Consider the following 115,343-nt stretch of genomic DNA (forward strand, 5'->3'; position numbering starts at 1 on the left):
CGCTTTCCAAGCTTGCCAAGTTTCTTTGTAGGCCAGTTTAATTTGTTCTACTTCAGTCGGATTATGTGTTTCTTTGATTTTTTTAAAGGTAAAATGCTCACGTTCAAAGATTTGATGGGCATTTTTGGGTAAGCGTTGCGTCATAACGACTCCTTTTAGCGATAGATTCAAACCGATTAGGCAATTTTCATTGGTGTTCGAACATTTCCGAATGAAAGTTGCTGTAAGAAGGAATACACGTCTTTTGAAGTCGTTAATGAGTTAATTTGATGCGATTCATACTTCTCAAGTGTTTCTTCAATCCATTGCGTATAAGAAAATTTCGTTGTATTTTCACCTAAAACCCACTGATCAGTACCAAGGATTTTTGGGATTCGTTCTTGAATTGTTCCATTAAACGTTGCAAAACAAGTGTGCCATGAATCAATTGATTTATACGAATGAGGCATATGTGGTGGAATTAAGATTCCTTGCCCTTCAGATAATGTAATGGTTTGTCCTTCAATCAAAATTTCGCCTTCTCCTGAGGTGGTTTGTACCCAATGATAAAGTGGGTACCCATTTGGGCGCTCGATGGTTTTTTGAATCCAATCATTGCCGATGCTCTCAAGGGAGAGTGGCAATGCGGATGAAATAATTTGACAATAACTTGGCATAACAAACAATCTCCTTTGCTCGAATAATTTATTTTACTTTCTGATAGTATCAAAGATTGAAAGGGGTTTCAATAATTATGAGCGAAAAAGACAAAATTCAAAGAATCTTTGTGAAAAGTGCCCAAATGATTTTAGAATAAGCACAACAATGCACAACAAAAAAGAACTGTTTTATGTAACAGCTCTTTTTTAATGTACTATTTGATTGTCTCAATGGTTTCGTTATCAATTGAACGTTGGGCTGCCAAAGCAAGTTTTCCTGCTAGTACACTTGACTCCAAATTTGAAACAGGTGTTTTTCCGGTTTGAATCGCATCAATGAAGTCTTGTAATTGTTCTTCATCACCGGGTTCCATATTTTTTTCTTCATGTTTATTTTCATAAGTCAGTGTTTCCGATTTTAAGCGATCGGTAATGATAATTTTATTACTAACGTCATCAAAATACAATTCGCCTTTCGTGCCGAAGAAATGGAACTCACGTTGATAAAAAGCTGCAAATTGACAAAGTTGATAAGTGGCTTTGGCTTTATTCGCGTAACGAATCATAACGGTTTGATGATCATCAACATCAACTTCACTATTAAAGACACAATTGTCGGGCCAATTATCCGACCATGAAATGTTTTTCTCTTTGGCTAAATTTTGAATGCTTTCTTCACAAGTTGAGCTAATCGGGCAATTCCCGCAATGTAAATCATCGGCGACTGGTTTTCCGAATTTTTGCCTAGCACCAACTTCACCAAAGACCATCAAATCGCCGAAAGCGACGACTTTTTCGGGCTTACTATCTAAATACCAGTTAATTAAATCCAATGAATGCGTTGATTTTTGTAAGAGTAGAGAGGTTGATTTCTCACGCGTTCGATGCCAGTCATGGAAATAAGCGTAGCCACCGTATTGGACGTGGTCCGTGACGTGCGCCATAATCACTTGACCAATCGCACCATTTTCAATAAATTCTTTAATCTTACTAAAACTGCGCGCATAACGTAAGACATAGCCGACTTCAAAGGCTTTATCATACCCTTCAAGTGCTTCTTCGATTAAAGCGACTTTTTCATCGCTAATCTCGAGGGGTTTTTCACATAGAATGTGTTTGTTGGCTTTAACAGCAGCTAAGATAATTTCTGCATGTGTATCATCAGGTGTTGCGATAAAAACGGCATCAACCTCAGGATTCGCGAGTAATTCATGATAATCAGTTGTGTGAGCAACCGTTGGAAAATGATGGAAATTATTTCCGAAAGCATCACAAACCATTGTCAGTTCAACCTCTTGATGATGTTGAATCGTGCGCAAGGCATATTTATACCCACGATTCCCTAAACCAATAATACCAAAACGAATTGTCATTGCTTTGTCTCCTGTTCTTCGATTTTATTTTTTTGATTAAGGATTATTCTTTTTTTCATTCGAGCTGATTGATAAGCGAAATTCGCAATTTCAACGGGATAAAGTCCATCCAGACCAGTCACCGGCGCAGGTAAATCTTCTTCAATGCAACGCTTAAAGTCTGCCAGCATCGTGGTGTTCATATCGATTTCATAAAGGTGATTCATTGCGGGTTGATCGGCTAAATAAATATCTGAACGGCGGCCAAAACCGTCAACATAAACGGTTCCTTTTTCGGTTACGATTTTAAGAGCGGCATCGCCCCAAATCGGATAATTGTCTGGCCGATTCCAAGAGGTATCAAGACTCATAAAGACACCGTTTGTAAAGTGAATATGTAGCAAAGCAGAGTCTTCAATGTCTTCATAATTATGCGAATTTGTGCGTGCGTAAATCGAATCAATCTCAAAGCCAAAAAGCCATTTCGACAAATCAACTAAATGGACGGTGTGATCCAGTAACGCACCACCACCAGAGAGTTCTTTATCGATAAACCAACCGCCCGGGTTTTTCCCATGATTTGTTCCGACAATTGCTAAAACTTTTCCGAGTTGCCCCGCATCGTAAATCGCTTTCAAATCACGAATCGTTTGAGCGTAACGAACAGGATGCGCAACTAGGAGTTTCACATTGTTTTCCTCGCAAGTTAGGATCATCCGTTTTGCATCTTCGGCGTTTAAAGCAAGTGGATTTTCCACAATCACGTGTCGTTTATGATAGGCACAAGCCAATGTATAGTCATAGTGCAGACTATTTTCAGAACAAATTAAAGCCGTATCCATTGGTGATTTCAAAATTTTTTCTAAACTTGGGAAAAAGGGAATTCCGAGTTCTTTTGCAAAAGTCGTGCCACGTAATGGGTTTCGATCAAAGACGCCAGTAATTTCGACCCCTAAACTTTGTAGCGCTTGGCAATAGATTTTTGCCTGCATATGGGCGCAACCAATAATCCCAACTTTCATGTTCTATCCTCCAAACGTTATCGTTTCGTTATTTTTAATGCTTTCTTTAATTTGAAAAACGAGATTCGAAAGCCCAATGTTTTCGAGTGAAGCTTCTTGATAATCGACTTGATAATTACCAGGTAAAATAAAATTCGACGAAAATCCCCGTCGATCAGCGGAATTGTATTGATACAAGCCCTTGGTTCCAACGATTTCAATTTGTTTTTGATAATTTTGTTGGTTGGCATCTGACGCGTCGATAAATAAGTTACACAAGCTTTGATTTTTAAATTGCATCGTAATCAAATAAATATGATGCTCAGCTTCATAAGATCCATAAACGGTCTCTAGTGGTGATTGATGGCACAGAAGCAAAAACTGTAACGCTTCTTTTAACATTAATTCGAGTTGCGCATGTGTTTCAATACCTGTCGCCAAATCATAGCGAGAAAAAGTGACACTTCCTAATTGATCCATCTGGATTTGTTGTAAAATTGCTTGGTGTTCCATCTTCATCGCGAATCGCCTCCTTCGTGTAAACCTTCTAATTTCGTTTCAATGGTATGAATCGAATTTTTATAGGCAGTTGGGCTGAGCCCTGTATATTTTTTAAAACTATTCGAAAAATGATGGAGTGTGTCATAGCCTAGGCGACACGAAATTTCAGTAAAATTCATTTCATTTTCGCGCATCCATTGCTTGGCACGTTCCATTTTTAAAATGCGATAAAAGGTAATCAAACTATAGCCGGTTTCTTTCTTAAAGGTTTTCTTCAAGTAGGAAGGGCTTACAAAGAAATGTTCAGACAGTTCGGCAATCGATAAATTCTTGTCCAAGTTAGCTTCCATATGACTAATGATGTCGTCAATTTCTTGGGTTTCAAAATGTCGTTGAATCAAACTCGTTGAAGGCTTCGGTTTTTCGGAAATCACAACTTGGCTTTCTCGCGCCATAAAGATCAATAGTTGCGACAAATATAAGTAAATCAAATCTTCTGCTCCAATCGGACTGTTATCCAGTCGCTGATTGTCTGCTACATGAAAGACATTCGTCGTAACTGCTGGAAAAATCGTTTTTGATTCATAGATAATTTGCGCGAACAACTGTCGATGCGTACGCTCAAGGGTGATTGTTTGTTTGTAAATGACATCGAGTATATTTGTCGTTTGAGGTAAAAAACGAATTAATAATAAATTAACCGCGTTGTCTTTGACTTGAAAGGCGTAGGTGGCCTGACTTGGAATTAGAAAAGATTGCCCCTCTTTTAAAAGGTGGACTTGTCCATCAATCGTCATTTCCAGCTCGCCATAATCGACAAAAAGTAAATTGCATTCTTCGACGGGAGCAATGGTATACGATTGATTCGCTGTAAACTCATAAAAGGCGATATTTGTAATCTGTTGAATCATTCCTGTTGAAAAAATAGCTATTTGTACGGACACGACACGGACCTCCAATTCCTCTTTTAGATAGTATCACATATCTAAGAGGGGTTTGTCATTGCCTTTTTAGCTGAACCTTTTTTTGTAAGGAACAAACCTTTTTTTCTAAATCAGGTCAAAAGAGTCTTCTGTTATGCTTGGTACAATCAATAGAAAGCGTATTCAACGCGAAAATAGAGGTGCAAGATGGAAATTATCGAGAATTTAGAACAAATTATAGCCTTGAAAAAAGTAGGCGAGATTTCATTTATTCGTTCATCTTTTTATGATCAACGCTTTGCGAGTCCAGACAAAAAGATAGCGATTGCAGGCTTTGTACGCCTAGTTTTAGCTTTGAAAAAAGAAAAACCTTCAAACTTTACGATTTTAAAAAATGATACAAGCTTACTTGTAACGTTTGATTTTAACGAAAAATGCTTAGTCAATTTAGCTTTTTCAAGTTGGCAAGAGGTCACAACTCCTGTTTTAAAAATTGAAATTGTTGGTGAAAACGGTATGATCCAATACGATACGCAAGCAGACAATGCTTATGCGGGTACACCGTATGTCTCGTCAGTCTCCTTTGATGCAGCTAAGCCGTTGACGGCAGAATTAGAAGAATACATTGCTTCTTTTGTAGAGAAAGTGGATGAAGCAAAAGAGATGGAGGTTATCATCGGATGAAAGTAGCAATTATTGGTGTCGCTCATATGCACGCCCACAGTTATGTCGCAGAATTTCAAACAAGAGGCATTGAAGTTGTCGGTGTTTATGACCGAAACCCCGAGTTAGGTCAAGCGTTCTCGCAAAAATACGACATCCCATTTTTTACGGAACTAGAAGCGTTACTGACTTTAGAGTCGGACTCAGTGAATATTTGTTCCGAAAATGCTTTCCATAAAGAATACGCATTAAAAGCGTTCCAATACGGGAAACACGTCATTGTTGAAAAACCAATGGCTTTGTCAACAGCAGATGCTGAAGCGATGGTTGCTGCTGGAAAAGCGGCAGGAAAACTTTTAGTTGTCGCGCACCCCGTTCGTTTTGCAGAGCCAATCCAAAATGTTAAAAAAGTCATTGATAGTGGCCAATTAGGTGCCTTGAAATTAATTAACTCGTCAAACCACGGAAAGAATCCAGGTGGCTGGTTTATTGACCCAGAACTATCAGGTGGTGGCGCCTTAATTGACCATACTGTACATATTTGTGATTTGGTCAACTACTTATTCGGGATTGAGCCTAAAGAAGTCTATGCATACGCTGGTAAGAGCCAAGCAGATCTGCCTGTTGAAGACATTGGATTGATTCAATTAACAATGTCTGAAGGTGTCATCATGTCCCTAGACACGTCTTGGAACCGTCCAGCAACGTATCCAGTTTGGGGCGATGCGATTTTAGAACTGGTCTTTGAAAAAGGTCAAATGACCGTGGATGGTTTCGGTCGAAAACTAAAAATCTTTGATGATTTGACCGGTACGGTTGAAGAATATTTCTTTGAAGAAAGCATGGATTCTCGTATGATTAATGCTTTTATTGAAGCGATTGAACAAGACTTACCATCACCAGTTTCGGGTGAAGATGGGTTGTATACTGTCAAAATTACGGAAGCAGCCTTCAAGTCTGCAACGGATAAAAAAATAATTACAATTTAAGTAAGGAGCAAAACAATGACATTATTAAAAGGAATGAACGTTTGGACATTACCCGCAGGATTGACCATTGAAGAACAATTTGCTTTAACGAAAGATGCTGGTTTCGACACGATTGAGTTGAACTTATCTGAAAGCCAACCACAAGACAATATTGTCTCAAAAGATTTGGCGTTAAATGATAGCCCGACTTTAACCCTAGACGTAACAGCGACTGAATTAGCTGAAATTCGTGCCTTAAGTGATAAATATGAGCTACCAATTACAAGTATTTCGACGTCACTACACTGGAACTATTCGCTAACCGACCAAGATGCCGCAACACGTCAAAAAGGCATCGAGATTGTCAAAAAAATGATTGATGTCTGCCAATCACTCGGTGGTGATACGGTCTTAGTCGTTCCAGGCTTAGTCAAACAAACGGAATCGTATGATGTTTGTTACGATCGCGCGTTAGCAGCTTTAAAAGAACTTGCACCATATGCTGAAAGCAAAGAAATTTATATCGGAATCGAAAATGTTTGGAATAAATTCCTATTAAGTCCAATCGAAACCCGTGATTTTATTGATAAAATCGATAGCCCATTTGTCGGTATGTATTTTGATGCAGGGAACGTCTTACAATTTGGTTTCCCAGAACAATGGATTCGAATTTTAGGCGATCGCATTAAAAAAATTCATGTCAAAGATTTTAACACAAGCATTGGTAATATTTATGGTTTTACAACGTTATTAAATGGTAGCTTAAACTGGAAAAACCTTGTTGAAGCAATCCATGAAATTGGTTACACAGGTCCGTTAACTTGTGAGTTGAGTGCTTATACTGAAAATGGTCAGCAATTAGCCTACGACACAAGCCGTGCACTGGATTACATTGTAAATTTATAAAAAATCGGAGGAATGAAAGATGTTAAAAGTTGGATTAGTCGGATTAGGATTTATGGGAAGCTCGCATTTATCAATGTATATGCGCTTAATGAAAGAAGGATTTCCAATTAAACTCGTTGCTATTTGTGACGTAAATGAAGAAAAACGTGAAGGTAAATTAACAGCAGGAAACATTGATATTAGCGATAAGAGTATTGATTTTAGTCAATTTAACTTCTATACAGACATGGAAGAGATGATTGCCAATGAAGAACTAGATTACGTAGACTTATGCTTACCAACCTTCTTACATGCACCGTATGCAGTCAAAGCGATGGAAAAAGGGCTACACGTTTTCTGTGAAAAACCAATGGCGATTTCAACTGAAGCCTGTCAAGAAATGATCGACGCTTCGAAAAAATACGAAAAATTCTTAATGATTGGTCAAACATTACGTTTCTTCCCATCATACCAATACGTAAAAGAAACATTAGACACGGAACGTTACGGTAAATTAACGGAAGTCAACTTATTCCGTGGTGGAACGACACCAATTTGGTCATGGGAAAACTGGTTATTAACGAATGAACGCTCTGGTGGTTGTTTACTAGACCAACACATCCATGACGTTGATACGTTGAACTGGATGTTAGGCACACCGCATTCTGTCAATACAGCAGGCCGTGTGGTATTTGAAGGTAGTGGTTACGATATCGTTTCAACGAACTATCACTACGACAATATTGTAGCAAATGCCGCGGATAACTGGACAATCAACAACGACAACTTTGGTTTCGAAATGCGTTACCGCTTCACCTTTGAAAATGGTTCAATCATTTTAGAAAACGGAAAACTGGTTGATTATCCGTATGGAAAAGACAGTTTTGAGCCAGAAATCAGCAAAGAAAGTGGCTACTATATCGAGATCAAGCACTTCGCACAATCGATTTTAGATAATGTCGATCCAGCCATTGCGTGCCCATTAGAAAGCACAATGGAAACAATCCGTATTGCAGAAGCAGAAGTTAAATCAGCGGATGAAAAACGTAGTATCGCTCTATAAAAAATGAATTTGGCAAGTTTAGTTAAAACTAAACTTGCCAGATTTTAATTATTTTTCACCAAAAATTGAAAGATCATGGAGGGAATATAATGAAAAAGAAATTCGTATCAACGTTGGGGTTACTAGGTTTATCAACAATTTTATTAGCTGCTTGTGGAGGCGGTGGAACAGATGGTTCTGATGCAGGAGGTAAAACTCAAGGTGACAAAGTTGTGACATATGCTTTGTGGGATAAATCATATGCTGCGGCCATAGAAGATGTTGCTGATAAGTTTAAAGAAGAAACAGGTATTGAAGTGAAACTTGAAATTACTCCGTGGGCACAATATTGGACAAAGCTAGAGACGGCAGTGACTGGAAAAAATGCGGCGGATGTCTTTAACGTCAATATTCCTCGAGCGATCGATTATATTGAAAATGGTGTCTTAGAGCCGTTAGATGGTATTAATGTTGAGTTAGACAAGATTCCAGAACAGTATTTACAATCTTATACAGGTAGTGATGGCAAGTTATACGGTATTCCAAAAGATTTCGATACCAATGCATTGTTCTATAATAAAACAATGTTTGATGAAGCGGGAATTGCCTACCCAGATGAAAGCTGGACTTGGGAAACATGGAGTGATGTTGCGAAGCAATTAACCAACGAAGCAGAGGGAATCTATGGAATGGCTGTAGCACCAACTTGGCAAGGTGGTTACTATGAAACCATTTATCAAAATGGCGGTTCACCATTTATTGATGATGGAAAAAAATCTGGTTTTGATACACCAGAAGCGATTGAAGGCATTGAATTTTGGCATAGCTTTGTCGAAGATGGTTCGGGAACACCGATTGAACTGATTACGAATACGAACTCAAATGAATTACTGCTGTCTGGAAAAGTAGCAATGGCTGTCGATGGTTCCTATCAAGTGCCAATCTTATTCGAAGAAGAATTTGGCATTCAAAATATTGATGTCGCACCATTACCAAAAGGAAAAGAACGCGCAACAACATCAAACTCTTTAGCGAACGTTGTTTTCTCTGGTTCTAAAAATAAAGAAGCAGCGAAACAATGGATTGAATTTTTATCGTCAGAAGAATCGATGAAAACAGTTGCTGAAGCCGGTGGGATTATTCCTGTTTTAGAAGGCACGCAAGATGCTTGGGTGAACGCACATCCGGATAAAAACATTCAAGTATTTATTGATGCAGTTGAATACGCGGTTCCTTTACCAGGATACAAAAATTCTTCAGCAGCAATTGCGATTGAACAAGACCTTATCAACCAAGCGTGGACAGGTGAATTGACAGTCGAGGAAGCGAGCAAACAAATTGCTGAAAAGGCGAATGCGCTGCTAGCTAAATAAGACCACTGAGATTTTTTAGCGAGATTAAAAAATAACAAATGGATGAGTGCTAGCATGAAAAATCATAATCGGTTTTTTGTGTTAGCGTTTTTCTTTTTTTATCAATTGAGTGTAAGGAGTGTGTTCGTAATGTCTGAAACAAAGACGATAACGCCAGTTAAAAAGAAGCAAAAGTTTTTGGGTAAATACAAAAAAGATCAAGTATTGACAGCTTTATTGTTCATCTCACCTTTGTATTTAGGGATTATCATTTTCTATTTAATCCCTATTTTCCAGAGTGTCTTTTACTCGTTTACGGAGTGGGGAATTTTTGGTGGCTATGAAATTATCGGTTTAGAAAACTATAAACGATTATTTAAGGACCCTGAGTTACTGAGGGCCGTAAAAAACACCTTTACGTATGCGATTTTTACCGTTCCAGTGGCTATGTTTATTGCTATTTTTATTGCTGTATTATTGAATTCAAAAATCAAAGGGAAAAGTTTCTATCGAGTAATCTACTTTCTTCCTGCTGTAACAATGACTTCAGCGATTGCGATGATTTGGAAGTGGATTTTTAACTCAGAATTTGGTATCTTGAATCAATTTTTAGGTGTTTTTGGGATTAACGGACCTAGTTGGTTAACGGATTCCAATTGGGCGATGATTTCATTAGTAATTGTGGGAATTTGGAGTTCATTAGGAACATCAATAGTGATTTATTTAGCAGGTCTTCAAAGTATCTCTTCATCTTTTTACGAAGCAGCAGAGATGGATGGTGCCGGACCAATACGTAAATTCTTTAGTGTAACCTTACCATTATTAACGCCTACGGTATTTTTCAACTTAATTACATCACTTATCGGTGCCTTACAAATCTATGATTTAATTTATCTGATGTTCTCTGAAACGAACCCGGCGCTGAAAAGTGTACAGTCCATTTCATTTTTATTCTATCGCTATTCCTTTGTCTTTAATGAAAAAGGTTACGGAGCAGCGATTGTTGTGTTACTACTAATGATCACTTTAATCATTACAGCAATTAACTTTGGATTACAAAAGAAATGGGTTCACTACATTAAATAGGAGGGACGTCACATGAATCAGGAGAAAAAATCGAATAAAATCGTTGTGCATCTATTATTAATATTAGGATCAGGTATTATGATTTTTCCTTTTATTTGGATGATTATTACTGCTTTAAAAACGAAGACAGAAGCGATACAAGTGCCTCCGCGAATTTTACCAGAAGTAGCACAATGGGGGAACTTTTCGAAAATATTTGAAATTTTCCCGTTTGGAAACTTTTATGTAAATACAATTGTATCCACATTGGTTATCACTTTTGGGCAAGTATTTTTATGTGCTTTGGCTGCATATGCATTTGCTCGTTTGGAGTTTCCGTTTAAAAATTTCTTGTTTCTATTACTGTTATCAATTTTAATGGTTCCAGGACAAACATTTTTAATTCCACAATATTTAACGGTCCAAAAGTTAGGACTATTAGATTCTATTCCAGCTTTATTTCTACCAGGTTTATTTTCTGCTTTTGGGACCTTTTTATTGCGTCAGTTTTTTATGTCGATACCTACGGAAGTAGAAGAAGCCGCAATTATTGATGGTGCTTCGCGAATTAAAATATTTTTTACCATCATATTACCATTATCAAAATCGGCATTGATTTCACTTTCAATTTTTAGTTTGCTTTATGGTTGGAATTCCTTACTGTGGCCATTAATCGTAAACACGTCAACCGATAAAATGACATTGTCTGCAGGATTGGCTTCGTTAAGTGGTCAATACGGAACAGACTTCCCAATGGTGATGGCAGGTTCGTTCTTAGCTTGTATCCCGTTAATTATCATTTTCTTGATTTTCCAAAAACAATTTATCGAAGGGATTGCCTTGTCAGGTGGAAAATAATATGTTAACGATGGAAAAACCATTAATCAATCAAATATACGAGGCACAAGAACGCTTAGAATCCGTCGTTATCCAGACACCGCTTGTTCCAAGTAATATTTTGTCTGGATTAAAAGAAGGAAAAATATTTTTTAAACTAGAAAATTTACAACGAACGGGCTCCTTTAAAATTCGAGGGGCATATAATAAGCTAGCGCAACTGTCTCCTAGTGAAATTGAACGGGGTGTGATTGCTGCTTCTGCAGGCAATCACGCGCAAGGTGTCGCTCTTTCAGCTAAGATTCTTGGCATTCAAGCACGTATCTTTATGCCAGTAACAGCTCCACTTACCAAGATTGAAGCTACGGAAAAATATGGCGCAACGGTCAAATTAATTGGTGAAACATTCGATGAAACCAAACAAGCGGCCTTAGATGAATCGGTAATCACAAATGAAATTTTTATTCCTCCTTATGATGATTATGCTGTGATTGCCGGTCAAGGTACGATTGGTTTAGAAATTTTAGAAACAATTGCCGATGTTGATCAAATCATTTTGCCAATTGGTGGTGGCGGATTAATTGCAGGGGTTGCAACGATTGCAAAAACCATTAATCCTGCCATTAAAATCATAGGTGTTCAATCTTACAACGTTCATGGAATGCTCAGTTCGATTTGGAATCAACAAATCACTGCGAATCGTTCCAATCGTACATTAGCAGATGGCTGTGATGTCGCGATTCCCGGCGATATTACGTACCGTGTACTTTCACCTCTAATCGATGAGACGGTTTTGGTCGAAGAAGAAGTCATTAAACAAGCAATTGAGTACTTAGCTTACAAGGAAAAGATTGTAGCTGAAGGTGCAGGAGCTTTAACTGCTGCGGCAATTATGAGTGGTGCTCTAGACCATTTGTTAATAAATCGTAAAACCGTTGCTGTCGTTTCAGGAGGGAATATTGATTCGGGATCATTGAAGGAAATTATTTAAATAGGAACTTATCTAGCAACTCGTATCTATTGAGCGAAGTATTGCTAGATAAGTTTTTTTAATCTGCAATATATTGAAAACGCTTAAAAAGTGATATAAAACGTAGAAAAATGTTATATAAGATACGTCGGTAAACGTTTACAATTGAATTGTAGAAAGAAGAAGCGGAGGAATACAAATGAAAAAAAAGATGTTTTCTGTTGGTTTGTTAGGATTAACTTTATTGGCAATAAGTGCATGTGGTTCTAGTGGTAAGGCCGACCCTAAAGAGGCTGGTCCGGCACAAGATTTAACACCATATGGTAAATATGAAGAACCTGTTGAATTTACAATTGGTCGAGGCGTTTATAGTGGTGGAAGCTTACCAGAAGGGATGACTATAGAAGATAATACTGGAACAAAATATGTAGAAGAAATGGCGAATGTGCACGCTAAAGTGGCCTGGGAATCGCAAGATACGGCTCAAAAAATTGCCCTTTCAATTTCAACGGGAGATATTCCTGATGTCATGATTGTGAACAGACAACAATTTAAGCAACTAGTAGATAATGATTTAATTGCAGATATGACAGAAGTTTACGAAAAAACAGCCTCGGATCATCTTAAAGAAATTTATGATTCTTTTGGCGATATTATTCTAGATCAAATTACCGTTGATGGAAAATTAATGGGATTACCATTAACGAGCATTGGTGGACAACAAGATTTACTATGGATTCGTAAAGACTGGTTAGAAAAGTCTGGTAAAGATTTACCTAAAACAAAACAAGAGGTTTATGAATTGGCAGAAGAATTTGTGAAACAAGATTTTGCCGGTAATGGTGAAACAGTCGGATTGTCAATGGGAACTAAAATTGCCGGAACTTACAATAGTGGGTATAGTTTAAATCCGATTTTCTATGCAAATCAATCGTACCCAAGACAATGGATTGAAAAAGATGGCGAGACAGTTTATGGAACAATTCAACCTGAAACAAAAGAAACATTAGAAGAACTTTCTCAGCTATACAAAGATGGAGTGATTGATAAACAATTTGCTGTTAGAAAAACAGAGGATCTATCAGCCTTAGTATCATCTGGTAAATTAGGAATGCTATTTTATCCATGGTGGGCTCCTTATGGTGATATCCAACAAGCAATTGCTAATGATCCTGAGGCAGATTGGATTCCGATTTCTGCTCCTGAAGACGAGGAAGGAAATATCAATGTAACACAAAATGACCCTATTGGAGGCGTCATTGTTGTTAGAAAAGATTTTTCAAATCCTGAAGCAATTGTGAAGTCAATGAACTTGTCACAAGATTTTATTTATCAACTGACACCGGAAGCAAAGGAATTTACACAACAAGAAATTCCAGACATGAAAACGCGATGGGATCATATTTTAGTGCAAGTTCCTGCACAACTAGATTTTAACGATATCACAACTAGAATTTATACAGCATTAACAGAAGCAATTGATGATGGATCATCAGAAGATTTGCGATTAGACTTACTACCTGTTTACAATAATTATGAAATTTTACAAAAGGATGGACCAAAATCTGATTTAACAGCATGGGGTGATGTTAAGGCTCGTTTAGATGGTGAAAAAGCTTCATTTGATGAAAGAATTAAAAAAATTGACGTAAATTTCTTTGATACAACACCAACGATGGATACTGCATGGACAAATTTAGTGAAATTAGAAGATGAAATGTTTGTGCGAATTATTACGGGTGAAGAGCCAATTGAATACTTTGACGAATTTGTTAGTCAGTGGAATAAAATTGGTGGGGAAACAATCACGAAAGAAGTAAACGAAGTCGTAAAAGGACAGTAAAATAGGGTGACTTGAGACAAGACAGAAGCTGTTTTGTCTCAAGTTGTCTAAGAAAGGAAGAGATTACATGGAAGCAACACCTGCGACTACAGAAGTCAAAAAAATAAAAGCGACAACGTATCAAAAGAACAAAACGCAATTATATTATCACTTGATGCTTTTACCGGGAGTTATTTTATTGATTATTTTTAGCATCGTTCCAATGGTTGGAATTGTGATGGCTTTCCAAAATTATATTCCAGCAAAAGGTATCTTAGGATCGCCTTGGGTTGGACTAAGTCACTTTAAATATATGTTCCAAATCCCAGATAGTAAACAAATTTTCATGAACACAATCATTATTGCGGTATCTAAAATCATTATAGGGATGATTGTTCCTATTTTATTTGCCTTACTATTAAATGAGGCACGCGTAAAATGGTTTAAGAGTAGTGTACAAACAATCGTATACCTCCCCAATTTCTTATCTTGGGTTGTGTTAGGTACGGTGATGGGAATGATTTTTTCATACGAAGGTATGATTAACGATTTGCTAGCATTCTTTAATATTGAACCAATTATGTTTTTAGCAAGCAATAAATGGTTTAGACCGATTTTAGTTGCTACGGATGTTTGGAAAGGTTATGGCTATGGCACAATTATTTATTTAGCAGCATTAACCGGAATTAATCCTGCATTGTATGAATCAGCAGCAATGGATGGAGCGGATCGATTAAAACAAATTCTTCATATATCCATTCCAGGAATTTTACCTACCATTATTTTGTTAGCTACACTCAATTTAGGAAGCGTCCTAAATGCTGGATTTGATCAAGTGTTCAATATGTATAATCCAATTGTCTATCAAACAGGAGATATTATTGATACGTATGTCTATCGAATGGGACTTGTAAATATGCAATTTTCTTTTGGTACGGCAGTTGGTTTATTAAAATCAGTTGTGAGTGCAACGTTAATCGTTATTTCATACAAGCTGGCGGATAAATATGCAGGCTATAGAATTATTTAAGGGAGGAATCTGGAATGATTGAATCGAAAACATTGGGTGCTCGAATGGGAAAATTCACAGTTTATTTTCTATTAATTTTAGCAGCCTTTATCTCTTTAGCACCAATTGTAAATACAGTTGCTTTATCTTTTAGTGATAGCGCGGCAGCCAGTGCGGGTAATGTTTATTTTTGGCCAAAAGGATTTACTTTTGCATCTTATGAAAAAATTTTAAATGATGATGCTTTTATTAGCGCTTTTATGGTTTCTGTTAAAAGAGTGATACTTGGTGGCGGTCTAAATATGTTATTATGTATTTTGATGGCGTTTCCACTTTCAAGAAATACTAAACAATTTAAGTATCGTAATTTTTATATGTGGTTTTTAATGTTCACGATGATTTTTAGTGGTGGAATTGTTCCAACATATATTATCATTAGTAAATTAGGTTTAATTAATAGCATTTGGGCTCTGGTTCTACCGGGAGCAGTTCCTGTGTTTAACGTGATTTTATTAATGAATTTTTTCAGAGGGATTCCTGATTCATTAGAAGAAGCTGCCGTTATTGATGGTGCTAGTCCACTAACGGTACTATGGAAAATATTTTTACCGATTTCATTACCATCTTTAGCCACGATTGCTTTGTTTACGATTGTTGCACATTGGAATAGCTTTTTTGATGGTTTAATTTATATTAATGACCAAAATAAAATTCCATTACAAACTTATTTACAACAGTTAGTAATCCAAACACAACAAGCAGCACAAGGGCAATTATCTTCAGATGAATTGATTGCGCTATCAAAATTATCGACAATTACGCTAAATGCTGCAAAAATTTTAGTTTCAATGATTCCAATTTTATTAGTTTATCCATTCCTACAAAGATATTTGATTCACGGCCTTGTACTAGGTTCAGTTAAAGAATAATAAAAATGCAATGGAGAATAAATCATGAAAAAAATCTTACCCCCGATTATGGGGTGGTCTTCTTGGAATTATTTTAGGCAGTCGATTAATGAAGAGGAAATTTTAGCGATTGGTCACTCAATGACGCAATCAGGATTAAAGGAAGCCGGTTATCAGTATATTAATTTGGATGATTGTTGGCACTCATCCAAACGTAATCAAGCGGGTGAATTGCAATTTGACTTATCGAATTTCCCCAGTGGTGAAAAAATAATTGAAGAATTACACAAAATAGGTCTGAAGGTAGGCTTGTATAGTTCAAGTGGATCGATGACTTGTGAAGATCTACCTGGGAGTTATGAACATGAAAAAATTGACGCTCAAACGTTTGCACGTTGGGGTGTTGATTTTCTAAAGTATGACTATTGTCACGTAGTCGATTTAACGAGTGATGAAAAATGGTTAATTGATGCACCTTATGTCAATCAAATTGAGTTTTATGACCTAGCGACGAAAGAAAAAATTCAATGTTTGGTCGAAGACGGAGATTTATGCGATGAGGCTACACTTCATCAAGAAGAAGTGAACTACGTTTCTGGTTTAGAAGCCGGCAAAGGAAAGCTTTCGTTTAATCAATCTTTAGATAGTGGCACCTACGCAGTTACGATAAAGTTCAAAAAAAGAAAGAATGAAAAAAGACAATTACTTGTTTTAAAATTGGATGAACAAGAAGAAGTGATTCATTTTCCAACGTCTAGCGGTTGGAGTTTGACAGGTAGGGAGCAAATGGTTATCACCTTAGATCAACCAATTGAAAAAATTGAACTTTTTAATCCCATTAAAGATCAAAAAACTGATGGTATGCTACGTTACAAAACGATGAGCGATGCATTACTAAAAGCTTACGGAGAAAAAGAGTATGTTTTTTCAATTTGTGAACACGGTCGAAATGAGCCATGGACATGGGCGCAAACAATCGCTAATCAGTATCGCATTGATCACGACATCCGTAATAGTTGGGACTCAGTTCTTACATGCTATCAAAAGGCAGTAGCAGTGGCTCCTTTTGCAAAAGAGGGTTCGTATGGTGATCCGGATATGTTAGAAGTTGGAAATGGTGCGTTGTCGGAGATTGAAAATGAAAGTCATTTTGCTCTATGGGCCTTCTTATCCGCACCTCTAATTCTAGGAAACGATGTGCGAGAATTTATGGTAAACGGGCAACGGGACTTATCTGTCAGCAATCGTGCCTTAGAAATTGTGACGAATCCCGAAATCATTCGTTTCAATCAATCCCAACCGTATTTACCAGCCGTTGTTATCGAACAAGGCGCATTTGATGTTTTAGTTAAGGTATTAGTAGATGATACTGTAGGGATTCTAGTTTTCAATAAAGGAGAGTCAACAGCAACCCTCCAACTTGATTTAGCAACATTACCTAAAAAAATTCATGATTTGTCATTTGAATTTGAGAACAAAAAAATGGTTGAAGTGTGGAACAAACCATATGTTTGGGAAAATAATCAGATTACACTCACTGCTATGCCTCATGAATCACATGTGTTTAAAATCTAAAAAAAGTATATGGAAACTGTACAAATTACTATATATCTTTCGTTTGTTAACGTTTACAATGGTTGTGATAAAAATAAAAGTAAATTTTAAAGGAGAATACAATGCATTTCGAGATTAAAGAAGAGTTTTATTTTGATGGAAAACCAGAAAGAATTATTTCAGGAGCGATCCATTACTTCCGAATTACGCCAGGAAAGTGGCGTCAAAGTCTGCATAATTTAAAAGCGATGGGTGGAAATACAGTTGAGACGTATGTTCCTTGGAATATGCATGAACCTAAAAAAGGAGAGTTCAACTTCGAAGGAATTGCTGACTTACCTAAATTCCTAGATATTGCGACAGAATTAGGATTATATATCATTTTACGTCCCGCACCTTATATTTGTGCGGAGTGGGATTTTGGTGGTTTTCCAGCATGGTTATTAGAAGAATGTGATCGTGTACGTAGCCGTGATCCGAAATATATGGCGGCAGTCGATGCGTATTACAAAGAATTAATTCCCCGTGTAACAGATTATCAATTTACGCGCGGTGGTAATTTGATTATGATGCAAGTTGAAAATGAGTACGGTTCGTATTCAGATAATAAAGAATACTTACGAATGAATCGTGATCTGTTAGTGAAGTACGGTGTTGATGTGCCACTGATGACTTCTGATGGTGGTTGGGATGCGGTATTAGAAGCGGGTACAATGATGGAAGAAGGCATTTTACCAACAGCCAACTTTGGTTCTCGAGCGAAGGAAAACTTTGCGGCGTTGGAACGTATTATGACGAAACACAATGTGAAAAAACCATATATGTGTATGGAATTTTGGGATGGTTGGTTTAATAACTGGGGCAAGCCGGTGATTCGCCGTGATCCTCAAGAAACAGCACAAGCTTTCCGTGAAATTTTGGAGCTTGGTAGTGTGAATATGTTCATGTTCCACGGTGGAACGAACTTTGCTTTTTGGAATGGTGCAAACGAAAGTCGTCATGAAGGCTATGTGCCACAAGTGACTTCTTACGATTATGATGCGCCATTAAATGAATATGCGAATCCGACAGCTAAATATTATGCATTCCGTGAAGTGGTGCAAGAATTATACCCTGATAAAGTCTTGCCAGAGCCGATTATTTCAGAAGCGGTTGCCTACGAATCGGTTGAAGCGACGAATAAAGTATCGTTGTTTGAAACGCTAGATACGGTTGGAGAAACAACGATTCATGATGTGACGAAACCAATGGAAGCGTTGGGTCAAGGTTACGGCTATATTTTATACGATACCGTTAATCCGATTCAAACCCACTCAGGTCGCTTTGAAATTGTGGATGCGAACGATCGTGTGCAATTTTATCATAATAATGAACACGTAGTCACACAAATCGATGATGAGATTGGTCAAGAAATTATTATCAAAGAAATTGGTGACAACGATCATGTACAAGTTTTAGTTGAGAACCGTGGTCGTACGAACTATGGTCCATATTTAACGTCGCCAAGACAAAATAAAGGAATTCGTGCGGGTGTTCGTCAAGACTTATACTTTATTTCTGAATGGAAACACACAACGTTGCCATTAGAAACAGACGAAACGGTTGATTTTTCAAGAAAATGGAAAGAAAATGTGCCCGCTTTTTATGAGTTCAATGTAACGATCGAAGGCGAACCACAAGATACGTTCCTTGATATGTCTGATTTAGGCAAAGGTGTGGTCTTTGTTAATGGTGTAAATATTGGCCGTTATTGGGAAATTGGTCCTTACTACACAATGTACTTACCACATGATTTACTAAAAACAGGTGCGAACCGTATTACAGTCTTTGAAACAGAAGGAAAAGAAGTGACGAAATTAACGTTTGCTTCTGAACCAAAAATTATGGAACCAAAATAAATAATGTAGGGTTCTTCTGGTAGGATGTCCTATTGGAAGAACTTTTTTTAGAAATAAAGAACAAGATCTAACTTGCAAATAAAAGATTGGAAGTGTGAAGAATGATTAGTCGCTTATCAGGACCGTTATATAAGATTACTATTTTTGTCGGAACGTTATTTCTAGTAAATACGTTAATTTTTTTAACGAATATTCCATTTGTTTTTAGTCTCGTCTTTATTCCGTTAAAAACAGAAAATCTGATTCCTATATTTTTAACGGCTATTCCCCTGGGTCCAGCACTCGTCGGTGGCTATGCGGTCATTTGGCGCTATATGTGTACGGGAGAATATAGTGTTTGGCAACGATTTTGGCAAGGATATAAAACCAATTTTTGGCAAACAATCGGATTATCGGCACTCGTAGCCATTTTCATTTCATTACTCACTTACAATTTGCAGTTAATGATGGCTTCTGGTCGCATGACACTTTTCTTTTATCCAACGCTTATTTTATTAGGTGGGCTGATTCCCGTCTTTTTTGTGGCTTGTTTATTAATTAGTCGCTTTGAGATGTCTGGTCGGAATATTGCGATTAACACGCTCTTTTTTATGATTCAAAATCCTCTAAAATCATTGATGGCGCTATTGGTGATTGTTGTCTTTTATTTAGTAGTCGCTCTAACTGCTTGGAAAGTTCTCTATTTATTATTGTTTAGTCTGCCATTGTACTTACTTTTAATTAACTATCGAGAACTTGTTCGATTAATTGAAATAGAAAAAGGATTTGAGTATTAGTTTGGCTATCTGTTGACAGATAGGGGTGTTCCTCAGAGTGATTGATTGAGAGAGTTAGGTGTGCAAAAAGAAAGAGTGTAGAGATTCGAATGTTTTGGAATGTGTAATTCATGCAAAATGAAAAGGCTTTATTTAACCTATTTACTTCAAGTATCGACATGCTAGACTAAATGTACGGCCTTGTTAGGCTGAGGCTGTTGATTCTATTTTAAATAAAAAATGAGGGTTAAAAAGAAAAGGAGCTTCACGATGAAGAAATTAAGAGTTGGAATTATTGGGGTTGGATCAATCTCACATGAACACATTCAAGCGTATCAAAAACATCCCAATGTTGAACTGGTTGCCTTTTGTGACATTAACGATGAGCAATTAGCAAAGATGTCAGCGCTTTACGGAGTGACTGAAACTTATGCGACGAAAGAAGAGATGTTAGCCAATGCAGCGATTGATGCAGTGAGCATTTGTGTTTGGAATTCGATGCATGCTGAATGTGCGATTACAGCACTGAATGCAGGGAAACATGTTTTATGTGAGAAGCCGATGGCGACAACGGTTGAAGAAGCAAAAGCGATGGAAGTAGCGGCAGAAAAAAACAATAAACTACTAATGATCGGTTTTGTTCGTCGCTTTGGTAACGACACGAATATCTTGATGGAATTTAAAGAAAATGACTTCTTTGGTGAACTTTATTATGGTAAGGCAACTTATTTACGTCGCCACGGGAACCCAGAAGGTTGGTTTGGCGATAAATCACGTTCAGGTGGCGGGCCATTAATTGATTTAGGTGTTCACGTGATTGATTTACTGACTTACGTATTGGGGCAACCAAAACCAGTTTCGGTTTATGGTGTGACTTTCCAAAAACTATTCAATCGTCCAGACGTGAAAGACAAACAAGGCTATATTTCATCAACACCAGGCGAAATTATTTGTGATGTTGAAGATTTAGCAAGTGCGATGATTCGATTTGAGAATGGCGCAGTCCTTTCAATTGAAACAAGTTTTAGTTTAAACGTAAAAGACGATGAACAAAAAATTGAATTATTCGGTACAAAAGGTGGCGCATCATTGAATCCTTCTCTAGAGTTGCATACAGAAATGAATGGCTATATGAGTGATATTCAATTAAAAATGCCGACAGCGCTATCAATGGATGGCTTATTCTTTAATGAAATCAGTCACTTTGTTGAATGTGTCTTAGAAGACAAACCTTGTTTATCACCTGCTTCTGAAGGGGTTATGATTACTGAAATAATTGAAGCAATCTACAAATCAGCTGAAACTGGACATGAAGTAATTTTATAGGAGTGAAAAAATGACAAAATTAGCATGTAGTACGTATAGTTTTCAACAATTAATCAATTTGGGCGAATTGACGCAATTTCAAACATTAGCCAAAGCACAAGAACTTGGATTTGATGCGATTGAAATTGTTGGATTAGAGCCAGCAGAAGGTCAAAAAGAAGAAGTTTACGTTCAAGAATTAAAAGCAGAATTAGATCGTTTAAATTTTCCAATCACTTCTTTCACTTTTAGTGCCGATTTATTAAACGGTTCAGATGGCGATTCAGTAGCAGAGGTCAATCGTATCAAAAAAATGATTGATTATGCTGCAATTTTAGGAGCACCAAGAGTTCGTCATGATGCGACTTGGGGAGCTGCCGGAAAAACATTCGAGCAAGTTTTACCAGAATTAGCTGTTTTATGTCGTGAAATTGCTAGCTACGGTGAATCAAAGGGAATTCAGACAACAGTCGAAAATCATGGGTTCTTTGCACAAGATAGTCTTCGTATGGAAGCATTGTATGCCGCAGTCAATCATCCGAACTTTAAATTATTGGTCGATATGGGGAACTTCTTATGTGTGGACGAATCATCGGTTGATGCCGTGAGCCGTTTAGCACGAGTCGCAGGTTATGTTCATTTGAAAGATTTCCATGTTAAATCAGGCAATCAACCAAACCCAGGAACTGGTTTCTTCCAATCACGTGCAGGTAATTATTTACGAGGCGCGATTGTTGGACACGGGGAAGTACCCGTTGCACAATGTTTAACGATTTTAAAAAACCAAGGATATACGGGTGACTTTGCGATTGAATTTGAGGGTATTGAAGACAATATTAAAGGACTTGAAATCTCATTAGAAAATGCTCGGAACTATTTATCTGCACGTTAAGAGTTGGATGGTCTAGCGCGCGAAGGCTCGGAAGATTTCTTTCTTCAGGGGAAATATACAAAAACAAACTACCAACGAAAAGGTGAAGACTGCTTCGTTGGTAATTTGTTTTGTATGAAAACGGCTCTAAATAAAGAGGCATAAAAATCAAGATGGACTCAAAAAAGAGAGATAATCGAATGAATTTTATCCAAAGTTTGAAGAAATTAAGACCAAAAGATGAAGAAAAAAGGTAGTCAAAAAGAAAAGCCTTCAATATTCGTCAAATAAAAACGTTGATTTGACAACGTTTTTAGAGGTTCATTAAATACACATTGAGTACCATTGGTAAATATCGTATTATGAAAACGTATTCAAGAGAGCGGTTGCATGATTTATAAAGGGGGAGTAATTAAAATGGAAATAAGTGTGAATGGTAAACGAACGAAAGGTGAAGAACGTAAAAGACGAATTATTGCAAGTCGGCAATTATATCTATTTATTTTACCAACGTTCTTAGTCTTCTTGATTTTCTCTTATATACCAATGTACGGTATTTTAATTGCGTTTAAAGACTACGTTCCAACGTTAGGTGTTTGGGGTAGCCCATGGGTAGGCTTAAAACATTTTACGCGATTCTTTGATTCTTATTATTTCTGGGATTTATTAAAAAATACATTAGGAATTAGCGTCTATTCGCTAGTCGTTGGTTTTCCACTACCAATTATTTTAGCTTTAGCCTTAAACGAAATTAAAGACGGTCCATTAAAGAAGTTTTCGCAAACGGTTACATACGCACCGAACTTCATTTCAACGGTCGTAATGGTGGGTATGATTTTAGCTTTCCTAAACCCATCAACGGGTATTATTAACCACGTTGTTCAATTGTTAGGAATGGAACCAATCTCCTTTATGGAAGATCCACGTTGGTTTAAAACAGTTTACGTCCTATCAGGTGTTTGGCAAGGAACCGGTTGGGGATCCGTAATCTACTTAGCTGCATTAGCAGGGGTTGATACTCAGTTACATGAAGCCGCAATTGTTGATGGCGCGACGCGTCTACAACGTATTTGGCATATCAACTTACCAACAATTCGTCCAACAATGGTCATTTTATTAATCATGAACGTTGGATCTGTGATGAACTTAGGTTATGAAAAAATCTTATTAATGCAAAATCCATTAAATATGGAATCATCAAACGTGATTGCAACTTTCGTTTACCAACAAGGTTTACTTGAAGCGCAATACAGTTACGCGGCAGCGGTTGGTTTATTCAACTCAGCAATTAACGCGATTCTAATGATTTCAGTGAACAAAATTGCAGCGAAACTTGGCGATTCAAGCCTATTCTAGAAGGGAGCGAACAGTCTCATGAACAATCGATTAGTCAAAGATACAAAATCCGATAAAATTTTCATGGGTTTCAACTACGTTTTTATTATTCTGTCGGTAGCGATCGTTTTATATCCGTTGGTTTATATTATTAGTGCGTCAGTCAGTGATCCACAATTTGTGAACTCGGGTGAAATGTGGCTCTGGCCAAGAGGTTTCACTTGGGAAGGGTACAAAACAATTTTAGAAAACAATAGTATCTGGAGAGGGTACTTAAACACAATTTATTACACTGCTTTAGGAACGAGTATTAACTTATTGGTGACACTACCGGCAGCTTATGCGTTGTCTCGTCCAGATTTCTATGGACATAAAACGTTCACGACTTTCTTATTAGTCACGATGTTTGTCAGCGGTGGGTTAATTCCAAGTTACTTATTAATTAAAAACTTAGGCATGTTAAATACGGTTTGGGCATTAGTGTTACCTGGTGCAGCTTCTGTTTATAACATCGTTGTTACAAGAACATTCTTCCAATCAACGATTCCTCGTGAAATGGAAGAGGCTGCGATTATCGATGGCTGTTCAGACTTTAAACTATTCATGAAGATTGTTCTACCTCTTTCAACACCAATTATCGCAGTAATGGCGTTATTTTACGGTGTGGGACACTGGAACGGCTTCTTCAGCGCTTTAATCTACTTATCAGACAAAGCAATGTATCCATTGCAAATGGTATTACGTGAAATCTTAGTCTTACAAGACATGTCTTCAAACTCGATTGGTGGTACGATGACAGGTGAAATGGCGGAGTTAATGTATTCAAAACAACAACTTGCGGCCGTGATCAAATACGGTGTCATGATCGTTTCAACACTACCAATTATCATGATTTATCCATTCTTACAAAAGTATTTTGTAAAAGGAATGATGGTTGGTTCAGTTAAAGGGTAATACTTAAATCATGCTTAAAACGACAATTGTCGATTTAATAAAATAACGTTCTAAAGGGGAGAAAGAAATGAAGAAAACAAACGTATTAATCGGTTTATTAGCTTGTGGTGTTTTATTAGCTGCCTGTGGTGGCGGAACAACGGATGGCAGTGGGAACGCATCTGGTGGCAAAGATAAAGATAAAAGCGGCGTTGAACTTGGTACAGTCGGTGAATTCCCAGTTGTTAAAGAAAAAATTGAAATGACAATGATGGGTCCAGGAACCGGAATGGCTGAGTGGAAAGACATGGCATTCTTCCAAGGAATGGCTGAGAAATCAAACATTAACTTTACTTTCACAACTCCTCCAAGTGCGGACTTTGCGACAAAGCTAAACTTGGCATTCGCCAGTGGTGATTTAGCAGATGTCTTATTTGGAACAGATACTAACTCATTGACTCCAGCGATGGAAATGGATTACGGTAGCCAAGGAATTTTAGTTCCTTTAGAAGATTTAATGGCAGAAAATATGCCGAACTTTAGCAAAATTTTAGAAGAAAATCCAGATATTCGTAAATCGATTACCACACCAGATGGGCATATCTATACTCTACCAATGATTCATCGAGGAGAAACTGCCATTTGGCCACGTGGACCACTTTGGTATAACGGTGAATGGTTAGAAGCATTAGATGTCAAAGAATTACCGAAAACAACCGATGAATTTTATGACTTACTCGTTCGTTTCCGTGATGAAGATCCAAACGGTAACGGCAAAAAAGATGAAATTCCATTGACTGATGTGAAGATGGACTCGACACGCCCTTGGTTATTAGGCGCATTCGGTTTGACGGATCGTACAATTGAAGAAATTGACGGTAAAGTTGTTTATGCACCAATTACTGAAAACTATAAAGAATTCGTTACATACATGAATAAATTGTATTCTGAAAAACTATTAGATCCAGAAGTTTACTCTCAAGCCGATGAGCAGAAGAAAGCGAAAGGGCAAAACAATCAATTAGGATTATTCCCAGATTGGTTCTCATTCTTCACAACAGGTCGTAATGAAAAAGAATCAGTGATTGATTTAATGTTCCACCCATTAACTTCTGAGATTAGTCCAGAGGCTGTAGCACCTGCAAGTACTCGTATGGGACGTGGAACGTTTGCCATTACAAGTAAGAACCCATCACCAGAAGCAACATTACGTTGGGTTGATTACCTATACTCTCCAGAAGGTCGTGATTACTTGAACGTTGGACCAGAAGGCGCGCTATGGGAGTATGCTGAAAATGACAAGGGTGAAAAAGTTCGTATCTTTACTGAAGGCGTAAACCTTGAAAATACGGAAGAATCTCGTGCAAAAGTTACGCCTGACTATGGAATCACGGTACCAACGATGTCATTCCCGGATAGTAAAGACGATTTCCCATCAGTTATTGCTAATGCAAACGATGAAGTCGATACAACATTCAATGATTTCTTAGCTAAAGAAACAGCAGAGAAAATTGAACCATTCGCAAAAGTAACCTTCCCATTATTATACTTAACAAATGAAGAGTCTGAAAAAGTTCGTGATGCAGCTACTGACTTGAAAACATACGTTGAGCAAATGGAAGCGAAATTTATCACAGGTGTTGAGCCAATCGAAAACTGGGATAAATACGTGAAAACAATTGAAGGTATGGGCGTTAACGAATACGTTGAAGTCTACCAACAAGCGTACGATCGTTGGGCAAAATAATTTAAGACATTAAATAAGAAGGTACGTTCGATTGATTATCGATCGTCCTTCTTATTTTTGTGTTAAAATTCTTGAATTTTGGCATCGTCAGCTAAAATAGGCAGTAAGATCGTGACCAATGTTCCCAAACCTAGGCTACTATCAAATAAAAGACCGTACTTGTTGCCAAAATAAAATTTAATCCGTTCGTTAATGTTACTCAAACCATAACCATGTGTTTTGGCAATTAAGATATTATCCAATTGCTGAACATCAAAACCAGTTCCATTATCTTCGATTTTAATAGAAAAAATATCAGACGTTTCCCGTTGAATCTTGATTGAAAGTAATTGATTGTCTAAATCCTGACTAAAACCATGTTCAATCGCATTTTCGACAATTGGTTGCAGGAGTAAATGAATAATTGGTACATGCAATAATTTTGGATCGATCGCATATTCAACTGTAAAACGATCTGGATGTAAAAATAGTTGTAAATCAATGTATGTTTGAACATTGTCGAGCTCATCTTGCAATAAAATTTTATTTTTCCCTTTATTTAATGTTGTGCGATAATATTTAGACAACAATTGAATCGCGTAACTGATTTCTTCTTGACCCGATAAAACCGCGTGCCAATTAACGGCAGATAACGTATTGTACAAAAAGTGTGAGTTGATTTGATTAATCATCGCCTGGTATTCACGATCCTTGCTTTCCAAGTGATTATGGTAATTTTCTTCTTGCAAGGTCAATACCATCTCCAGCATATCTTGAATATCATTACTGAGTTCAAAAAATTCTTCTTGTTGTTCAATCACAATGTTTTTCGGTTCATCACGCAAAGCGAAACGGACACGCTGTTTTAGATGTGTAATCTCTTGGTTGATATTTCGTGTGAAAAAACGCGTCATGGCGTAGGCAATGACAATTGAACTTGTAATGGCCACAAGCGTCACCAAAATAAACGACGTATTTGTGCGCGGTAATGAAGATTTACTCAGGTAAAGTGTCCACGGTGTATTATCGATAGCTGCCTGATAATGTTCGGCAGCATCGACATGTTCAGTTGGATAGAGTTGCTTTTCCTCAGAGAAAACACCACCTAAGACACGTCCCTCATTCGCATAAAATGCTGGAAAAAGATCTTTTTTCTTGACCGTCATTAAGACAAAAGTATGAAAAGAAGTCGAACCAGGAAAGCCGCCAAAGACGCCGAGAGTCTCGTCATCTAGTTCAACCCATTGGGCATTATTCCCCCCTAAATTTTCAGTCGGCAGTGGAAACTTAGCCATGTCATCTAACGTTAAAATATTTAACCGTTGATTGGCATAACTAGAATCGGTAAAAAACAAGATTCGATCAATAATCGGGTTAGTGATGCGAATGTATGTCAGTGAAGGATCAAACGTATCTCTAAAAAACACATAACGATCAAACATCGAAATATTATCGGTATAAAGCGCACTTTGAAAAGCCGTATTTTCGGTTAGTAAGCTAAGTGAGTGTCGGAAATCATCAATATGGGTCGTTAAATTTCGTTCGGTCTGTAAGAGTAAATCATTCAAGGCTTCTTCTTGTGTTTGCTGTGTGATCATTCTTGTTTGAATGAAAACAAATAAGGATAGAAGCATGACGGGGACCGCTAATGCGAGTAAAAAAGAGCGAAATAATTTATCTTTAAAGGTTTTAGGCTGACGGAGCTTGTTTAAATTCATGATTGGATTTTATCCTCTCGATAGCTAGAAGGGGTTATCCCATACGTATTTTTAAACAAGCGATTAAAATAGGAGGGATTATCAAAGCCAATATATTTAGAAATATCAATTACTTTCATATTCGAATTTCGTAGGAGTGAACAAGCTTTTTCAAGTCGGAAATGATTCAAATATTTGTTCATCCCAATGTTCATTTCTTTTTTAAATAAAATGCTTAAGTAATTAGGAGAAAGAAAAACTCGAGTCGCAAGATCCTCTAGGGTCAAATCACGATCAAATTCATGATGGATAATTGTCAGTACTTTATCAATGATTTTATCGTTCGTAAATGGTTTTTGTGCCATCAATTGATTTAAAATTTGCGCCACGCAAGTGTGGAATTCAGTTGGATTGATCGGCTTTAATAAATAATCAACGACATTGGCTTTCAATAGTTCACGAGCATAATTAAAATCATCATAACCACTCAAGACGATGACTTGTAACGTTTGATTGAACTCACGAATATGAGTAATCAAATCGACACCATTCATAATCGGCATTTTAATATCGGTAATCAGCAATTCAAAGTGCTGTTCTTTGATTTTTTCGAGTGCCTCAATACCATTGCAACATTCGGTTATTTCTAGCGAGTATTCTTGCTTTTCTAATAAAAAACGGATGCCTTGACGCTCTAATTGATTATCATCAACAATTAAGACAGGGATCATTCGACTTTCCTCCAGTAACGTTAAAATCTACCCTTTAAGTATAGCATAGAAAACGTTTTATTTTAGGTTTGAATGGGATTGAAAACCTATAAAAAGTGCTGTTTTTACTAGAAAAGGCATCTAATCTAAGCGCATTCATTATGCTATGCTAAAGAAGTATAAAACGGTTTAAAAAGGAGCGATAGATAAATGAATCATGGACTGGAAAAGCAAGTTATTCCTGTGTTACAAGAGTACAAAACGAATAAAAAAGATGAAAAATGGTGTTTGTTAGAAAAAACAGCATTAGTTATTTCTGATCTTTTAATTGACAACAAAGAGCGGATTATCGAGATGTTTCTAATCGTTTTCGATCAAAAGGATAAAGATAAAAATTCACCTCAAATAGAACAGACAATCGATCCAACGAAATCCAATATTTTGATTAATAAGGTACAATTATCAGAAATCACCTCAAAATCAGTGAGCCTAGAAAGCTATAGAATTGAAATCAACGAAAATATTGTTGAGATTAATGTAGCTGATATTCATGCGGTTTTATATGCTTTTTACACAATAAAACAACTGCTTGATAAATATGAGGGGTGCTTACCATCAGGAACAATCGTTGATTATCCGCAATTGAAAGAGCGTCGATTGCATGTCGATATGGGGAGAAAGTTCTTTTCTAAAGAGTGGATTATCAATCGGATAAAACAATTATCAAAATTAAAAATGAATACGCTTCAGTTACATTTTTCTGAAAATAAAGGGTTTCGTATTGAATGTGAAACGGCCCCAAGAATTGTTTCTCAAGACGGTTATTTGACGAAAAGAGATATAAAAGATATTCTAGTAATTGCACAAAAGTATGGAATCCAAATTATTCCCTCGCTTGATACTCCAGGGCACGTTGAACACATTTTGAAAAGCTATCCAGAATATGGTCAACGGGGTGTCGATGGCCAATTGAGTGATGTTGCACTAGACGTAACGAATGACGAAGCAGTACAGTTTATTAAACGTTTATATAGTGAATATATAGAATTGTTCACGGGATGTCAGGTGTTTCATATTGGTGGCGACGAGTACATGGAATTTGACCGTGCACCATTTACAACAACATACAAGCCAATACTTAATGCGTTTGCAAAAGAAACATTTGGTGAGGAATATAACTGGAAAGATGTCATTGTTAATTATATTAATCAAATTTCTGAGCATGTTGCGCAAGCTGGATTTATTCCAAGAATTTGGAATGATGGAGTTTTTTATGATGAAGAGGAAGTTTATGAACCAAAACAAAAAATAGCACTGTTTCCACAGACAACTGTTGATTTTTGGTCACAAATGGGTTGGAATCCGAGTGTTGCATCTTTGGATACTTTTTTGAACAGAGGCGTTAAAGAGATTTATAATGTGAATGCGAGTTATTTTTATTATGTCCTAAGACCGGATCACCCCGAGGATGGTCGTACGAATCATTCCTTCGATTTTTTAAATCAAGATCAACGCATTTTTAATGAGTGGATGCCAGGACTATTTGAAAGTAATCAGTTATTAAATGAGGACACTAAAATTGGGGGAGCAAGCTTAGCAGTTTGGTGTGATCGGCCAGAAATTGTATCGGAAGACGTCATTACCCAAGATATAAAAAAAGAATTGCAAGCGCTAGCAACAAAAGCCTGGAACACAAACACTAATCACTATTTGACTTATGAAGAATTTAGTCAATTGCATCCCTAAGTAAGGTATCAACAATAATCCAAGTAAAAATGAAATGTGGTGAGACGAATGACAAATGATATAAAGAAAATTCTATCACGATATTTTCTTTTGATTGCATTATTCGTTATTGTTATGATTACGTTACTCTCTATTTTCTTTTTCTATTCAAAAGAAGAAGAGCGAGAAAATAAGAATACAGAAAATATCACCAATATCATCAATTTTTTAGACTCTACTCAGGAAAAATCAAAAAAAATAGTTGATGACTTATACAAAAACAGCCTCTTTCGAGAGAATTTTTCAGCCTATTTAACCATGCCAGTCAATGAATATGTTGAAAATAATCTGATAAAAGGTTTACCTTCACAGTATATTGAGGGAACCTTTCAAAATCTTATGAATAGCTCAACTGATTTAATTGGCGTGACCGTTTATTTTGATAATGAACGTCTCTTTAGATTGCAACGAAAACCTAAAACACACGCTTTACTTGTTAGTAAAAATGCGAGTTATTTAGTGGAAAAACAAGAAAAATATAAAGGGCTTTATTTTTATTTTTATTATGATTTGAGTTATTTATCTTCAAAAATGAATGAAGACTTTTTCTACTCCATTCGAAATATGGATAACGATGTTGATATATTGGCGAACGATGCTCAATTAGAAAATCTATCTTACTTTAAACAAGAAGAGACCAGGAATTATTTAAACAGTAATATACTAGTCTATAAAAATACGAGTATATCGAATCTTTTTAAGATTATAGGAATTGCGATTGCTGTTGTATTCATTTTTTTAATAGTCATTTGGTTGTCATTACAACTTTCATTTAAAAAATATTTAGAACAATACCATGTTATTGTTAGCCATCTAAGAGAGAATGCATCAAAAACAACCGATTTTAAACAAATTGAAATGATCGATCCAGCAGGTGATTTGCAAAAAATTGCGGATGAAATTAATAAATCAGTAAAGAAACGCGAAGATTTAATTAAGGCAGAATATGAAAATTTACTGTTACGTGAGCGAGTAGAGCTATCAAATTTACAACATCAAATTGATCCTCATTTTCTATTTAATAATTTAGAATTTATCCGTATGAAAGCTTTTTTGAAGAAAGATTATGAAGTCAGTCAATTTATTTTTGAAGTGAGTCGACTCTATCGAGAAAGTTTGAGTAAATCAAGCGTCATCACGTTAGAGGAGGAGTTATCGATGATTGAAAATTATCTGACCATCTATAAAATACGTTGGGAAGATCGTTTTCAATATCAAGTGATTTCAAAGATTAAATCATTACAAATTCCGAAATTTGCACTCCAACCTTTTGTTGAAAACTATATTAAATACGGAATGCGGCCGGATAAAAAGAATTATTTAGTTGTTAAATGTATCGAGACGAAAAATCATTTTGTATTTAGTTTTATTGATAACGGAGGAGGTGCGACTCCTGAAATTATTGAAGAAATACATCAGCGGATTGAAAGTAGCGATAGATCCGGAAAAAATATAGGAATTGCCAATTCAATTAAACGTTTAAAATTATTTTATAAAACAGATGTTACGTACGAAATTAAAAATATTCCAAATCAAGGTTTCTTTGTGAAAATAATGATTGAGAAAGAGTAGGTCGATAAAGCAAATGAAAAGAGTAGTCATTATTGATGATGAAAAAATGATTGTTGAAGGGCTTAATTTTTTTCTGAAGGAGCGATTTCCGAATGATTTATCTATTGTAAAAACATATCTCCAATCGGAAGAAGCCCTAATTGAGTTGAAAAAAATATCATTTGATATCTTAATTACGGATATTTGCATGTTAAATATGACAGGATTGGAATTAATAAAAGAAATACAAAAGCAAAAGGAATTCGAAGCAATTGTTGTAAGTGCCTATCATAATTTTGATTACGCTAAAGAGAGTATTGATTTAGGTGTTCGAACCTATTTAACCAAACCGATTGATTTTGAAAAATTATCAACTGTTATTGAAAAAATTATTGATGAGAGTCCAAAACATGGAATTGAGCAACGAGAACAGTTTTCGAAAGTAACGAATCAATTAATAGCGGTAATTCAGGAAGATTATGTTAGTGATCTATACTTAAATGGTTTAGCAGAAAAATTGCATTATAATGCGGCGTATTTAGGTCAGCTATTTCAAAAAGAGGTAGGCGAACCATTCAATCTCTATTTATTAAATTATCGGATAGAAAAAGCGAAAGAATTATTACACCAAACAGAGTGGAGTGTTGATGAAATTAGCCATGCCGTGGGATTTCAAACACCAACCTATTTCATTCGAATGTTTAAAAACCATATTGGTTTAACACCCTTGAAATATCGGAAAACACTTTGAGAATTTTTAAAATGGGTATTTATTCTAAATCAGCAACTTGGTCTAAAACCAGGTTGTTGATTTTTTTTAGTATCTATAATTTGTGCAATTTCAGCTATATATCGTTCCTATTTTTATAACCGTGTCCCTTGTATACTGTTTTTGTAAGCGTTATCCAATTAATGTGAAAGGAGTTATTTTAATGGAACAAGTAGAAAGATTAAAACAAATTAAAGTTAAAAAACAAGTAAGAAAAAAGAAGTCATTACTCACTAAGATTAAAGAGAACAAAGCATTGTTACTGATGTTATTTCCCGGGGCGATATGGCTTTTGATTTTCTGCTACTTGCCAATGTTTGGGGTTATTATTGCCTTTAAAGATTATCGGATTTCTCCAAATGGATTTTTTAGTAGTTTGTATAATAGTCCTTGGGTGGGTTGGGAAAATTTTCGATTTTTATTTGCTTCACAAGATGCATGGGTGATTACTCGTAATACAGTATTGTATAATGTAACCGGTATTATTTTAAGTACAATTATGACTGTTACTTTTGCAATTGTTTTAAGCCAAATTTCAAGTAAAAAATTCATTAAACGTTTGCAAACGGTTGTTATTTTCCCAAATTTTCTTTCATGGGTTGTTATTAGTTACTTCGCGTACGCCTTTTTAAGCACAGATAAAGGGGTATTAAATAGTATTTTACAAACGTTTAACATGGATGCAATTAACTGGTATAGTGAGCCAAAATATTGGCCTTTTATTATTGTGTTCACAAGTTTGTGGAAAGGCGTAGGCTATGGATCAATTATTTATTATGCTTCGATTATGGGAATAGACTCAACATATTATGAAGCAGCACTCGTTGATGGTGCAACAAAATGGCAGCAAATTAAATATGTAACGTTGCCACATTTACGTTCAATTATTGTGATTATGTTGATTTTAGCTGTCGGAAATATTTTTCGAGCAGATTTTGGATTATTCTACCAACTGCCACGAAACTCAGGCGCTTTGACTAGTGTAACAAATGTACTAGATACCTATGTTTATCGAAGCATGATGAATAATGGTGATATTGGTATGTCAACGGCTGCTGGGCTATATCAATCGTTTGTTGGATTTGTTCTAATTTTAATCACAAATAAAGTAGTAAACAAAATTGATCCAAGTTCGGCACTTTTTTAAAAGGAGGATAATAAATGGAGTCCAATATCAGGCAACAAATGTATTTTTCGAAAAAAATAGAAATACTATTTAAAATATTGCTAGTAATTTTTGCCGTTAGTTGTGTTTTTCCGTTTCTATTTGTTTTGGTTATTTCCCTAACAGATGAAGCTGCCTTATCTATCAATGGGTATCAATTTATCCCAGAAACATGGAGCTTGGAAGCTTATAAATATATTTTTAGTGAGGGAAGTCAATTAATTTCTTCATTAGGTATAACCTTACTAATTACAGTATTAGGTACGGTAATCGCCGTTTTTATGACAGGAACGTATGCTTATGTTCTTTCTCGTAATAGCTTTCCATTTCGTAAGTTTTTTACATTTTACTTATTTTTCACCATGCTTTTTGCAGGAGGATTAGTTCCCTCGTACTTAATTATGACAAAAATGTTGGGATTGAAAAATACTATTTGGGCGCTAATATTACCGTTAGCATTTAGCCCATATAACGTTATCATTTTACGTACTTTTTTTAAAAAATCCATTCCAGAGTCAATCATTGAATCAGCCAAAATGGATGGAGCAACGGAGATGCGTGTATTTTTCCAAATTGTATTACCATTAGCATTACCAGGTGTTGCAACCATAGGTTTATTCGCTTCATTAGGTTATTGGAACGACTGGTTTAATGCATTACTTTATATCGACAATAATAAATTATTGCCATTGCAGTATTTACTGATGAAAATTCAAAATACAATTGATTATATGGCAAGAAATACGGATATGACATTAGCACAACAGCAATCGATTCAAAATTCACTTCCGCAAGAATCAATAAGAATGGCAATGGTTGTTGTTGCAACGGTTCCAATTGCAATTGTCTATCCATTTTTCCAAAAATATTTTGTTCAAGGTTTAACCATTGGTGGCGTAAAAGAATAGGAGGAATAGAAAATGAAGTTATGGAAAAAAACAGTTTTAACAGGGGCAGTATTATTTAGTTCAGCATTAGCACTAGCAGCTTGTGGTGGTGGAAGCGGTGAAGGAGAAGCAAAAACGAAATCCAAAGACGGATCAGATACGGAAGTAACAAAAGTAATCTGGTATCAAGTTGGAGAAGAACCAAAAGATTTTGACCAAGTTTTAACTGAAGTGAATAAAAAAATGAAGGACGATATCGGTCTAGAACTTGATATGCGTTTAATTCCTGATGGTGATTACCAACAAAAGATGGGTGTGATGATCAATTCGGGAGAAGAGTATGATATTGCCTTCATTAATGGGAGTGACTATGTAAACTATGGGAATAAAGGAGCGTTTATTGATTTAACGCCTCACTTAGATAAGGAGTTAAAAGAAGCAACTGACCGTTTGAATGATGGATTCGTTAAAGGTGCTTCGATGGGTGAAAATTTATTTGCCTTCCCAGTAAATAACGCATTAGCAACGACAGAATACTGGGTATTTAATAAAGAATTAGTGGATAAATATGACTTAGATGTAGAAAATGTGCAATCATTACAAGATTTAGGACCTGTTTTAGAAGCATTTACTGAAAAAAATGATGACCCATCAATTACACCAATTGGCATGACATCAACGAGTGTCTATGCACCATACGATTTTATTAACGGACAAACATTGGGCGTACCTTTTGAAGGGGACGTTAAAGAAATTGTCAACGTGTATGATTCAAAAGATATGAAAGAAAATATGAAAACGATGCACGATTATTACCAAAAAGGTTATATTTTAAAAGATGCGGCAACAATCACCTCAAATCCATTCCCATTAGAAGGTGGAAATTGGTTAGTAAAACGTGAATCGGGTGGTGATGAAACGTCTATTAAAAATGCACTAGAAGGATTATCAAAACGTGAATTAATCTTAAAACCTTTAAATAAAGCCTATAAAACAACAGGATTTGCTCGTGTAGGAATGCATGCGATATCAGCAGCAAGTAAACGTCAAGCAGAGTCATTAAAACTGTTGAACTATGTGAATACCAACAAAGAAGTGGCTGATTTATTAGTTTATGGAATTGAAGGTCAACATTATGATCGAAATGATGATGATTCAATTACAATGACAAATACAAAAGATTATTACCAAGGCGCTTGGGCTTTACTTGACTGCTACTTAATTTCAAGTACGACACCAAAAACGGAAGATTTTGAAAAAAATGCTGAAATTGCCAAAGCTTTCCAAGATGAATCACCAGAATCACCAATTTTAGGGTTCTCATTTGATTCGTCAAACTTTAGAACACAAATGGCAAGTATTAACAGTATCTTAGATCAATACCTTCCTTCATTGAAAACAGGAACGATGGACCCAGAAAAAGTCTTACCCGAAATGCTCGAGAAAATTGAGCAAGCAGGGAATCAAGAGATGAAAGAAGAAGCACAACGTCAATATGATGAATGGTTAAGTAAAAAATAATCGAATAAAATAAGGGGTAAAAGATTTTGGAGACACACAAAAAATACCAATGCGTGATTTTTTTCGAGGTATTCAAAGTGTGAGATATGAAATCTTTTACCTTTTTCTTTTACCAAAAAAGGAGAGAGTAACATGAATAATAACGCATGGACCCGTTTTTTCGATATAGTTTTTAAATATGTACTGATAAATTTTCTCGCATTTTTTTCTAGTATTCTAGGTTTATTTTTATTTGGTATTTTCCCTGCATTATCTGCGCTACTTTTTACTATAAAATTCGTCAAACAACAGACCTGGCGCGAATTAATCATGACTTATTGGTTAGCATATAAGAGTAATTTTATAAAGGCGAATGTTTATGGTTGGAGTCTTAGTTTACTAAGTATTTATTTGTTTTTTAATACGCGGATTTGTTTTCAACTATCGCCACTAATCTTCATATTATTTGGAACACTATCAGCAATGGCTTTAGTTTTAACACTAGCTTTTGGTTTGAATTGTTTCTTGTTTTTAGATGAGTTAATACATCGTAAGGATTTAAAAAGTCTGTTTTTTTACACTATTTATGCATTACCAACAAGTTTGTTACAAATAGGTAGTATTGGTTTGTTTTTGATTCTTATTTCATTTTTCCCAGCATTTATACTATTTGGTGGTTTAGCAGCCCTGAGTAAAATAAATCTGTATTTAGCAATGAAAAAAACAACAAAACTAATGACAGGAGAAATAATTAAATGAATTTCAGTGTCGCACCACATTTAAAAGAAGCAATTGAGTTATTTAAAATAAAAAAGATTGCCAATGCTGTTTTTAAACAGGAGAGAGAAGTTGTTGGTCAAAAATTAGAGGTTGAAGAGCAAAGATTGGTTGTTGAAATCATTGGAGAAGTACTTCATATTTCATATTCTGAAGACGTGTTTTTTTTCCGAGGTCTATTGACTGTCTATCCACAAATGCTAGCAAATAGAGAAACAAAAAGAATCGAAGTGACGCCAATAGAAGAAGTTGCTGTTTCTTTGGATTTTTCTAGAAATGCAATTATGACCGTTGAAAAAATTGAAACGTATTTGCTTTATCTTGCAGCTCTAGGTGTCAATACATTATACATGTACACTGAAGATACCTATGAAGTCGCTGGAGAAGACTACTTTGGTTATTTAAGAGGTCGCTATTCAGTAGCAGAAATCCAAGCAATCGTTCAATATGCGGCTAAATTTGGGATTGAAGTCGTTCCAGCAATTCAAACGCTCGCTCATTTAACACAATTTTTACGTTGGCCAATGATGGAAACGATAAAAGAAGATGCGCATACAATCTTAATTGATGAAGAACGTAGTTACCTAGCAATTCAACGGATGATTGATGCGTGTAAAATAATGTATCAATCCAAACGTATTCATTTAGGAATGGATGAAGCTTATCAAGCCGGTTTAGGCCGATATTTAGATTTACATGGTTTTGTTCCACGAGTCGAGTTAATTCTTCGTCATTTAGAAAAAGTCGTCGGTATGGTTAAAGCAGCTGGTTTGGAACCAATGATTTGGAGTGACTTTGTCTATAAAGTATTAGACACAACAAATACAAGTCGTTTGTATTATCCCGAAGCAAAAATCAATCCAGAGTATGCGACACAATATCCAAAAAATCTCACGTATGTTCATTGGGATTACGGTTGTGAAGAGGTGGCACAATACAAAAAAGTCATAGCGAATCACTTAGAATTTTGTGATAAAGACCATTATATGTTAGCTACAGGTGCCCATATCTTTGGCAAAATAGCACCGAACCACGGAAAGTCGATTAATACGATGACTGCAGGAATTCAAGCATGTAAAGAACTTGAGTTAAAGCGTGTCATGTTAACAACGTGGGGAGATGATGGACAAGAAATTGAACATGTTCATGCCTTGATTAGTGCTTATTATTATAGCGAAACGATTTACAGTCAACATGTTGTTCAAGAAAATATTCAGGTTTCAATGAATAGTTTGCTAGGAGAGGAGGCGTATCAGTTTTTATACGCGTTGACTTATTTTGATGAAGTTTATGGCGTGCAAAGGGATAATCCGATGATGGGTAACATTAGCCGATCAATCTTATGGCAAGACCCATTATTAGGAATTTATGACAAACATATTTTGCTGTACAATCAAATGTATGAGCAATCATTAGGTAATTACTACCAAGAATTAGCTGTAAAATTAACCAAGAATGGATTTGATGATGGTGGTATCTTTTCGGTTATTAAACAAAGGTACACATTGTTAGCTGAAGTGTTGTCGCTAAAATCAGATTTAGGAATTCAACTGCAACAGGCTCGTCAATCAGAAAATAAGGCGGAGCTAAAAAGTATTCAATTGACCGTCATTGAGCCATTAATTCAAAAATTTGAGCAATTATACGACAGTCATGAACAAATTTGGGATTATTTTTATAAGCCAAACGGTTGGGAAGTGCTAGAAAGACGGTACGCAGCTAGTATTTCTCGCTTGAAAACAACGAATCGAAAAATTAATTGCTACCTTCAGACAGGAACAGGACTAGAAGAATTATTGGAAGAGAAACAATTATTTTGTGAGGTAGACAATCCTGTTGAATTTTCAGGATTTAATTACCGCGATGCAGCAAGTAGTGGTTACAACTAAAATAGTGTTTAGCAAGTTTGGAATGTTCTGAAAAAGGATGACAGATATTCCAAACTTGCTTTTTAGTGAGGTATAAAATATTCCTGTTATTAAATAAATTAACACATTGGAAACGGATTCAATCTTTGTCATAATAAGTCTAGTATGAATAAAAAACAATAGAAAAGATGAGGTGTATATATGTTTCAAAATCAATATTATCAAGAGTTAGACGTGCTTTCTGTCAATGCAGCGAAGTTACGGAATTACTACGTGCCATTTCGAAATTTAACTGAAGCATTCGAAGCAAAGGATCGAACCGATTCTAGTAAATTTCGTTTATTAGACGGTGAGTGGGCATTTGATTTTTATCCGTCAATTCATGAGATTCCAGTTGAATTTTCGGCAATTCCACAACTACCTTTAACCAAAGAAATTCCTGTGCCAAGTTGTATTCAAAATCATGGCTATGATGCACATCAATATGTTAACGTGAGTTTTCCAATTCCTTACGATCCGCCATACACGCCATATGATAACCCTTGTGGCATCTATCGACGATCGTTTGAACTTGAGAGTCTTGGTGATGAGGCGTATTATTTAAACTTCGAAGGCGTGGATTCAAATCTTTATTTATGGGTGAATGGTCAATTTGTTGGATACGATCAAGTAACGCATAGTAATTCAGAATTTGATGTGAGTGCTTATTTAAAAAAAGGTACGAACGAACTCACCGTTCTTGTGATGAAATGGTGTGTCGGCACTTATTTTGAGGATCAAGATAAATTCCGCACAACCGGGATTACTCGTTCCGTGTATTTAGTCACGCGTGAAAAAGCAGGTATCTGGGATTATAAAATTGAAACACCCGTTGATTTAGCTAAACAAACAGGAACTTTATCGTTTACAACGCCATATGAAGGTGAAGTGTCGTATACGTTATTTGATCCACAAGGTAATCAGTTATTAGCAGGTACAGGTAAAAAAGAATTTTCATTGATTATTGAAGACTGTGCGTATTGGACAGCGGAAACGCCAACGTTATATACGTTAATTATTGAAGCTAAAGGTGAGTACATTCGTGAAAAAATTGGTTTCAGAGAATTTACGATTCAAGACCGTGTGCTTTATTTGAATGGGCAACCGATTAAGCTTTATGGCGTCAACCATCATGATTCGCATCCTGACTTAGGACCTTCGTTACTTAAGAGTGATTATTACGAAGAAATGTTAAAAATGAAAGCGTTACATATGAATGGTATTCGGACGGCACATTATCCGAAATCACCAGAGTTTTATGAACTAGCTGATGAAATGGGTTTTTATGTAATTAGCGAAGCAGATGTTGAATCGCATGGCGTGGTGAATTTAGTGGGTGCGAGTGCTGATTATAATTTAATGGCGCGTGATGAGCAATTTGGTCCAATTATTATGGATCGAATTATTCGTTCAGTGATTCCGTTCCAAAATCGACCATCGATTTTTATGTGGTCGATGCAGAATGAATCGGGTTATGGTGTGAACTATGAACAGGCTCAAAAGAAAGTCCGCGAGCTTGATCCAACGCGGTTGATTCATAATGAAAGGGCCGCACAGCCTGATTTGTTTAGGGAAAATGATTTTTCAAATTTAGACGTGATTAGTCGCATGTATTCCTCTTTTGAAGACGTCGTACGTTATTGTGAAAGTTCGGCGATTAAAAAACCGTTTATGCAGTGCGAATATGCCCATGCGATGGGGAATGGGCCAGGTGATTTAGCTGATTATTTCCAATTAATGGAAAAATATCCAAGTTTTATTGGTGGTTTTGTTTGGGAATGGGCGGATCATGCGATGTATTTAGAAGATGAAAATGGCCAGCGCGTACTCGGTTATGGTGGCGATTTTGGTGAAACCTTACATGATTCGAATTTCTGTGTCGATGGTCTGATTTTCCCAGATCGTAGCCTGACAAGTAGTGCTATTGAGTACCGGAATATTCATTCACCGATTCAATTAAAAGGCGTCAAAAACGACCGAATTACCTTAAGGAATATCCAATCTTTCTTAACGGGCACAGCTTTTAGCGCGGAGTTATCGATTCATGTCAATGGTGAAAAAAGAAGTGACCTTCCGATTGACTTGACCCAACTAGCACCGTTATCCGAAGTCGAAATTTCTTTTGAATATCCGCAAGTAACCACCGCAGACTACGTGACTGTCGATCTGATTTTATTTGATAATCAAGGAGAGATTGTCGCACGTCAGCAAAAAATGATTCAAGAAGCCAAAGAAGAGACGACCATCGCAATCTGTGACTTGTCGATTCCGTCATTACGTGTCAGACAGGAGCAATCCTATTATAAAGTAGAGGGCACCGATTTCAGTTATACCTTTAATGCTCGTACGGGTAGCTTCGAACAATTGAACGTTGATGACGAAGCGTTACTTGTTGCGCCGAGCTTTATTCATATTTGGCGTGCACCAATTGATAACGATCGACACATTACCAGTCAATGGCGTCAAGCAGGCTATGAAGCCGGTCAGTGGAACGTGATAGCTATGGACATCATTGAAGAAGCAACGAGTGTCACCTTCAGAGGTAGCTATCGTTTAGGCATGCCAAGTATCCAACATATTTTAGTCATGGACTTAACCGTCACAATTGATAATTTTGGTGAAATTCAATACGATTTTGATGTCAAAAAAGGCAATAATTTACCAGATATGCCGCGGTTTGGTGTTGTCTTCCCATTGAAAAAGGCCTTCAATAAAGCAAAATATCTAGGCTACGGTCCGTATGATAGCTATATCGACAAACATTATGCTAGCCATTTTGGTCAGCATGAGCAAGAAATTTCAGCAATGTTTGAAAATTATCTCAAACCACAAGAAAACGGCAATCACTGGAAAACAGTTAAAGCTGATATTATTGGACCAGTGATGTATCAAATTACCAGTCCAAAACCGTTTAATTTCTCGTTCATTCCATACTCGGCAACGGAATTAACAAATGCGGCACATTCCTATGACTTACCAGAAATTAGCGGTCATTATTTAACGATTGACTACAAACAAAATGGTATCGGTTCCTACAGTTGTGGTCCGTACTTAAAAGAAAAATACCGCTTTAACGACGAGCAATTCAAATGGACATTCGCAATCAAGGTCTCAAGGTGAGCGTTTGGCTATGAGAGGTAGAGAGGCTACTCGAAAAATGGGTTCGGGAGTAGCTGAACTCAAAGTAGTGGCTGACGAACAGAATTTATTTGAAACATCTGTAATCATATGTGATTCAGGTGTTTTTTTACTAAAATAGGGTGTAAGAAAGGACTAGGCGATGCGTAAGAAAATGTATTTTGAACAACCGTGCCGTTTGACGAAACGTAGTCAGCCAGATGCCAGCGATGGTACATGGTCGCATTTTGGTTTACCGCTAGGAAATGGTCGAATGGGTGCAATGCTTGGTGGGGAAGTCTTTCAAGAAGTGATTCAATTCAATGAAGAGACTTTATTTAATGGCGGACCGCTAGCCGATCAAATGTATCAACATGGCAATGCATCGAACCGAGGAGAAGATTTACAAGAGATTCAAGCGTTACTATTGGCGGGAGAAAATGAGAAAGCTGCAATGCTTTGTCAGCAGCAATTGGTCGGTTTAGAAGCAGGCTATGGCGCTTATCAAAATCTAGGCGAGTTGGTGATTGGTTATCAGTTTGCTGAAACGGAAGTATCGGGTTATCGTCGAGAACTCGATTTGGACCAGGCTATTCATCGAGCAAGTTTTTGTGTCGGACAAAATCAAGTCAGGCGACAAAGTTTTATTAGCGAGCCAGATCAACTTTTCGTTCATCATTTTTCGAGTCAAACAGCGATTGATTTGTTGATTGCTTTTCAGTCGGAGCATCCGTATCGATTGGACCAGACAGAACAAGGTTGGCAAGTAAAAGGATATTTACAAGACAATCAGCTACAATTTGCATTTGAGTTAACGTTGCTTTTTGATCAAGGGACGCTTGAAGTATCAGGCGAGATGTTGAAGCTCAAAGAGTGTTCCGAGGTGACATTATTAGTGGGGATTGTGACAAATTACGCACCGGATTTCCCCAAGTACCGACAATCACTACCGAATCAACGATTAATCGAGCAAATCACAAAGGGGCGACAGCACCGTTTTACAATGTTAAAGCAGCGTCATCTTGTAGATTATCAAGCGTTATTTAATCGGGTGGATTTGCAGCTTGTAGCACAGGAACAAGACTTACCAGTGAATCAAATTATCACCAATGGGGGGTTACCGTTGGCTGAATTATTGTACCATTATGGTCGTTATTTGTTGATTGCTTCTTCTAGAATAGGTGGCTTACCGAGTAATTTACAAGGGGTTTGGAACGAAACGAATAATCCGCCTTGGGGTTCCGATTATCATTTGAACGTCAATTTACAAATGAATTATTGGGGAGCATCAGGAGCGAATTTGGTTGAAACAGTGGAACCTTTAGTCGCATATGTTGAACATTTACGCAAGCCAGGACGCCTAACAGCAGCAGCTTATCATGGAATTGTCAGCGATGCAGAAAATCCTGAAAATGGTTTTGTCGCCCATACCCAAACAACGCCGTTTGGCTTTACTGGTCCAGGTTGGGATTTTGAGTGGGGCTGGTCACCGGCTGCGATTCCGTGGATTTTAGAAAATCTCTATGATGTTTACTTGTTTACGCTCGATTCCATCTATTTACAAAAAATCTATCCGATGTTAAAAGAAGCGACGCGTTTTTTTGAACAAGCATTGGTGTATCAAGCAAATGATGGCAATTATTACTCAGCACCAGCTTATTCACCCGAGCATGGTCCAATTACGCTGGGCAATGTCTATGAGCATAGTCTGATTCAGCAACTGATTTTAAATACGATTGCAGCGGCTAACATTCTCGCCTGCGATCAAGAAAACGTGCCGAAATGGCAAGCGTTAACTAAACAGATTCGAGTGGAAGAAGTGGGTGCTGACGGACAAGTTAAAGAATGGTTTGAGGAGACAACGATTGGTAGTGTCGAGAAATATCAAGACAATCATCGCCACGTGTCACACCTTTTAGGTCTGTATCCGATGCATCGTATCCAAAAAACAACCGAGCTAGCAACAGCAGCTAAAATGTCATTAGAGCATCGTGGCTTAGGGACGACCGGTTGGAGTATGATTCACCGTGGTCTGATGTGGGCACGCCTTGGAGAGGGTGCGATGGTTGAGCAAATCATTGAGCTGTTTTTGACACAATGTCTAAACCAAAACCTGTTTGCGACTCATCCACCGTTTCAAATTGATGCCAATTTAGGTTATGTTGCACTCGTACAAGAAGCACTCGTCCAAAGCCAAATAGGGTATTTAGAGATTTTTCCAGCTTTACCTCCTAGCTGGAAAGACGGACAAATTAAAGGCATTCGCTGTCGTGGCAATCTCAAAGTCGACTTGAAATGGGAAGCCAGTCAATTAATCGAAATCATTGTGACGACCGAAAAAGCACAGAAAATTCAGCTTGTTTTGCCAAATCAAATGAAACAAACAACGGTGTTAACTCAAGGAAAGAATGATATATCCTATCTAATAACCTAATAATCTCTAGCCTTCAATTGTTTCAGAACGAAGGCTAGTTTTTTTTAACGATACTTCTGCCGAAACTGATGAGGTGTGATTTGCTCTAATTTCCGAAAGGTCGTGATAAAGTAGTTCACATTATGAAAACCGACTTGTTGCGCGACTTCAGCTAACGGCAATTGGCGGTCTTGTAGGAGTAAAACTTTGGCTTGTCGTATGCGGTAATTGACTAAATATTGACTAGGTGTCATCTGTAAGGCATGTTTAAACACACGTGTGATGTATTGTGTCGAGTAATCGAGACGTGCCGAAAAATCAGCATCACTTAAACTTTCAGTAAAGTGTGTTTCGATATAACGTTGCAAGGGCGCGACAATCGTTTGATAGGTATAATCATCGTTCGTTTGGCTCAAGCTATTCTTTTTGAGCAACATCAAAAATTGATAAATCGTGCCAGAGATATCGTATTGATAACCGGGTGTCGCACGGGTAATTTGTTCGGATAGTGAGAGGATAAAGGCATCGATTTCGGCGATGTTTTCGGTCACGACAAGAATCGAATCCAGTTGTAGCAAGGCTAAGATTTCTTGAGCGAGTGCGCCACCAAAAGTAAAGTAAGCCGTTTTCCAAGTGGCGATTGTTTGTTGGTACTGATGGGGAATTTGTTGATTCATAAAGACGCCTGTTCCAGCAGTGAGTAAAATTTTTCGTCCATCAATCGTGATTTCGCCTTGTCCTTCTTTTGTATGAATCCAATGAATATAAGGATAACCTCCGAGCCGCCAAACGTCTTCTTGTTCGCAATCATAGCCGATACTATCGACAAATAAAGGCAATCGTTTATCTGGATGGTCAAATAAGTAACGCATCAAAAAAACCTCGTTTCAAATCGTATAATTTTTCGCTCAAATAATGAGATTGTCCTTTTAGTATAGGCTGTTTTATAATAAGTGTAAAGATGAAATAACGAAGAAAAAGGAGTGTTTTATCAGTGGAAAGTAGACAACGAATCAATGACAAATGGTTTTTTAGCTCAACTTATGAAACCGATTTAGAAAAAGAAACGGAGCTTGAAACTTTTGAGGCGATACAATTGCCACACAATACGGTGAATTTGCCGTATCAATATTTTGACGAGAAAAGCTATCAAAAGGAAACGTGTTATTTTAGAAAAGTCACCATCGATCCAATGGTCCGTAACTTTATTCGCTTTGAAGGCGTGATGGCAGTAGCAGAAGTTTATCTAAATGGCGAACACGTTGCGACACATAAAGGTGGCTACACACCGTTTGAAGTTGAATTGCCCAATACCCAAACGGAGCACCTTTTAGCGGTGGTGGTCGATGGTTCTGAACGCGATGATGTCCCACCATTTGGTGCAGCGATTGACTATTTAACCTACAGTGGGATTTACCGCGATGTCTTTTTAGTCGAACGTCACGGTGTCTTTATTGAAGAACCATTTTTCAAAATCAAAAATAAAGCAGAAAATACGTATACGGCAGAATTGGTTTTTAATGTCCAAGAAGCAGGAACGTTGCAAGTGCTGTTAACGGGTGAAGATTTAGCGATTGAGGGTACGATTGATGCGACAGTTGGCGCGAATACATTTGTTTTCCCGGAAATGACGGTCAATGAATGGTCACCAGAAAATCCCCATTTATATGAGTTAGTGATTTTAGAAGAAGAAGACCTCTTGTATCAACAAAAAGTTGGTTTCCGTCGGGCAGAATTTACCAAAGATGGTTTTTATTTGAACGGTGAAAACTACTCAATTATTGGCTTGAATCGCCATCAAGATTACCCATACGTTGGCTATGCGATGCCAGAAGAGTGGCAAGTTGAAGATGTCCGTGTCTTAAAACATGAATTAGGTTTAAATATGGTTCGAACGTCGCATTATCCACAAAGTTTAGCCTTTATTGCAGCCTGTGATGAGCTAGGATTACTCGTTTTTGAAGAGATTCCAGGTTGGCAACACATCGGTGAAGGCGAGTGGCACGATGTTTTACTACAGAATGTCCGCGAGATGGTTGTCCGTGATCGCAACAATCCAAGTGTCGTTTTATGGGGTGTGCGTGTCAATGAATCCGATGACCATCATGAGCTGTATACGAAAACCAATGCTTTATGTCGCGAACTCGATCCGACACGTCAAACGGGTGGCGTGCGTTATTTAGAGCGCAGTGAATTTTTAGAAGATGTTTACACAATGAATGATTTCTCTTATGATGGGGGCGATACGGAGCGCTTGAAACGTGAAATTGAAGTCGCGACGTATGATAACGTGCAAGTGGAGCGTAAAGGTTTGCGGACGGTCGAACAAGTTGTGGGCGAAAAGGTCCCTTATTTAGTGACAGAGTATGCCGGTCACATGTATCCGACCAAACGCTTTGATCAAGAAGAACGTTTAATTGAACATGCGATGCGTCATGCGGTCGTTGTGAATGCGGCTTATGAAAATCCAAACATTAGTGGTGCAGTCGGTTGGTGTGCCTTTGATTACCATACACACGAAAACTTTGGTAGTGGCGACCGAATTTGTTACCATGGCGTGATGGATAATTTCCGCGTGAGCAAATTTGCCGCGAGTGTTTATGCGAGTCAACAAGATCCAAAACAAAACCCAATTATGGTGCCATTAACCAATTGGACACGTGGTGACCGCAACATGGCGCAAAGTGTGCCGATTTATGTGTTTACAAACTGTGATGAAATTGAAGTTCGCTACAATGGCAAATCACGTGGTTTCTATCAACGTGAAGAAGGTGGTAAGTTCAGTCATCTGCCGTATCCGCCAATTGTCTTAAAAGAATTCAACTTCTTATGGGGTGAGCCGTTTGGACCACTTGATGTGATTGGGTATCTAAATGGAGAAGTCGTCGTGACGAAAGAATATACCAATGAGCCGGTACTTCATGATTTGGTCGTTGAAACGAGTCATGAGACGTTAATTAAATCGGATCGTTGGGCAGCGGCTAAAATTACGATGAAAATTGTTGACCAAAAAGGTAATTTACTCCCATTCTTAATGGGTAGCGTTCGCTTAGAAAATGAAGGTGGCGAAGTCTTGGGTGGCAATGATGTTCCCGTGATTGGCGGTTCGGCTGTTTGTTGGGTACGTACGTTACCAGAAACGGATCAAATCAAATTAGTCGCAACGTATGGCGAATTTAAGAAAGAAGTAACGATACAAGTCGAAGGATAGAAAAAAGAAGATAAAAGAGCACAATGTAGCGATGACCTTCTTAGGTGAGTGCTGTATTGTGCCCTTTTATTTAAACGATGAAATCCTCAATTTGTTGCAACATCTTTGCCCATGATTGTTTGATTTGTGGGACATACGTTTCCCACTGCTTGTCGATTTGGTGTATTAAAGTAACTTGCGACCCACTGGGAGTCGCTTGAATATCAATCGTGACCAGACTGGAAGCAGGTAAGTCATCCACGACGCCCCAAGTAAATTGCAGTCGATTGGGTTTTTCTAAAGTTAAATAATGACCGATATGTTGCACGTCTTGTCCGTTTCGATGGTCAGTAAAAATAAAGTAGCCATTGATTTCAAGGTGATTGTCACATTGAATGAGTTCGCCATCATGAAAGAGCCACTTTTTGAGAATTTCCGGTTGCGTCCATGCTTGATAAATCGTCTCAGGGATCAGTTGAAAATCATGTGTGACGGTCACAGCTATTTTTGTCATTTTAATCACTCCAATTCGTTTGTTTAATCGGCATTTTTTTGATGATGTGTTGTTTTAAATTCGCGAGCATCGTTTTTTCATGAGCGGTTAATTCAAAAACATCGGCACTTGAATAACCGTCAAGTAGGCGTTGGATCAACGGTTGAAAGTCAACGGGGAAGGTTTGAATGGCCCAAAGACCAGCCTCATACTTGGAAAGGATGCTTGATTCTGTTAAATAAGCTAGAACGCGAAAACTATTGAGGGCACTATAAACGGGCTCCTCTTCAAAATGGGTTAAACAATCATAGTAGTCAGCTAGAATGGCGGATAGATAATCTTTTTTGGCAATGGGGTGAAAGAGTGTTTTAATCGGTGGTCCATCAAAACAAAGACCAGCATGATAAAGGATCGTTAAGTGTGCAGCTAAGTCGTAATCGGTCTGTCGTGATTCGCTCAGCCATTTTTCCGGTTCATTCGTGTAACGGGTACGCCAAAATTCACTGTAATGAAAGTCAAAAGGGTAGGGATGTTTTCGTTCATTTAATTGATTGATGGTTAAGATGCTTAACTCAATCGGAAAAGGTTCATTGGAGTACTGCAGTAACTGTTTGACTAAGGCGATTTTTTGCTCCAATCGCAGGGGCTTTTTTATCAAAATCAAAAGATCGATGTCACTTTTTTGAGGATTGAAGCCACCTAGCGCAAGCGAACCATGAAGATAACAGCCTAAATAATCGTCGCTTAAAAGTGTTTTGATTTCGTGATGGAGTAGGCTTAGGAAATCTTGCACCGGTGATGGCAGTGTGTTCCTATCTTTATCCATGGCTGAGGGCTCCTTTCTTTGACTTGTAGGTTACTATCGGTCTTTGTCAAGGGGAAATGCTACTATTTGGTATCCGTTTAGGGATAAAAAGGTTGAGATAAGTTTAGTATTTTATTCGTATTCATGGAGTGAGAGGAGATAAACGCAATACGATACATTAATCAAATATCAGTTCTACGTCTATAAATAATTTCCAATTCTGTTAAGTGTTGTTTTAATTGGAGAATGATCTTTTGAAAATCTAAATCTTGTGCATATATTCTGTCCTTAGTGTAATTTATCCAACTGCTCGTACTCATTTGTACATCCTCTAAAATAGAATCCACAACATAGTACCAGTCTTCAAACCTTTCCTCATTTATCTCAAGTGTTGGATGTCTGAAAATCCAAGTATTTTGGAAAGCTTCATACAGCTCATTAATATTCGGTTTTTGTGGGTCATTGAGTATCAGGTGAATGTCATAAAAATCTTTCATTCTAGAATTTTTGGTACCTAAAGTTAGAATGGTTTCTATTTTTTCCGCTAAGATAGTCGCAATTGGATAACAAAGCAATAATAGGTTATCTTGTTCTCCTTTTGCTTCGTTGAATAGTAAAGGTATTTCTATTAATTGCACTTCGGGAGTTATTGTATCCCCTACGCCTAAATCTAAATCAAAAATAATAAAAGTTCGTTCGTCTAAAAAAGTCATTTTGAATTGAGCTTTAAATCCATCATAAATTCTGTGCATTTGTGAGTACTCGAAGGAAATGAGTTCAAATTTTACATTATCATTTAAATCAATTTCAATAATCGTAAGGAGCACATTTTCTATCTGATCTTTATCTGCTTTTATTTCTGAGATTAGTGTATCCAAATCCTTTGTTGTTCTTTGCTCGATGTTAAAAATAGTGCCTAAAAGAAATCCTCCTTTTAAGATAAGATTTTCTTTGTATTGACTTATTTGAAGTCTGGATAAGAATCTTTCAATCGCATATCTAATTCTATATTCTTCAAAACTCATATTTTTATTTTGATTTTTAATTAAATCTTTTAAACGATTTGAATTCATGAAAATACTCCTAATTCTTTATTTTAATAAATCTGCAATTCCCATAAGTATTGTTTGACCTTTGTTTCAACATTTTGCTGTTTAGCAATCCGTAATAGTCTCTTATCATCGTCGGGGTTTTTCTGATGGTATTTTTTGAGTGCGTTTTGCTTCACTTCTTCTTCTGTATTTGATTTGAAAATATCCGCAATTGTTCGCTCCATCGATGTTACTCGAATATCATTTCCATATATAGTTTTTTTAGATTTAATTTGTGAGCTGCTAATGGGTGTGTTTTTAACTAAATAGATCGAATCGTTTTGATCATATTGAAGTACCAGTGCCTTATTGTTATTGTAAGAAGAGGTATTAATTTTTATATAACGATTTTCATTTTTCTCTATTTGTGAAAAATTGTAATTTAGCGGTATACTCATAATCGTGTATCGAGGGATAACATCACTCAAGTCATGTAAATATAGAGCAGTTTCATGGGAAATGACAGCACGTGTATACTGTGCTTGAAATAAGAACTGCGCATCGATTGGTTTATTCGGAAAGACATAAATCCCTCGATTGATTTCATTTAATTGATATTTAGCAATATACTTATCAATATTATAATTACTAATACCTGATTCCCGAATGATTTTTTTTACAATGTTGCCATTATATTTAGCGGATTGAACTAAAAATGCAAACTCCTGTGAATCGAGTGGAGGGAGATTTTCACTAATCAGGTAATCTTGCAATTTTTTTGTGTAGAAAGGTTTTTTTAATTGATCGATCGTCTCGATTAATTGATTGGTATCGAGAATATCAACGATTTCACCTATCATATTCTTTAGCTTTTTATCGTTTTCCGTTGCATCATCAGAATAGTAAAGTTCATCTATATCTATATTCATAAAAAACACGTCCTTTTTTTTATTTTAACATTTAACGTGAGGTTTTAAAAGAAATTAGCGTTAAATATTAAATTAAAACGCTGTATATTCGGTTTATTTTACTTTTTAACGTGTTTAATCCTTATGTTTTCAAGTTAAATATTAAAATTAGAATCAAGTGAATTTTAAATTAGTTGCCCTTTCTGTGGTGAGCGAGCCATCTTTCATTGACGTGTTCTCTACTTAGGATTACCATCAATCTATCTATAAATAGTAAAAAGTTTGATTCATTTAAACTGAAAAAAGGAGAGCGTCCATGATTATTCGAGAAATAACCCAACAAGACAATGCTGCAATTAAAAAAATTATTCAAGATTCGCTCTCATCACTAGGGCTAGTGATTCCTGGAACGGCTTATTTTGATCCGCAATTAGCTGATTTGCATCAATACTACAACAACTTATCGCAGGCGAAATATTGGATTGTCGAACGTGACGGTGAGGTCGTTGGAGGTGTAGGCATTGCTCCGTTTGATGAACAAGCGAAGATTTGCGAACTACAAAAACTTTACTTAAGCCCTCAAGCGCAAGGTCTAGGTTTAGCCAATCAATTAATGGAGACGGCTTTGGCATATGCGGCGGACCATTATGCTGCTTGTTATTTAGAGACAACGCACGAGTTAGAGGCCGCTTGTCGCCTCTATGAGAAATTTGGTTTCACGTTACTCACCGAACCGTTAGTCGGATCGGAACATTCAGCGATGAACGCCTGGTACTTGAAGCCCTTAAATCAATGAAAAATAGCCGACACGCTAAAAAGCAGTCGGCTATTTTTTGTCGATTCAACGGTCACTGATTTGGCAGAGTTCCTTAGTTTATCAACACCATCACGCGTAATCATCGAATGATTAGCCGTTTGACTTTAATCGATTACGATCGAGTCTTTCAGCCTTTGAATGTAGATAACAGCTGCCGATTTTTACTTATTTTTTAATGGCTTCAAAAGTAAAAATCGAATGATTCGACGTAGGTTGTTGATTATATTGATAATCAGCGGAACAAGTAATAGCGGTAAATCCAATTTTTTCGAGCATGTTTTTGAATTCTTCTAGACCGTACCAACGCATACAAAATTTTTGTAATTCGCTAGCAATTTGTTTCCCTTGACGCCATTTCTCATAAGTTAAATAAGACAAGGTCGTTTGTTCGACCCAATCGATTGCAATGGCTTTGTTTTCCAGTAAAATACCTTCATCCGCTGACAGCGAAAAAGTAGATGTACTGATCGTTCCGGTTTGCCAATCGCTAGGTAGCATTAAATCAATAATCAATCGACCATTCTTTTCAAGGTGTTGATAAAAATTCAGCAAGGTTTGTTGTGCGTCGTCCAATGATTCAATGAGACAAAAAGAACCAGTAGGAACGACAATGGCTTCGTAGACTTGATTGAATGAAAAAGTCGCAAAATCAGCCTCATAGAGACGAGGCGATAAATGACGCTCGTGACAGCGTTTTTGACAAGAATCGAGCATCGCAGAAGAAGCATCAAAACCATCAACGTCTAGTCCTTGTTCCAGCAAGGGAATCAAAAAACGTCCAGAGCCGACCGCGGCTTCTAGTATTTTCCCTTTAGTGTTCGCCAGTCGAGCAAGATAATATTCGATGTCCCCATTAATCGAGTGTCCGACAGGCTTGGTGAAATCATAAACTTCGGTACATAGTGGACCATAAGAATCAAACATTTTTTTTCCTCCAGTCATTTCATTTGTAAGCATACGTATTTATGCTTTTTTTATCGGAATATAAATATCCATCACTACTTGTTTTAAACCATGACAACGTTCATCATAAAATTCAAAATCAAGCTTACTTTCATCAAAGAGATAACCACTTTTTGGAAACCATTCTAAAAAAATATAACGCCAAGTTTCTTTAACCATTTCAGCTAGCGGGTCTTCCTGATAAGAAGAGACCGTTTCGATGTTATCGACTGGTGGGGTGGTAAAGACGACGTAGTTCGCAGATGGAATGGTACAAGTCATCATTTCCTTGGTGATTTTGAAATAATCTTGCACAATGACGCCAAATAAATAAGTGACAGTTTTACTTTCTGGCGAGGATACACAAACCCCGACTTCGCCGTGTGCAGGGGGATCGAGCAAATCATACATTTTTTGTTCTAAATTTTCGCCAACATACATTTCCCAATAAGCCGCAATGTCTTTTGTTGACTCACGAGAGCTGGTTGTTTCGATCCCAAAACCAGCGACTTTAAACGAACGCTTGTAACGAAAATCAATAATCACTTCTTCTGGATTAAAATGAACAAAGGAAGAAGGTGTTTCCGAACCAAGCGTAGCGTGACGGTCTAGATAGATTGAGGGACTGTAACCAAACGTTTTACGAAAAGCCTTTGAGAAACCACTTGCTGTTTGAAAGCCGTAGTCTAAAGCGACATCGATGATTTTGGCACGATGCAGCAACTCTTGTCTAGCAGCAATTAAGCGCATTGTTCGCACGTAATCCATCAATGGTATTTTTTGATAATGGCTAAAAATTTTACAGAAATGAGAGGTTGAATAGCCAGCATGGTCCGCAATTTGTTGCGCAGTCAACTGGGACTTTAAATGTTGTTTAATGTAAGTAATGCTACGCAAAATATTTGCTTGATGTTCCAAAGAACGAACCCCCTTAGTAAATGATTCTTTCTTTATTATAACAAGTTTTTACCAAAGAGCTGTTCCAATTTCATCAATCGTATGCGAAGTGCAATGACGTTGCTTGTTTGTTAGAAAGATAGAAAGTCTAGTACTTGAAGCCTTTCAATCGCTAAAAAAATAACCGACATGCTAAAAAGCAGTCGGCTATTTTGAAGTCTATTCAACGGTCACTGATTTGGCTAGATTCCTTGGTTTATCTACATCGTAACCACGCTCATCACTCGCATAATAAGCGAGTAATTGCAATGGAATAATCGTTACAAGGCTGGCTAAATAATCCGGTACATCGGGTAAAACAAACAAATCATCTGCTTGAGCCAATGATGCTTTGGCAAAAATCATGGTTTCGGCACCGCGGCTTTTGACTTCTTCTAGATTTCCGCGTGTATGTGTATGTGTCGCCTCATCGGTAATTAGACCGATGACTGGTGTTCCTGTTTCAATTAAAGCGATGGTACCATGCTTTAACTCACCAGCTGCGAAACCTTCCGCTTGGATATAAGAAATCTCTTTTAATTTGAGTGCGGCTTCTAAAGCGACCGCATAATCGACACCACGACCAATGAAAAAGGCATTGCGTGTCGTTGGTAAGTAGTGTTTCACTGCTTGATGAATCGCGGATTTATCCTCAATCATCTGTGTCATTTTTTCTTCGATTAAACTAAATTCATGAGATAAATCAGACGGTTGTCCGTAATTACCGCCTCTTTGTTGCGCCACCGCATAGGCTAAAATCGTTAACAAGCTAATTTGAGCGGTATAGGCTTTGGTTGAAGCCACGGCAATTTCTGGTCCTGCTTCTAAAAATAAAGCGGCATCGGCTTCACGTGCCAATGTGGAACCTGGTACATTCGTAATCGTCAAGGATGGTAAATGCAATTGATTCGTCTTAACTAAAACTTGGCGACTATCGGCTGTTTCACCACTTTGACTTAAGAAAATAAAAAAGGCTTTGGGCGTAAGTAAAGGCATATGATAGCCGAATTCACTCGCCACATGGACTTCCACAGGGGTTTTTATCCATGCTTCGAGGGTTGCTTTCGCAGCTAGTCCAGCATGATAACTCGTACCACAAGCGACAATATATAAGCGATCACTAGCCGCTATTTTTTGAATAAGGTCTGAGTCGATTCGTACGTTGCCTGTCTGGTCAAAATATTTTTGCTGTAATCGACGGATCACCAGTGGCTGCTCTTCAATTTCTTTGAGCATGTAAAAAGGGTAGGTGCCCTTATCGATGCTGTCGTTATCAACTTGTGCCTCATAAGGCGTACGTTGAATTTTTTGACCATCGAGTGTTTCGATGATGACGCTGTCCGTTGTTAAAGTCACAATTTCACCGTCTTGTAACTCAATCAATTGATTGGTTTGGTGAATCATTGCGAGCGCATCGCTACCGACTAAATGAAAATCAGGACCGCAACCAATTAAGAGCGGACTTTTATTTTTGGCAGCATAAAAACGATCCGGTTGTGTCGGATCAATCAAAGCGAAAGCATAAGAACCTTGAATCTGTGTTAAGGCTTTTTTGAAAGCTGATTTAGCATCAAGTCCCTCGTTAGCCATCAATTGTTCAATAACATTCACAACAATTTCCGTATCGGTTTCCCCGGTTAAGGTAGTATCTTTGAGATACATTTCCTTTAGTTCTTTGTAGTTTTCAATCACACCATTGTGCACCAATACGACTTTTCCATGTTCCGAACGATGGGGGTGCGCATTGGCTTCACTTGGTACACCATGGGTCGCCCAGCGCGTATGCCCGATACCAACCGTGCCATGCATCGCAGGCGTGATTTTATGAGCTAATGCCTTAATCGGACCTTGCGCTTTGACTAAGCTTCCTCCTTCTTCTTGATTGGCGAGATAGATTCCAGCTGAATCGTATCCACGGTATTCTAACCGTTCTAAGCCTTTCAAAAGGACTTCGCAAACATTCTCATTTGCAATCATTCCGACAATTCCACACATAATATGTCTTCCTACTTTCTTATTCAATTTTCAAGTTGTTCGTAGGTTTCTGTCTGCGGATAAAAGCTTTGTTTTTTCTTTTGCAAGAAAGGTTTGTCTTTTATCTATAGAGTGCAGTCCCTGAAGCCACCCGCCGAATATTTCGATAAGCTTCTTCCTCGTCTTCTGTAAATACAGATCTGGCGCTATTTTCCGATTTTAATGAATTCGTCTCCTTTATTTTTTTTAGAAACCTGAAAAAAGCATAACTTATGCGATGTTTTTTTGTCAAACGTTTTTTGATGAATGATTTTAAAGAAACGACAGTTATTTAAAATGAACAATGAAAAACCCCTACGAGTATTTTCGTAAGGGCTGATCTGATTTTTAATTAATAACCCATCATTCCGCGATGTGAGCTACGCATATTATTGTGCATGCGATTCATAAAACCATCATTGTCACCATGGCAAGAACCTTGGTTATTATCCATTCGTTCGTTCATTTCATTGGCTTCTTCTTGCGTTAGATTGCCAAGTTGGACTTGTTCATCCAAATGATTTTGGCGTCCTGATTCCCATGTGTCGTTGTAGGAAGAGTCCGAATTGTCATTCCTATTGTCTGATGCAGCAAAAGCCGAAACAGAAGTCACACCAGCTGCTAAGATGATCGTTGCTGCAAGAGCAATCTTTATTTTTTTGTTCATAAAAAAAACACTCCTTACATAATTGTTTATTTGTTATAACTTCATTATACGAAAGAAGTGTGGCAAAGATGTGTCAAAAAGTGTCTAAAGTGGTGACATCAATGGTTGTGAGATTTGAGAAATCAAAAATAAATTGTGCACCACCTGTCGGACGATTCTCAGCTGTTAAAAGAATCTGATGGCGTTCTGCAATTTGTCGGGCAATCGCTAAGCCTAAACCAGTACCGACTTTATTATTTTCACCATAGGTTTTATGGAAACGGTCAAAAATATAAGGCAGATCCTCGGCTGCAATCCCCTCACCTTGATCGCTAATCGTTAAACGATTTTGTGTGAATTCAATCCTTAAGGTACCGTTAACGGGTGAGAATTTAATCGCGTTATCTAAAACAATTAACAGCATTTGACGTAAACGACCGTAATCCCCAAGGAAAAGAAGAGGGGCCGTTTCAAGTTGCGTCTCGAAAGTCAGTTCTTTTTCTTGTCCGAGTTGTCGAGCACTGCGTAACGTATCCGCGATAATTTCTTGTAAGCTAACCGGTGCTTTTTCAATTTGAAAATCCAAATTTTGTAAGCGTGAAAGGTCGAGTAAATCACCAACGAGTCGTTCAAGGAAGGTCGCTTCAATAAACATTTGTTGATGGTATTCTTTGATTTTTTGTGGATCGGTAACAATTTCTTCTGTCAGTGCTTCAAGTGAGCCACGTAAAACCGTGACCGGTGTGCGTAGCTCATGAGAAATATTTGCTACATAATCTTGACGTAGTTGTTCCAACTTCTGGCTTTCTTGACTGGCTTCATCCAAGCGAATAGCCAAAGTATCAATCGTTTCGGATAATTCGCCAATTTCATCTTGTTGTGTGAGCTTCGTTTGAGCCGTGTAATCTCCGTGGGCTAATTGTAAGGCCGTCTTTTTCATTTTGGACAATGGTTTGGTAAAAGAATACGATAAGAAAAAGGCAAAAATAAGCGCGAGTAGTAAAGCAATCAATAAACTAATGGCAAAAATACCTAGCCCTTTTTGTACGCCGGTATTTAAACCGCTAATCGGTGATTGGAGTAGGGCACTAGCCCAAATTTCACCTTGGTTATTTGTGATCGGAACACCAATCGTTAAGGTTTTTTGCTGTAGTTGCTCACTAAACCCTTCATCGATAATTGTTTCTCCTTGAAAGACGTCTGGAAGAATACGGACAATCTCGATTGGTAGTGGATTGCTGTGCGAATTCATCGACGCGTTGCCACGATTGCGCGACATCGTACTCGTTGCGAGTGGATTGAAATCGCGATCGACTAACCAAACGTCGTTGCCAGCGACTTCTTCAATGAACTTCAAATAATCATCACTACTACTCATCATTTGTTCATGATGTGAGGCGTCTTCTTGGTCAGAAAAAGCATCGGCTAAAGCTTCAGCGTAATGAACTAACTCGTCGCGTTGAACGTCAATGGTATAGTCACGGAATAAAAAGAAAAAGACAGTCCCAATCGTTAAAGCAAATAATAACAAGGCACTGACGAAATAACTGGCGAGTTTTAACGCAATCTTACTAATTTTCATCGCTTAAAACCTCGAATTTGTAACCAACACCCCAAATGGTTTTGATATCCCACAATGGATGGTCGACTTGATTTAACTTACTACGTAGCCGTTTAATATGGCTATCAACGGTTCGAGTATCGCCAAAATAATCAAAGCCCCAAAGCAAGTTCAACAGTTCATCTCGCGAATAAGCTTTCTTGCGATTACTAGCAAGTGTCCACAGCAAATCCAATTCTTTTTTAGTCAGTAAAATCGGTTGATTATCAACGGTAACGGTATAATTTTCTAAATTAATCGTCAAATCATGGAAAGAAAAAAGTTGGGTGTTGACGGGATCTTGTTGCACCCGACGCATGACGGCTTTAATTCGAGCCATGACTTCACCAGGAGAAAAAGGTTTGACGATATAATCGTCTGCGCCAATCTCTAGTCCCATAATGCGTTCAAAATCTTCGCCACGAGCGGTAATCATTAAAATCGGTACATTCGATGTCTCGCGAATTTCTCGACAGACCGCAAACCCGTCTTTTTTAGGCATCATGACATCGAGTAAAACGACGTCTGGTTGTTCATTATGGAAAATTTCTAGCGCTGTCTCCCCATCGTAAGCAAGCAAAACGTCGTATGAATTTTTTTTAGCGTACTCGGCTAAAATCGAAGTAATCTGTTGGTTGTCATCGACAATTAATAGTTTTTGCATACGGTCCCTCCTTAAGTAAATCATAGTAAAAAAAGATGTCTTTTTGATGGCAATATCAAGATTGTCTATACAAAAGCGTAAGAACGTTCACGCTTTTTGAAAAAGGCTTTGTTAAGATAGTGTCATAAGTGAAAACGTTTTATTAAAGTGATGAAGGCGTTTCATTTGGTTTCAAATCATGAAATAGTTTTTTCAAGAGATGAATGCTTTCAAATTTAGAGTGAATCATTTGTTGCTCGCCTATTTGTGGACCGTTGAAAAGGACGCTTTTTGTTTTTTGTTGGTTACGATAATCTTTGGGTGATAAATGATAGTTCATTTTAAAGGCTTTATTTAAATAGCGCATGTCTGAAAAGCCCGTCATTTCGCTAATTGCTAAAATACTATGCTCGGTATGTGTTAATAAGTAATGGGCTTTTTCACAGCGAATCATGTTTAAATAATTTTGGAAAGACACGCCAAAATTTTGCTGAAAAAAATGCGACAAGTAATTGACCGATAACTCTTCTTGTTTGGCGAGGGTTTCTAATCGTATTTTTTCAGGGTAATGCTGATAAATGTATTGGCTAATCCGTCGAATCCGCTCCTGGCGAACGAGGTGAGCACCTTGTTTATTTTCAGGAATCCGTTCAAACGTGGCAGATTGCAGTAGTTCGGCCAAGGCTAAAGAAGCATAACCATGACACTCGAGTGCAACGTATGCTTGTTCTTCGAAAAAAGCCAAACACGTTTTGAAAAAATAAAAACGAAGCGCTTGAAAATGGGTGTTGTTGTGATTGGAAAGTACTTGTGGAGCAAAAGAGAGTTCATTGATCTGTGGGAAAAAAGCATCAAATTCTTTTGTATTCAATTGTAAAATCAGTAGTTTAGCCGTTTCTATTGCCGTTAGTTCGTGTAATTGACAAGAGTTAATGACAATCAGTTCGCCATGCTTCATATGTAAGGTTTGATTTTCAATCGTGAGCGTCAGCTGACCATCCAACACATAAATCCATTCCAAATCAGTATGTAAGTGTGGTCGACGATAATTCATATCAATTAAGAAGGCGTGCACGCCACTTGTTTGGTCGTGTGCAATCAGTTCAAATTCATTCAACATTAAAAACGCTCCTTTCCACATCAATATAACGAATGTTCGAGGAGTTATCAAATAAAAATGAGGAGGAAACAAAAATGGTTTATTTTAAAAATGTAGAAAAGATTCAATACGAAGGGGTCAAGTCAGACAATCCGTTTGCTTTTCGCCACTATAATGCAGAGGAAATCGTCCTTGGTAAGACGATGAAGGAGCACTTACGCTTTGCCGTCGCTTACTGGCACACAATGACACAAGACGGTTCCGATCCGTTTGGTAAACCAGTCAATATCCGTAATTGGTGGGGCGAGACACCGATGGAAACAGCAAAAAATCGCGTAGAAGCCTTTTTTGAAATTTTAGAAAAATTAGGTGTTGAGTATTTCTGTTTCCATGATATTGATGTCGCTCCAGAAGGCGACTCACTAGAAGAGTTCTTCCAAAATATCGACGAAATTACCGATTTAATTAAAGAAAAGATGGATGCAACGGGCATTAAATTACTTTGGAATACGGCGAATATGTTCTCACACCCACGTTTTGTCAATGGAGCAGCATCTTCAAACAATGCCGATGTCTTTGCTTATTCAGCGGCTCAAGTGAAAAAAGGCTTGGATATTAGTAAAAAACTTGGTGGTGAAAACTATGTATTCTGGGGCGGTCGCGAAGGGTATGAATCCTTATTAAACACCGATATGGGTCTTGAACAAGACAACATTGCACGCTTATTTAAAATGGCGATTGCTTACGGTGAGAAGATTGGGCATAAACCACAATTCTTGATTGAACCAAAACCAAAAGAGCCTTCAACGCACCAATATGATTTTGATGCCGCAACATCGATGGCCTTTATTTTGAAATATGGTTTAGAAGGCGACTTCAAATTAAACCTAGAAGCCAACCATGCAACCCTTGCAGGTCATACGTTTGAACACGAATTAAATGTCGCACGTACCTATGATGCACTCGGTTCAATTGATGCTAACCAAGGCGACCCATTGCTTGGTTGGGATACCGATGAATTCCCAACCAATGTTTTTGATACAACGCTTGCGATGTATGAAATTTTAGAAAATGGCGGCATCGCACCTGGGGGCATCAACTTCGACTCGAAAGTTCGCCGTTCTTCTTTTGAAATGGATGATTTATTCCTAGCGCATATTGCCGGAATGGATACATATGCTCGTGGATTAAAAGCTGCTGCGGCATTAAAAGAAGACCGTTTCTTTGATGACTTAAAAGAAAAACGCTATGCGAGTTATCAAGAAGGCATCGGCGCGAAAATCGTCGCTGGTGAAGAAGACCTCGAAAGCTTAACCGCATATGCGCTTGAAAATGATGATATTACATTAGAATCGAGTCATTTAGAATTCGTCAAATCTCGTTTGAACGACTATTTATTCTAAGCATAAAGGAGAAAGAAAATGGCATATGTTTTAGGACTAGACTTAGGAACAAGTGCCTTAAAAGGCTTATTAATGGATGAAATAGGAACCATCGTCGGCAGTGCGACTGCCGACTATCCCTTGATTCATCCGGCATCTGGTTATAGCGAACAAGACCCCAACGAATGGTTAAAAGCGTGCGAAAGTGTCTTTGAACAACTGAGCGCAACCGTGCTTGATTTCGGTCAGCAGTTGGCAGGTATTAGTTTTTCAGGACAAATGCACAGCTTAGTCGTACTTGATGAAGACAACCGTGTCTTACGCAACGCGATTTTATGGAACGATGTACGAACAACGACGCAATGTGAACGCATAATGGCCGATTTCGGTGACGAACTATTAGCGATTACGAAAAATATTGCGTTGGAAGGTTTTACCTTACCTAAAATTTTATGGATACAAGAAAACGAACCCGAACTTTGGGCACAAGTGCGCCATATTTTGTTACCGAAAGATTATTTAGGTTACTGGTTGACCGGTACGATGCATATGGATTATTCCGATGCAGCTGGGACGCTCTTATTGGATGTTGCCAAAAAAGAGTGGTCACAAGCGATTACTGAACAATTTAATATTCCAACGGACTACTTGCCAACCTTGATTGATTCTAGTGGACAAACAGGGACATTAAACCGTCCTTTAGCCGAAAAATATGGGATTCAGCAAGAAGTCAAAATTTTTGCTGGTGGGGCAGACAATGCTTGTGCAGCGATTGGTGCCGGGATTTTAACTGTCGATATCGGTATGGTGAGCATCGGGACATCAGGCGTCTTTTTATCCTACGAAGATCAACAATTACCGACGTACCAAGGCAAACTGCATTTGTTTAACCACGGCATTAAGGACTGCTATTATTCAATGGGTGTCACACTAGCTGCCGGTCATAGTTTGAGCTGGTTTAAAGATACCTTTGCGAAAGATCAAAGTTTTGAAACACTTTTGGCAGGCGTTGATACGATTGAACCCGGAGCAGGTGGCTTATTGTTTACACCGTACATTGTCGGCGAACGCACGCCACATGTTGATAGCCAGATTCGCGGCAGCTTTATTGGCATCGATACGAGTCATACGCTAACGCATTTTGCAAAATCCGTACTAGAAGGCATTACCTTTTCGTTAAAAGATAGCCAACAATTAATGGAAACCATTGCCGGTAAAACTTTTGGAAAAATCGTCTCCGTCGGCGGAGGCGCCAAAAATTCGGATTGGCTACAAATGCAAGCCGATATCTTCAATAGTGAAATCGTCTGTTTAGAAGCAGAAGAAGGACCCGGCTTAGGCGCTGCAATGTTAGCCGCCACAGGACTCGGTTGGTTTGAAGACTTACAAGCTTGCTCAGAAACCTTCGTCAACTACCGACCAGGCGCAACACCAAACCCACAAAACGTGGAAAAATATCAAAAGATTTATCTGGTTTATCAGAAGGTCTATAGCGCAACAAAGGTGATAAGTGAAGCGTTTGGTGACGAGTCATAGCTTCAATTATCCCGTTCAACAAAGGTGATAAAAAGTGTGCTCAGCGACAAGAGACAAGAGGGCATTAGAAAAAATCGTTTTTTGATTTTATTCTAAGGACACTTATCTCCGCAGTCGCTACACTTTTTGTCCTGCTCAACAAAAGAGTTAAAAGCATAAAAAAACAGGTACGTATCGAAATTTTGATACGTACCTGTTTTCTTATTGCAGGGATTGTTTGAATTGATAAGGCGTAATTTTTTCTTGTTTACGAAAAACGGTAATAAAATAGTTAACCGTCTGAAAACCGACAAGAAGGGCTATTTCTTCGATGCTCATTTTGTTTTTTTGAATCATTAGCTCTTTGGCTTTTCGAATCCGATAACTCGCTAAATATTGTGTGGGACTAATATCGATTTGTTCTTTGAAAACTTTATTAACGTATTGAGGGGTATAACCAACAATGTCTGCCATGTTTTGATTACTCAAGTCACTTGCATAAGAGGTTTCAATCAAGTTTAAAATTGGTTGAACGATTTGCTGATATTTAGCACTTGAGTAATGTTTTCGATCGGTATGATTTTTGATTAACATTAAAAATTGATAGACTAGTCCAGAAGCTTCGTATTGATACTCAATGTGTTCTTTTATCTCTTGATCGAGCAATTCTGAAATGAAACGATCAATCGTCGGAACGTTTGTATTTAACAATTGATAATCACCAAACTGAAGTAAATTCATCATATCTTGGATGAGGACACCGCCAAAAGTAAAATAGGCCGTCGTCCAATCGTCTGACAGGGCATAGTAATTGTGGGGAACGCCTTCGTTAATTAAAATACCTGAGTGTTCAGTTAAATGATATTTTTTTTGATTGATTTCTACGATACCTTCACCTTTTTGAGTATGTAACCAATGGACGTAGTGATAGCCTTTTGGGCGTTTAATGGATTCTTGTTGCCATTGATAGCCGAGGCTGTCGACGAATAAAGGAAGACTACGAATTTTTTGACTAAAGCTATAACGCATCAGATTCACCTGTTTCAAATTTTGTAATTTTATGCATAAAAATTGAGATTGCTCTTTCATTGTACGAATCCGTATAATAAATGTAAAGGCTTTATTATAAAAAACGGAACAATTAGGAGGACAATATGTATCATTCGAAACTTGATTCTTTTCCAGATAATTTCTTATGGGGTGCGGCATCAGCTGCTTATCAAATTGAAGGTGGTTGGAATACCGATGGGAAAGGTCTGACAATTTGGGATCAATATGCACAAGTTCCAGGAAATACCTTTGAAAATACTGATGGTAAAGTAGCGGTTGATCACTACCATCGTTATAAAGAAGATGTTCAATTGATGAAAAAAATGGGCTTAAAAGCGTATCGATTTAGTGTTTCTTGGGCTCGGATTTTACCTGATGGAGAAGGAGAAGTGAATGAAGCAGGTGTCCAATTTTATGAAGATTTAATTGATGAATTGATCGAAAATGGGATTGAACCACTGTTGACTCTTTATCATTGGGATTTACCACTTGCCTTACAAGAAAAATATCAAGGATGGGAAGGCCGTGAAACGGTTCAAGCATTTAAAAAATACTGTGAAGTGCTATTTAAGCGTTTTGCTAATAAAGTAACTTACTGGATTACGATGAATGAGCAAAATGTATTTACAGCACTGGGTTATCGCTGGCAAGCACATCCACCAAAAGTGAGTGATGTGAAGCGCATGTATCAAGCCAATCATTTGATTAATTTAGCACATGCAGAAGCGGTAGCCTCTTTTCGTGAGTTTGTGCCAAAAGGGAAAATTGGTCCAAGTTTTGGCTATGGTGCAACGTATCCAGCAAGTAGTCATCCACAAGATGTTCTAGCGGCTGAAAATGGGGATACTTTTAATAATCGTTGGTGGCTAGATGTCTATTGTAAAGGAAGATACCCTGTTTTCATGATGAAACAATTGAAAAAAATGGGTATTGCACCAGAAGTGACAGAAGTAGACGAAAACTTATTGCAATCGGTGAAACCTGACTTCTTAGGAATTAATTATTACCATGGTGGAACCGTAAAAACGAATCAATGGGAAGAACTGACGAAAGAAGCTAAAGAAAAAGAATATTCGAGTATCGATCCCTATCAAATGGCAGCAAAAGAAGGAGAAATTACGATTGAAAGTGGTATGTTCCAAACAATCGAAAATCCACATTTAGAAAAAACCGATTGGGGTTGGGAAATTGATCCGGTTGGTTTCCGGGTGGCTTTACGTAAAGTTTATGCGGAGTATGACTTGCCAGTTCTAATTACCGAAAATGGTTTAGGGGCGCTAGATACATTAACGGAAGACAAAAAAATTCATGATGATTATCGGATTAATTATTTAAAGGATCATTTAATTGAATTGCAAAAAACGATTACTGATGGAGTAGAAGTTCTAGGCTATTGTGCTTGGTCATTTACTGATTTATTAAGTTGGTTAAATGGGTATAAAAAACGTTACGGTTTTATTTATATTGACCGTGACAATCAAGAAGAACGGTCGCTGGAACGGATTCCGAAAGATAGTTTTTATTGGTATCAAAAAGTGATTGAAACGAATGGTGACAATTTAACGAACGACTTATAAAGAGGAGAGATTAACATGGCAGTATTCAAAGAAATGCTATACGGTGGCGATTACAATCCAGAGCAGTGGCCTAAAGAAATTTGGCTAGAAGATATGCAGATTTTTAATGATGCAAAGATGAACTCGGCAACGATAAATGTTTTTGCATGGGCGTTGTTACAACCAGATGAATCAACGTATGACTTTACAATGTTAGATGACATTGTTGAAATGCTTGTGGAAAATAACTATCAAATCGTGATGGGGACATCTACTGCAGCCTTGCCCGCTTGGATGAGTCATCGCTATCCTGATGTGAATCGAACCGATTTTTATGGAATTCCTCATAAATTTGGGCATCGACACAACGCATGCCCGAATAGCCCGACGTTTAGAAAGTATAGTGCTCGTCTAGCTAATAAAATTGCAGAGCGTTATGGACATTTAGAAAATCTTGTTTGTTGGCATATTTCAAATGAATATAGTGGAGAATGTTACTGTGATAACTGTGCGAAAGCATTTCGTATCTGGTTAAAGAAAAAATACGATACGATTGAAGCGATTAATCAAGCTTGGAATACTAATTTTTGGAGTCATACGTTTTATTCACTTGAAGAGATTGTTCCTCCAAATTATTTAGGAGATGGTATTCCAAACGGCAAAGCTTCTTTTGCCGGGTTGTCTTTGGATTATTCACGTTTTAACTCTCAATCGATTATGCAGAATTTTATTGATGAAAGAGAAGCGATTCGCGAATTCGATCCTAAAACGCCAGTGACGGCCAATTTAATGGGTGCCTATAAACCGTTGAATTATTTTGAATTTGCAAAGGAAATGGATATTGTTTCTTGGGATGCGTATCCAAGCTTTGATACACCATTTAGTTATTCGAGTATGATGCATGATTTAATGCGTGGTTTAAAAGATGGGCAGTCTTTCATGTTGATGGAGCAAACACCGAATCAACAAAATTGGCAGCCATTTAATTCTTTAAAACGACCTGGACAAATGAGACAGATGAGTTATCACGCAGTTGCTCATGGTGCCGATACGGTTCAGTTTTTCCAATTGCGTCAATCAGTCGGGGCGGGCGAAAAATTCCATAGTGCTGTAATTGGTCATGTTGGTAATAAAGAGACCCGTGTTCTTAGAGAAGTGACTCAATTAGGTAATGAATTACAAAAATTAGGAGGCGCGTTGCTCGATGCCCGCACGCCAGCTAAAATCGGTTTGATTTTTGATTGGGATAATTACTGGGCATTAGAATACGCGATTGGGCCAAACGTTGAATTGAAATATGTTGACCAAATTCACCATTATTATAAAGAAATATACAAACGTAATATTCCAATCGATTTAATTGCGATTGATAGTGATTTTTCACAATACGATGTCATTTTAGCGCCATGCTTATATTTATTAAATGATAAAACCGCACAAAAAATTGAAAATTATACGAAAGATGGTGGTATTTTCGTAACATCAACGATGAGTGGACTTGTCGATGAAAATGATAACATCCATTTGGGTGGTTATCCTGGGCCACTAAAAGAAGTTGCGGGGATTTGGGTGGAAGAATTTGATGCGATGCCGATGAGTAAAAAAATCCCGGTACACTTTACTGACACAATGGGGCATGGCACGCTATTATGCGATATTATTCATTTAGAAGGCGCACAAGCTATTGCAACCTATGGGGAAGGCGAGTTCTATCAAGGGATGCCGGTAATTACGAGCCATTCATATGGAAAAGGACAAGCTTATTACGTTGGAACTATGTTAGACGATCAGGGAATGGAAACATTATTTAATCAAATACTAGAAGCAACGACACTAACGTCCCTGTATCTACCAGAAGGCATTGAAGTGACTGAACGTTGCAATGACAATGGTCGCTTTAAATTTATTTTAAATCATCTAGGAAAAGAACAGCAGCTGTCGATTGATATCGTTGGGCAAGATTTATTAACGGATGAAAACGTATCGAATGATTTAACAGTTGCGCCATATGGAGTTAAAATTATTAAATTAGCTTAGTCGAATAAGAGAAGGAATATTTGTAAAAGTGTCTATGTCTTTTTACAATTTCCCTCTCTTTTTCTGCCATTCGAAAATTGTTTGCGAAAATTAGAAACTAGCTCATAATAGATATCAGGTCATAAATAGAGGAGATTGGAGGAATAAAATGAAAAAAGTGTTAATTGTTGATGATGAGGCTGCGATACGCGAAGGGATTCCTTATGTTGTCGACTGGGAGTCACTTGGTTATCAAATTATTGCTTCCGCAGAAAATGGATTAGTTGGTCTGGAGATGATTCGAAAATATCAGCCTGATTTAGTGATGCTAGATATTCAGATGCCAGCCAAAACAGGATTGGAAATGGTTAAAGAGGCTCAGGAAGAGGGATTTCATTTTCATTCGATTATCTTATCTGGTTACTCTGATTTCGAATACGCCAAACAAGCTATTAAGCTTGGAACGGCATCATACTTGCTCAAACCGATTGATGAAGATGAATTATTAATTATTTTAGAAGAACTTTCTAAAAAAGTCGATCAGGAAAAAGCAGAAGAAGAACGATATATGGTATTAGAGAAATTATTTGGAAAAGACCAGACTGGTTTTGAATCCTATAAATATGGTCAATTGATTCAGTCCCAAAGTGCCCGCAGTCAAGGAGTCAATCATCTAGATCATCCTACAGAAATTAAAGTCCTTGATTTTTATCATCAAAAGCAATATTACCAGCTTTTTTTAGCGAATCACGAGATTGTTCAGCAAGGTTTAAAAGAAGTTGGTCGAGAAGCGGTTATTGTGACGCCTTGGATGCCGATTAAGCATAGTTTAAAACCGCTTGTCTCAGTTATCTCGGAGCTCAAAAAATATCGCTACCTCTACCCTAAAGGAGAACTTTCTTATACTTTTTTAGAAAAACAAAAAGCAAAGATGTCATTTGAGGACGACTTACTTGAAGAAATGCTCAAACAATTTTTAAATATTAATCAACTTCTAAATTTATGGGAACCATATAAACAAAATTATTTTTATCAACAAAAACCAGAAGAAGCGATCAAATGGCAAGCGCTGCAAGATTTAGACTGGTTAACCCAGCATATTCAAAGCAAGTTTTCAGTCGAATTGATTTGGGAATCCAAAGATGTACAAGGTGATATTTACCAAACGAAATCCATCACTGAATTAATTAATTTAATGAAAAAAGAAATTGAAAAAATACAACTGGATGTGTCGAACCAATTAAATAGCCAAGATATCATTTCTGAAATGAAGCATTATACGCAAGAAAATTACCAAAAAGATTTATCCTTAAAAATTATTGGTGAACGTTTTAATTATAATAGTGCTTACTTGGGGAAGAAATTTCGGAAAGAAACCGGAAAGACCTACTTAGCTTATTTGGAAGAAATTCGAATGGAAAAAGCCAAAGATATTTTATTACACTCGAATTTTATGGTTTATGAAATCGCTGAGATGGTTGGTTATAGTAATGTTGATTATTTTTATAAAAAATTCAAAAACCATTTTCATCTTTCACCGAATGAATTTCGGAAAAATTAAACTATGGCAAAAATCTATCTACACTTTAGTTTTTAGAATGTATAGATAAAAAACATCTAACAAAAGTCAGATGTTTTTTTATTTTCTTGAAAATAACTAGTTTTAACTGTATAGATGTCTAAATTAGGTGGTAGGTTTTTAAAGAGAGCTTTTATATAATGAAGTTGAACAATTGAAAGCGCTGTAATGGAAGGGGTTTAATAAATGCGTCTATGTTTAGATGTCGGTGGAACGTATATTAAATATGGTCTTTTTAATACTGCTGGACAATGGGAAATTCAAGGGAAAGTTACTACTCAACGTCAAAGTATCGATGATTTTTTCGATCCGATTTGCCAGTTAATAGCAGAGATTGAGAAGACGTATCAGATAACAGCTATTGGTTTAAGTTTTCCAGGATTTATTAATCAAAAAACAGGTGAAGCAGTTTATTCCGGGGCGATTGCACCATTACATGGTAAAAATATTTGTCATGAATTATCGCAACGTCTAGTAAAAACGTATCCTATTTTTATTGAAAATGATGCTAATTGTGCTGCATTAGCTGAGATGTATTCGGGTAATGCTCAAGAAACGGAATCATTTGTCTTGTTAACGCTTGGAACCGGTGTTGGAGGTGCGATTGTTGTAGATGGTCAGATCTTATCTGGCGCTCATTTTCGTGGTGGTGAATTTGGAATGATGGTGACTGACTTTCACCAAAACAGCTATCGTTCGTTGCATGAGCTTGCTTCAACAAGTGCACTAATGACGGAGTATCGTCGAGTTAAAGGAGATTCATTTATACAGGAAGAAGCTATTTTTTCTGAAATTGATCAACCAGGCATACACGAAGTGATTGAAAATTGGAGTCATTATGTAGGTATTTTAATTTATAACTTATCCGTGACACTTGATCCACAAAAAATATTAATTGGTGGTGGCATTAGTCAAAACGACCGATTAATTCCCATAATCGAAAAAGCATTAGAACAGAATCCTTATTGGCACGATTTTAAAGTGCCATTAGTTACATGTTTACATCATAATAATTCAGGTGTTTTAGGCGCTTTACATTTAATTGAAACTCAAGGAGGAAGAAAATGAAGTATTCAGATGGTGGATGGTTATTTAAAGAAGGATATGAAGTCAAATTTGCGGTGCATGTATACGATGCTCGTCAAACAAAGGACCAATTAACATTGTATTTACCTTATAGTTATGTTTCAAATAAAGGGGCAACGTTAGATGGTGGTTTATTAACAATGGAAGTGAAGTCACCAAGAGAAGATATCGTCGGTATTAAATTATATAACTACAAAGGCGTTCAAGCCAAAACGCCTGAATTTGAATTGTTTACGGAAGAAATCACGCCAGTTATTACTGAAAATGAAGAGATATATACTTTCCAATCTGGGAAGTTACGAGTAGAAATTACAAAAGGTGAAGGATTAACGACTTCTTTTTACTATGAAGATCGTTTGTTAACATCTAGTAATCCTCGTAGTAAAGCGCTAGTCATTGATCCAAAGGGGAAAACACACATCAGTGAGCAGTTAAATATCGGCGTCGGTGAGCTCGTTTATGGTCTAGGTGAACGTTTTACACATTTCGTAAAAAATGGTCAGAGTGTTGATTTATGGAATGCAGACGGCGGAACAGGGACGGAACAATCGTATAAAAATATTCCTTTTTACATTAGTAATGCAGGCTATGGTGTTTTTGTTAATTCACCTGATCGTGTGGAATTTGAGGTTGGTAGTGAGAAAGTTTCAAAAGTCCAATTTAGTAATCCTGGTCAATCATTAGAGTACTTTTTGATTGCCGGTGATGACATGAAGGCTGTCATTGAAAAATATACAGATTTAACAGGGAAACCAAGTTTACCACCTGCATGGTCGTTTGGCTTATGGTTAAGCACATCTTTCTTGACAGATTATAACGAAGAAACGGTTAATTCATTTGTCGATGGCATGTTTGAAAGAGATATTCCATTGGAAGTCTTCCACTTCGACTGCTTATGGATGAAAGAGTATGAATGGTGTAACTTTATTTGGGATGAACGAACGTTCCCAGAACCAGAAAAGATGCTGCAACGTTTAAAAAATAAAGGCTTAAAAATTTGTGTTTGGATTAATCCGTATGTCGGTCAAAAATCACCACTATTTGATGTAGGGATGGAAAATGGTTATTTCTTAAAACGTGAGAATGGCGATGTTTGGCAATGGGATAAATGGCAAGCAGGATTAGCGATTGTGGACTTTACTAATCCAGCGGCTGTGGCGTGGTACACTGGTCACTTGAAAGATTTAATGGCGATGGGTGTCGATAGTTTTAAAACAGATTTTGGTGAGCGGATTCCAACAGATGCGATTTATTTTGATGGTTCGGATGCAGAGAAAATGCATAACTATTATGCTTATTTATATAATCAAATTGTTTTTGATACGGTGAAGGAAGTTAAAGGTGAAAGAGAAGCAATTGTCTTTGCTCGTTCAGCATCTGTCGGCTCACAACGCTTACCAGTGCATTGGGGTGGCGATAGTACGTCTGATTACCCATCAATGGCAGAATCACTGCGTGCTGGGTTATCCTTTGGTTTAGGTGGTTTTGGTTATTGGAGTCATGACATCTCAGGCTTTGAGGCAGGAGCAACACCAGATCTGTACAAACGTTGGACACAGTTTGGTTTACTTTCTTCTCATAGTCGCTACCACGGCAGTTGGGAATATAAAGTGCCATGGATTTATGGTGAAGAAGCGGTTGATGTGGCGCGTAAATTTACAAAGTTAAAGCTATCATTAATGCCGTACTTACAAGCACAATCGGTCTATACTGCGAATAAAGGAATTCCAATGATGCGACCAATGGTATTAGAATTCCCAGAAGATGAGATGACACATTCACTTGATCGTCAATACATGTTGGGTGATAGTTTACTCGTAGCTCCAATCTTTAATGATACTGGTGAAGGTTCTTTCTATGTTCCAAAAACAGTTGGACTCTGGACGGATTACTTAACAGATAAAAAATACCTTGGTGGTCAATGGTACAAAGAAAACTATGACTATTTCCATTTACCATTACTTGTACAACCGAACCAAATTATTGTGGAAGGATCAATTGATAATCAAGCAGAATATGACTACGCAAAAAACACACGTATTCATGTCTATGAATTACAAGATCAAGCAAGTACAACAGTCTATGATGTAGCAGGAGTGAAGGCTGGAGAAGTTACAGTCGTACGTACCACGATCGAATCATTTGAAGTAACGATTACAGGATTAGGTGATGCGACGATTGTCTTACATCAAGACGATCAAGTTGTAGAAAAACACGTCTCAGAAGGCACGCAAACGTTATAAAGGAGCGTATATGATGGAGTTTAAAAATCCAATCTTACCAGGATTTCACCCAGATCCAAGTATTTGTTGTGTAGATGATGATTTTTATTTGGTGACTAGTACGTTTGAATTTTTCCCAGGACTACCTATCTTTCATAGTAAAAATCTTATCGATTGGACATTAATTGGACACGGAATTGAACGCGAGTCACAATTAACATTATCAAATAAGAATCCAAATGCTTTTGGCCTGTATGCCCCAACAATTCGTTATATTAATAATCGTTTTTATATTATTTGCACGAACGTTCCGCATATTGGGCAAGGAACGGGTAATTTTATCATTTGGACAGATGATATTAAAGGTGCATGGTCAGATCCGATTTGGATTGATCTGCCTGGAATCGATCCATCACTGTTTATGGATGATGATGGCACAGTTTATTATACCGGAGCAGATGGGGGAATCTTTTTAACAGAAATTGATTTGGTAACCGGTGAAACAACAGAACGTCTAGATATTTGGGCAGGGACTGGTGCAGCCGATCCAGAAGGTCCACATATTTATAAGAAAAATGGTTATTATTATTTAATGATATCTGAAGGTGGAACCTCTTATGGTCATATGATTGTCATGGCTCGAAGTAAAAAAATCACGGGCCCCTATGAAGCGTTTGAAGGAAATCCAGTATTAACGAATCGTAGTAGTAACTCTCCGATTCAAGCAATAGGTCATTCTGATTTAGTTCAGGATGCAAACGGTAATTGGTGGGCGGTCTGTTTAGGTATCCGTCCGATCGCCTATCCTCGAGCCCATTTGTTAGGTAGAGAGACATTTCTTGTGCCTGTAGTGTGGAAACGAGATTGGCCTGTCTTTGGTGAGGAAGGCCAAGTTAAAGAAATAATGAGTGGACCTTTACCGCAAACGATAAAACAAGAAATCATAAGAGAAAAATTGGATTGGTTGACACTATTTGGTGGAAACGCACCTTACATTTCAGAGACACAATCTGGTTTTGAACTTGTGCCATCAAACAATAACCTTTCAGATAATCAACCGATGGCTTGGATTGGGGTTAGACAACAACACTTTAATTTTCATTTTTCAGCAACCTTGGTTACACCATTAGTTAACGGAGAGATTGGAGTAACAGCCTTTTTAAATCCAACACACCATTATGAGATTTACTTAGAACGAGATTCAGTCTTATCTTTAAATTTTCGTCGTCGAATCGGTTCGTTGTGGAAAACAGAAAAAACAATCCTATTAGTAAAAGAACCAAAAGAAGTGACGTTTATTTTAGAAGGAACACCGTCTACTTATAAGTTTTCTTACCAAGTGGATCAAGAGGAGATTGAAAGAATCGGTGAAGGTGAAACACACTATTTAACAACTGAAGTTGGAGGTGTTTTTACCGGGATAATGCTTGGGATCTATGCATCAAATCCATTAAGCGATGGGAACAGACTCCGAATGGAAAAAATTAATTATTATGAGAAATAAAGAGAGAACAGGTCAAACAGTATTTTTGTTTGATCTGTTCTCTTATTTAAAATTAAAAATATTTCTTAAGAAATATTTTTAATCAACAGCGAAACGGTTGTACCTTCTCCGATAATACTGCTGATTGTCAGACCATATGCTTCACCGTAATACATTTTCACACGATGATTTACATTGCTAAGACCAATACTTTCCTTTGAATTTGAAGAAGATGCCTGAATTTTTTGTTGTAATAATTGAAGTTCTTTAGGATGGATTCCAATTCCGTTATCTCTGATTTGGATTTCAATGTCGGTATTCTTTTTTAGCACCGAGAGCTCAATTTTTCCATTTGAAGTGAGACCTTCCAAACCATGACTAACAGCATTTTCAACTAAGGGTTGAATGAGTAGTGGCAGCATTTGGACTTCTTTAGCATTCAGCGTATTATCAACAGTATATGAATAATTGACACGTTCCCCAAAGCGCATCCGTTGAATTCGAACATACGTATGGACAAATTCCAGTGATTTTTCAAGAGTTGTTAGTTTTGTCCCGTGTATTTCTAAAGTATAGCGAATCGATTTTCCTAGTAACTTAATTGCGTATGCCACATCAGAATTCCCAGATTTGAGTGACATCATACGGATCGTTTCTAATGTATTGAAAAGAAAATGAGGATTAATTTGACTAGCCAACAATTTATAATCCATTTGTTGTTGTTTGTTTAACAGTTCTTGTTCAAGTATTTTAGAACGATAAATTTCTTCTTCTTTTTGATGAATGTGATGAATAATCTTATGGAAATCCAGTGATATTTTTGATACTTCATCTTTCCCACTGACATTTTGTAATTGATCATACTGTTCAAGTGACGCATAGTAGACAGCAGATTGTAATTGTTGAATACGATTTGAGAAAAATCGTGCAAATAAAACAATGATACAGAGTGTTGCTAGTAGAATGATCAAAATAATACTTCCCCAGAGAAGCATATTTTTCTTTAAACTAGTATAAGCTTGATAGTCAATAGAATAAAAATAAATCCGATCGGGTGAATTTAATAATTTTAATGAATTGACTGCGACAACCGCCAAAGGGCCCTCTGTTTTTTGCATTACTTCTTTTGGAGTAATTGTTTTTTCTAGTTTGAAACTGGGAACATTACCGACGTGTTTAAGTTCATCGTTATAAAATAAAGGATCATCATTTAGTTGTAGCTCTAAATCATAGGCTGAAGTCCGTAGCTGATTACTTAAAAAATTGTAATCTAATTGCAGGGATAAAATTGCTTTTTCGTTTGATAATGGAAGTGGTAATGATTTAAATAAAAACAAATGATTTGGCGTTTTTTCATCAGATTGTGTCATCCAAAAAGCACTTGATTGCGTATAAGCTTTTTGAAACCAATCTGTTTTTTCGATGCTCTCATCGACTTGAGTAAAGTATGTGTAGTTAGGTATGGTTTCATTTGTTACGTAGATTGTGATGGTTGACATGGAGGGTTGTAAATCTCGAATATTATCTAGAACTAGATAATTATTGATTGCAACAATGGCCTCGTTTTCTGTTTGATAATTCGTTGTTAATAAGTCACGTAGGTTTAAATCATTCGATAATGTAGTGGCTGTATTTAAAAAAGTGTTTGTTGTATTAAACACGGTTGATTTTGCTCGTTGGGTGTTGAGTGCCGCAAGGTGTTTATAATTTTGCAAAAGTTGCTGTGTTGAGTCATAAATTAAAAACGTACCAATGAACATAGTCGCTAAAAAAATAAGTGGGACGTAAACAATAAATAATTGTTTTTGAATAGAAACAGAGCTCAGGCGTTGAGCTAATCTCAGAATAAATCGTTTCATAATCAGGCCTCATATTTCTTGAAAATCGTTAAAAATAAAAAAGCGAAACAGTAGCTCGTAAAAGAAAAACCAAACAATGCCCAAATCAATCGTAATCCTGGAATCAAAGAGAGCAGTGCAGCGATGGTGATGGATACAAGAACAAATAGTAGTGATCGAAAAGGTTCGGTAAGCGGTAAGTAAAGGGCATTTTGAATTGTTTGCTGGAATGGAGCATCAAAACGTCCAATTAGTGCTAAACCATAAATTAAAGCGAGCGCTAAGTAAAATGCAATGAATAGGGCGATAATTCCAACCAACATGGAAAAAATCGAAGAGTTGAGTTTAATCCAAAAAATACCGCTATAACTAAGTGCCACAATTGGGAGTAAAAGTGATAGAAATATGAGCGAAGAATATTTCCAATTTTCTTTTATATGTTTAAAAAAACCTATTACAAGATAGCCTTTTTCGTGATCTGCATAGTGCATAGTGACCGAAAACAAAGCCGAAGTTGCGCTACCAATGGTGATAATTGGTAGACAAACAATTAAGTAGCAAATATTTAGCACAATAAATTGAGAAATGGTTGTTGTTATTTTAAAAAAAGTACTATCGGGGTTGAATTTCATAGTGATTCTCCTTTTTTGAAGTGTTCTTATCTACTTTACATTTTACTCTGTATCGAGTGTATATGAAAGGTTACAAAAAAAATAGAAAACGTTCTCTTACGTTGTTAAATCAACCTTTTTAATATTTTCGAGCATAAAATGAACTAAAAAGTACGTAAAGAAGTGTATTTTTAACCGGTTTCAAAGAATTAGGAGGGTGTTATCATAAATGTATTAAGCGGTTACAAATAATAGGGGGATTAAAATGGAATTAGAACGTTCGAAACCAAAAATATTTGGAAAACAAAAAAATAGAGAAGGAAAAATTATGTTCTTATGTATTTTACCTTTTCTATTACTGGTTTTTGTTTTTTCATATTTTCCGCTACATGGCTGGATTTATTCATTGTATGACTATAAACCAGCTTTAGGCTTAGGAAGAAGTGAATTTGTCGGGTTGCAATGGTTTAAGATGTTAATTTCTAGTCAGACACAAATTGATCAAATTGTGCAAGTCTTAAAAAATACGTTTGCGATGAGTTTCTTAGGTATTGCGACATCAATGTTACCAGTGTTTTTTGCTATTTTTTTAAATGAAATTAAATCTAAGTGGTTTAAAAATATCGTTCAAACATTGACAACGCTACCAAACTTTATTAGTTGGGTATTGGTTTACACGATTGCTTTTAGCTTATTCTCAACAACGGGTTTAGTAAATACTTTGCTACAAGAGTATGGTCTCGTAGATGAGGCAGTGAAGTTCTTGGACAGTGGTAAGAATACATGGTTAGTAATGACGCTATGGAATTTATGGAAAGGTCTTGGTTGGGGAGCAATTATGTATCTTGCAGGTATTTCTGGTATTGATCCGGAACTTTACGAATCTGCTCGAATTGATGGTGCCAATCGTTTTCATTTAATGCGCTATATTACCTTACCAGCTTTGATGCCAACCTATTTAGTAATGTTAATGTTATCAATTGCCAATCTATTAAACAATGGGATGGAACAATATTTCGTCTTCCAAAATGCCTTCAATAAAAATCAAATCCAAGTACTTGATTTATATGTTTATAACTTAGGGATGGGTGGAAACAGTCTATCTTTAGCAACGGCTATTAGTATGCTGAAAAGTTTAGTTTCAGTTGGTTTACTCGTATTTGTTAACGGAGCATCGAAAAAAATCCGTGGAGAATCAATTATTTAAGGGGGCTATATAAATGGAACTTTCGATAGAAAAGAATGAGTCGTATAAGAGAAAGAAAAAGGCGTTATCAAGTGAAGACAAGGTCTTCAATAGTTTTAATTACTTGTTTTTCGCATTAATTACGATTATTTGTGCGTATCCTTTTTATTATCTAATTATCAATTCAATTAGTAATAATGAATTAAGTGCCTTGGGGCAAGTTCGTTTTTGGCCCACAGAAATTCATTTTGAAAACTATAAAGAGGCATTGCAATTAAAAGGGCTACCACTAGCTGCGGCTGTCTCAGTTGCGCGAACAGTGATTGGGACGGCAAGTACTGTTTTAGCTTCCGCTTTCTTAGGATTTATGTTTACTCAGCAAAAAATGTGGAAGCGAAGATTTTGGTATCGTTTTATCATTGTGACGATGTATTTTAACGCGGGTTTAATTCCGATGTTTATTACGATGAAAAATTTAGGTTTAACGAACAGTTTTTGGGTCTATATTTTACCAGCGATTGTCCAACCATTTAATATTATTTTAGTGAAAACTTATATTGAATCAATACCAAAATCATTGCAAGAAGCAGCCGAAATGGATGGGGCAAATATTTTACAAGTCTTTTTCAAAGTAATTTTACCAAACTGTACCCCAATCTTAGCAACTGTTGCCATTTTCTCGGCAGTTGGACAATGGAATTCTTTCCAAGATACACTGCTTTATATTACCGATCAAAGCTTATACTCTTTACAATACCTACTTTACATGTTTATCAACCAAGCAAGCTCATTAGCTCAAATGGTTAAGAATACAGCAGGGTCATCACTTTCGAATATTGCTTCAGCTGCAACGACACAAACACCGACGTCGATTCGAATGACGGTATCTATCATTGTTGTGTTACCAATTATGTTTATTTATCCGTTGTTCCAGAAATATTTTGTTAAAGGCATTATGTTGGGAGCAGTTAAGGGATAGTTTATTAAAAAATGGTTTTACAAATGTTTGAGACATGGATAATCACTTACTCATGATTTGATATACTGGAAAAAATTAAATAAAGATAGCCATTGGGTAAGCCGGAAAATGACTCGAAAATTAAAAAGAAAAATGTATGTAATTGAAGAACCTCCTAAGCCAATTTATTCGGTTAAGATTAAATGAATAAAAACAAAAAACGAAAAGAGGAAATAAAAATGAATCGTTTTAAAAAATTTATGATTTTTGGGGCATTAAGTGTAACACTCCTGAGTGGGTTAGCAGCATGTGGGAAATCAGAAGCTGAGGAGAAAAAATCTTCTAAAAATGCAGACGGTACATACGAAGAAACAATTACTATTGATGTTTTCGATGGTTTAGCAAACTATATGGGAGTACAAGAAGGTTGGTTTGCCAAAATCGTTAAAGATAAATTTAATATGGAATTAAATATTATCGCACCAAACGTCGCTGGGAATGGCGAGACGTTGTATCAAACAAGAACAGCTGCCGGAGATTTAGGAGATTTGATTATTGTAGATAAAGGACAGCAGTATAATGAACTTGTACAGGCTGGATTACTATATGATATGACAAAATATTATCCTGGTATGAAGAACATGGCTAGATTTGATGAAGCAGTTCAAAAGATGAATGAAGGAACGGATGCGTTGTATGGATTTCCAACTTCTGTGTCATCAATTCCCGCTACTAGTCCTTCGGAGGGATTAGAACCGACATTTGGAGCTTATTTAAGATGGGATTTGTATGGAACTCAAAATTATCCTAAAGTTGATACATTAGAAGATTTATTACCTGTTATTAAGTCGATGCAAGATGAAAATCCTACAAATGAGTCTGGAAAGAAAATCTATGGTTTTTCTTTATTTTCTGACTGGGATGGAAATATGCTGAATGCGGGAAAACAATTAACAACATATTATGGATATGATGAAAGTGGTTTTGTTTTAGCTAAGGCAGATGGTTCAGACTATCAAAGCATTTTGGATAGTGATTCAGAATATATTCGTGCTTTAAAATTTTATTTTGAAGCAAAACAAATGGGCTTAGTTGATCCAGAATCTACTACACAAAACTATGATACTCTATATGCTAAGTTTCAAGATGGACAAGTATTATTCTCTTGGTGGCCGTGGTTAGGGCAAGCAGCTTTCAATACACAAACAAATTTAAATGCAGGAAAAGGTTACATGATGGTTCCGATTGAAGATCAAAAAATATTTTCTTATGGAGCAGAAGTATATGGTGGCAAACAATTTATTGGTATCGGTTCTAATGCAGAAGATCCGGAGCGTTTGGCTGATTTTATTGACTGGTTATACTCTCCCGAAGGAGTATTAGCGAATTCTTCACAGACAAGTGGAAGCAGTGGGCCAGAGGGGCTGACATGGGAGATGAAAGATGGAGAACCTGTGCTAACTGATTTTGGTAAAAAGGCATTATTAGACGGTGATGCAAACATGCCTTCAGAATATGGTGGTGGAACATATAAAGATGGAGTTTCAGCGTTGAACATTAATACAGTATTACCGATTGATGAAAACCCTGAAAATGGATTTTCGTATAGTTATACACTTTGGGAAAGTTATCAGAGAGATAATACGAATCCAGTTCTTGAAGATTGGTCCTCACACATGGATGGAGCAGTAACAACAATGGAGTACCTTGAAAAAAATAATCAACTATTGGTCGCTCCGGGTGCTAGTTATGTGGCTCCAGAAGATAGTGCCGAGATTTCGACTTTACGAAATCAAGTGAAGTCCACAATTGTTGAATATAGTTGGAAAATGATATTTTCTAAAGATAATAGTGAATTTGAAACACTTCTAAATGAAATGCAAAAAACGGCAGATGGTCTAGGTTATCAAACAGTTTTAGAATTTGATATGGAAAATGCAAAAGCGCAAAATGAACAACGTGTCGCAGTTTCAAAATAAAAAAGGACGGAGGCTTGGATGCAAAAAAGCATCCAAGCCTTTTTTGGAGGGAATAAAATGACGCTCGGAAAAAAATCAAGGTTGCTCTTTGTAGGCGATTCTATTACAGATAGTAATCGTAATTATGAAGCAATCCCTGCTGGATGGTCTTCATTTGGAGATGGCTATGTCAATCTAATTAATGCGTACACAACTGCACTCTTGCCGGATAAAGAATATATGGTAGTGAATAAAGGGGTTAGTGGAGACACGATTGTGGATTTGAAGTCGCGTTGGCAACAGGATGTATTGGATTTTAAACCTGATACCGTGACCATTATGATTGGGATTAATGATGTATGGCGTCATTTTGATGGTACTTTTTGTCAAAGCGAATTCGTTCATCCGACAGTATTTGAACAAGTTTATCGTGAGTTGATTGAAGAAACACTAGCAAAGGGCATTAAAGTTTTTCTAATGTCACCTTTCATGGTAGAAGCAAACCATCAAGATCCGATGCGATCAATGGTGGACGATTATCGTTCCATTGTCAAAAAATTATCCGAAAAATACCAACTAGTCCATGGTGATGTGCAAAAAAAAATCGATCAATTCCTGAAATATCAATCTTCGTATGTGTTAAGCAGTGATCGGGTGCACGTCTCATTAGCGGGGCATTTACTGATTGTACAAGAATGGCTAGAAATGACAAAAATCATAGAGAATGAGGTGTAGCATGATAAATTTGAAAGAAATTAAACAAATTGCTAATCAAGGTCCGTATTATCCGAACTGGCAATCACTCGGACAATTTGAATTGCCAGAATGGTTTAAAAAAGCGAAGTTTGGTATTTTTATCCATTGGGGATTATATAGTATTCCGGCCTTTAATAATGAATGGTATTCTCGAAATATGTATATTAAGGGCCATCCCGAATACGAACATCATCGCAAGACTTACGGAGAGCAAAAAGATTTTGGTTATAAGGATTTTATTCCGTCATTTACAGCAGATAAATTTGATGCGAAGGACTGGGCAAAATTAATCAAACTTAGTGGGGCTAAATATGTTTTTCCAGTAGCAGAACATCATGATGGGTTTCAAATGTATAAAAGTGATCTTTCTGAATGGAACAGCTATGAAAAAGGCCCTAAAATAGATGTTTTAGGAGAACTAAAATCGGCGTGTGAGAATGAAAATATTCGGTTTTGTACGTCCTCTCATCGAGCAGAGCATTGGTTTTTTATGGGACATGGACGAGAATTTGAAAGTGATATTGGAGAAAATTTAGAAAAAGGGGATTTTTATTGGCCTGCGATGCCGGAACCTGATAATCAAAATCTGTTTAGTGAGCCGTATCCATCCCAAGAATTTTTAGATGATTGGTTATTAAGAATTTGCGAGATTGTCGATCGTTACCAACCCAAACTTTTATACTTTGACTGGTGGATTCAACATGAGGCATTTCGGGAACATTTAAAAATATTTGCGGCCTATTACTATAATCGTGGTACGCAATGGGGCGAGAAAGTCGGTATTTGCTACAAACATGATGCGATGATGTTTGGGAGTGGAATTGTTGAGATTGAACGAGGAAAATTTGGTGAGGCACAACCATTTTATTGGCAGACAGATACAGCTATCGCCCGAAACTCTTGGTGTTATACAACGACTTTAGATTATAAAAAACCAAAGGAAATTATTCAAGACTTAATCGAAGCTGTGAGTAAAAATGGAAATATGTTATTAAACATTGGACCAAAAGGTGATGGCTCATTTTCAGCAACTGATCAGCAGATTATTAGTGACATCGGTGGCTGGTTGGCAATTAATGGAGAAGGAATTTATGAATCTAAACCGTGGAGAAAATCTGGTGAGGGACCAACAAAAATCGTGTCTGGTCAATTTCAAGAGGCAACGGTTAAACAGTATACGCAAGAAGATATTCGTTTTACAGTTCAAGGTGATTCGCTCTATGCCTATATCATGAATCCTATGAATCACCAGACATTTATGATTTCGTCTTTGAAAGTGAGTGCCGATCAAAACTTACCAGAATTCCATGGAATTATTAAAGATGTGACTGTTTTAGGGATAGATGATGTGTTTGTAGATTGGGAAATTAGTAATGAAGGATTAATCGTTCGTTCTCAGAAACCAACTGGAGAGTATCCACTTACGATTAAAATCAAGATGAGATGAGGACGCTAGATGATTTATGAAACAAGAAATATTCATATTAACAATCAAACTGCAAGTTTAACAAGTTACATCATTAGTAATACACTGGAAGTCGATGAGCAGAGGAAGCGGCCAGCTGTTGTCATTTGTCCAGGTGGTGGCTATGAGTTTACGTCTGATCGTGAGGCAGAACCGATTGCTTTAAAAATGATGAACATGGGATTCCATGCCTTTGTTTTAAACTATAGTGTGAAACCAAATGTCTATCCACAAGCATTGCTAGAATTAGCTACAGCGGTACAAATTGTGCGGGAAAACCATCAAGAGTGGGGAATTGATCAAGATAAAATTATTATAGCTGGATTTTCTGCGGGCGGTCATTTAGCCGCCAGTTTAGGTGTTTTTTGGCAAAGTTCTTATTTACTTGAAAAAATGAAGGGTGACAAAGAAAGCTGGCAACCAAATGGCTTATTACTTGCTTATCCTGTTATTTCAAGCGGAGAGTTTGGACATGAAGGCTCATTCAAAGCCCTTTTGGCAGAAAATTATGAACAGATGAAAGTTGAAATGTCACTCGAGAATCAAGTGAATGCAATGACGCCGCCGACATTTCTATGGCATACTTTAGAAGATGGGGTAGTTCCGATGGAGAATAGTTTGTTATTTGCCAGTCAGTTAAGAAAACAAAAGATTCCTTTTGAATTGCATTTGTTTCCAAATGGCGGGCACGGTTTGAGCCTAGCAACTGTCGCAACATCCAGAGAGGCTTACGGAGTCAATGAGCAAGTTGCTGTTTGGCCAGAGCTTTTTGAACGTTGGGTTAAAAATAATATTTAAAGACTCTCCTAGAAAGTTGGAATTATGGAACGGATTGATTTTAGATCAAGTTCTTTCTTTTACTTATGATTTTTTTTCAGATGAAAACCTTGGAGTTATGTCCGTTTTAAGGGTTCGAGTAGAATTATCGTAGGCGAGCAGACAACAAAAAAACCTCAGGATTATAGTTTCTCTAAAAATTTCGATCTAAAGGAATCGAACGATCAGAGGCACAAATTTTTCTTGAGGTTATTTTTATTTAAATCTTCACATTAAAAATTCAATTTCATATCGCCGGCTTTGATCCAACCGAATTTTCGGAAGAGTTCTGAAATAAACCAAGTCAGTACAGCGGGTAAAACAAAACAAAAGACGATAATTTTAATCCAAATTTCGCTCGCAGGGTAACCAGCCTCTGTCATGGCAGACAACACGCCAAGTGGTGCAACGAAACCAGATGTTCCAGTACCAGCCGCAGCGGGGATACTTTCCATTGGGAATAAAGTTGTGACTAAAGGACCTAAAATCATGGCGGTAATGGTCGGTGGAACCATAATGATTGGTTTTTTCATAATATTTCCGACTTGAACCATTGGGGAACCGAGCGATTGACTGACAAATCCGCCCCAACCATTTTCACGTAAACTTTGAATTCCGAAACCAATACTATGCGCACAACCGCCAACAACGGCTGCGCCAGAAGCAGGTCCGGCAATCGCAATCATAATCGCAATCGCGGTACTACTAATCGGTAGCGTCAAGGAAATCCCCATAATTGCCGCAACGATCATCCCCATCGGAATCGGTTGTAATTCTGTCGCACGGTTAATTAAGACGCCGAGGCTAATCATAAATTGGTTAATACTTGGACCAACTAACGAACCGATAATTGAACCCGTAATCGCCGTCACAGCCGGTGTAACGACAATATCGATTGGCGTTTCTCGCGAGACCAATTTCCCGAATTCGGAACCAACAATGGCTGCTAGGAAGGCGCCGACTGGTCCACCGAGTTCATAGCCAACCATCCCATTAATCACCGAAGCGAAAATTACTAACGGGGGTGCTTTTAGCCCAACCGCGACGGCGACCGCAATTCCTGGTCCTGCGACGGCTTTGGCTTGTGGTGCCAGTACATCAACGAAATAAGTTAGATTTAAACTGCCTCCAACGGTTTCGAAAATAACTCCTGTGATTAGTGTGGCAAACAATCCGAGTGCCATGTAAGATAAAGCATCGATAAAATATCGTTCAAAACTAATTTCCACTTCTTTTTTCGCGAGAAATGCGCGAATACGTCCCCTCTTTTTTACATCCACTTTATCCATCCTCTAATCTCTCCTCATCCACTTTATAAGGAAGTTCGAATTCAAGCGCTTTCAAATGAATATGCTTGAATTCGTCTTTCCTTTTTGTATTCGATGCTTTTTATAATTGCTTATTATCTATATTAACAGAAATGATAAGATTTGCTACTGTTATTGTTGGGAATAGTTAGTTGTGCTATGTGAATAATGAACGAAAAAAAGAGCCCGCTCTAAACCCTATAGAATCATGGGGGGGAGAGTGGGCGAATCATTCTTTAGTCAACGAATGAATTTAATACGGCTTGTAATTTTTGTTTTGGTTGGACGCCCATTAGACGTTCAACCATTTGTCCGTCTTTGAAGACGAGCAACGTTGGAATACTTTGAATACCAAAGCGTGCCGCTAGCGGTCCTTGTTCATCGACGTTGATTTTACTGATTTGTACTTGGTCTGAGGTCATTTCACTCGTTAATTCATCTAAAATTGGGTTTTGCATACGGCAAGGGCCACACCATGGCGCCCAAAAATCAACTAAGTGGACACCTGTTGCGATTGTTTGATCAAATGTTTCGGTGGTTAAATTGTTCATATTGAATCTCTCCTCATTATTAATCGGTTTATTCCATTTCACCTGGCCAAGCGGACGTACCGCCTAAAACGTTTGTCACGTCATAGCCTTGTTCGCTTAAGAATTCGGCTGCACGAGCCGAGCGTCCGCCTGCTTGGCAAATCAGATAATATTCTTGTTCTGGATCAAGTTCCGAAAAATTATCGGCTAATGTACTGAGCGGATAATTTTTCGCATTTGGCACGTGTCCTGCTTCAAATTCGTCGATTTCTCGAACATCAATAATCGGCAGTTGTTTGCGTTTGGCTTCTTGGTAAAATTCGGGCATTCCTGTTGATTTATACATAGTCTAATTCCTCCGGTAAAACGGTGTGATAAAGTGAAAACGCACCGTCTAGATTTTCGACTTTAAAGTCTGCTTGTTTCAAAATACGTTCAGCCACATAACTTCTTAAACCGCTGTGGCAAGTGATGATGTATTCAGTGTCCTTATCGAGTTCATGCAAACGCGTGCGCAAGTCATTCAATGGAATATTGACGCTATTTTTAAATTGACCTTGCTGACGCTCGCTATCGTTACGCACATCTAAAATGACTTTACCACTTTGTGTGGCATCAGTCACCTCATGCCATTGAATCATATCTGTCAAACCTTCCATCACGTTTAGCGCGACGTAACCTAGCATGTTCACAGGATCTTTGGCAGAACCAAAGGGTGGGGCATAGGTAAATTCGAGCTCAGGTAAATCTTCAACGGTTAAGTTGCCTTTGATGGCTGTTGCTAAAATATCAATGCGTTTGTCGACGCCTTTTTGTCCAACGCCTTGAGCACCATAAATTTCGCCGGTTTCTGGGTTAAAGATTAATTTCATATGAATATCGGTAGCACCTGGATAATAACCGGCATGGTCCTTACCAGAAGTATGAACGACTGCGAACGGTTTGTCTAATAAACGAACGGCGCGCTCGGATAATCCGGTAGAAGCAGCCGTCATGTTAAATGTTCGAACGATTGCCGTACCAATGCTGCCTTTATTCGTGCGTTTCATACCGGAAAGGATATCCGCTACTTGGCGTCCTTGACGGTTAGCAGGTGAAGCTAATGAAATCAAAGCATCTTCACCGCTAACTTGATTTTTAACGACAATCGCATCACCAACCGCATAAATATCTTTCACACTTGTTTCGTAACGTTCATCAACTAAAATACCGCCACGCAAACCAAGTTCAATGCCAGCCGCTTTGGCTAAGCTGTTTTCTGGTGTGACACCAACAGAAAGAATCGTTAAATCAGAAGCGAGTTCGCTCCCGTCTTCTAATAGAATTCTTTTTCCATTCTCTTTGAAGGCAACAGCAGATTGAGACGTTCGTACCGTCACACCGTTTGCTGTAAGCTCTTTTGTAATAAAAGCAGCCATTTCTTCATCTAATGGTGGTAAAACGTGTGGTGCTTTTTCAACGATGGTGACATTTAATCCTCGCGCGTGCAACGTTTCAGCCATTTCCAGACCGATAAATCCAGCGCCAATCACAACGGCATTTTTGGGTGCTTGTTTTTCAACAACGGCCATAATTTTTTCTAAATCTGGTACATTACGCAAGCTAAATGCATTTGTTGCTTCCGTTAAGCCATCGATTGGTGGGACAAATGGTTTGGCACCAGGGGATAAAATTAAATGATCGTAACTTTCGGTCGAGTACTGACCATCGTGCGCCACGGTAACGGTTTTATTTACAGCATCAATGCCTACGACTTCATGATTTGGCCGCACATCAAGATTAAAGCGAGCCTGTAACGATTCAGGTGTTTGAACTAAAAGTTGGCTTTTGTCCGTTATTTCACCAGAAACATAATATGGCAATCCGCAGTTTGCAAAGGAAACATAAGGTCCTTTTTCAAAAATAATAATTTGAGCTTCTTCATTCAGGCGACGTAAACGTGTGGCAGCAGACATGCCTCCAGCAACGCCACCGACGATAATGACTTTCATTTATTTTCCTCCTCTAATTTTACCCGTCCATTGGCTCATACCGCCGCGAACGTTGGTGACTTGGTATCCCATCTTCATTAATTGTTTCGCTGCATTTTTACTTCGCATGCCTGATTGGCAAATGACGTAAACTTTTTCGTCTGGCGACCCATTATAAGTATGAATCTTATTTAAGGGTACATTTTTTGCTTTTGTAATATGCCCTCCACGGTATTCGTTAGGCGTTCTGACATCAAGTAGTGTCATAGGGCTTTTTAATCGTGCTTCTAATTCTGATGTAGTAATGGAAGGAACCGCTTTAAACAATCCAAACATGGCTTTTCTCCTTTGATTTAAAATACCTTACGGGGTATATTAAACAATCTTTCCCTATGTTTGTCAAGTGTAGAAGTTGAATGATGGATAATTTAAATTAATTGACGATGATACCCTAGTAAGGTATATTATTTTTGAGAGCAGATGAAACGAGAGTGTAAATGCCAATTGATTCAGAAAAATTAGTCACAATAAGGAAGCGTGACACTTGAGTCTCAGGAGTTAACTACAGCAAAGTGAACATAGAAAGTATAGGTGAGGCCAATGGAAGCAGGAAATAAAAAAATCATGAATCGTCTTCGCCGCGCAGAAGGGCAACTACGAGGTATTCAAAAGATGATGGAAGAAGAACAAGATTGTCTTGATGTGATTACGCAACTCAGTGCGGTTCGTTCAGGAATTGATCGAGTGATGGGGATCATTATGGCTGAAAACCTGAAAAATTGCTTCGTCGATCCGGAGAAAGACCCCGAAGAACAAGCCAAAAAAGTCGAACAAGCAATTAATATGATTATTAAAAAATAACGCAAAAGGACGGATGAAGATGCAAGTTGTTTTCCATATTGATGATGTCGAACGTTGGGGACGCGTACGTGCCAATGTTCAGAATTTATTAAAAGAAACGCCAACCATCCAAATTGTGATTACCGCAAATAGCGATGCGGTGAAAGGTTATTTACTTGAAGATAACCAGGCGTTCATTGCTGACACACCGATTGCTTTTCATGCTTGTCGCAATGCCTTGCGTGGCCAAGCAATAGCAGAAGAACAACTACCGCAACAAGTAACTGTCGTACCAGCGGGGGTATTGGATTTAGTTGAATTGCAAACAAAGGGTTATAGCTACATTAAAGTTTAGTAAAAATAGGCGTAAGACGCCCTTTCTGCCGTTAATATGCTATGATGGGAACATTATACTTTAAGGGAGAAGGATTGTATGAAGGTGCCAATATTGTATGAGGACAATCATCTATTATTGGTAGAAAAACCACGAAATATTCCTGTTCAAGAAGATAGTAGTCGCGATTTGGATTTATTAACCGGTTTAAAACAAATGATCAAAATTCGTGATGAAAAACCAGGGAATGTTTATTTAGGACTCGTGCATCGTCTTGATCGACCCGTCGGAGGAACAATGGTGTTTGCTAAAACTTCGAAAGCTGCTTCACGATTGTCAGATATGATGCGCCGTCACGTGATCGAGCGTCAATATTTAGCCGTCGTTCACGGCGTACCGAAACAAAAAAAGAACCAACTCGTAGATTACTTACACAAAAATAGTCAAAAAAATCAAGTCGCTGTCGTTTCCAGTCAACACCCGAAAGGTAAAAAAGCGATTTTGAATTATCAAGTCTTAGCAAGTCGTGAAGGCTTTAGTTTACTCGCTGTTCAACTTGAAACGGGACGTCCGCATCAAATTAGGGTCCAATTATCAGCTATGGGTCATGCGATTTATGGTGATCAAAAATATGGTCAAAAAACCAGTAAAGTCGGGCAACAAATCGCTTTATGGGCGAAGTCATTGACACTTGACCACCCGATTAAAAAAGAGCCGATTTATGTCCAAGCGAAAGCGCCAGCAGAATACCCATGGAATATCTGGAAACAGACGAAATAAATAATCGAAAAAACAGACAAGCGGACTGAAGAAAATTTGAATCTTCCAAGCTGTCATGCAGGCTTAACAACCGAGGCGGTATCAGAGGCTATTTTGGAACGTGTATACGCGAAAGATAAAAATGTCTTATCTCTGAGTGTCTGTTCAAAAAATGCCGTTTCGAGACGGTCTCGCAGTTCTTTAAGTAATGCGATTTTTCGTAGGGTAGTGTAATCTTCGTCTATCTATACTATAGCTTATTCTGATAATCATAATTGTACAAAAAAATCGTATGACCAAAATCTCAAAGGAGAAGGTTGGTTCATACGATTTTTTATTTTACCCGATAAAATCAATCACTTGTTGATAAACAGCCAAAGTCTCATCGCTGACTTGACGGTCAAAATCATGTTCAGTACCAATAATTGTTACCAATTGATTTTGTGGGATGAACTTTGCGGCATTCACCGATAAATCATAAGGGATATCGGAATCATCCGTACTATGAATTAAAATTGCAGGTGGCAACTGTTGCAAATCTTCCTCAGTTAATGAATACACTGGAATATCTCGTAGCGACGGCAGTAGACGAGGCAACCAGTTACCGAATTGTCGTCCAGATAAATAAATCGGGTAACGCTTGCCCATTTCGCCGGCAACAATCGGTTGCGATTCGATTAAAGCCTCTAAATCCATCGGCGCGACACGTGGAAATTTTAAGTAGGCAGGGCTTGGTTGGCGGAAGTTCGGTACTTCTAAGGTATAATAACTGTAGAACAGAATCATATTTTTAGGTTTGAAGCCTTCTTTGGCTAACAAATAGGCTAAATAACCACCCGCTGATCGTCCCATTAGATGGTAGTCACTTGAGAAGCCCCATTCAGGCAATTGCGAAATCACAGATTCAAGTGTTTCTTTCAAGGTCTTTAGGCTAAGAGGTAATTTTACTTCGGGTGCAAGTAAATAATCCAGTGCAATGACTGGATGGCCAGCATCCGTTAATAAAGTTAAGTAAGCCTCTGGTAAATCGTCGCGTTGGCCAAAAACAAGTCCTCCGCCATGTAAATAAATGATGGGTTCTTTTGAAATATTATTTGATGTGTAAATCGTTGCTTCGATTATTGGTGTTGTTTCGGTTGAAATTTGTGAAATTTTCTTGGTAAACATGGGCAACCTCCTGATTTAACGTTATTCTATCCATTTTAAACCTTCTTTTTTATTAGTTTACGTCACAAAGTTACAAAACGAAAGAGTTATTTGTAACTAATGAACAATGACGAAAAGGCGTGAACCGCTTACAATGATATAGAAGGTTATGGGCTGTTTTGTGGCGCCTTTTTATTGAAAAAAGACTTCACAAACAAAACCAAAAATAACTAATGATGAATAGAAAGTAGGAGACGTGACTATGGGTTACAGAAATAACCGCACAGGTTACCAAGAAGAGATTTTAACATCGAGAGCAGTTGTTAAGAAGGATAGCTATGCAATACTTCCACATGATGGCTTGGTGAAAAACTCAATTCCTGGATTTGTCAATGTTGATATTTCAATTTTAGGATCACCTCGTTTAGGGGCAAACTTTGTTGACTACATTGCAACATTTTTAGAAGGCGGCGCACATGAAACAGGATTTGGTGGAGATGGCGTAGAAACAATGATCTACGTAATCGAAGGTAAATTAACAGTCACTGATGGCGAAGAAGAGCACACGTTAGAAACTGGCGGCTATGCATATTACCCAGCTGGTGTAAAAATGTTTATGAAGAACGCACAATCAGAAAATACAGAAGTCTTCCTATATAAGAAACGTTACGAGCCATTAGAAGGGCACGAACCTTACAAAGTAATCGGTAACGTAAAAGATTTAACACCGGTTGAATACGAAGGCATGTCTGACGTATTATACTACGAATTTTTACCAGCAGATTTAGCGTTTGATATGAACTTACATATCTTAACATTTGAACCAGGAGCAAGCCACGCATATGTTGAAACACACTTCCAAGAACATGGCGCATACTTATTAAGTGGTAAAGGCATGTACAATTTAGATAACGAATGGTTCGCAGTAGAAAAAGGCGACTACATCTTCATGAGTTCATACGTACACCAAGCAGCTTACGCGGTTGGTCGCAAAGAGCCATTAGCTTACGTTTACTCGAAAGACTGTAATCGAGACCCTCAGATTTAAGGAGCGAATAAAAAATGCATGAAACAGATATTACAGTCGTTCAACCCGAACGATTGCACGACTTAATCAAAAACAAATTAATGAAAGCTGGTTTACCAGAAGTTCATGCGGAAGAGACGGCTCGTCACTTAGTTTTCGCTGATGCAAGTGGGATTCACTCTCACGGTGCCGTTCGTGTCGATTATTACGCAGAACGCATCGCAAAAGGCGGAACGACATTAGATCCGAAAATTACGTTTGAAAAAACAGGTCCTTCAACGGGAATCGTCCACGGCGATAACGGTATGGGACAATACGTTTGTGATCAAGCATTAAACTATGCGCTAGAAATGGTTGAAGAATCAGGACTTGCATTTGTTGGTGTGTCACGCACAGGACACAGTGGTGCTTTATCTTACTACGTTAAAAAAGCCGCTGAAAAAGGTTACGTTGCCTTATCAATGTGTCAATCAGATCCAATGGTTGTCCCATTTGGTGGTAGCGAAAACTATTTCGGAACAAACCCAATCGCTTTTGCAGTTCCAAGCGAAGATGACACACCAGTTGTCTTTGATATGGCAACAACCGTTCAAGCTTGGGGTAAAATTTTGGACGCTCGTTCAAAACAAAAAGAAATCCCGTCAACATGGGCAGTGGATAAAGAGGGTAACCCAACAACTGATCCGAATGCGGTTCAAGGGTTATTACCAATCGCAGGTCCTAAAGGTTACGGCTTAATGATGATGGTTGACGTTTTAGCCGGCTCATTACTAGGTTTACCGTTTGGTAAGAGCGTATCTTCAATGTACGACGACTTAACAGCGAAACGTAACTTAGGTCAAATGTATTTACTAATTGATCCAGCAAGATTCACGGATCCAAAAGAATTTACAAAAAACATCAGCAAAATGGTGAAAGAGTTACACGAGATTAAACCAGCTCAAGGCTTTGATCAAGTTTACTATCCAGGCGAACTTGGAAAAATCATCCATGATAAATACATGGCTGAAGGTATTCCAGTTGCAACACCAATTTTAGAGTACTTAGAAAGTGACACAGTTCACTTTGACCAATATGGCGGCAAAGGTGCCTTTGCTAAATAAACCAAGAAAGAGAGTGACGAATTGCATGTTACATACAATTATTGAAAAAAATAACTACCAAGATTCAATCGTATTAATGTTACTAACGAACCATTTAGAAGAAATGGCAGGCGTTAACAGTATCTCTGTTATGATGGGAACTCCAGCGAACAAAGATATCTTTAAAACAGGTGGTTTATATACAGACGAATTAGAAACAGCAACACCAAACGACATGGTAATCGTAGCAGACTTAGATAGCGCGGATATCATCGATCAAATCGTTGAAGCATCAAAAAATTACCTAGAAGAACAAGGTAAGAAAAACAAGGGTGGCGCATCAGAAGAACGCGTTAAAACTTGGGCGAAAGCTTTAGAAATTGGTGAAGACGCATCTGTTGCAATCTTCTCAATTCCTGGAACACACGCTGCTTTAGAAATCGAAAAAGCATTAGATAACGATAAACACGTATTTTGTTTCAGTGATAACGTGTCATTAGAAGACGAAGTTCGTCTAAAACAAATGGCTCACGAAAAAGGCTTATTATTAATGGGTCCTGACTGTGGTACTGGAATCATCAACGGTGTTCCTTTAGCATTCACAAACGCAGTACGTAAAGGAAACATCGGTGTGATCGGTGCTTCTGGAACAGGTATCCAAGAAGTAACAACAATCATCCACAAATTAGGTGGCGGTGTTACAAACGCAATTGGTACTGGTGGACGTGACTTGAAAGAAGAAGTTAACGGTATCACATTTAAAGACAGTATCGCTTTATTAGAGCAAGATCCAGACGTAGACGTAATCGTTGCTTTATCTAAACCACCAGCAGCACGCGTTCGTGAAGATATCTTAGCTTTATTACGTGGTTCTAAGAAACAAGTTGTTACAATCTTCTTAGGTGAAAAACCTGCAGAACATGAAGAAGGTTTATACCATGCACATACTTTAGAAGAAACAGCAGAAATCGCTGTTCAATTAGCTAAAGGTGAAGCAGTAACAGCTGTTGCAGACGATATTGTTGTACCAGCAATCACTCTAAAACCAACACAAACACACATCAAAGGTTTCTACTCAGGCGGAACGTTAGCATATGAAGCGGGTATGTTAATTCAAGAAGCTTTAGGAACAGACTCTTTAGATGGAGCTGAAGGATTCATTTTACGTGAACAAGGACATGAAGTAATGGACCTTGGAGATGATATGTATACTCAAGGTAAACCTCACCCAATGATCGACCCTTCAAAACGTAAAGAAATGTTAGAAAAAGCTGGACAAGATGCTGAAACAGCAGCTGTTTTATTAGATATCGTATTAGGTTACGGTTCACATGATGATATGGCATCAGCATTAGCACCAACAATCAAAACAGTTCTTGCAGACGCAAAAGCAGACGGTCGCGAATTAGCGATTATTGCAACAATCGTTGGAACGGATGAAGATCCTCAAAACATGGATGAGCAACGCGCAATCTTAGAAGAAGCGGGCGTAATCATCTGCCAAAGTAATGCACAAGCAGTGAAAACAGCTTTAGCATTAATCGGCAAACCATTAACTGAAGAAGCAAAAGCAGTTGTTGCAAAATCGGGTTCAGTTGCTGAAATTCCAGCAGTTGCAAAATCATTAGCAGCATTATTATCAACAGATAAATTCTTGAACATTGGTTTAAGTAGCTTCGTTAATGCAATCATTAACCACGGCGGAAAAGCAATCCAATTCGACTGGCAACCAGTTGCTGGCGGAAACGTTCAGTTACAAAAAGCGTTGAATTTCTTAAATAAAGTATCATTGAAAGGCGAGGTAAAATAATATGATTTATCAAACAATCGATGAAGCAAATACAGCAGTTGTTGCAAAAATCGTTGCCGGTTCTCCGTACTTATTAGACGTAGTTCCAGCACATACAGTAATTAGTGAATTAGGCGAAGGCAAGAAAGTTCTTTTACATGCTGGACCTCCAATCACTTTTGATAACATGGTAGACCCAATCCAAGGCGCTTGTATTGGAGCAGTTATGTTTGAAGAGTGGACGGAAACTCGTGAAGAAGCACGTGAATTATTAGAGTCAGGTGCCGTAACATTAATTCCTTGTCACCACGTTGACGCTGTAGGACCAATGGGCGGAATTACTTCTGCGCACATGCCTTTATTAGTAGTAGAAAACAAAACAGACGGTAACCGTGCATATTGTACGATGAACGAAGGTATCGGAGCGGTATTACGTTTCGGTGCAAACGGTGACGATGTTATTAACCGTCTACGTTGGATGCGTGATGTTTTAGCACCAACATTAAGTAAAGCAATCGCAGTTCGTGGTGAAATGAACATCAACGTACTTGTTGCAAAATGTATTGCAATGGGTGACGAGTTCCACCAACGTAACATCGCTGGTTCTTTAGCTTTCCTAAAAGAAGTAGCACCAAGTATTGTTAAATTAACAGACGTTGATCAAACAGCGAAAGAAGAAGTAATGCAATTCTTAGCAGATACTGACCAATTCTTCTTAAACATCATGATGGCTGCTTCAAAAGCTGTAATGGATGGCGCTCGTATGATTCAAGAAGGTACTGTTGTTACAGCAATGTGCCGTAACGGTTATGAGTTTGGTATCCGTATCGCTGGAATGGGTGACCAATGGTTTACTGGTCCAGTTAACACACCAAAAGGACTATACTTCTCAGGTTTCTCTGAAGCAGATGCTGCACCAGATATGGGTGACAGTGCGATTACAGAAACTTACGGTGTAGGTGGAATGGCAATGATCGCAGCTCCTGCGGTTACTCGTTTCGTTGGTTCAGGTGGTTTCCAAGATGCTTTACAAACAAGTGAAGACATGACAGAAATTACATTAGACCACAACCCGAACTTCCCAGTTCCAACATGGGATTTCCAAGGAATCACAATCGGAATCGATGCGCGTAAAGTTGTTGAAACAGGTATTTTACCAGTAATCAACACAGGTATCGCAAACAAAAAAGCGGGTCTTGGACAAATTGGTGCAGGTACAGTTACACCTCCAATTGAAGCATTTGAAAAAGCAGTTCTTGCATACGCTGAAAAATTAGGATTCAAAGGGTAATAACAATATGAGACTCTCACAAGCGAAAGTCGATATTCATCTTTTAGACACTGAAAAAAAATCAACTCAGTGGTTTACTCATAGTGCATTTCAAACAACATTTAATTTAACCAATGGGGCAAAAGACCGGTTAATTCTTGTCGCTCCTGATTCACTCCCGGAATTACCGGGAGGAATCTATTTGCCAATGGGTATTTTTAATCAAGTGTTTGAAGCTTTATCAACGTTGAAGTTCGTAAAGTTCACGAGTAACCAGATTCTTTTTACTTTTGAAAAAAAGACCATCGAACTAGCCATTGGATCAACTTTTGATTCAACGTTAGATCAAATGAATCCTTCGACTTTACCTGGTGGGCGTCTTTTTTTGAAAGAAATACAGCAGTTGCAGACGATGACAGGATTTGAAATCTTACTAAAAGATTTCACATCCTTTCATTCGCTTGCCTTGTTTGACCCTGTTAAGGGCTTGTTTACTGCTGATAAAGCAGCGCAAGAAGCGAGTGTGACGTATTTAGTTGGGCGTGGCAAAGGACTGACACCTTCGGGCGATGACTTTTTAATTGGCTGGTTATTGATTCAACAACTTTGCGGTAACGCGAGTTTAAGTAATCAGTTGATTTTAGAAAAGGCAGAAAGTCCTTATTACACAACTGATGTGAGTCGTCATTACTTAAGACAATCAAGTGAGGGACGCTATAGTCAGGCTTTGTTACAACTAGCTGACTATTTAGTTCAACCTAAAGAAGAAATCGATGTAAAACAAATAATAGAAGCAATATTAGCTCACGGGCAAACGTCTGGAGCAGACACGTTAGCGGGAATAACTGCAACGTTAGTCGAAATGAGGAGGAAGAAAGAAATGGCACAACGCGTCGTTATGGCTCTTGGAGGAAACGCAATTTTACGTCCTGGACAAGAAGCAACAGTAGAAGTACAAATGGAGAACATCAAAATCAGTGCAGAGCAAGTTGCTCGCATCGAAGCATTAAACTATGAGGTTGTTTTAACTCACGGAAATGGTCCACAAGTTGGAAACATTTTACAACAAAACGAAATCGCAAAAGATATCGTTCCACCATTCCCATTAGATGTATGTAATGCAGAATCTCAAGGATTCATCGGTTACATGTTAGAGCAAAGCATCAAAAACCGTCTAAGCACAGGCGAGTCAACAGCAAACGTTGTAACATTATTAACACAAATCGAAGTTGACGAAAAAGATCCAGCATTCCAAACACCAACAAAACCAATCGGTGTATTCTACACTGAAGAAGAAGCAAAAGCGTTAACAGCTGATAAAGGTTGGGTAATGATGGAAGATGCAGGCCGCGGTTACCGTCGTGCAGTAGCATCACCACTACCAGTGAAAATTCACGGAATCGATGCGATTACAACATTAGCAGCAAACAACATGATCGTTATCGCTGGTGGCGGCGGAGGAATCCCTGTTACTCGTGACGAAAATGGCCAATTAACTGGTTTAGAAGCAGTAATCGATAAAGACCGTACAGGTAAAAAATTAGCAGAACAAGTTGACGCTGATGTCTTCATGATGTTAACAGACGTACCAAACGTTTACATTAACTGGGGCAAACCAAACCAACAAAAATTAGAAGAACTTTCAGTTGAAGAAGCACAACGCTTCATGGACGAAGGTCACTTTGCAGATGGAAGTATGGGTCCTAAAATGGGCGCTGCAATTGATTTCGCACGTGGCGGCCGTACAGCAATCGTTTGTGCATTAGATGAAGCAGACTTAGCGTTACAAGGTAAAGCAGGCACGCGCATCGTTGGTTAATCACCAATAAAAAGAACATTGTGTTGAGAATCCAGTCGGGAGGGAATCCTCTCGACAGACACCAAAGGAGAACAGACTTATGGGAATCGAAGAAACTTATCAAAGACGTGACAAAGAATTATCTGCAATTGGGAGCGATCCAACAGGTGGATTAACACGTTTACTTTATACGGATGTCTGGAAACAAGGACAAGAATACGTTAAAGCTGAAATGGAAGCGTTTGGTATGCAAACGCGTTACGATGAAATTGGGAATCTTTTTGGTCGTATTGAAGGATCAGAATTACCAGAAGAAACAGTAATGTCAGGTTCACACATTGACACGGTTGTTAATGGCGGACACTTAGATGGACAATTTGGTATTTTAGCAGCTGTGACAGCAATGGAATATTTAGTTGCAACTCACGGCCAACCAAAACGTTCAATGGAAGTTCTTTCATTAGCAGAAGAAGAGGGAAGTCGTTTCCCAACTGTATTCTGGGGCAGTAAAAACTTAATGGGCGAAGCGAACAACGAAGCAGTTGCTGACATTGCCGATGCAAAAGGTCTAAAATTTGTCGATGAAATGCGTCGCCAAGGCTTTGACTTTAAAGCAGAACAAAAAATGCGTGAAGATATTAAAGCTTTCGTTGAAATTCATATCGAACAAGGTAACGTGTTAGAAAACCAAGAGCTACAAATTGGTGTTGTTAACAACATTGCCGGTCAACGTCGTTACACAGTGATTTTAGAAGGTCAAGCAAACCATGCCGGAACAACGCCAATGGGCTACCGTCGTGATACTGTTTATGCTTTCTCAAAAATCTGTGTTGAAGGAATCGAAAAAGCAAAAGCTATCGGTGATCCACTAGTATTAACATTTGGAAAAGTGATTCCAAAACCAAATACAGTAAACGTGGTTCCTGGTGAAGTTGAATTCTCAATCGACTGCCGTCACACAGACGCAGAAGCTTTAAAAGCATTTACTGCTGAATTAGAAGCATTAATGCACCGTATTGCTGAAGAAGATGGGCTAGAAATTGATATCGACCTATGGATGGACGAAGCGCCAGTTCCAATGGACGAAGGTATCGTTAGCGCAATCGAGAAAAAAGCAAAAGAAGGTAACTACAAATACCGTCTAATGCACAGTGGCGCAGGTCATGACTCACAAGTCATCGCACCTCACTACCCAAGTGCAATGATCTTCGTACCAAGTATCGGCGGAATTAGCCACAACCCAGCCGAAGAAACAAACATGGAAGATCTAATTGAAGGAATCAAAATCTTAGCAGACACATTATATGAATTAGCATATGTGTAAGCGACAAAAATAGAAACGATAGCCAGACTTATTCTGTATAAGTACTGGCTATCGTTTTTTATACTAAGGAAAGTATACATTTTGAATTTCAGGAAAGCCAGATTTATCAGGCGAATTCTATATGATAATCTGAATAGGCTATAGTCTTCTTTAAGAAAAATCACCTGAATTAAGAAGTTGCGAAACCTTATCGAAACGGTCCGTTAAAGTCTAGGTAACCTGCTAGGGAGCGCATAGGTAAAAAAGTTTAAGGAGTATTTTTTAGTACTTGAAAAAAGAGTAAATCTTTTTGATACCTCTATGAAATAAGGGGCTCGTGGCACTAAATAGGTAGAATCAAATAAATTAACACTTCCTTGTATACCAAGTTGGACTTGTATTTGTCATATTGTCGTACCATGTTAATACTTCTTTTGCTTGTTCAAGCATAGTCTGTATTTCATTTTCTCCAAATGGTATTGCCCATGGAATAGAAGAAAGTAAATTACTACTAATATAAAGTGCTAGTAAACGCCAAAATTGATCCGGAATGTCATCGTTGAAGTAACCATCTAGCATACCTGAAGCAAAACTTGGTGAAATTTGGGCACACCAAACAATCCGATTAAATTCTTCCCATGGATCACCAAAATCGTAGCGTTCAAAATCAATAATGACGATTTTATCATCTTCAATCATCATATTTCCGATATGATAATCACCATGTTGAAGACATTGTGGTCTATTCGCCAGTAAATAACGATTAGCTTTGATGTAATTAATTAAATGCTCGGAGCCTTCAAATTGGATTTCGCATTGGTTATAGCTCTGAATCTTACTATTCATTTTTTGATTAAAGCGAGACTCCCAATTCACTTGGTTTTTTGGTGCAGGAATCGAATGAATGATTTGAAGTAGTCTACCAGATTCTATTCCATAACTGTATTGATCTGAACTAGAAAGATGAGGGATGATATCTTTAGCATCACTACCAAAAACCCAAGTTTGAACAAGGTAAACACCGTCATCACATTTTCCGAAATCGATTGTTTGAGGATTGGGTACAGTTAAAGCAGTAACTGTTCGCTGTATATCGGTCATCTTTTTTATGAATTCATATTTTTCTTTAGGGCTAATTCTCAATAGATATTTTTCCCCTTGAGCATTTGTCATACAATATTTTTTATCTCCTGACCAACCTTTGTCAATCAATGTCATTGAAACATTTTTGAATTTCACCATTTTTCATGTCTCCTTCATAAAAATATAAACGTTCTTTATTTTTGTTGCACAAGACGATGTTTCGTAGGGAAATAGCCCTTCTTTGCAAGAGAAAAAAGCCGGTAGAGCAAAAAAACTGGAGCTACCATTTTGATTGGGATATTTGCTTTGTTAATTGAAAACAGCCGTCTTCCTTATGGCTAAGTTGAATGGGTTTTTAATCCATAATTCTTTAACAAGAAGCATCGATTCAGTAGAGGAATGAAATAAAATACTAAAAAAGAAGAACCAAAGTCCTTCTTAATTAAATGAATATTATACAATCATACCGTTTAACACAGAGAGAAAAACCGGTACGTATTCTGATGAGGACTCTTAATTTAGTTTAAGTCAATCAAGAGCCAATTAATTTGGTTTTTATCAATCTGAGCTATCGGATAATTCTAAGGCGACACGTAATGTCAGACTGCTTTCTGGTGTTTGGACCGAAAGACCTAATAGTTCTTCACATTGTTTAATCCGATATTTAATCGTATTACGATGCAAGAACAGTACATTGGCTGTTTTCGTGATTTCGCAATTATAAGCTAAGAAATATTTTAAGGTTTTTCGTAACTCAATCATGGATGGGTCGGTCGGATAGGCTAAATTTTGTAAGGTTTTTTCACAGAAATAGCGCACATCTTTCGGATTGATTTTATCGAATAAACCACTTAAACCAGTTTGTTGGTAGTGCTGAATAACTGGTGGGTATAATAATGCTTTAGTTGATTCCAGTGCAGCCAACGCTTCTAAATAAGAGTCACCAATCCCATTGACAGTATCGTAAACACCACCAAAAGCGAAACGTAAAGTAATCGGTAACGTCTGTTGAAGTTTATTAGACAACTCTTCTAGAATCGTGTCAATATTTTCATTGGGTGTTTGAAATAAGAGTAAAATGTTATTCGTATTACGCAACTTGAAAATGGCGACGTCCTTTTGTTTAAGTGGCAATTGCTCCGTCAGCCAGTTTGCAACAACTTGGCCTTCTTCTTTTTGATAGCGCATATGGTGCTGTGTCTCTTCACTTGAGACGCAGTAAGCAATGGCCATTTGGTAAGATTGGCTACTCACAAGTTGATAATTTTTACCTAAGTCTAACCAATTCCGCGGAACTTGACTGGTTTTAGCATCTAAAAGTTGGGAATAAAAATCAGTCTGTAAATGTTCAAATGATTTTTGAACTTCTTGGTTTTTGTACAACATCAGTGTTAAAACAAGAATCGCTTGATCGATGGCGAATTCTGAAATAGGGTAAGGGATATTTTCAGGTGTCAAAATCATTAAGTAAAAAGGGAAATAGTGGTTGACTTTAATTGGGTAACTGGTCATTTGAATGGTTTTTTGATTGATATCTTCAATTAAAAAGGACGTTTGTTCTCGTTCTGTTTTTTGAAAATCTTCAAACGTTAGTTGGTTGACGTAGTACGAAGCCGGTTTTCCGCCTTCTGAAAAATGACGGGAATGCGCAATGACATTTCGCCAAGGACTCAATAAAATAATTGGAACGTTGATGATTTTCCCGAATTCAGCGATAAATCTGGCGTTACTAACGTCATGCATTAGTAAGTCTGAAAAACGATTCTGAATATCAAAGGCGTAAGTCATCTGTTGTGTTTTATCATCCCATAAATAACTAAGGATTTGATGGAGTAACTCACCTAAAGGTTGCGTATTTGGGATTTTGATAATGGGCAAATCGACCTTTGAGGCATATTCTAAAATTTCAGGATCGATATCCTCAATAAATCGACCTGTTTTAACACCGAGAGCAGCAGCTTCATGGTCTTTTAACTCATCAATCATTTTTTTTAGGTCCATTTGATGCCCGCGATAATTCATGGCAGTCGTTAAAATAATTGTATGTTTTGGAATGAAATTTGCGACGTCAGGTGTTTCAGTGATCTCAGCGCTTTCCACGGGTTGGTTCAAGTTCTTATGAGTGGAAAGAACGACTAAATCTGAAAAACGTGGTAAACTTAAGAGGTCTTGTAATGTTTTCAAAAAATGTCCTCCTTTTTTATGCTATCACCTTATTTTACAGCATAATCATAAGGAAACAAAGGTTTTTGTTCGAAAGTGATAAACTTCACTAACTTTTAGTATGAAACGGATAATGCTAAGGAAGCGATTTCTAGTTAGAATAGAGTTAACAAAATAAATGAAATGAGGGATTTACATGTATCAACAACCGATTTTTGAAGGAAGAACAATTATGACACCCGGACCAGTCGAAGCTCATCCCGCCGTATTACGTCAAATGGTACAACCAATTTTAGGGCAGTTTGATCCGGAGTTTTTAAAAATTATGGATGAAGTCAAAGAAATGATTAAAGTACCTTTTGGAACAACGAATAAACAAGCCTTTGCCATTGATGGCACGTCACGTTCAGGTTTAGAAGCAGGTCTAATCGCTTTGATTGAACCAGGTGATAAGGTATTAGTTCCAGCATACGGTCGTTTCGCTTATTTATTAGGAGAGATTTGTGAACGTGCACAGGCTGACGTCGTGTACTTAGAAAAAGAATGGGATTCACCATTTATCCAAGCAGATGTGATTGCAGCAATTAAAGAGCACCAACCAAAACTTGTTGCAATGGTTCATGGTGAAACAGCCAATGCACAAATGCAACCACTTGATCAAATTGGAGCGTTCTGTCGTGAGAATGACGTCTTCTTCTTCGTAGATATGGTCGCAACTTACGGTGGTATCGAGTTAAAAGTTGATGAGTGGAAAGTTGACGTGGCTGTTGCCGGTACACAAAAATGTGTGAGTGCACCATCAGGTATGTCATTAATTACTTATAACGATCGTGTTGAACAATTTATTGAAGCGCGTTACCAAAAAGAATTAGGTTTAGGATCAGATGAACGTAGTGATCGTTTTGTGTCAAGTAACTATCTTGATTTAACGCAACTACAAAGATACTGGGGTCCAGAGCGTATCAATCACCATACAGAAGCAACATCAATGGTTTATGCATTACATGAAGCGTTACGTCTAATGCTTTTAGAAGGTATTGAAAATGTCCATGCACGCCATGCGAAAAATGACCGTATTTTAACGGAAAGTATGGAAAAAATGGGTCTAGAGATTTACGGAGCGCGTGAAACAAAAATGGGTACCGTTATTCCAATTCTAATTCCAGCAGGGATTGATGGCGAAGAAGTTCGTAGTTTGTTACTGGATCAATTTAAAATTGAAATTGCTTCATCATTTGGTTCATTAAAAGGTAAAATCTGGCGTGTCGGAAACATGGGTTATAGTAGTCGCCAAACAAACGTCCTACATTTCTTAAGTGCTTTTGAAACGGTTCTTAAAAAAGTGGGTTACGAATTCGATTACGGTGCAGGTAGTACGTATGCTTTAGAAGAATACTTAAAATAAAATGTCAAACGCATCTGATAAAGTGCGCTAGCAATAGGTCTTTGTCAGATGTTCTTTATTACTATTGCTTGTTACTTTTTTCACTAACGTTTAAAAAAGAAGGAGAATAAAGAATGTCTAGTACAAAAATGAATGAACGCTTATTTAATATTAATCAAGTTGCGCAGTTTGATCCAGAGAAGGGCAAAAAAACCATTTTTTACGAAACAGACAAAACAGCAGGAGCGGTTTGGTGTTTAGAACCAGGTCAAGAAATTCCTAAGCATGCCCATTCAGGTGCAGATGATTTATGGATTTGTATTCAAGGAACAGGAACCTTTTATCCTGGAAATCATGAAGAAGTAGAAATTACAGTTGGCGATTTAATTTTTTCACGCCCAGGGGAACAACATGGGATGAAAAACACAGGTGATGAACGTTTCATTTGCGTCGGAGTAGCCGGCCCAATACCAATGGATTATATCGAAAGGTTCGAGTAAAAGCGCTAAACGACAAGAGATAAGGAAGAACCGCAGAAAAATCGCTTTATGATTTTTCTGCGGTTTTGACTTATCTTCGCGGTTGTTTAATATTTTTGGGAAAAAATCGTACAAATACTAAGAAAATAACTCAATTGGGGGTTATTTTTTTGTTTTTCTAGCAAATATTAAAAAAATTAGGCATTAAAATCTGATTTTTCTATTAGTTCAAAATGAATGAATAATCATTTATTTTAGTCTGTTTAAACAACTGTATTTTGACTGTCGTTTAAAATAATGAACTTTTAATTTTATGAATAAGCATCAATCGCAGTTGTTTTTTAGAAAAGGAGAAGATTCCTAGTATTTTCATTATGAATTCCTAGGGATTTTTTAGCTATTTTTAATAAAAAAAGGGCAATATATTGGCCGAAAGTAAAAAAAATGCTTTTTTTTAATCAAAAAGGCCAAAGTGAACAAAGAGATTGGTAGAACCATGTCCCTGTGTTTAAGAAAAACAAGAGGAAGGTTAAGTGTTGAAATAATCAAGGTAATTATTTTTTTATAGATCTAAATTGAAAAGAATTCAGAAGGAATCATGAATAAGAGGAGAGAAGGATAATGGGATACATCGAGGGTTAAAAGCTGTTTAAACGCTGGTTTATAGCCTTTTGTTATTGTTTTTAATTAAAAGGATGTATTCGGTTTTTCGAGAAATACGACGAAAGTATTTTAAAACATTTCTATTTGTTCGAAATATTTTTTGTTTAGGTAAGAAGGTTATCACTAGATTTTATCCGTGTTAAATTAGTGGTTCTCCGTTTTAGCGGAAATTCAGTTTAGGAGTTCACTGGTCAATTTGAACAAAGGGTAAAAAAAAATTGTCAATTTGACACGATGTAAGAAAAGAGGACAACGCTTACAATGAACTTGTAAATCATTTAAGAAAAACGTGAATTTTTTAAATGAGGCTTAAAGGCTATATATGCAACACTCACGATAATCGCGTGCGCACCGATTAGACACAACTATAGTATGGACAAGTAAAAGGACATTAAATGAAAAGGCTTTTATTTGTGAAAAGGAGAAATTCAAGTGAAAACAAATGATTACCCGTTAACTCAAGAAGAAGTTGACCGTTTCAGGAGTCGTAATTACAATGACGACTTATTACCAAAGACGCAAGATAAACGCAATATGGGAGTTAAAAACTTCTTTACACTCTGGATGGGATCGGTTCATAATATTCCGAACTATACCGCGGTAGGTGGCTTTATCTTCCTTGGGTTATCACCAATTAATGTGATGTTAGCTGTTGCGCTAAGTGCCCTATTTGTTTCAGCATTTATGATTTTTAACGGAAAAGCCGGTTCGAAATATGGGATTCCATTTGCTATGCATCTGCGCTCAACTTATGGTGACCTTGGAGCCAAACTTCCTGGTTTCTTACGTGGGGGAGTAGCGGCGATTGCCTGGTTTGGTTTACAAAACTATACGGGGTCGTTGGCTCTATTGGTGATTATCGGAAAGATTTGGCCAGGATTCTTAGCAATTGGTGGTGGAACGGAAATCTTAGGTATCGGTATTCCAGGTTTAATTTCATTCACAATTTTCTGGGCATTAAACGTTTTAATCGGTTTAGGTGGCGGCGGTATTTTAAACAAGTTCACCGCAGTTTTAAGCCCACTAATCTATGTTGTTATTGGTGGAATGGCAGTCTGGGCATTACGTGCTGCAGGCGGAATCGGACCAATCTTAGCTTACAATATCTCTGATGCAACAAGTAGCATCAATCCAATCTGGGCTTACTTAATTATCTTTAACTCAGTCATTGCCGTTTGGGCGGCGCCAGGAGCGAGTGTTTCTGACTTTACGCAAAATGCGGTATCAACAAAAGCTCAAATGGTGGGACAAACACTAAGCTTGATGGTTGCTTACTTAATGTTTGCTTTCTCAAGTGTTGTGATTTTAATCGGTGGATCAATTCATTACGGTATTCAAGAGTGGAACATCTTAAATTTAATCGAACGTTGGGATAGTTTCCCGGCGGTTATCTTAGCGATGTCGGTGTTCTTATTAACGACAATTTCAACCAATGCGACAGGAAATATTATTCCAGCGGGTTACCAATTAACTGCTTTATTCCCTAAACATTTAAATTATCGTTCAGGTGTCTTAATTGCGAGTGTTATCAGTTTCCTAATTATGCCTTGGAAATTAATGGCAAATGCGGATAGTATCTTTATTTTCTTAAATGCGATTGGTGCTGTATTAGGGCCAGTGGCGGGGGTAATGATTGCCAATTACTTCTTTGTTCAAAAAGAAAACATTGATTTAGATGCACTATATATGGACGTTGATAAAGATAACGCAGGTAATCCTTATCATGGTGTCAATAAAGCGGCTTATATTGCAACGATTATTGCGCTAGTTCTTTCATTAAGTGGTCAGTTCATTCCAGCCTTAAAAGGCATTTCTGATATCTCATGGTTCGTCGGATTTGCTACAGGTTTTGGAATTTACCTATTATTACCAAAAGCGACAAGTAAAGCAGTAACAACAAAACAAGTTGAAAACCAATAAGGGAGGAAATAGAATATGAGTTACGATTTAGTCATTAAAAATGGTTTAGTTATTTTAGAAGGCGGAGAAGTTCAAACTGACGTCGCAGTAAAAGATGGTGTGATTGCTGCAATTGGTGAGAACTTAGAAGGGGCAAAAACAATTAATGCAAATGGTCTAATTGTCAGCCCAGGTATGATCGATGCACACGTGCATATTACAGATCCAGGTGGTAACTACCGCGATGAGTGGGAAGGTTATGTAACAGGGACTGCTGCAAGTGCTAAAGGTGGCGTAACATCATTTATGGAAATGCCTCTAAACCAAATTCCAGCAACAGTGGATGGTAAAAGTATTGAAATTAAATACGCAGCTGGAAAAGACAAACTAAAAGTTGACGTTGCTTCTTATGGTGGTTTAGTACCATTTAACTTAGAAGGCGGCATTCAAGAATTAAACGATCACGGTGTTGCAGCTTACAAATGTTTCTTAGGTACTTGTGGTGACCGTACAATTGATGGCGACTTCGAAAACGTTGACGACTATTCATTGTATGAAGGAATGAAGCAAATTGCTAAGACAGGAAAAGTATTAGCAGTTCATGCAGAAAACCCAGACATTACTGACCGTTTAGGTGAAATTGCTTATAAGAATGGCGAAACAACACTAAAAGCTTACGTGGCGACACGTCCAGTCTTTACAGAAGTTGAATCGATTCGTCGTGTGATTTTCTTAGCAAAAGAAACAGGTTGTCGTATCCATATCTGTCATATTGCTTGTCAAGAAGGCGTGGATGAAGTCATCAAAGCCCAACAAGAAGGTGTAGACGTAACGTGTGAAACATGTACGCATTACTTATACTTTACAACCGATGAGTTGGATGCGATTGGACCAGTTGTGAAATGTTCACCACCGATCCGTGACGAAAAACAACAAGCCGGTTTATGGGAGCATGCATTTAACGGTGGGTTAGACTTTATTACATCAGATCACTCACCATGTACACCAGAATTAAAAGACAAAGAAAATGCGTTTGAAGCTTGGGGTGGTATCTCAGGTATCCAAAATAACGTTGATATCTTATTTGATGAAGGCGTACAAAAACGTGGCTTGCCATTAACGAAATTTGCAGAATTAATTGCAACGAATCCAGCTGATCGTTTTGGTCTAGAAAGCAAAGGACGCATCAGTATTGGTAAGGATGCAGACTTCGTGTTAATTAAACCGAATGCATCTTACGTATTGGAAGCAGAAGATTTAGAGTACCGCAACAAAATCAGCCCATATATTGGTCGTGAGATTGGTGCGCAAGTTGTACAAACGATTCTACGTGGACAAAGTATCTATAGCCAAGAAGAGGGAGTAACAAAAGAATTCCCAGGCGTATTTATTAAAAAATAACGTAGTGAAAGGTTGTCGACGTCCTGTCTTCAACCTTTCCTTTTTGCTTAAAAGATTTAGGGGGAATTAAGAATGTTAGAGAAGAAAACCATTCCATACTGGAAGCAAATTGTCGCAATCTTAACAGTTGGTTGGATTGTTATTTGGATTTACCGTACCGTATTGACGCCGATTTATCCAATTATTAGTGATTATTTTGGTGGTGCAAGCAATGCGCAATTAGGAAATATTTCGAGTTTTTATTTTTTTGGTTACGTCGTGATGCAGATACCTTCGGGATTACTCGTTGATAAACTTGGAAAGAAAAAGATTTTGATTCCTGGATTTATTGTTTTTGGATTAGGAACAGCACTCGTTGCAATGTCAACGACTTTACCAATGTTATTTGCCGGTAGTGTTTTAGCGGGTATTGGTTGTGGGACGTTCTATGGTGTGGCTTATTCGTTAACTGCAGAATATGTACCTAGTAACAAACGAAGTTTAGCGACAGCTATTGTTAATAGTGGAACAGCTGTGGGTAGTGGACTCGGTCTCGTTTCTTCAAGTTATTTTGTCGGAAAAGGCATCTTACCTTGGCAAGCGTTAATTTGGATTACCGTTGCTTTTATTGCAATTATGGTTCTAGTATTTATTAAATTTATTAAAAGTGATTATGTAAAAGCGACACCGAAAACAACAGAAGTGAAAGAAAAAGAATTAGGCGAAGGCAATACATTATTGAAACAATTGTTCCGTCCGCAAATGATTGCCGCTTATGTTTTATACTTCTCAACACTCTATACTTATTACTTGATTGATACATGGTTGCCAAACTTCTTAGAAACCGAGCGTGGTTTTGAAGGAACGGCAATTGGTTTAGTTTCTTCCTTAGTATTCTTCTCAGCGATTCCTGGAGCGTTAATTTTTAGTCGAATTGCCGATATGATTCCGCATAAAAAAGTACCAATCATTATTGGATTAGAATTGATGGCAGCAGCCATGTTATTCTTTATGATTGAAACGCAAAGTCAATCATTAGTAGTCGTTGGAATCATCCTTTATGGATTCTTTGGTAAATTAGCCGTTGAACCAATTATTATCTCTTGGTTAAGTCAATTTACCTCACGTAAAAGTGTGGCAACGACGTACGGTGTCTTTAACTTCTTTGGAATGACTGCTTCAGTAATTGTTCCATCATTAACAGGGAAGATTACCGATGTGGCGGGTTCAATGATTTATGCTTTCTATTTAGCGATTGGAATTATATTAGTCGGAACGACAATCTTCTTCCTAGTTAATAAGTTTGCCAAACCAACAGAAATAGCGTAAATAAGGCGCTTTACGAAAAAAACAAGACAATCGAATGTTTGATTCGAATGGTCTTGTTTTTTTGTTGCTGTTTCAGGATATTTCGTTGACAGGAAAGGGAATTAATAGTACTCTTATAACGTGGTAGTAACCAGTTAAAGAAGAGGAAATGAGGTGGAAAATATGGAAAAAGGATTAAGTAAACAACCATTATATACACAATTAGTTGATCTGCTAAAAGAAAAGATTGAAATGGAAATGGAAGCCAATGATATGTTACCCTCGGAACGCGAATTAACGAATCGCTATGGGTTGAGTCGGACAACTGTGCGCCTTGCATTACAAGAATTAGAAAAACAAGGTTACATTTATCGTCAACATGGTAAAGGCACATTTGTATCCGATTTAAGTAAACACGTGACGAATTTAGCCGGAAGTTACAGTTTTACGGAACAGATGGTTTCGTTAGGTAAGCAACCAGAAACCAAAATTTTAGAATTCATTATTATAGAAGCAAATAAATATTTGGCTAGTCAATTGTCCGTGAGTTTGGGTGAAAAGTTAATTAAATTAAAACGTCTACGCTCAGCCGATGGGCAACCGATGATGGTCGAACGTTCTTACTTACCATTGAAGAAATTTCTAGCTTTGACCGAAGAGATGCTTGAGCAAAAACCGCTTTATGATTTATTCTCTCAAGAGTTTAATCAACAAATTAAAGTTGCGAATGAAGAATTTTTTGCCAGCATTGCGCGAGCGAAAGATGCACGTCAGTTGGAAATTCCAGAGGGGGCTCCGGTCTTAAACTTGATTCGCACAACGTATAATGCTGAAAATGAAATTATTGAGTTTACGTTGAGTGTGGCCCGTGCCGATCAATTCCGTTACAAAATCACTCATGTCAGAACAGCAGAGAGCTAATGAAAGGGGAAAACCAATGATTGTAACTGTTACAATGAATCCTTCAATTGATATTTCATATCCATTAGAAACACTCAAACTAGATACGGTGAACCGCGTACCGTTTGTCAGTAAAACTGCAGGTGGAAAAGGCTTGAATGTGACCCGTGTAATTGATCAATTAGGTGGCGATGTTTTAGCTACTGGATTACTCGGTGGGCATCATGGTGCATTCATTCAAAGTCAGCTAAACATAGAGGGCATTAATCATCAGTTTGCTAAAATTGCTGGTGAGACACGTAATTCGATTGCGATTTTACATGATGGTGGCCATCAAACTGAAATTTTAGAAGCAGGTCCCGAGGTATCGATCTTAGAGTTAGCGGCTTTTGAAAAACAGTTGCATCTGTTATTAAAAGAGGCTTCGCTCGTAACGCTTTCGGGTAGCTTAGCAACAGGCATTCCAGTTGACTATTATCAACGATTATTAAGTATTGCAAACCAATATGGCGTAAAAACATTACTCGATACTTCAGGAAAAAGTTTAAAGGCGAGTTTAGAAAATACCGAAAAACCGTATTTAATTAAACCGAATACTGAAGAGATTTCCGATTTAATGGGTCAAGAATTAGTCATTGAGGACTTGGAACAAGTAAAGCTTCTTCTTTCTGGTGATATTTTTACAGGTGTGGAATGGATTGTCATCACTTTAGGTGCCAAAGGTGCAATTGTTAAGCAAGGGACTGATTTTTATCGCGTAGAAATTCCAGAAATTGCGGTCGTGAACCCCGTTGGTTCTGGCGATGCGGCAATTGCCGGTCTGGCGTTTGCTTTAGATTCAGATTTTTCCGTCGAAGAAGTTCTAAAGTATGGCATGGTAACAGGTATGTTGAATGCGATGGAAAGAAAAACAGGCCATATCAACCCGGATAAATTAGATAAACTAAAAGAAAAAATTGTTGTGACGAAAATTTAATTAAAAAAAGAGCGCTCAAGTTTGTGAAGACTTCAGTGCTTTTTGGTTGTTTTGCATGTACAAATATCTGATTTCAGATGATCTATCACCGATTGAAATCAGTGGTATAGGTGCTTTTCAACAATAAACGAGCTGTTTTGTATGAAATGAACAATCGTAAATTTATGTTTGTGAGATAACGCCAATGTAACGGATTGTGGCATCGTTTACAATAATTCAGGTAAGTAAAAAGAAATGTTGCGAGTATTTCGTTATCGTTTACATGGAGGGAAAAAAATGGAAACAACAGAAAACAAAACAGGTTTTGCGTACTGGAAAAAAATCGTTATCCTACTTTGTGCTGGTTGGATGGCAATTTGGATTTATCGTTCAGCACTATCACCGATTTACCCACAAATTAGTAGTTCACTAAAAGGTGGCGCTTCGGATACAGCATTAGGACTTATTTCAAGTTTTTATTTTACAGGATATGTAGCAATGCAAATTCCAGCAGGATTATTAGTTGATAGAATTGGTAAGAAAAAAGTTTTAATTCCTGGATTTATTTTATTCGGGATTGCAGCATTTATCATTTCTCAAGCAACAACAATTGGCGTAATTTACGCAGCAAGCTTATTAGCCGGTGTTGGTTGTGGATCATTCTACGGTTCAGCTTACAGCTTAACGTCAGAATACATTCCTCAAGCAAAACGTAGCTTCTCAACAGCGATCGTTAACAGTGGTTCAGCAGTTGGTTCAGGTTTAGGATTAATCTTATCAAGTTTCTTAGTTGCACAACGTGGTTTACCATGGCAAACAATGATGTATATCACAGTTGCTTTAGTAATCATCATGTTAATTGCTTTCCAAACAATCATTAAAGAGTCTAAATCAGATGAAGTTGTGAAAACAGCAGTTAAAGAAGAGGTAAAAGTAGAAGCACCAAAAGAAAAAGCATCAATGAAAACATTATTTCAACCAAAAATGTTATTTGCTTACATCTTATACTTTGCAACATGTTATGCATACTACATGACAGTAACATGGTTACCAAGTTTCTTAGGAACAGAACGTGGATTCGAAGGAGCTGCAATTGGCTTCTCAGCAGCATTAGTATCATTTGCTTCAATTCCTGGTGCATTAGCATTCAGTCGTTTAGCAGATAAGTTCATGGATCATAAAGTTCGTTTTATCGTTATTTTACAATTCTCAGCAGCAATCATGCTGTTACTTACAGTTCAAGCGACAAACTCAACATTCTTATTAATTGCGTTAATCATGTACGGATTCTTAGGTAAATTAGCAGTTGAACCAATCATTATCTCTTGGTTAGGCGACAACGCACCTAAAGTTGGAATTGGTACAACACTAGGCGTATTCAACTTCTTCGGAATGATGTCGTCAATTATTGCTCCAGCATTAACTGGTCAAATCTCAGACGTAACAGGCTCTAAAGTAATGGGCTTCTACATCTCAGTTGGTCTATTAGTTATTGGAACAACACTATTCATGTTAGCAAACATGAAGAAAAAAGCAGCATAAATCTTGTTACCCACAAACACCCGTTGGAAAAGATGATTCCTTTTTCAGTGGGTGTTTTTTTGTGTCTTGAATTGTCAAATTAAACGCAACACCTTGCCAAAGAAGAGGGAACTCTTCAGGTAATGACACGAATTAGAACGATAGATAGTCAATGAAATTTTTCTTTTTTAAGGTGTTAATGGGAAAATATAAGGAAGTCGAAAGGGGAACAAACCTTGTTAAATCAACGTGTGTAGAAACTTGTCAGTCGATTTTAAGGGATGTGATGAAATGGCGCTAGCCTTTTGACCCCGTAATGGTTAATCTGACTTTGAAAGGAGAAATAACATGACTTTTGGAAATAAACTAAAAAAATTAAGAAATGAAAAAGGAATGACACAAGAACATTTAGGCGAAAAACTACAAGTTTCACGCTCAACGATTTCGAGTTGGGAGACAAGTCGGAGTTATCCGGATTTGCAAATGATTGTTGTTATTTGCGACTTGCTCGAAACGTCGCTAGATGAACTATTAAGAGAGGATGTTACCATTGTGAAGAAATTAAGTTTTGATACAAAAGCAAAAAAAATATTCATGTGGGTGGCGCTATTGGCTGTATTTCTCATTGGAAATCAGGCTTTATCTTCCATAACGTTTAAAGCTAATCCGAAGCAAATAGAAGTAACAGAAATGAACATCGTTAGAGATTGGGGTTATCATGGTGGAGATGCTGATCGTGATTGGAATACAACGATCGATAGTCGCTTGATTTCAAAGAATCCTTTTTTTAAAGTCATTAATGAGGATTTTTTATTAGCTAAAAAAGATGACAAGTTGACTGGGATGGTCTATGGCTCGTTTAACTTTTTCCACCTATTTACGACAAACAAGACGAGTATTACGCAGAGTGTCTTGCTAGAAAAAGAAACAAAAAATGACGAACTGGCAATTTTTTTTAATGGCCAAGCAGTTGATCCAAAAATAATGACTATTTCAGAAATTAATATTCAAAAATAATTAAAGACCTGAAATCCGACTTAATTATCGGAAATTCAGGTCTTTTGTGTCTTCAGCAATAAGTAAAACATTGTTTTGGTATGGCGTTTGAGTGAGTAATCGATTTTGATAGTCGGTTAAAAAAAGGAGTATGCGTGGATCAAGAGAAAGAAACGACAAGTCGGTCACTGGCATAATGGTTTCAATCAAGCCAAACAGTTGTCGGGCGATATGATTCCAGCCTTTTTCACTCAAGTGGAAAGAAAAGGACGCTTGCCCAGTTATTTTTGTCGGGAGAAAGTGATTCAAACTTTGCCCGCAACGCAATCGTAATTGTTGAACTTCGCTAAAGCGTTCATAAAGCGCTCGCTTACAAAACCAGTTTAAAGGGGAATCGAAAATTAACGATAAGCAAAAGCTAAGCCAGCGAATAGACAGTTCGCATCCTTTTAAAATGGGATCAGTCTGAAAGGAAATCTCGATTGAGTAAGGAGCAAGTGCAGTGACTGTTTTTCGAATAGCTCGCTTAATCGTTGATTGGCTTAAGTGTAACTGTCGAGCTAAATCATTGATAGTCGTGGAGTGAATGTTAGTTATCGCCCATAAAATTTGACAGCTCTGGTTTTGTTGATAGAGATGCGCAAAGAGATTAAGATATTGTGTCGTTGAACAAGTTAATTGGACCGAATGCTGTGTTAATTGAAAAAACTTTCGATAGGGTTGATTTAACAGTTGATCGAACCAATTTTTGATTTGGCGAAGAATACCTTCTTTGGTTTGTTGTTTATTTTTGGCGAAAAAGACGAGCGCAATTGGTTCTTCAATCGGATTGGCTATAAGAATATCAAAAATGATTTGTTCTGGTTTCGTTAAAATAGTATGTAACATTTTTATCACCTCGCAGTTAAAATAGCATGTTCGCAAAGGTGTCGTTTATTAGCTCTTGTTTAAAAAGGGCCCTTTTTAAAATGAAACTGCGTCTAATAGTAGATTTGTTTTCGAAAAACAAGAAATTTTAAATAATAATGTTTAAGAAAGCTTTAAGATAAATCATTTAGGTCGATAAAGGTCAAAAGGAAGGGAGTGTTGTCAAGTTGTTATTAACAAAAGTTGAGCTTATCAGCTTTTAGCTCGTTTTTTAGTCGAAACAAATATTAGAAAACAGGCGATAATGAAAAACGAGTAAGTATAATGGAAAAAAAGGGCCTATATTGGTTTTCTTTGTGAAAATTTATTTTCGTAACACATGTTTATCAATGTTTTGGTTTTCATCTTTCACAAAGACCTTAGAAAAGACCTGGTTTTTCGCTATTTCAAGTAAAAAATCAGCAAGATGCGATTTGCATTTTAAGTTAAAATTTGCTAAAATATTCCTCTTTTTTTAAGAGCCGAAATCAAGTAGTATAGAAGGATAAGGAAAAGGGAGTGAAGTGGATTGACGATTGGAATATTAGGAATGCTTTATTTTATGATTATTGTCTTAGCAAATACGATCGGGGCAATTTCTGGCATGGGTGGTGGAGTCATTATTAAACCGATTTTTGATTTAGTTGGTGTCCACCAAGTGGCGGAAATATCATTCTATGCAGCCGTAGCAGTCTTTGTGATGTCGATTGTTTCGACCTATCGACAAGTTCAAAATGGCATTAAAATCGCTTGGCGTTTTGCAGCTTGGGTTTCTTTTGGTGCAGTCATTGGCGGTTTTGTCGGTACGGCTTTACTCGATTGGTTTATTCTACGTTTGCCAAATGAAGGGTATGCGAAGCTGATTCAGATTGGTTTAACGATTGTCACACTACTATTCGCCTTTGTCTATACAAAATATGATCGACCGAAGCTGTCTTTACAGCATGTTGGATGGTACGTGTTATGTGGATTTATTTTAGGGACATTAGCAAGTTTATTGGGAATTGGGGGAGGACCGATTAACGTGTCACTCTTAATGCTACTTTTTGCGTTACCGATGAAAGATGCAACCGTCTATTCGATTTGCACGATTTTTTTCTCACAATTAGCCAAATTGATTTCAATTGGATTAACGAGTGGTTTTGCCATTTTTGATTTGCGTTTATTGCTTTTTGTGATTCCAGCCGCGATTATTGGCGGATTTTTAGGTGCGAAACTAAGTGGTTTGCTGTCTAGCGATAAGGTAACAATTGTTTTTCAAATGGTCATTCTTTTTGTTTTATTGATTAATATCTATAACGGACTTGTGTTAATATTGTAACAGCATTACCTTTAAAGAATAACGAGAGATTTATTTGCA

At 37.5% G+C, this 115,343-nt stretch carries 96 protein-coding genes and 1 pseudogene (1 of these 97 only partly in view); 65 read left to right on the forward strand and 32 right to left on the reverse strand.

Annotated features, from left to right (window positions below; translation table 11 throughout):
- From IEV09_RS04915 to IEV09_RS04940, 6 genes are all read right to left on the reverse strand, one after another.
- A protein-coding gene (locus tag IEV09_RS04915; protein ID WP_188367152.1) for an HI_0552 family protein crosses the window boundary here: on the reverse strand, positions 1–144 show its 5' end (the start). Its footprint begins 522 nt before the window's first position; the window shows 144 of its 666 coding nt (coding positions 1–144); the start codon lies at positions 142–144; its stop codon lies off the left edge, out of view.
- A 32-nt stretch (positions 145–176) separates the two neighbouring features.
- Positions 177–656, reverse strand: coding sequence for an AraC family ligand binding domain-containing protein (locus IEV09_RS04920; RefSeq protein WP_188367153.1), 480 nt, complete (start codon positions 654–656; stop codon positions 177–179).
- Between the two features lie 197 nt (positions 657–853).
- A complete protein-coding gene (locus tag IEV09_RS04925) occupies positions 854–2,011 on the reverse strand; it encodes a Gfo/Idh/MocA family protein (protein ID WP_188367154.1) in 1,158 nt (385 codons plus the stop codon).
- Positions 2,008–3,012: a Gfo/Idh/MocA family protein gene (locus tag IEV09_RS04930; RefSeq protein ID WP_188367155.1), complete on the reverse strand. Its 1,005-nt coding sequence runs from the start codon at positions 3,010–3,012 to the stop codon at positions 2,008–2,010. The genes IEV09_RS04925 and IEV09_RS04930 overlap by 4 nt, the downstream gene beginning before the upstream one ends.
- A gap of 3 nt (positions 3,013–3,015) precedes the next feature.
- Complete coding sequence (locus tag IEV09_RS04935) at positions 3,016–3,510, reverse strand: hypothetical protein (RefSeq protein ID WP_188367156.1); 495 nt, start codon at positions 3,508–3,510, stop codon at positions 3,016–3,018.
- Positions 3,507–4,436: an AraC family transcriptional regulator gene (locus tag IEV09_RS04940; protein WP_188367157.1), complete on the reverse strand. Its 930-nt coding sequence runs from the start codon at positions 4,434–4,436 to the stop codon at positions 3,507–3,509. The genes IEV09_RS04935 and IEV09_RS04940 overlap by 4 nt, the downstream gene beginning before the upstream one ends.
- Before the next feature lie 186 nt (positions 4,437–4,622).
- On the opposite strand from IEV09_RS04940, the gene IEV09_RS04945 reads away from it, so the two are divergent.
- The 19 genes from IEV09_RS04945 to IEV09_RS05035 all read left to right on the forward strand — a co-directional run bounded on the left by IEV09_RS04945 (position 4,623) and on the right by IEV09_RS05035 (position 26,334).
- Complete coding sequence (locus tag IEV09_RS04945) at positions 4,623–5,099, forward strand: hypothetical protein (protein WP_188367158.1); 477 nt, start codon at positions 4,623–4,625, stop codon at positions 5,097–5,099.
- On the forward strand, positions 5,096–6,067 hold the full coding sequence (locus IEV09_RS04950) for a Gfo/Idh/MocA family protein (protein WP_188367159.1): 972 nt from the start codon (positions 5,096–5,098) through the stop codon (positions 6,065–6,067). The genes IEV09_RS04945 and IEV09_RS04950 overlap by 4 nt, the downstream gene beginning before the upstream one ends.
- Positions 6,068–6,082: 15 nt before the next feature.
- A complete protein-coding gene (locus IEV09_RS04955) occupies positions 6,083–6,952 on the forward strand; it encodes a sugar phosphate isomerase/epimerase family protein (protein ID WP_188367160.1) in 870 nt (289 codons plus the stop codon).
- A gap of 19 nt (positions 6,953–6,971) precedes the next feature.
- A complete protein-coding gene (locus tag IEV09_RS04960) occupies positions 6,972–7,994 on the forward strand; it encodes a Gfo/Idh/MocA family protein (protein WP_188367161.1) in 1,023 nt (340 codons plus the stop codon).
- 89 nt (positions 7,995–8,083) lie between these two features.
- Positions 8,084–9,346, forward strand: a complete 1,263-nt coding sequence (locus IEV09_RS04965) for a sugar ABC transporter substrate-binding protein (RefSeq protein ID WP_188367162.1) — start codon at positions 8,084–8,086, stop codon at positions 9,344–9,346.
- Positions 9,347–9,475: 129 nt separating this feature from the next.
- Positions 9,476–10,411, forward strand: a complete 936-nt coding sequence (locus IEV09_RS04970) for a carbohydrate ABC transporter permease (RefSeq protein ID WP_188367163.1) — start codon at positions 9,476–9,478, stop codon at positions 10,409–10,411.
- A gap of 12 nt (positions 10,412–10,423) precedes the next feature.
- Entirely contained in the window at positions 10,424–11,248 is an 825-nt protein-coding gene (locus IEV09_RS04975; protein ID WP_188367164.1) for a carbohydrate ABC transporter permease, read from the forward strand.
- Position 11,249: 1 nt separating this feature from the next.
- Positions 11,250–12,218, forward strand: coding sequence for a pyridoxal-phosphate dependent enzyme (locus IEV09_RS04980; RefSeq protein ID WP_188367165.1), 969 nt, complete (start codon positions 11,250–11,252; stop codon positions 12,216–12,218).
- A gap of 178 nt (positions 12,219–12,396) precedes the next feature.
- A complete protein-coding gene (locus tag IEV09_RS04985) occupies positions 12,397–14,040 on the forward strand; it encodes an extracellular solute-binding protein (protein WP_188367166.1) in 1,644 nt (547 codons plus the stop codon).
- A gap of 67 nt (positions 14,041–14,107) precedes the next feature.
- On the forward strand, positions 14,108–15,049 hold the full coding sequence (locus tag IEV09_RS04990; RefSeq protein ID WP_188367167.1) for an ABC transporter permease: 942 nt from the start codon (positions 14,108–14,110) through the stop codon (positions 15,047–15,049).
- 14 nt (positions 15,050–15,063) lie between these two features.
- Entirely contained in the window at positions 15,064–15,957 is an 894-nt protein-coding gene (locus IEV09_RS04995) for a carbohydrate ABC transporter permease (protein WP_188367168.1), read from the forward strand.
- A 24-nt stretch (positions 15,958–15,981) separates the two neighbouring features.
- Positions 15,982–17,511, forward strand: coding sequence for an alpha-galactosidase (locus IEV09_RS05000; RefSeq protein ID WP_188367169.1), 1,530 nt, complete (start codon positions 15,982–15,984; stop codon positions 17,509–17,511).
- A gap of 101 nt (positions 17,512–17,612) precedes the next feature.
- Complete coding sequence (locus IEV09_RS05005; protein ID WP_188367170.1) at positions 17,613–19,388, forward strand: glycoside hydrolase family 35 protein; 1,776 nt, start codon at positions 17,613–17,615, stop codon at positions 19,386–19,388.
- A 101-nt stretch (positions 19,389–19,489) separates the two neighbouring features.
- Positions 19,490–20,164: a DUF624 domain-containing protein gene (locus IEV09_RS05010; RefSeq protein ID WP_188367171.1), complete on the forward strand. Its 675-nt coding sequence runs from the start codon at positions 19,490–19,492 to the stop codon at positions 20,162–20,164.
- A 249-nt stretch (positions 20,165–20,413) separates the two neighbouring features.
- The gene (locus IEV09_RS05015; protein ID WP_188367172.1) at positions 20,414–21,469 is read left to right on the forward strand and encodes a Gfo/Idh/MocA family protein; all 1,056 of its coding nucleotides are present in this window, start codon (positions 20,414–20,416) and stop codon (positions 21,467–21,469) included.
- A gap of 10 nt (positions 21,470–21,479) precedes the next feature.
- Positions 21,480–22,340 carry a sugar phosphate isomerase/epimerase family protein gene (locus IEV09_RS05020; protein WP_188367173.1) on the forward strand — a complete coding sequence of 287 codons (861 nt, stop codon included), beginning with the start codon at positions 21,480–21,482 and terminating at the stop codon, positions 22,338–22,340.
- A 396-nt stretch (positions 22,341–22,736) separates the two neighbouring features.
- Positions 22,737–23,675, forward strand: coding sequence for an ABC transporter permease (locus IEV09_RS05025; RefSeq protein WP_373281473.1), 939 nt, complete (start codon positions 22,737–22,739; stop codon positions 23,673–23,675).
- 18 nt (positions 23,676–23,693) lie between these two features.
- Positions 23,694–24,608 carry a carbohydrate ABC transporter permease gene (locus IEV09_RS05030; protein ID WP_188367175.1) on the forward strand — a complete coding sequence of 305 codons (915 nt, stop codon included), beginning with the start codon at positions 23,694–23,696 and terminating at the stop codon, positions 24,606–24,608.
- A 67-nt stretch (positions 24,609–24,675) separates the two neighbouring features.
- Positions 24,676–26,334, forward strand: a complete 1,659-nt coding sequence (locus tag IEV09_RS05035) for an extracellular solute-binding protein (RefSeq protein ID WP_188367176.1) — start codon at positions 24,676–24,678, stop codon at positions 26,332–26,334.
- Between the two features lie 62 nt (positions 26,335–26,396).
- On the opposite strand, the gene IEV09_RS05040 is transcribed toward IEV09_RS05035, so the two are convergent.
- Together IEV09_RS05040 and IEV09_RS05045 are read right to left on the reverse strand one after the other, a co-directional pair.
- The gene (locus IEV09_RS05040; RefSeq protein ID WP_188367177.1) at positions 26,397–28,031 is read right to left on the reverse strand and encodes a sensor histidine kinase; all 1,635 of its coding nucleotides are present in this window, start codon (positions 28,029–28,031) and stop codon (positions 26,397–26,399) included.
- Complete coding sequence (locus IEV09_RS05045) at positions 28,028–28,741, reverse strand: response regulator transcription factor (RefSeq protein ID WP_188367178.1); 714 nt, start codon at positions 28,739–28,741, stop codon at positions 28,028–28,030. The genes IEV09_RS05040 and IEV09_RS05045 overlap by 4 nt, the downstream gene beginning before the upstream one ends.
- 189 nt (positions 28,742–28,930) lie before the next feature.
- Here IEV09_RS05045 and IEV09_RS05050 point away from each other — a divergent pair, with 189 nt between their 5' ends.
- The 10 genes from IEV09_RS05050 (at position 28,931) to IEV09_RS05095 (ending at position 44,612) form a co-directional block, all read left to right on the forward strand.
- A complete protein-coding gene (locus tag IEV09_RS05050) occupies positions 28,931–30,466 on the forward strand; it encodes a family 20 glycosylhydrolase (protein WP_188367179.1) in 1,536 nt (511 codons plus the stop codon).
- 48 nt (positions 30,467–30,514) lie between these two features.
- Positions 30,515–32,077, forward strand: a complete 1,563-nt coding sequence (locus IEV09_RS05055; RefSeq protein ID WP_188367180.1) for a sensor histidine kinase — start codon at positions 30,515–30,517, stop codon at positions 32,075–32,077.
- Positions 32,078–32,090: 13 nt separating this feature from the next.
- Positions 32,091–32,807, forward strand: coding sequence for a response regulator transcription factor (locus IEV09_RS05060; RefSeq protein ID WP_188367181.1), 717 nt, complete (start codon positions 32,091–32,093; stop codon positions 32,805–32,807).
- Between the two features lie 181 nt (positions 32,808–32,988).
- Complete coding sequence (locus tag IEV09_RS05065) at positions 32,989–33,972, forward strand: ABC transporter permease (protein WP_188367182.1); 984 nt, start codon at positions 32,989–32,991, stop codon at positions 33,970–33,972.
- A gap of 14 nt (positions 33,973–33,986) precedes the next feature.
- A complete protein-coding gene (locus IEV09_RS05070) occupies positions 33,987–34,898 on the forward strand; it encodes a carbohydrate ABC transporter permease (RefSeq protein ID WP_188367183.1) in 912 nt (303 codons plus the stop codon).
- A gap of 12 nt (positions 34,899–34,910) precedes the next feature.
- Positions 34,911–36,398 carry an ABC transporter substrate-binding protein gene (locus IEV09_RS05075; protein ID WP_188367184.1) on the forward strand — a complete coding sequence of 496 codons (1,488 nt, stop codon included), beginning with the start codon at positions 34,911–34,913 and terminating at the stop codon, positions 36,396–36,398.
- Positions 36,399–36,530: 132 nt separating this feature from the next.
- Entirely contained in the window at positions 36,531–37,136 is a 606-nt protein-coding gene (locus IEV09_RS05080; protein ID WP_188367185.1) for a DUF624 domain-containing protein, read from the forward strand.
- The gene (locus IEV09_RS05085; RefSeq protein ID WP_188367186.1) at positions 37,133–39,043 is read left to right on the forward strand and encodes a beta-N-acetylhexosaminidase; all 1,911 of its coding nucleotides are present in this window, start codon (positions 37,133–37,135) and stop codon (positions 39,041–39,043) included. The genes IEV09_RS05080 and IEV09_RS05085 overlap by 4 nt, the downstream gene beginning before the upstream one ends.
- A gap of 180 nt (positions 39,044–39,223) precedes the next feature.
- Complete coding sequence (locus IEV09_RS05090) at positions 39,224–42,181, forward strand: glycoside hydrolase family 2 TIM barrel-domain containing protein (protein ID WP_188367187.1); 2,958 nt, start codon at positions 39,224–39,226, stop codon at positions 42,179–42,181.
- Between the two features lie 160 nt (positions 42,182–42,341).
- The gene (locus IEV09_RS05095) at positions 42,342–44,612 is read left to right on the forward strand and encodes a glycoside hydrolase family 95 protein (protein WP_188367188.1); all 2,271 of its coding nucleotides are present in this window, start codon (positions 42,342–42,344) and stop codon (positions 44,610–44,612) included.
- A gap of 44 nt (positions 44,613–44,656) precedes the next feature.
- Here IEV09_RS05095 and IEV09_RS05100 read toward each other — a convergent pair whose 3' ends face one another.
- Positions 44,657–45,463, reverse strand: a complete 807-nt coding sequence (locus IEV09_RS05100) for an AraC family transcriptional regulator (protein ID WP_188367189.1) — start codon at positions 45,461–45,463, stop codon at positions 44,657–44,659.
- Between the two features lie 122 nt (positions 45,464–45,585).
- Here IEV09_RS05100 and IEV09_RS05105 point away from each other — a divergent pair, with 122 nt between their 5' ends.
- On the forward strand, positions 45,586–47,802 hold the full coding sequence (locus tag IEV09_RS05105; protein ID WP_188367190.1) for a glycoside hydrolase family 2 protein: 2,217 nt from the start codon (positions 45,586–45,588) through the stop codon (positions 47,800–47,802).
- A gap of 70 nt (positions 47,803–47,872) precedes the next feature.
- Here IEV09_RS05105 and IEV09_RS05110 read toward each other — a convergent pair whose 3' ends face one another.
- From IEV09_RS05110 to IEV09_RS05125, 4 genes are all read right to left on the reverse strand, one after another.
- Positions 47,873–48,295: an SRPBCC family protein gene (locus IEV09_RS05110; RefSeq protein WP_188367191.1), complete on the reverse strand. Its 423-nt coding sequence runs from the start codon at positions 48,293–48,295 to the stop codon at positions 47,873–47,875.
- Between the two features lies 1 nt (position 48,296).
- Positions 48,297–49,100, reverse strand: a complete 804-nt coding sequence (locus IEV09_RS05115; protein WP_188367192.1) for an aminoglycoside adenylyltransferase domain-containing protein — start codon at positions 49,098–49,100, stop codon at positions 48,297–48,299.
- Between the two features lie 161 nt (positions 49,101–49,261).
- Complete coding sequence (locus tag IEV09_RS05120; RefSeq protein ID WP_188367193.1) at positions 49,262–50,152, reverse strand: nucleotidyl transferase AbiEii/AbiGii toxin family protein; 891 nt, start codon at positions 50,150–50,152, stop codon at positions 49,262–49,264.
- Positions 50,153–50,175: 23 nt separating this feature from the next.
- Positions 50,176–51,039, reverse strand: a complete 864-nt coding sequence (locus IEV09_RS05125; RefSeq protein ID WP_188367194.1) for a type IV toxin-antitoxin system AbiEi family antitoxin domain-containing protein — start codon at positions 51,037–51,039, stop codon at positions 50,176–50,178.
- Positions 51,040–51,334: 295 nt separating this feature from the next.
- Between IEV09_RS05125 and IEV09_RS05130 the strand changes: the two genes are divergently transcribed.
- The gene (locus tag IEV09_RS05130) at positions 51,335–51,814 is read left to right on the forward strand and encodes a GNAT family N-acetyltransferase (RefSeq protein ID WP_188367195.1); all 480 of its coding nucleotides are present in this window, start codon (positions 51,335–51,337) and stop codon (positions 51,812–51,814) included.
- 186 nt (positions 51,815–52,000) lie between these two features.
- On the opposite strand, the gene IEV09_RS05135 is transcribed toward IEV09_RS05130, so the two are convergent.
- From IEV09_RS05135 to IEV09_RS05165, 7 genes are all read right to left on the reverse strand, one after another.
- On the reverse strand, positions 52,001–52,759 hold the full coding sequence (locus IEV09_RS05135; RefSeq protein WP_188367196.1) for a class I SAM-dependent methyltransferase: 759 nt from the start codon (positions 52,757–52,759) through the stop codon (positions 52,001–52,003).
- Between the two features lie 39 nt (positions 52,760–52,798).
- Positions 52,799–53,695 carry an AraC family transcriptional regulator gene (locus IEV09_RS05140; RefSeq protein ID WP_188367197.1) on the reverse strand — a complete coding sequence of 299 codons (897 nt, stop codon included), beginning with the start codon at positions 53,693–53,695 and terminating at the stop codon, positions 52,799–52,801.
- 198 nt (positions 53,696–53,893) lie between these two features.
- Positions 53,894–55,708, reverse strand: a complete 1,815-nt coding sequence (glmS, locus tag IEV09_RS05145) for a glutamine--fructose-6-phosphate transaminase (isomerizing) (RefSeq protein WP_188367198.1) — start codon at positions 55,706–55,708, stop codon at positions 53,894–53,896.
- 370 nt (positions 55,709–56,078) lie between these two features.
- On the reverse strand, positions 56,079–56,393 hold the full coding sequence (locus IEV09_RS05150) for a hypothetical protein (RefSeq protein ID WP_188367199.1): 315 nt from the start codon (positions 56,391–56,393) through the stop codon (positions 56,079–56,081).
- A 73-nt stretch (positions 56,394–56,466) separates the two neighbouring features.
- Positions 56,467–57,954, reverse strand: coding sequence for a sensor histidine kinase (locus IEV09_RS05155; RefSeq protein ID WP_188367200.1), 1,488 nt, complete (start codon positions 57,952–57,954; stop codon positions 56,467–56,469).
- Positions 57,944–58,636 carry a response regulator transcription factor gene (locus IEV09_RS05160; RefSeq protein ID WP_188367201.1) on the reverse strand — a complete coding sequence of 231 codons (693 nt, stop codon included), beginning with the start codon at positions 58,634–58,636 and terminating at the stop codon, positions 57,944–57,946. Before IEV09_RS05160 ends, IEV09_RS05155 begins: the two co-directional genes overlap by 11 nt.
- 142 nt (positions 58,637–58,778) lie before the next feature.
- Entirely contained in the window at positions 58,779–59,735 is a 957-nt protein-coding gene (locus IEV09_RS05165) for a helix-turn-helix transcriptional regulator (protein WP_188367202.1), read from the reverse strand.
- A gap of 74 nt (positions 59,736–59,809) precedes the next feature.
- Here IEV09_RS05165 and xylA point away from each other — a divergent pair, with 74 nt between their 5' ends.
- Together xylA and xylB are read left to right on the forward strand one after the other, a co-directional pair.
- Positions 59,810–61,117 carry a xylose isomerase gene (gene xylA, locus IEV09_RS05170; RefSeq protein WP_188367203.1) on the forward strand — a complete coding sequence of 436 codons (1,308 nt, stop codon included), beginning with the start codon at positions 59,810–59,812 and terminating at the stop codon, positions 61,115–61,117.
- 18 nt (positions 61,118–61,135) lie between these two features.
- Positions 61,136–62,632 carry a xylulokinase gene (xylB, locus tag IEV09_RS05175; RefSeq protein ID WP_188367204.1) on the forward strand — a complete coding sequence of 499 codons (1,497 nt, stop codon included), beginning with the start codon at positions 61,136–61,138 and terminating at the stop codon, positions 62,630–62,632.
- Positions 62,633–62,833: 201 nt separating this feature from the next.
- Here the strand turns inward: xylB and IEV09_RS05180 are convergent, their stop codons facing one another.
- Positions 62,834–63,700 carry an AraC family transcriptional regulator gene (locus IEV09_RS05180; RefSeq protein WP_188367205.1) on the reverse strand — a complete coding sequence of 289 codons (867 nt, stop codon included), beginning with the start codon at positions 63,698–63,700 and terminating at the stop codon, positions 62,834–62,836.
- A 65-nt stretch (positions 63,701–63,765) separates the two neighbouring features.
- Here IEV09_RS05180 and IEV09_RS05185 point away from each other — a divergent pair, with 65 nt between their 5' ends.
- From IEV09_RS05185 to IEV09_RS05210, 6 genes are all read left to right on the forward strand, one after another.
- On the forward strand, positions 63,766–65,238 hold the full coding sequence (locus IEV09_RS05185; RefSeq protein ID WP_188367206.1) for a glycoside hydrolase family 1 protein: 1,473 nt from the start codon (positions 63,766–63,768) through the stop codon (positions 65,236–65,238).
- Between the two features lie 15 nt (positions 65,239–65,253).
- Positions 65,254–67,254: a beta-galactosidase gene (locus tag IEV09_RS05190; RefSeq protein ID WP_188367207.1), complete on the forward strand. Its 2,001-nt coding sequence runs from the start codon at positions 65,254–65,256 to the stop codon at positions 67,252–67,254.
- Positions 67,255–67,402: 148 nt separating this feature from the next.
- Positions 67,403–68,794, forward strand: coding sequence for a response regulator transcription factor (locus IEV09_RS05195; RefSeq protein WP_188367208.1), 1,392 nt, complete (start codon positions 67,403–67,405; stop codon positions 68,792–68,794).
- Positions 68,795–68,998: 204 nt separating this feature from the next.
- The gene (locus IEV09_RS05200; RefSeq protein WP_188367209.1) at positions 68,999–69,880 is read left to right on the forward strand and encodes an ROK family protein; all 882 of its coding nucleotides are present in this window, start codon (positions 68,999–69,001) and stop codon (positions 69,878–69,880) included.
- Complete coding sequence (gene yicI / locus IEV09_RS05205; RefSeq protein WP_188367210.1) at positions 69,877–72,141, forward strand: alpha-xylosidase; 2,265 nt, start codon at positions 69,877–69,879, stop codon at positions 72,139–72,141. Before IEV09_RS05200 ends, yicI begins: the two co-directional genes overlap by 4 nt.
- 13 nt (positions 72,142–72,154) lie before the next feature.
- Positions 72,155–73,624 (forward strand): glycoside hydrolase family 43 protein, encoded by a 1,470-nt coding sequence (locus tag IEV09_RS05210; protein ID WP_229731667.1) that lies wholly within the window; start codon positions 72,155–72,157, stop codon positions 73,622–73,624.
- A 65-nt stretch (positions 73,625–73,689) separates the two neighbouring features.
- Here IEV09_RS05210 and IEV09_RS05215 read toward each other — a convergent pair whose 3' ends face one another.
- Positions 73,690–75,462: a sensor histidine kinase gene (locus IEV09_RS05215; protein ID WP_188367212.1), complete on the reverse strand. Its 1,773-nt coding sequence runs from the start codon at positions 75,460–75,462 to the stop codon at positions 73,690–73,692.
- 2 nt (positions 75,463–75,464) lie between these two features.
- A complete protein-coding gene (locus tag IEV09_RS05220) occupies positions 75,465–76,073 on the reverse strand; it encodes a DUF624 domain-containing protein (protein WP_188367213.1) in 609 nt (202 codons plus the stop codon).
- A 244-nt stretch (positions 76,074–76,317) separates the two neighbouring features.
- Here IEV09_RS05220 and IEV09_RS05225 point away from each other — a divergent pair, with 244 nt between their 5' ends.
- The 6 genes from IEV09_RS05225 to IEV09_RS05250 all read left to right on the forward strand — a co-directional run bounded on the left by IEV09_RS05225 (position 76,318) and on the right by IEV09_RS05250 (position 83,173).
- The gene (locus IEV09_RS05225; protein WP_188367214.1) at positions 76,318–77,259 is read left to right on the forward strand and encodes an ABC transporter permease; all 942 of its coding nucleotides are present in this window, start codon (positions 76,318–76,320) and stop codon (positions 77,257–77,259) included.
- A 13-nt stretch (positions 77,260–77,272) separates the two neighbouring features.
- Entirely contained in the window at positions 77,273–78,217 is a 945-nt protein-coding gene (locus tag IEV09_RS05230) for a carbohydrate ABC transporter permease (protein WP_188367215.1), read from the forward strand.
- A gap of 218 nt (positions 78,218–78,435) precedes the next feature.
- Positions 78,436–80,175 (forward strand): extracellular solute-binding protein, encoded by a 1,740-nt coding sequence (locus IEV09_RS05235; RefSeq protein ID WP_188367216.1) that lies wholly within the window; start codon positions 78,436–78,438, stop codon positions 80,173–80,175.
- A gap of 57 nt (positions 80,176–80,232) precedes the next feature.
- Positions 80,233–80,889 carry an SGNH/GDSL hydrolase family protein gene (locus IEV09_RS05240; RefSeq protein WP_188367217.1) on the forward strand — a complete coding sequence of 219 codons (657 nt, stop codon included), beginning with the start codon at positions 80,233–80,235 and terminating at the stop codon, positions 80,887–80,889.
- 1 nt (position 80,890) lies between these two features.
- Positions 80,891–82,357 (forward strand): alpha-L-fucosidase, encoded by a 1,467-nt coding sequence (locus IEV09_RS05245; protein ID WP_188367218.1) that lies wholly within the window; start codon positions 80,891–80,893, stop codon positions 82,355–82,357.
- Between the two features lie 9 nt (positions 82,358–82,366).
- Positions 82,367–83,173 (forward strand): alpha/beta hydrolase, encoded by an 807-nt coding sequence (locus IEV09_RS05250; protein WP_188367219.1) that lies wholly within the window; start codon positions 82,367–82,369, stop codon positions 83,171–83,173.
- A gap of 251 nt (positions 83,174–83,424) precedes the next feature.
- On the opposite strand, the gene IEV09_RS05255 is transcribed toward IEV09_RS05250, so the two are convergent.
- The 5 genes from IEV09_RS05255 to IEV09_RS05275 all read right to left on the reverse strand — a co-directional run bounded on the left by IEV09_RS05255 (position 83,425) and on the right by IEV09_RS05275 (position 87,334).
- A complete protein-coding gene (locus IEV09_RS05255; RefSeq protein ID WP_188367220.1) occupies positions 83,425–84,480 on the reverse strand; it encodes a PTS sugar transporter subunit IIC in 1,056 nt (351 codons plus the stop codon).
- Positions 84,481–84,734: 254 nt separating this feature from the next.
- A complete protein-coding gene (trxA, locus tag IEV09_RS05260; protein WP_188367221.1) occupies positions 84,735–85,049 on the reverse strand; it encodes a thioredoxin in 315 nt (104 codons plus the stop codon).
- 28 nt (positions 85,050–85,077) lie between these two features.
- Positions 85,078–85,374, reverse strand: a complete 297-nt coding sequence (locus IEV09_RS05265; RefSeq protein ID WP_188367222.1) for a rhodanese-like domain-containing protein — start codon at positions 85,372–85,374, stop codon at positions 85,078–85,080.
- Positions 85,367–87,019, reverse strand: coding sequence for an FAD-dependent oxidoreductase (locus tag IEV09_RS05270; RefSeq protein WP_188367223.1), 1,653 nt, complete (start codon positions 87,017–87,019; stop codon positions 85,367–85,369). The genes IEV09_RS05265 and IEV09_RS05270 overlap by 8 nt, the downstream gene beginning before the upstream one ends.
- A complete protein-coding gene (locus tag IEV09_RS05275; RefSeq protein ID WP_188367224.1) occupies positions 87,020–87,334 on the reverse strand; it encodes a rhodanese-like domain-containing protein in 315 nt (104 codons plus the stop codon).
- A 264-nt stretch (positions 87,335–87,598) separates the two neighbouring features.
- Here IEV09_RS05275 and IEV09_RS05280 point away from each other — a divergent pair, with 264 nt between their 5' ends.
- The 3 genes from IEV09_RS05280 (at position 87,599) to IEV09_RS05290 (ending at position 88,952) form a co-directional block, all read left to right on the forward strand.
- Complete coding sequence (locus IEV09_RS05280) at positions 87,599–87,859, forward strand: metal-sensitive transcriptional regulator (protein WP_188367225.1); 261 nt, start codon at positions 87,599–87,601, stop codon at positions 87,857–87,859.
- A gap of 19 nt (positions 87,860–87,878) precedes the next feature.
- Complete coding sequence (locus IEV09_RS05285; RefSeq protein WP_188367226.1) at positions 87,879–88,193, forward strand: DsrE family protein; 315 nt, start codon at positions 87,879–87,881, stop codon at positions 88,191–88,193.
- A 78-nt stretch (positions 88,194–88,271) separates the two neighbouring features.
- Positions 88,272–88,952: an RluA family pseudouridine synthase gene (locus tag IEV09_RS05290; RefSeq protein WP_188367227.1), complete on the forward strand. Its 681-nt coding sequence runs from the start codon at positions 88,272–88,274 to the stop codon at positions 88,950–88,952.
- A 318-nt stretch (positions 88,953–89,270) separates the two neighbouring features.
- On the opposite strand, the gene IEV09_RS05295 is transcribed toward IEV09_RS05290, so the two are convergent.
- Complete coding sequence (locus IEV09_RS05295; RefSeq protein ID WP_188367228.1) at positions 89,271–90,098, reverse strand: alpha/beta hydrolase; 828 nt, start codon at positions 90,096–90,098, stop codon at positions 89,271–89,273.
- A 241-nt stretch (positions 90,099–90,339) separates the two neighbouring features.
- On the opposite strand from IEV09_RS05295, the gene allE reads away from it, so the two are divergent.
- The 7 genes and pseudogenes from allE (at position 90,340) to allC (ending at position 98,367) form a co-directional block, all read left to right on the forward strand.
- A complete protein-coding gene (allE, locus tag IEV09_RS05300) occupies positions 90,340–91,125 on the forward strand; it encodes a (S)-ureidoglycine aminohydrolase (protein WP_188367229.1) in 786 nt (261 codons plus the stop codon).
- Positions 91,126–91,139: 14 nt separating this feature from the next.
- Positions 91,140–92,207, forward strand: coding sequence for an ureidoglycolate dehydrogenase (gene allD / locus IEV09_RS05305; RefSeq protein ID WP_188367230.1), 1,068 nt, complete (start codon positions 91,140–91,142; stop codon positions 92,205–92,207).
- Positions 92,208–92,232: 25 nt separating this feature from the next.
- A complete protein-coding gene (gene fdrA, locus IEV09_RS05310) occupies positions 92,233–93,996 on the forward strand; it encodes an acyl-CoA synthetase FdrA (RefSeq protein ID WP_188367231.1) in 1,764 nt (587 codons plus the stop codon).
- 1 nt (position 93,997) lies between these two features.
- Positions 93,998–95,266: a YlbE family protein gene (locus tag IEV09_RS05315; RefSeq protein ID WP_188367232.1), complete on the forward strand. Its 1,269-nt coding sequence runs from the start codon at positions 93,998–94,000 to the stop codon at positions 95,264–95,266.
- A 391-nt stretch (positions 95,267–95,657) separates the two neighbouring features.
- A pseudogene (locus tag IEV09_RS12745) lies at positions 95,658–96,083 on the forward strand (oxamate carbamoyltransferase subunit AllH family protein); the annotation flags it as partial.
- Between the two features lie 42 nt (positions 96,084–96,125).
- Entirely contained in the window at positions 96,126–97,064 is a 939-nt protein-coding gene (arcC, locus tag IEV09_RS12750) for a carbamate kinase (protein WP_229731669.1), read from the forward strand.
- A gap of 79 nt (positions 97,065–97,143) precedes the next feature.
- Complete coding sequence (allC, locus tag IEV09_RS05325; protein ID WP_188367234.1) at positions 97,144–98,367, forward strand: allantoate deiminase; 1,224 nt, start codon at positions 97,144–97,146, stop codon at positions 98,365–98,367.
- 345 nt (positions 98,368–98,712) lie between these two features.
- Here allC and IEV09_RS05330 read toward each other — a convergent pair whose 3' ends face one another.
- Both IEV09_RS05330 and IEV09_RS05335 read right to left on the reverse strand, forming a co-directional pair.
- On the reverse strand, positions 98,713–99,588 hold the full coding sequence (locus IEV09_RS05330; protein WP_188367235.1) for an aminoglycoside phosphotransferase family protein: 876 nt from the start codon (positions 99,586–99,588) through the stop codon (positions 98,713–98,715).
- Between the two features lie 399 nt (positions 99,589–99,987).
- Positions 99,988–101,613 carry a PucR family transcriptional regulator gene (locus IEV09_RS05335; RefSeq protein WP_188367236.1) on the reverse strand — a complete coding sequence of 542 codons (1,626 nt, stop codon included), beginning with the start codon at positions 101,611–101,613 and terminating at the stop codon, positions 99,988–99,990.
- Between the two features lie 175 nt (positions 101,614–101,788).
- Here IEV09_RS05335 and IEV09_RS05340 point away from each other — a divergent pair, with 175 nt between their 5' ends.
- From IEV09_RS05340 to IEV09_RS05380, 9 genes are all read left to right on the forward strand, one after another.
- On the forward strand, positions 101,789–102,997 hold the full coding sequence (locus tag IEV09_RS05340; RefSeq protein ID WP_188367237.1) for a pyridoxal-phosphate-dependent aminotransferase family protein: 1,209 nt from the start codon (positions 101,789–101,791) through the stop codon (positions 102,995–102,997).
- A gap of 113 nt (positions 102,998–103,110) precedes the next feature.
- Complete coding sequence (locus IEV09_RS05345) at positions 103,111–103,476, forward strand: cupin domain-containing protein (protein WP_188367238.1); 366 nt, start codon at positions 103,111–103,113, stop codon at positions 103,474–103,476.
- Positions 103,477–104,550: 1,074 nt separating this feature from the next.
- Positions 104,551–106,038, forward strand: a complete 1,488-nt coding sequence (allW, locus tag IEV09_RS05350) for an allantoin permease (RefSeq protein ID WP_188367239.1) — start codon at positions 104,551–104,553, stop codon at positions 106,036–106,038.
- Positions 106,039–106,053: 15 nt separating this feature from the next.
- Positions 106,054–107,418 carry an allantoinase AllB gene (gene allB, locus IEV09_RS05355; RefSeq protein WP_188367240.1) on the forward strand — a complete coding sequence of 455 codons (1,365 nt, stop codon included), beginning with the start codon at positions 106,054–106,056 and terminating at the stop codon, positions 107,416–107,418.
- A 72-nt stretch (positions 107,419–107,490) separates the two neighbouring features.
- A complete protein-coding gene (locus tag IEV09_RS05360; RefSeq protein ID WP_188367241.1) occupies positions 107,491–108,726 on the forward strand; it encodes an MFS transporter in 1,236 nt (411 codons plus the stop codon).
- Between the two features lie 162 nt (positions 108,727–108,888).
- On the forward strand, positions 108,889–109,626 hold the full coding sequence (locus IEV09_RS05365) for a GntR family transcriptional regulator (RefSeq protein WP_188367299.1): 738 nt from the start codon (positions 108,889–108,891) through the stop codon (positions 109,624–109,626).
- Between the two features lie 16 nt (positions 109,627–109,642).
- On the forward strand, positions 109,643–110,581 hold the full coding sequence (locus IEV09_RS05370) for a hexose kinase (protein ID WP_188367242.1): 939 nt from the start codon (positions 109,643–109,645) through the stop codon (positions 110,579–110,581).
- A 276-nt stretch (positions 110,582–110,857) separates the two neighbouring features.
- Entirely contained in the window at positions 110,858–112,102 is a 1,245-nt protein-coding gene (locus IEV09_RS05375; protein ID WP_188367243.1) for an MFS transporter, read from the forward strand.
- Between the two features lie 327 nt (positions 112,103–112,429).
- A complete protein-coding gene (locus tag IEV09_RS05380) occupies positions 112,430–113,098 on the forward strand; it encodes a helix-turn-helix transcriptional regulator (RefSeq protein ID WP_188367244.1) in 669 nt (222 codons plus the stop codon).
- 24 nt (positions 113,099–113,122) lie between these two features.
- Here IEV09_RS05380 and IEV09_RS05385 read toward each other — a convergent pair whose 3' ends face one another.
- Positions 113,123–113,965, reverse strand: a complete 843-nt coding sequence (locus IEV09_RS05385; RefSeq protein ID WP_188367245.1) for a helix-turn-helix domain-containing protein — start codon at positions 113,963–113,965, stop codon at positions 113,123–113,125.
- A gap of 559 nt (positions 113,966–114,524) precedes the next feature.
- On the opposite strand from IEV09_RS05385, the gene IEV09_RS05390 reads away from it, so the two are divergent.
- Entirely contained in the window at positions 114,525–115,304 is a 780-nt protein-coding gene (locus tag IEV09_RS05390) for a sulfite exporter TauE/SafE family protein (RefSeq protein WP_188367300.1), read from the forward strand.
- Positions 115,305–115,343: the final 39 nt, after the last annotated feature.

Source organism: Enterococcus alcedinis, from assembly GCF_014635985.1.
Lineage (GTDB): Bacteria > Bacillota > Bacilli > Lactobacillales > Enterococcaceae > Enterococcus_I > Enterococcus_I alcedinis.

Coding starts and splice junctions, on each gene's coding strand:
- IEV09_RS05050 (WP_188367179.1), top strand. CDS start 28,931: ATGAATCATGGACTGGAAAAGCAAGTTATTCCTGTGTTACAAGAGTAC.
- IEV09_RS04945 (WP_188367158.1), top strand. CDS start 4,623: ATGGAAATTATCGAGAATTTAGAACAAATTATAGCCTTGAAAAAAGTA.
- fdrA (WP_188367231.1), top strand. CDS start 92,233: ATGTTACATACAATTATTGAAAAAAATAACTACCAAGATTCAATCGTA.
- IEV09_RS05245 (WP_188367218.1), top strand. CDS start 80,891: ATGATAAATTTGAAAGAAATTAAACAAATTGCTAATCAAGGTCCGTAT.
- IEV09_RS04990 (WP_188367167.1), top strand. CDS start 14,108: ATGGAAGCAACACCTGCGACTACAGAAGTCAAAAAAATAAAAGCGACA.
- IEV09_RS05180 (WP_188367205.1), bottom strand. CDS start 63,700: ATGAAAGAGCAATCTCAATTTTTATGCATAAAATTACAAAATTTGAAA.
- IEV09_RS05225 (WP_188367214.1), top strand. CDS start 76,318: ATGGAATTAGAACGTTCGAAACCAAAAATATTTGGAAAACAAAAAAAT.
- IEV09_RS05345 (WP_188367238.1), top strand. CDS start 103,111: ATGTCTAGTACAAAAATGAATGAACGCTTATTTAATATTAATCAAGTT.
- IEV09_RS04935 (WP_188367156.1), bottom strand. CDS start 3,510: ATGAAGATGGAACACCAAGCAATTTTACAACAAATCCAGATGGATCAA.
- IEV09_RS05005 (WP_188367170.1), top strand. CDS start 17,613: ATGCATTTCGAGATTAAAGAAGAGTTTTATTTTGATGGAAAACCAGAA.
- IEV09_RS04985 (WP_188367166.1), top strand. CDS start 12,397: ATGAAAAAAAAGATGTTTTCTGTTGGTTTGTTAGGATTAACTTTATTG.
- IEV09_RS05190 (WP_188367207.1), top strand. CDS start 65,254: ATGGCAGTATTCAAAGAAATGCTATACGGTGGCGATTACAATCCAGAG.
- allB (WP_188367240.1), top strand. CDS start 106,054: ATGAGTTACGATTTAGTCATTAAAAATGGTTTAGTTATTTTAGAAGGC.
- IEV09_RS05330 (WP_188367235.1), bottom strand. CDS start 99,588: ATGGTGAAATTCAAAAATGTTTCAATGACATTGATTGACAAAGGTTGG.
- IEV09_RS05165 (WP_188367202.1), bottom strand. CDS start 59,735: ATGTTGAATGAATTTGAACTGATTGCACACGACCAAACAAGTGGCGTG.
- IEV09_RS05125 (WP_188367194.1), bottom strand. CDS start 51,039: ATGAATATAGATATAGATGAACTTTACTATTCTGATGATGCAACGGAA.
- IEV09_RS04950 (WP_188367159.1), top strand. CDS start 5,096: ATGAAAGTAGCAATTATTGGTGTCGCTCATATGCACGCCCACAGTTAT.
- IEV09_RS05270 (WP_188367223.1), bottom strand. CDS start 87,019: ATGAAAGTCATTATCGTCGGTGGCGTTGCTGGAGGCATGTCTGCTGCC.
- IEV09_RS05045 (WP_188367178.1), bottom strand. CDS start 28,741: ATGATCCCTGTCTTAATTGTTGATGATAATCAATTAGAGCGTCAAGGC.
- IEV09_RS05375 (WP_188367243.1), top strand. CDS start 110,858: ATGGAAACAACAGAAAACAAAACAGGTTTTGCGTACTGGAAAAAAATC.
- IEV09_RS05085 (WP_188367186.1), top strand. CDS start 37,133: ATGAATTTCAGTGTCGCACCACATTTAAAAGAAGCAATTGAGTTATTT.
- IEV09_RS05030 (WP_188367175.1), top strand. CDS start 23,694: ATGAACAATCGATTAGTCAAAGATACAAAATCCGATAAAATTTTCATG.
- IEV09_RS05385 (WP_188367245.1), bottom strand. CDS start 113,965: ATGTTACATACTATTTTAACGAAACCAGAACAAATCATTTTTGATATT.
- glmS (WP_188367198.1), bottom strand. CDS start 55,708: ATGTGTGGAATTGTCGGAATGATTGCAAATGAGAATGTTTGCGAAGTC.
- IEV09_RS05110 (WP_188367191.1), bottom strand. CDS start 48,295: ATGACAAAAATAGCTGTGACCGTCACACATGATTTTCAACTGATCCCT.
- IEV09_RS05215 (WP_188367212.1), bottom strand. CDS start 75,462: ATGAAACGATTTATTCTGAGATTAGCTCAACGCCTGAGCTCTGTTTCT.
- IEV09_RS05220 (WP_188367213.1), bottom strand. CDS start 76,073: ATGAAATTCAACCCCGATAGTACTTTTTTTAAAATAACAACAACCATT.
- IEV09_RS05380 (WP_188367244.1), top strand. CDS start 112,430: ATGACTTTTGGAAATAAACTAAAAAAATTAAGAAATGAAAAAGGAATG.
- IEV09_RS05230 (WP_188367215.1), top strand. CDS start 77,273: ATGGAACTTTCGATAGAAAAGAATGAGTCGTATAAGAGAAAGAAAAAG.
- IEV09_RS05280 (WP_188367225.1), top strand. CDS start 87,599: ATGGAAGCAGGAAATAAAAAAATCATGAATCGTCTTCGCCGCGCAGAA.
- xylA (WP_188367203.1), top strand. CDS start 59,810: ATGGTTTATTTTAAAAATGTAGAAAAGATTCAATACGAAGGGGTCAAG.
- IEV09_RS05235 (WP_188367216.1), top strand. CDS start 78,436: ATGAATCGTTTTAAAAAATTTATGATTTTTGGGGCATTAAGTGTAACA.
- IEV09_RS04980 (WP_188367165.1), top strand. CDS start 11,250: ATGTTAACGATGGAAAAACCATTAATCAATCAAATATACGAGGCACAA.
- IEV09_RS05035 (WP_188367176.1), top strand. CDS start 24,676: ATGAAGAAAACAAACGTATTAATCGGTTTATTAGCTTGTGGTGTTTTA.
- IEV09_RS05065 (WP_188367182.1), top strand. CDS start 32,989: ATGGAACAAGTAGAAAGATTAAAACAAATTAAAGTTAAAAAACAAGTA.
- allD (WP_188367230.1), top strand. CDS start 91,140: ATGCATGAAACAGATATTACAGTCGTTCAACCCGAACGATTGCACGAC.
- IEV09_RS05000 (WP_188367169.1), top strand. CDS start 15,982: ATGAAAAAAATCTTACCCCCGATTATGGGGTGGTCTTCTTGGAATTAT.
- IEV09_RS05315 (WP_188367232.1), top strand. CDS start 93,998: ATGATTTATCAAACAATCGATGAAGCAAATACAGCAGTTGTTGCAAAA.
- IEV09_RS04965 (WP_188367162.1), top strand. CDS start 8,084: ATGAAAAAGAAATTCGTATCAACGTTGGGGTTACTAGGTTTATCAACA.
- arcC (WP_229731669.1), top strand. CDS start 96,126: ATGGCACAACGCGTCGTTATGGCTCTTGGAGGAAACGCAATTTTACGT.
- IEV09_RS05130 (WP_188367195.1), top strand. CDS start 51,335: ATGATTATTCGAGAAATAACCCAACAAGACAATGCTGCAATTAAAAAA.
- IEV09_RS04930 (WP_188367155.1), bottom strand. CDS start 3,012: ATGAAAGTTGGGATTATTGGTTGCGCCCATATGCAGGCAAAAATCTAT.
- IEV09_RS04995 (WP_188367168.1), top strand. CDS start 15,064: ATGATTGAATCGAAAACATTGGGTGCTCGAATGGGAAAATTCACAGTT.
- IEV09_RS05075 (WP_188367184.1), top strand. CDS start 34,911: ATGAAGTTATGGAAAAAAACAGTTTTAACAGGGGCAGTATTATTTAGT.
- yicI (WP_188367210.1), top strand. CDS start 69,877: ATGAAGTATTCAGATGGTGGATGGTTATTTAAAGAAGGATATGAAGTC.
- trxA (WP_188367221.1), bottom strand. CDS start 85,049: ATGAACAATTTAACCACCGAAACATTTGATCAAACAATCGCAACAGGT.
- IEV09_RS05295 (WP_188367228.1), bottom strand. CDS start 90,098: ATGTTTACCAAGAAAATTTCACAAATTTCAACCGAAACAACACCAATA.
- IEV09_RS05090 (WP_188367187.1), top strand. CDS start 39,224: ATGTTTCAAAATCAATATTATCAAGAGTTAGACGTGCTTTCTGTCAAT.
- IEV09_RS05290 (WP_188367227.1), top strand. CDS start 88,272: ATGAAGGTGCCAATATTGTATGAGGACAATCATCTATTATTGGTAGAA.
- IEV09_RS05100 (WP_188367189.1), bottom strand. CDS start 45,463: ATGCGTTACTTATTTGACCATCCAGATAAACGATTGCCTTTATTTGTC.
- IEV09_RS05020 (WP_188367173.1), top strand. CDS start 21,480: ATGACAAAATTAGCATGTAGTACGTATAGTTTTCAACAATTAATCAAT.
- IEV09_RS05015 (WP_188367172.1), top strand. CDS start 20,414: ATGAAGAAATTAAGAGTTGGAATTATTGGGGTTGGATCAATCTCACAT.
- allC (WP_188367234.1), top strand. CDS start 97,144: ATGGGAATCGAAGAAACTTATCAAAGACGTGACAAAGAATTATCTGCA.
- IEV09_RS05200 (WP_188367209.1), top strand. CDS start 68,999: ATGCGTCTATGTTTAGATGTCGGTGGAACGTATATTAAATATGGTCTT.
- xylB (WP_188367204.1), top strand. CDS start 61,136: ATGGCATATGTTTTAGGACTAGACTTAGGAACAAGTGCCTTAAAAGGC.
- IEV09_RS05160 (WP_188367201.1), bottom strand. CDS start 58,636: ATGCAAAAACTATTAATTGTCGATGACAACCAACAGATTACTTCGATT.
- IEV09_RS05120 (WP_188367193.1), bottom strand. CDS start 50,152: ATGAATTCAAATCGTTTAAAAGATTTAATTAAAAATCAAAATAAAAAT.
- IEV09_RS05285 (WP_188367226.1), top strand. CDS start 87,879: ATGCAAGTTGTTTTCCATATTGATGATGTCGAACGTTGGGGACGCGTA.
- IEV09_RS05365 (WP_188367299.1), top strand. CDS start 108,889: ATGGAAAAAGGATTAAGTAAACAACCATTATATACACAATTAGTTGAT.
- IEV09_RS05240 (WP_188367217.1), top strand. CDS start 80,233: ATGACGCTCGGAAAAAAATCAAGGTTGCTCTTTGTAGGCGATTCTATT.
- IEV09_RS05185 (WP_188367206.1), top strand. CDS start 63,766: ATGTATCATTCGAAACTTGATTCTTTTCCAGATAATTTCTTATGGGGT.
- IEV09_RS04960 (WP_188367161.1), top strand. CDS start 6,972: ATGTTAAAAGTTGGATTAGTCGGATTAGGATTTATGGGAAGCTCGCAT.
- IEV09_RS05115 (WP_188367192.1), bottom strand. CDS start 49,100: ATGGATAAAGATAGGAACACACTGCCATCACCGGTGCAAGATTTCCTA.
- IEV09_RS05135 (WP_188367196.1), bottom strand. CDS start 52,759: ATGTTTGATTCTTATGGTCCACTATGTACCGAAGTTTATGATTTCACC.
- IEV09_RS05370 (WP_188367242.1), top strand. CDS start 109,643: ATGATTGTAACTGTTACAATGAATCCTTCAATTGATATTTCATATCCA.
- IEV09_RS04970 (WP_188367163.1), top strand. CDS start 9,476: ATGTCTGAAACAAAGACGATAACGCCAGTTAAAAAGAAGCAAAAGTTT.
- IEV09_RS05255 (WP_188367220.1), bottom strand. CDS start 84,480: ATGGATAAAGTGGATGTAAAAAAGAGGGGACGTATTCGCGCATTTCTC.
- IEV09_RS05025 (WP_373281473.1), top strand. CDS start 22,737: ATGGAAATAAGTGTGAATGGTAAACGAACGAAAGGTGAAGAACGTAAA.
- IEV09_RS04920 (WP_188367153.1), bottom strand. CDS start 656: ATGCCAAGTTATTGTCAAATTATTTCATCCGCATTGCCACTCTCCCTT.
- IEV09_RS05080 (WP_188367185.1), top strand. CDS start 36,531: ATGAATAATAACGCATGGACCCGTTTTTTCGATATAGTTTTTAAATAT.
- IEV09_RS05195 (WP_188367208.1), top strand. CDS start 67,403: ATGAAAAAAGTGTTAATTGTTGATGATGAGGCTGCGATACGCGAAGGG.
- IEV09_RS05210 (WP_229731667.1), top strand. CDS start 72,155: ATGGAGTTTAAAAATCCAATCTTACCAGGATTTCACCCAGATCCAAGT.
- IEV09_RS05265 (WP_188367222.1), bottom strand. CDS start 85,374: ATGTATAAATCAACAGGAATGCCCGAATTTTACCAAGAAGCCAAACGC.
- IEV09_RS04925 (WP_188367154.1), bottom strand. CDS start 2,011: ATGACAATTCGTTTTGGTATTATTGGTTTAGGGAATCGTGGGTATAAA.
- IEV09_RS04975 (WP_188367164.1), top strand. CDS start 10,424: ATGAATCAGGAGAAAAAATCGAATAAAATCGTTGTGCATCTATTATTA.
- IEV09_RS05250 (WP_188367219.1), top strand. CDS start 82,367: ATGATTTATGAAACAAGAAATATTCATATTAACAATCAAACTGCAAGT.
- IEV09_RS05360 (WP_188367241.1), top strand. CDS start 107,491: ATGTTAGAGAAGAAAACCATTCCATACTGGAAGCAAATTGTCGCAATC.
- IEV09_RS05155 (WP_188367200.1), bottom strand. CDS start 57,954: ATGAAAATTAGTAAGATTGCGTTAAAACTCGCCAGTTATTTCGTCAGT.
- IEV09_RS05275 (WP_188367224.1), bottom strand. CDS start 87,334: ATGTTTGGATTGTTTAAAGCGGTTCCTTCCATTACTACATCAGAATTA.
- IEV09_RS05040 (WP_188367177.1), bottom strand. CDS start 28,031: ATGAATTTAAACAAGCTCCGTCAGCCTAAAACCTTTAAAGATAAATTA.
- IEV09_RS05060 (WP_188367181.1), top strand. CDS start 32,091: ATGAAAAGAGTAGTCATTATTGATGATGAAAAAATGATTGTTGAAGGG.
- IEV09_RS04955 (WP_188367160.1), top strand. CDS start 6,083: ATGACATTATTAAAAGGAATGAACGTTTGGACATTACCCGCAGGATTG.
- allE (WP_188367229.1), top strand. CDS start 90,340: ATGGGTTACAGAAATAACCGCACAGGTTACCAAGAAGAGATTTTAACA.
- IEV09_RS05340 (WP_188367237.1), top strand. CDS start 101,789: ATGTATCAACAACCGATTTTTGAAGGAAGAACAATTATGACACCCGGA.
- IEV09_RS05095 (WP_188367188.1), top strand. CDS start 42,342: ATGCGTAAGAAAATGTATTTTGAACAACCGTGCCGTTTGACGAAACGT.
- IEV09_RS05150 (WP_188367199.1), bottom strand. CDS start 56,393: ATGAACAAAAAAATAAAGATTGCTCTTGCAGCAACGATCATCTTAGCA.
- IEV09_RS05070 (WP_188367183.1), top strand. CDS start 33,987: ATGGAGTCCAATATCAGGCAACAAATGTATTTTTCGAAAAAAATAGAA.
- IEV09_RS05055 (WP_188367180.1), top strand. CDS start 30,515: ATGACAAATGATATAAAGAAAATTCTATCACGATATTTTCTTTTGATT.
- IEV09_RS05010 (WP_188367171.1), top strand. CDS start 19,490: ATGATTAGTCGCTTATCAGGACCGTTATATAAGATTACTATTTTTGTC.